Source organism: Cohnella mopanensis, assembly GCF_022352055.1.
Taxonomy (GTDB): Bacteria; Bacillota; Bacilli; order Paenibacillales; family Paenibacillaceae; genus Cohnella; species Cohnella mopanensis.
In genome coordinates this window covers 517,857-633,199 of the sequence record NZ_JAKRWM010000004.1, presented here as the reverse complement: position 1 = coordinate 633,199, position 115,343 = coordinate 517,857, and the positions used below count along the sequence as shown (strand labels likewise).

The following is a 115,343-nucleotide window of genomic DNA, read 5'->3' as shown; positions in this document are numbered from 1 at the left end:
ATATCCTTATCGTCGGTAATCTCGCCGAAGTTTTTCTCCACCTTAGAGAATTCCACCTTGGTCGTACGCAAAACCGTCTCCAGCAAATTGCCGTACCGAGATGCCCCACTCGTCTCGTAAGCAACCTCCGTATAGTAGCGATATTCTCCTTGCATAGCGAATATTTCGTACTCTTCCCACCAATTCGACGTATCTAGCGAATACGAAAGCTTTAACGCTTTTGCCGGAATCCCGTTCCATGTCACGTCTTTCATTTCCAACTGCTTCCGGTACTCAGGGGCAAAGGTTTCTTCGAAGCGCGATTGTCTGCGTTTAACCCAAGCATCGAGAGTATCTCCCGCGACAACGGAGGTCACTTCCATGAACATATAGGCTTTATCGGAGTAGTACCATGGATACGAGGATTTATCATCGGTTTTCCACTCTTTCGGCAACTCGACGCTTAAACCGTAATCTTCGTCCTTAAACGTTTTGAAACCTTCGATAATCTGAGTCAAATCCTTGATCGTCTTGTCCGCACGGTTGAAATCAGTACGGAAACTATCCAACACGCCGGTATAACGTTCAAGTTCGGAAGAGGAGGACGCAGTCTTCCCGAAAACGACGATGTACAAATAATCATTCGCCTGAAAAGCCCGATACTCATAAAAGAATCCTTTTTTATCTTTCGAGATGATCTTCTCGTATGCTTTGCCTTTGTCTCCGATTACCGTCTTTTTGTCCACTACCTTCTCGGTTTCGCTAAAATAAGGGTAGATGGATCCGCGTTTTTCGTCCGCGGTAAGTTCGTTTTTCGCCTCTTCCACGAATACTCCCAAATAATACTCTTTTTTCACATCGCGGAAAACAAGGGAGTCGCCATCTTGAGATTGAGAGGTTTGGACCAGTCCGGTCGGGTAGTTCATGGACCAACCATAGTGGCTGTCTCCGATTTTCGATTTCCCCGCATCCGAGTCGATTGAGGCTTCGCCGTTAGTCGTTCCGCTGGTATTCGAACCCGCCTTAAGGGCAATGACAATCTCCTTCGTCGAGGCATCCTTGGACTGGTTCGCTTCGAAGGATTTCGCGATAACCGTAAGCGGAACCATCGTAACGCCCTGTTTGCTTGCGGGAGCTACGGCCAAAGCAGCTTGCTTCCCGTCGATCGTTGCAGATTTGCTCCCGATCGTTAAGACGATAACGTGTTTGAGATAGGTTAAGGTGATCACCTTATTGTCCTTTAACTTCACTTTTGCGCCGAATCCTTTCGGATTCGTGAATACGCTCAAAGGCACCATGACATTACCTTCCGACTGATACGGCGCTTGGATCTTGATTGCCTCGCCGTCGATTTTCATCTGGCCGCTTCCGACTTTCAATCGTATCTCCGCTTTAGCGCCGCTTTCTTCGGCGGAAACCGGAATTGCGCTCATCGCGAATAATAATGCCGCAATTAGAATCGCAAGCCAACGCTTGCTTTGGATCGATAACAACGATGACATGAATAAATACTCTCCTTAGATTCAACAGTTAATGAGCTAAAATGAATTAATGCGCTGAACTTTCCAATAAAACAAGCTTTCTAGTAACCAAATCCCCGTCCGACAAAAGAGTAATGCTTACCGTTTGACCGGGCAAATAGGACTTCAACAGCTCATTGAGTTCAACTTGAGTCGATACTTGCTTTCCGTTTAAAGAATAGAGTTGATCCCCGGTTTTAACTCCCGCGCGCGCAGCCTCACCGGACGGAGTTCCGATCACCGTCATCGGTTCCTCGGTAGGCAGCCCTACGACCGCCGACCAACTTTCCTCCAAATCCAAGCCCAAAGATGGACGTTTGACTTTACCATACTTATAGAAGTGACCGAGCACGTATTGAACGGTGTCGGCCGGTATCGCAAACCCCATGCTGTCGATATCGACGTCCACGAATTTCATCGAATTGATGCCAACGACTTCACCCTTCAAATTCACGAGCGGACCGCCGCTATTTCCCGGATTAATCGCCGCATCCGTCTGCAGCAAATTATAATCGGAAGATACCGATCGGTTCATTCCGCTTATGACTCCGACCGTTGCTGTATTGCGCAGGGAAAAGGACACCGGCGTGCCGATGGCGATGACCGACTCTCCAACCTGAACCTTCAGCGGAGAGGAAGCGAATACCGCCGGCTTTAGCCCTTTCGCATTGATTTTGACTAACGCCAGATCGCTCGTTACATCGATTTGCTTACGGGTACCCACGAACTCCTTGCCGTCCGACGTAACGACAACGATCTTGTCCATATCCTTGACGACGTGCGCATTCGTGACGATCCATCCGTCGCTCTTCACGATCACGCCCGTTCCGTGGGCGAGCGAGAACCGATTACTTGAATTTTCGTCGTTCGGCTTCCCAATTATAGCGACCACGGAAGGCGATACTCTCTTGATGACATCAGGGATAATCGAGGCTTTGACGTACACCTCTCCGTTGATCACTTTCGTATCGGTGTCCGTGTTCTTCCCTGCGGCATTTCCGTTTTCTATCGATACGGTTAATGCGAGTAATATTGCCAATGCGGCACATAGAACCAGATTTCTCCTTCTTAACCTTTTCAATTGTTTCTCTCCCAACATTTTCTAGTAACCAGATTAACTCTATCACAAACGAGGAATCCTGAGAATATGAATTATTGGGTTTATTTCCCTATATTCAACAACAAAAAAACGAGCCTCAGAACCGAAGTTCTAAAGCTCGTTTTATGTGGTGAATCGTTCAGCGTCCGACTACCAACCGCTAACCATTTTAAAATCCGCTGCCACAAAAATCAGAAGCGCTACTGTCGAAAATCCGATCGCCAGCATGTTTTTCCGAGGCCGTTGCAATAAGAGACGCACTAGCCCAATTCCAATAAGGACCGTGAATACGATCATAAAGATATCGAAGTGTGAGTATGTACTCTCAACAGCCTTCGTTGCTGTTTCGGCTAGAAACATAAAAGGGACCTCCTTTATCTGACCTGATAAACCCATCTTTTCCTATGTTAGCTTCTGAACGCCTTGGTTGCAAGTCCGAAGTTAATGCCGTAACAAGTTTGTCACACTTTCCCTCATCTTATTATAAGGAGAGGTTACAAGTAGTATCAGTAACTTTTATGATTCGTATTCCCATACTCTCATTGTCGCTTACCATAAACTATGGTACGATTTAAACACTATTCAAACAAAGGGTATCGGAATGGATTGATATTCCGATGAAGGGAGTCGCAACGATAAGATGGCTTATGAAGCGGTATGGATGGAACGCGATCCGTCCAAATTGAATAAATTCGAGTTCTATAAGATGGAGAAAGACGGTTTGGACATCATTCGCGACATCGTCGAGAAGTACTCCAAAGAGGGCTTCGCCTCGATCCCGCAAGAGGATTTCAACCTATTCAAATGGGCCGGCGTATACCAACAAAAACCGAACAACGGCCACTTCATGATGCGGATTCGCATTCCCGGCGGCGTATTAACAAGCGCGCAAGCTCGCGAGCTCGCTGCGATCGGACGCGACTACGGACGGAACCTGATCGACGTAACGACCCGCCAAGCGATTCAATACCATTGGCTTGAAATCGAGCAAATGCCCGACATCTTCAAACGCTTGGAATCCGTCGGCATGTCCGCTTTTGAAGCATGCGGAGACTGCCCTCGCACGATTGTAGGCAACCCGCTCGCCGGCATCGATCCTAATGAGCTATTCGACACGACTCCCGTAGTTGACGAATTCGAGAAGTTCTTCTTAGGCAATCGCGACTTCTCCAACTTGCCTCGGAAATATAAAATGTCCATTTCAACGAATATCTATAACAGCACGAACGCCGAAATTCAATGTTTAGCCTTTACCCCGGCTACCAAAGTCATCGACGGAGAAGAAGTATTAGGCTTCCACGTCATGGTCGGAGGAGGACTATCCGCTAAGCCTCACTTGGCGCGTCAAATGAATATGTTCGTAAGACCCGAAGAAGCGCTTAAAGTCGCTATCGGCGTCACGACATTGTTCCGCGACAATGGCTACCGGGAAAAACGCCATTATGCCCGCCTGAAATATCTCATCGCCGAATGGGGTGTCGAGAAATTCCAGGAAGAGCTTATTAAGCTGATCGGCGAAATGCCTTCCCTTGGCGATGATCGTACCATTGGATGGAACGCCGCCTACTTCGATGGCGTACACCCGCAGAATACGTCAGGCTTTAACTATGTCGGCCTTAACATTCCGGTCGGTAGAACGAATAGCGACGAGTTCGATACTTTAGCCGACCTAGCGGACAAATACGGCGACGGTACGATTCGTACGACTATCGCGCAGAACATTATGTTAACCGGCGTTGCGGACGACAAAGTAGAATCGTTACTGAAGGAGCCATTGCTTCAACGCCTGAATCCGAACCCGAACCTCTTCATGAGCCGTACGGTTTCGTGCACAGGTAACGAATTCTGTAACCTTGCGATCGTAGAAACGAAAGAATTCGCGCGTCGGGTCGCCCTTTACCTTGACGAGCATGTTCAATTGGACGAACCCGTACGCATTCACTTCATCGGTTGCCCGAACGGATGCGGACAGAAGCACGTTGCCGATATCGGCCTACAAGGCTCACTGGTAAAAACACCTGAAGGAATGGTGGATGCCTACGATATCGCGGTCGGAGGAACGCTCGGGCCTGGAGCCAAGTACAACACCGCTCTGAAAGGTCGCGTTAAAGCGGACAACGTCAACAACGTTCTGGAGCAGCTCATTAATTTCTACAAGGAATCCCGTCAATCCGGAGAATCCTTCCACCAATTCGTACAACGCGTCGGCATTGAGACGATGCAAGGCAAATTAACGGAAATTTTGTCCGTCGCATCTTAAGCGCCGTTCGCCATACTCGAAGATCTCCCGTTCGCGGGAGATCTTTTTTCGTTCCCATATGGAGTTAAACAGAAATCGTTGTTCCATACTAAAAGCGGATACTCGCAAAGCTTGTTGCTTGTTGCTTGTTGCTTGTTGCTTGTTGCAATACTCTACTCAGAAGGAGGAATCCCTCATGTACGAAGATCTGTACTCGCTAGCTATGCTTAAACCGGAGGAGGTCGAGGAGATCAAGGATTTAGAGCTACGGATGTCCGAAAGGACGGGCCAACGCATCAGCCTCGTAGCTTACCAAGCGGATATCGCGAGCGGCAAGCCCGATTAAAGTTCGTAACCAAAGAATGGAAGATGAATTTTCGTCCATACTAAGGGGGAATCCATTCATTGGGAGGAACCCACTGTGAAAAACAAACTGGTAACGATGATTTCGCTGATTGTGTTAACTCTCTCTATGCCTGCCTTTGTCGCCGCCGCGCCTCATGAGCACGAGCACCACCATTCCGGGCAGCCGCCTGTGCTGGACTGGAGCTCCTATCCCGCCGACATTCAAGCGCTTAAGTCTCAGCTTGATCAGATCCGAACGGAACAGAAGGGCTTATTCGAGCAAATGAGATCCCAAAGCGCTCAGATCAAAGATGCCCGTAAAACCCTGTCATCCGATCAACGCAACACGCTTAAGAAACCCGCCAAAATGCTTATCGAACAGATGAAGGTTACCCGCGATGCCATTCATGAATTGCGCAAACAAAAACATGAAGCTTGGGATAGCTTTCACGAACATGCTTCCGGCAAGCAATGGAGCTCCGCTAAAGAGGATCTTCAGAAAATCATCAAGCAAAAACAGCAAATTCTCGATAAGCAGCAATCTATCGTGAAGCTACAGAAGCAGTTGATCGTGCTGATCAACCCTTCTCACGAATCGCATATTCATATCGAAGATTAAAGAAAAAGACGAATCGTCCCGATATGGGCGATTCGTCTTTTTCGGTGCGGTCGATCCCCTTCCTCGCCTCTGTCTATTACCTACCTATTCAACATCCCAACCAAAACCTTCCGGTTTCGTATCATATGCAGGCAGTTTCGAGGGAGATACTTTCATAACCTTATCTAAATCCGTCTCGTATACAGCCCAACCATAATCGTACTGATCCAAGCCACTGCTGAACGCATAGGACACTAGAAGCCTCGTGCTATCTGGACTCCACTCGATGATTTGCAAATAGGGATCGAAGCGGTCGACCTTCTGCGGGTCCACATCGTAGCCATTAGCGGGATCGGCAATAATCGCTCCGATAATATCGGGTAAGATACGGTTGCCGGAATTCACATCGACTATTGCCAAGGCTCCCCAAATCCGTCCACCGTATTCGGCGCTAATCTTGTTTCCATCGGGAGAATAAGCAAGCTTCGTGATGCTTCCATCGAGCTTCGTTAGTCTTTCCGGTTTCCCGTCTTGCGCCACCCAGAGTTCTCCGTCGTTGAATTGGGATTCATGATAAAGGTGAAAAGCTATTTGATTATTTACGGGTGAATGGATGATACGATCATCTTCGAACGTTTCTTGAAGAATGGACTTCACGAACGTTGCGGCTTTCCGAACGTTATTTGATTCATCCTTAGTCAACTGTTCTAGGACATCCCTATCTTGCTGGTCTAGCTGAGAAGCGTATTTCAGGATTTTGTAAGCACAGAACCATCTGATGTCCGGATTGTCATGCTTTAAGCCGAGGCGAATATATTCCATTGGCGGCTCGGGATCTACGAAGGGCGACATCAGTAGGCCTTGCTTGCCGACTCCATCCCAATAATCGTTTACGCTCCCCACTCCAGCCGTGGATGTTTCTGTACCGACTTCCATTGAGGTTTCCGTTTCCGCTTGAGAGTGAGCTTGTTTGGTGCTTTCGGCTTTTGAACAGGAAGTCAGTAGAACGGCCCCGATAAGACAGGCAGCAACAAAGAAACGACGAGTCATTCATTAACCTCCTAAAATTTTACGAACCAGTTGCGTCCTATTCTTAAAGCCGTACTTGGATAACATCGTGTTAAGATGTTTTTTGACTGAGGCTTCGCTAATGTATAACGCCGCTGCGATTTCCGCGTTCGTCATCCCTTTGATTAGCTGATCGGCAACCTCCCTCTCTCTTGGCGTCAGCTCCGGAAGCTCATCCCCTGCCCTGAAAGAGGGTTGCCCTTCCTCCTCGCCGGTAGACAACTCGGGAATCATTTTACGCAAATACGAGGTGAGCTTGTGACTTCTAGTGTCGAGGACGAACGTAGATGCTAAGCGGTTATCGCCATACGCGTTGTGATCGCAGCCATTCGCTTTCTCGAAGCCTAGCCCTTCGCACGCATGATGGTAGTACTCCAGCGAAGGCGGGGATTGAATGACCAAACCTCCCGTTACGATTTTCTCGAACAAGGTATGAACAATGTCCGCGCGAAGCTGTTCATCCTCCAGATTCAGGACGTCGATTCCGTACACGAACCAGCCTGACGGGATCCCTTCCCCGACTCGAAGCTCTTGAAGCCGTGCATGACCCAAGCTTTGAAAATATACGCGCGATAGCGGATCCTCTGTAAGGAATTTCAATGTTTTCTCTTGAATAGGAACGATAGCGAATAACCCGACAACTTCACCGGTATGCGATCGGAGCAACTTCAACGCCTCAGCGTCGAGCCCCATCAGATCCTCTACATTCATGATCCTTAGTCGTTGCAAGCTTTGCTCGGAGGTCATCCCGAACCGGAAAATCGCGCTCGTCTCGGAATCCGAGCACCGGATCTTTAATGCCTTAGCATTTCTCTGCCTTAGTTGAATATAGGCATCGACTTCATGCCTGTTGCTAGCTTCGACGGGCTCCAGGTAATGGCTGGACTCCCTCGAATGACGTAGATGCGCCCTCAAGATGGGACTGGAAGAGAATCTCATCAACTGCGCGAACTCCCAGTCTCGTATGCGATGCACCGACAAGCCTTCTTCCACCAAACGCGCATAATGCCTAATAGCCCTGTCCCTGTAAGACGCGAACGTATCCGGCATTCTAACCTTAAAGGAGTTGCGCAAGGCTTCCCACACGATCTCCGTCAGCTGCCAACCGCTAGCTTGCCTCATCACGAAAGACAATCCAATCAACTTTTCGAACGTAATGGCAGACACTTCCCGGCCTGTAATTTCTCTTAATAAATCTTGATGAAAAGTTCTGGCAACTGAGCTTGCGTATAGAAGCTGACGAAGGTCCTCGTCTGGCGCCTCCGCCAGCCAATGATGGATCCTCTCGTCTAAGGGCTTCCAGCTTATTTCACAAGGGATGTCTACGGCTTCTACGGCTTCTACGGCTTCTGCGGCTCCAACGGCTCCCATAGGCAATAACAAAGAAAGCGATAACGGGTGCCCTAACGTCTTCAGCCAAATCGTATCGATCGCTTGTTCATCTTGAACACCCGATTCCAGTAAATAGGCGCGAACGTCCTCGTACGCCAGCTCCGACAGCGTTAATCTCACGATTAAGCTTTTCCAAGCGGGAGAATACCTCCAGGGGCCTTCCAACGGAAATCTACCGGCAATGACGATAAGGACTCTAGCATCTAGAAGCGGCAAGAACCGTTGCCTAAGCCAAAAGTCCAAGCTGCCGATTTCTTCATAACCGTCAATTAACAGTACGATTTTTTGTTTAGATGCTGAATCGTTAATCGCATTAACGCATGAATGTAACAGATCATCTTCACGATCGACTTCCCCCGCGCACCCCATATCGGACAGGATCATCCGGCAGAAGGAATCGCCGCTCCCCAGTAACTGGCGAACGTCGATGTACACCGTAACGACGCCAAGTTGACGGCCGATTCGTCCGTATTGATCCAGTAAATAGGTTTTGCCTATACCGGCCGTGCCGTGAATATTAAGGATTCGCTCGGGCCTCTCCGACATCCGCTCCACGAACTGCCGGAAATAATGTAACTCGAACTCGCGACCTACGAAATGATCATTCATGAGTTTAGCCATTCGTTGACCGATCGTTTCGCTCATGAGTTCACCCCGCTTATTCCCAATTTTATCAAAAAGTATACTATCAATGTAACCGAAAGGATAGCCTCAGATTAACGGACATTATGCTACCTTATGATCAGTTAGATCAGACGGGAGCTGAATTCAGGATGATAACAGAACTACCGATTAGCGGATCGGAAATTTTACTGCGAATGCTGCTACTGGAAGGAGTCGAATGCGTCTTCGGATATCCGGGAGGCTCCGTGCTCTATATCTATGACGCCATGCATGGCAATCCGGACTTCCGCCATATTCTGACCCGGCACGAACAAGGCGCGATACATGCTGCCGACGGTTATGCCAGATCGACCGGCAAGGTCGGAGTGTGCCTCGCGACTTCAGGTCCCGGAGCGACCAATCTCGTAACGGGAATAGCTACGGCGCATATGGATTCCGTACCACTGGTCGTCATTACAGGGAACGTCCCGACTGACTTGATCGGTACGGACAGTTTTCAAGAAGCCGATATCGTAGGGATAACACAGCCGATTACGAAGCACAACTTCTTCGTTCGTAACGTTGAGGATCTGGCTAGAACGATTCGCGAAGCATTCTATATCGCGCAATCGGGCCGCAAAGGCCCCGTGCTGGTGGATATTCCTAAAGACGTATCCGCCGCCGTAACGAAATTCTCCTATCCCGAGCAACTGCTTGTGCGGGATCTCACTCCTCGGGAACAAGTCGACACTCCTACGCAAATAGAATCCCTCTTAGCCGCTCTCCGCGCTTCGGAGAAACCTTTGATTCTTGCCGGCGGCGGAATCGTATACTCCGGCGCCTCTGATGCCCTAATTGAATTCGTTAAACGAACGGAGATTCCAATTGTTACTTCTCTCCTTGGCTTGGGGGGATACCCTAGCGAGGGGCCGCTGTGGTTAGGCATGCCCGGCATGCATGGCACTTACGCCGCCAATCAAGCGCTCATCCAGTGCGATTTGCTCCTCTCGATAGGCGCGAGGTTCGACGATCGCGTAACGATGAAGCTAGACCAGTTTGCTCCGCATGCCCGCATCGCCCACATTGATATTGATGCTGCGGAGATCGGAAAGCTCGTACCGACATCGATTGCCATCTGCGGGGATGCGAAAGATATTCTGTTGCGTATGAACCGTTTCTTAACCGATCCCTTACAGGTCAAGAGAAGTTGGGTCGACCATGTCATGGCGATGAAGAGAGAGTTCCCCCTTAGCTATGAAGACTCCGAAGAGGTTCTGAAGCCTCAATATGTCATTGAGATGATCTCTCGCACGACGAACGGAGAAGCGATCATCACGACGGACGTCGGCCAACACCAGATGTGGACTGCCCAGTATTACCGATTTAAGCATCCGCGATCCCTCATCACTTCCGGTGGGTTAGGGACGATGGGCTTCGGCTTTCCTTCCGCGATCGGGGCGCAAATCGGCAACCCCGGTAAAATCATCGTCTCGATTAACGGGGACGGCGGCATGCAGATGTGCGCCCAAGAATTAGCGATATGCGCCATTGATCGAATTCCGGTTAAGATCGTCATCCTCAATAATGAAACGCTAGGCATGATCAAACAATGGCAAGAGCTCATCTACGACAAACGTTATAGCCATATCGACTTGTCGGGAAGTCCGGATTTCGTCAAGCTCGCCAATGCCTACGGTGTACCTGCGGGGAGAGCAACAACTAAGGAGGAAGCGGAAAAACTGTGGCAGGAAGCGTTAAGTTCGCCCGGTCCGTTCTTGATCGATTTCGTCATCGCTAAGGATGAGCTCGTCTATCCGATGGTTCCTCAGGGTGCCGGATTACAAGAAATGATTGTAGGAGGAAAACCGCGATGATTTCCGCTAAACAGCATATTTCCGTGCTCGTCCGCAACGACCCGGGTGTTCTCCAGCGCGTGTCCGGTCTATTCTCTAGGCGTAGTTATAACATCGACAGTATCACCGTCGGCGTATCGGAGAAGGAAAACCTATCCCGAATGACGGTCGTAGCGAATGGAGACGACGATCAGATACGTCAATTGTGCAATCAATTACGCAAGCTGATCGACGTTATTCATGTGGAGCATCTCTCGAATAGGCCAGCCGTAGCGAGAGAGCTCCTGTTGGTCAAGCTGATCTCCGATCCGGCAACTAAGGCGGAAATGAACAGCATCGTTCAAACTTTCCGTTGCTCTATTATCGATGTAGGAATGCATTCGATTATCGTACAAGTGATCGGCGACAGGGAGAAAAACGATGCCTTCCTACAGCTTATTCGGCCATACGGCATCTTGGAGATTACGAGAACCGGGGAGACGGCGATGGCACGGGGATAAAGCAAAGGAGGATCGGGTGATTGATCTCACCCGATCCTCCTTTTATTTAAGCTTTCGCTAGCGCGGCTTCCGTCCGTGCCCGGTCTCTCTCCAATACAGGACCTAAATACTTGCCCGTATACGAGTTCTTGACCTTGGATACTTCCTCCGGCGTACCGGTAGCGACGATCGTCCCGCCGCCGCTTCCTCCCTCGGGGCCCAAGTCCACCAAGTAATCCGCCGTCTTAATGACATCCAGATTGTGCTCGATGACAAGTACGCTTTCCCCCGAGTCAACAAGACGATGCAGCACTTGCAGTAGACGATCGATGTCATCGACATGAAGACCTGTCGTCGGCTCGTCAAGAATGTAGAGCATCTTACCCGTGCTGCGACGATACAGTTCCGCTGCTAACTTCACCCGCTGGGCTTCCCCGCCGGAGAGCGTTGTCGCCGGTTGCCCCAGGTTCATATAGCCGAGACCGACATCCATGAGCGTCTGCATCTTCCGGTGAATTCGCGGGATGTTGACGAAGAATTCGGTTGCATCCTCGATCGTCATCTCTAACACTTCGGCGATACTTTTCCCTTTATATTTCACTTCCAAAGTTTCTCGGTTGTAGCGTTTCCCTTTGCAAATCTCGCAAGGTACGTATACGTCCGGCAAGAAATGCATCTCGATCTTAATAATTCCGTCGCCCTTGCAAGCTTCGCAACGTCCGCCTTTGACGTTAAAGCTGAAGCGACCCTTCTTATAACCGCGAACCTTGGATTCGTTCGTGATCGCATACACATCGCGGATATCGTCGAACACTCCCGTGTACGTAGCCGGGTTAGAACGCGGCGTTCGTCCGATCGGCGATTGATCGATATCGATAACTTTCTCCAGGTGCTCCAGCCCGTTTATTTCCTTATAAGCGCCAGGACGAGTCTTCGCTCTATTAAGATCCCGAGCAAGCGTCTTATACAGAATTTCGTTAACGAGCGTAGATTTGCCCGACCCCGAAACGCCGGTAACGGCGGTAAACACGCCTAACGGAAACTTTGCGTTCAAGTTTTTGAGGTTGTTTTCCTTGGCGCCTTTGATCTCGATCCAGTTGCCGTTCGGCTTGCGTCGCTCCTGAGGAACCGGGATAAACTTGCGCCCGCTTAAATAGGCGCCGGTTAACGACTTCTCGTCCGCCATCACTTGCTGCGGGGTTCCTTCCGAGATGACCTGGCCTCCATGAATACCGGCACCTGGTCCGATATCGATGATCCAGTCCGCCGCCATCATCGTATCTTCGTCATGCTCGACGACGATAAGCGTGTTTCCTAAATCGCGCATGTGGTTCAACGTCTGAATTAACCGATCGTTGTCCCGTTGATGGAGGCCTATGCTAGGTTCATCCAAGATATACAGAACGCCCATCAGACTAGAGCCAATCTGCGTGGCGAGCCTGATCCGTTGCGCCTCTCCGCCCGAGAGCGTACCCGCGGCGCGGGATAAGGTCAAATACTCCAAACCCACGTTAACGAGGAATCCGAGTCGATTGTTGATTTCCTTCAAGATCAGGCTCGCAATTGTGCGTTCCTTCTCGTTAAGCTCCAACGAGGAGAAAAATCTCTGGGCATCGCCGATCGACAACGAAGTCACATAGGCGATGTTCTCCTTGCCAATCGTAACCGCCAAAGACTCCTTCTTCAGGCGTTGTCCACGGCATTTGGCGCAAGGCTTAGCCCCCATATAGACTTCGATGAACTCGCGAATGCCTTCGGAGCCGGTTTCCCGGTAACGGCGCTCCAGATTATGAACGACACCTTCGAACGGTACCTGAGCGTCGCGCGTGTGGCCGAATTCGTTCTCGTAGCGGAAGCGAATCTTCTCGCCACCGGTACCATATAAGATGACTTGCATATGCTTGTCGGATAATTGGTCGACCGGAACGTCGGTCGGAATGCCGAAGTGGGCACACACGGCCGCAAGAAATTGTGGATAGTAGTTGGACGTACTGCCTGCCCAAGCTTCGAACGCGCCATCTTCTATGCTCTTAGAACGATCGGGAATGAGCAAATCGGGATCGATCACCATCTTCACGCCGAGTCCGTCGCATTCCGGACAAGCGCCGTAAGGCGAGTTAAACGAGAACATGCGCGGGGCAAGCTCATCTATGGAGAAACCGCACTCCGGACAAGCGAGATTCGAGTTGAACATAATCTCTTCTTTGTCGATGATATCGACAAGAATCTGGCCTCCCGAAAGCTTCAGGCCCGTCTCCAAGGAGTCGGCAAGCCGGGAAGCCACGTCTTCCTTCACGACGATACGGTCCACGACGACTTCGATCGAATGCTTCTTGTTCTTCTCCAGCTCGATACTTTCGGAGAGGTCTCGGATTTCGCCGTTCACGCGAACGCGCACGAATCCTTGCTTCTGAATATCCGCAAGTAGCTTAGAGTGTTCGCCTTTGCGGCCGGAGACGACCGGAGCGAGAATTTGCAGACGGGTTCGTTCCGGATACTCCATGATCCGATCGACCATCTGCTCTACTGTCTGGGAAGTAATCTCGAGCCCATGATCGGGACAATGAGGACGTCCGACGCGGGCAAACATCAAGCGCAAATAATCATAGATTTCCGTAACGGTACCTACTGTCGAACGCGGATTACGACTCGTCGTCTTCTGATCGATCGAAATCGCCGGCGAAAGCCCATCGATCGAATCCACGTCGGGTTTGTCCATCTGGCCAAGAAATTGGCGCGCGTAAGCGGACAAAGATTCCACGTAGCGACGTTGGCCTTCTGCATAGATGGTATCAAAAGCAAGCGAAGATTTGCCCGATCCCGATAGCCCGGTTAGAACAACGAATTTGTCACGCGGAATCGTGACGTCGATATTTTTCAAATTATGGGCGCGAGCGCCCTTGATTACGATTTTCTCGTTAGCCAAAACGAAAAAGCCCCTTTCGCGACAACGCGGGGGCCCTAACATTCATGCCAGCCGCAGTCGCACACAAAATAAGAATGTGTGTTCCCGTTCATTATACAGAAGTGCGGCTGGTCATGCAAATGATTTGTAAATTAAAGGAGATCGCCTAAATTACGATTACAGCAATTCTTTGCGGAGCTGCTCCGCCGATTTAGGGGACAACAAACCGTACGGTACGTCGAATACGGTTTTCGCGCCCTTCTGGCCCGATTGAGCCAAACGGTACGCCGCACGGGCATAAGCAACAAGCACGCTCGCCGTAAATTCCGGATTGCTATCCAGCTTCAGGCTGAATTCGATCAACTGCGTGTTGCCGTTATCTTGTCCGGTTTGTCCGCTGCGAATAACGTTTCCGCCATGCGGCATCTTGGAATGCTCCGCCCGAAGAACTTCCTCGGATACGAAGTGTACGACGGTCTCGTAATCCGCGAAATAGTTCGGCATGTTCTTGATTTCGTTCGCGACCGCATCGGCATCCGCGCCGTCTTTCAATACGACGTAGCATTCCCGTAGATGTTTCTCGCGAGTCGTTAATACAGGGTTGCTGCCGCTACGAACGCGTTCAACGGCTGCTTCATGCGGAATCGTGTACTGAATCCCGTTGCTTACGCCCTCTACGCGACGAATAGCATCGGAGTGGCCTTGGCTGACGCCTTTGCCCCAGAACGTGTATTCTTTGCCTTCCGGAAGTACGGCTTCCGCCAGCAAACGGTTCAAGGAGAACAATCCTGGATCCCAACCCGTCGAAATCACGCTAACATGGCCAGCCGATTGCGCCGCGTCATCCACTTTGTTGAAATATTCCGGTATAAGCGCATGCGTATCGAAGCTATCAACGGTATTAAAGTGTTTCGCTAATGCAGGACCTTGCTCCGGCAAGTCTTTAGCCGAACCGCCGCACAAAATCAGCACATCGATTTTACCTTTGTATTGCTCGATATTCGAAATGGATACCATCGGCGTTCCCGCTTCGATCGCTCCCGGATCGCGGCGCGTGAAGATCGCTTCAAGCTTCATGTCCGGATTTTGGCGAATGGCATGCTCAACGCCCCGTCCTAAATTACCATAACCAACTATACCTACTGTAATCGTTTTGCTCACTTGTATATTCCTCCTAGATAATATGCGGAATGATCGCCCTCATAATAAGTGCCACCGATAGCCGTCCATACTTTATAATTCCCGACATTTCGACACCCTAATTATTCTACATCAATCGAGAAGCCCGCAAAAGCACATTTTGTGAAAAAATTACAAATTTATTGATCATCTTTTTGTACTTTTTCGCCAGTTGCGCGCAAAAAAAACGGAGCGAATGAAACACCCCGTTTTTCTTGCCGAACCTTGCGTCACAGGCTTGCCTTCAACTCCAGCAGCGCATCGCGGAGCTCCGCGGCCCGCTCGAACTGCAAGCTCTTCGCCGCTTCCTTCATCTCGAACTCCAGTCGCTCGACCATCGACGCGCGTTCCTTCTTCGAAAGCTTGCTGAGATCTTCGGCCCCTGCCAAATAATTGTTCTTCGTCTCCACCGCTCTCGTCGCCTCTATAAGGTCCCGAACCTTCTTCACGATCGTCTGCGGCGTAATGCCGTGTTGCTCATTGTAAGCCGTCTGAATGGCCCGACGACGTTCGGTCTCGCCAATGGCTTTCGTCATCGAATCCGTCATTTTGTCGCCGTACATGATAACTCGGCCTCCCGCATTCCGCGCAGCCCGGCCGATCGTCTGAATGAGCGAACGTTCCGAACGAAGGAAGCCTTCCTTATCCGCATCCAAAATAGCGACCAACGATACCTCCGGTAAATCAAGGCCTTCCCTAAGCAGATTGATCCCTATGAGCACGTCGAACACCCCTAGGCGCAGATCCCGCAATATGGCCATCCGTTCCAATGTCTTGATGTCCGAATGAAGGTATCGTACTTTAATGCCGACTTCCTTCATGTAGTCGGTTAAGTCTTCGGACATTTTTTTCGTTAAAGTGGTCACGAGCACCCTTTCGTCCTTGGCGATTCGGTCGCGGATCTCGCCGAGCAGGTCGTCTATCTGCCCCTTAGTCGGGCGAAGCTCGATAATCGGATCCACCAATCCGGTCGGTCGAATAATTTGCTCGACTACCGTTGGGCAGTGCTCCAATTCATAAGGTCCCGGCGTCGCGGATACGAAGACGAGCTGTTTTGCTTTCTCCTCGAACTCCTCGAACTTAAGCGGTCGGTTATCCTTCGCGGAAGGCAACCGGAAGCCGTGGTCGACGAGCACGGATTTGCGTGCTTGGTCACCATTGTACATCGCCCGCACTTGAGGGAGCGTAACATGAGATTCATCTATTACGATCATATAATCATCGGGAAAGAAATCCATTAACGTATACGGAGTCGCTCCGCGTTCGCGGAACGTCATCGGACCCGAATAATTCTCGATGCCGGAACAGAAGCCCATCTCGGACATCATTTCCAGATCGTATCGGGTACGTTGTTCTAACCGTTGCGCCTCAAGAAGCTTCCCCGCTTCGCGAAGCTCTTCCAGCCTCTCTTCCAGTTCCCGTTCGATGTTGACGAGAGCCCGCTTCATTTTCTCTTCGCCCGTCACGAAGTGAGAGCCTGGGAAAATGACGACATGATCCCGTTGCCCGGTGATCTCGCCCGTTAGAACGTCGATTTCCGTAATCCGTTCGATCTCGTCCCCGAACATCTCCACGCGAATCGCCGAATCTCCCCGGGAAACCGGGAAAATCTCGATCACGTCCCCGCGTACGCGGAACGTTCCGCGCACGAAGTTCAAGTCGTTGCGCTCGTATTGTATATCGATTAATTTGTGAAGAATGGCGTTTCTCGATTTCTCCATCCCGACCCGTAAGCTCAGCCGCAAATCACGATACTCCTCCGGCGAACCGAGACCATAGATGCAGGATACGCTGGCTACGATAATGACGTCTCTTCTCTCGAATAACGAAGCCGTGGAGGAGTGCCGCATCTTATCGATCTCGTCGTTGATGCTGGAATCCTTCTCGATATAAGTATCCGTGGACGGGATATAAGCTTCCGGTTGGTAATAGTCATAGTAACTGACGAAGTACTCTACAGCGTTCTCGGGAAAAAACTCCTTGAATTCGCTGCATAGCTGCATCGCCAGCGTCTTGTTGTGCGCAATAATGAGTGTCGGTTTGTTGACTCTCGCGATCGTCTGGGCAATCGTATACGTCTTTCCCGTTCCCGTCGCCCCTAGCAAGGTCTGATGCCTCTTCCCTGCCGCAATTCCTTCCGCAAGCTGCCGAATGGCCTCCGGTTGGTCGCCGGAAGGCGAGAAATCAGACACCAGCTTAAAAGGCCTATGTTCCACTTCCGATACTTCCATCTCCGGTATCCCCTCGATAACAGAATGTGTGTTCCCATACAGTATAGCTTTTTCCGGTTTGCCCGTCAAAAATTCATCGCTCGGAAATCCATTATGCGAGAGGAATAACTTATTTTCTGATATGATATGGAAAAGGGCTTCCCCTTACTTAGGCGGCAGCAGAAGGAGAGCAGCACATGGGATTGTTTGATTTTATTAAGGGGCAATTTATCGAGGTTATCGAATGGCTGGATGATAAAGGCGATCTCGTGCATCGATTCCCCGCTTACGATAATGCGATCAAGATGGGTGCCAAGCTTATCGTGCGCGAATCGCAAACCGCGATCTTCGTGAACGAAGGCCAGATCGCCGACGTATTCGGTCCGGGAACCCACACGCTTAGCACGCAAAATCTACCGGTGCTGACCGCATTGAATTCTTGGAAATACGGCTTTAATTCGCCCTTCAAGTCCGACGTGTACTTCCTTAATATGACGAACTTCACGGATTTGAAATGGGGAACGACGAACCCGGTCATTATGCGGGATCCGGAATTCGGAATTATCCGTATGCGGGGCTTCGGCAATTACTCTTTCCGAATTAGCGATCCCGTCGTTTTCCTTAAAGATATATTCGGAACGAAACAAGAACTGACTACCGCAAGCATTACCGGATATCTTAAATCTTCCATCGTATCCGGCATCAGCGACATGATCGGAGAATCTAAAATTCCGGTAGCCGATTTATCCAGCTCTTACGTTGAGTTAAGCTCTCTCGCCGTCACTCGATTACAGCCGCAATTCTCTGCCATCGGGTTAACTTTAACGAGCGTAACGATCGAGAATATTTCGCTTCCGGAGGAAGTCGAGAAGATGATCGATCGCAAATCCTCGATGAACATCGCGGGCAACCTCGATCAATATATGAAATACCAAACGGCGGAGGCCATTCGGGAAGCTGCCAATCAACCGGAAGGCGGAGTAGCCGGCACGGGTGCCGGACTAGGCGCCGGTATGGCCATGGGACAGATGATGGGACAGATGATGAACCAGATGACAGGTCGTAACGCTGAACCCCAGTCCAATCCAACTCCTCAGCCACAATCGGCACCGCAACCCCCTTCAGCCCAGCCGCCATCGGGAAGCAAGAAATTTTGTTCCGAATGCGGCAGCAAACTGAATGAGAACGCCAAATTCTGCTCCGAATGCGGAAGCAAAACCTAGACGGAGGCTTACATGAACAGCCCAACAGCGGCCATTCGTTTTCCTTGCGCAAGCTGCGCGGGACCCATGGTGTTCGATACGGAAAGCCAGAACTTGAAATGCCAATATTGCGGTGCGGAGCAAACGATCGATACCGTCATAGAGCCACCCAAAGAGCATCCCTTCGACAGCGATGACGAAGATCTGGATAGCTTACTGGATTGGGGAACGGAGCAGCAAGCCGTCCATTGCGAAACTTGCGGCGGGGAAACGTTGATCCCTGCGGGCCAGACCACATCCGAATGCGTTTTCTGCGGTTCCCAGAAGGTGCTTCTCCAAGACGACTCGCGAAGTATCCGACCGGAATCCATCATTCCGTTCCAAATATCGCGAGACGAAGCGCTGCTTTCCTTCTCGGCTTGGAAGAAAAAGCGCTGGTTTCTGCCTAACGCCTTCAAGAAGCAGAATGTGAGCTCGCAGTTGAACAGCATCTATATCCCTTACTGGACCTATGATACGGAAACCTATTCCGTCTATTCCGCCGAGGTGGGCATTTATCATTATCGTACGGTGACCCGCACTAGAGTGGTCAATGGCAAAACGGAAACCTACACCGCCACCGAACGCTATACGGTATGGCATTCTACTCATGGCGATTACGATCGCAGCTTCGATGATATACTGATCCCGGCTTCCGGACATTACGATTCGAACTTGCTGGAGAAGCTGGGGGATTTCCATCTCAACGATCTCCACGTTTACCGTCCCGAATATTTAAGCGGATATATTTCCGAAAGGTACTCCGTTTCCCGCGAACAAGGCTGGAAAGAAGCACGGCACGTGGCCGACGGCCACATCGAGACGGAGATCAAACGGATTATCGGCGGTGATGAAATCCGCAACTTGAACATCCGTTCCACTTATGACGACATTACTTATAAGCACTTATTGCTTCCGGTATGGAACGCTAATTATTCTTATAAATCCAAGCCCTACTACTACATGGTTAACGGGCAGACCGGTACCGTTTCCGGCCACGTTCCTCGCAGCGCGATCAAGATTACTCTGTTCACGCTAGCTTGTCTCGGAATCGCGGGCGCAATTGCTTACTTTATTATGATCCAGCAGCAGGTTCAGCAATGAATTTGCTGTAAGGGCGGTGAGGCCAACAGGCCTTACCGCCCTTTTTCTACTCTCAAGTTGACAGTGCTTAACATTTAGCCTATCATCTAAATATAAGATTTAGATGATTATCTAAATATCAAATAGATAACCCGCGGACGGGGGGCGCACTACCTATGAATGATACTTTCAAAGCGCTATCCGATCCGACACGAAGGAAAATTCTCCAACTGCTGAAGGAAAAGGATATGAGCGCAGGAGACATTGCGGATCAATTCAACATTTCCAAACCGAGCATCTCGCATCACTTGAATATTCTAAAGCAAGCTCGGCTTGTCCAAGACGAACGTCAGGGACAGAACATCATTTACTCCATTAATCTAACCGTTATGCAGGAAGCCATGGGTTGGTTTCTCGGCATGATTGGAACAAAAGGAGAGTCTACGCATGACGAATGAAAAAGATACCGGCAAATTCCCCTGGTCGAGAAAAGACTGGATTTTGCTTGGAACTAACGTACTTCTGTTCCTGATTCTGTACTTTGCTTTTAACGACCGGCTACCGGATCAGGTTGCTTCGCATTATAACGTGTATGGCGAGCAAGACAGAACGATGGTCAAATGGAGCTTCTGGCTTATGTATGCCGGCCTTAGCGTAGCTTTGCCTGGCGTATTGTCGGCCTTGCGCTATATCGATCCTCGCAAAAAAAATTACTCCCGCTTCGAAGGCTATTACGGTCTGATACGTTGGGCGATCAGCCTCTTCCTTCATGGCGTCTTCTTTATGATGATCGTGGATCAAGTCGGTTATCACATCTCGACCGACAACTTTATCATTGGCGGATTAGGCATCCTATGGGTCGTCATAGGCAATCGAATGGGTCAGGTCAGAAGCAACTTCTTCATCGGGATTCGTACGCCGTGGGCGTTGCTCGATGAAAACAACTGGCGTCTCACTCATCGCATGGGAGCCCGGCTATGGGTCGCCGCTGGCCTAGTGATGTTCGCATGCGCGTGGTTCGTTCCTTCTGCTTGGGTCGCAGCGGTCGTGCTCATCTGCGCGGTAACAAGTTCGCTCATTCCCGCGGCTTATTCTTATTTACTGTTCAAACGCACGGCCAAATCTTAGTCGTCCCATTCAACGAATCGGAGGAATGTTTCTAATGAAAAAGCTATCATTATTCACTCTTGCAATCGTCCTGCTCCTTTCTTCGTTTCCCTATCAAGCTTCAGCCGCGGCATTCAAGTTAACGATCGATAACAAGCCCGTCGTTCTTCCCGACGCCCAGCCGTTCAAGCAGGGCAACGATATCATGATTCCCATTCGCCCTGCCGCGCAAGCGCTCGGGTTAAAACTCTCATTGGACGCGAAAACCCATGATGTCCTTCTAGCCAAATCTACCCTAAAGATTGCTTTCAAGCTGGACGATAATAAGGCGTCCATCGGAGAAAAAAATACCGTGTCTTTCGGAGCCGCAGCCACTGTTAAAAACAATCGGATATTCGTTCCATTATCTTTCTTCGAGAAGGTGCTCGGACTACAAACCCATTATTCGAAAGAAAGTTCGGAAGCCGTTATTAACTCTTCCAACGACGTAGACGCTACCATTCTAGCTATCGTTAAGCAGCTTTCAACCGGAGCTTACCAGCAGCTATCGGACGATCACTTCGACGATACGATCAAACAAGCAGTGACCGCTGAAGCGTTGAAAGCCGGGTGGGAGCAAACGGCTTCGATTGCGGGCCAATTCGTCGGCATCCAATCGGTTCAGTCGAATCCTAACGTAACGGAGCACAAAGAAATCGTCGTTCTACTGACATTCAGCCAAATCAATGTGGCTCTAACCCTCAATCTTAACGACAGCAACAAAATTATCGGCTTGTGGTTGAAGCCCGTTCAAACAGCCGTGGCTCTCCCTTCGAACTTAACGGAAAACGAAGTCATCGTAGGAGAAGGAACCGACTACCCGCTACCGGGGACGTTAACACTGCCTAAAGATGCCAAAGGCCCTCTTCCCGCCGTTATCCTTGTCCATGGTTCAGGACCGAATGATCGGGACGAGACGATCGGAATCAATAAGCCTTTCCGTGATCTTGCTTGGGGTCTCGCCCAACAGGGGATCGCCGTTCTTCGTTACGACAAAAGGACCTTCACATATGGCAAAAGTTTTACTCCCGATATGCTCGCCAAGTTTACGGTAAAGGATGAAACGGTCGAAGATGCCATTGCCGCCTCCAACTTGCTTAAAAAAGACAAGCGAATCGACGGTACGCAAGTGTACATCGTAGGCCACAGCTTGGGCGGCCTTTTGGCGCCTAGAATCGACGCCGACGGAGGAGACTTTGCCGGATTGGTCCTCCTAGCGGGCTCGACGCGTCCGCTATGGGAAATCATCGCGGATCAGAACGCAGCCGTTATCCAAGCCTTGGACGATAAAGACCCGGCCAAGAAGCAGAATGAAGCTTTGCTTGCCGTGGAGCTGGCGAAGGCGCAGAACATCCACAACCTGAAAGACTCGGAGGCGATGGCTCAAACCGTATTCGGAATCCCCGCCTACTACTTTAAGGAAATGGACAGCCACGGCGCCGCCGACCTCGTCAGCAAGCTTGTTAAGCCGATACTCGTCCTGCAAGGGCAGGACGATATCCAAGTGTATGCGGATAAAGATTATAGCCTCATTAAGACTCAGCTCAAAGGAAAAACGAACGCTTCCTTCAAGCTCTACCCAGGACTGAATCACTTGTTCATGAATAGTTCGGACACTTCCAGCAAGGTTAATGAGCAAGTCATACTGGATGTCGCCGAATGGATCAACAAAACTAGTGGCCGATAACCTTCAGTCCGATAACTGCCCCAACGACTAAGCAAAGAAAGAAGATCCTGCGGATTTGGCGGGACTCTCCGTAGATCAGCATCCCAACGAGAGTTCCGCCTACCGTTCCGATCGCCGTCCATATCGCATAAGCGGTTCCCATGGAGATGGATTTCATTGCGACCGATAATAGAACGAAGCTAGCCACGAATCCTCCGACAAGCAAGAGCCAACTTAGCTTGTCTTTTTTTTCTTTCAGCCTGTTCATGCCAAGCACGCCTACAACCTCGAACATTCCCGCGAGTACGAGCACGATCCAAGCCATTATTCCTCGACCTCCCGCGTGGCAGAGTCAGTAGTCATTTTCAATCCTGCAATGCCTATTATTAACACGATAATGAGAGCCAGCTTGGCTGCATCCAACTCAACATTGAAGAAAATGGATTCCGCTAATACCGTTCCTGCAGCTCCTATCCCCGTGAACACCGCGTAAGACGTACCTACCGGAAGCGTCCGGGTACAATAAATCAAACCGACAAAGCTGAGTAAAATTCCAATCGCCGTCAAAGACCATTCCCCTGCGGACGAGGCATGTTTCAAGCCCGATACCCAACCTACCTCGCATATGCCCGCCGCCACTAACAACATCCAATTCCGATTCATATTGCACCTCCATGTTGTATGTTGCCCTTACAAACTTACGGACAATATAAAAAACCCGAGAGCATCGCCGGCACTCCAAAGCAACAAATACGTCGCTTAGGTGCCGTCATCGATACTCCCGGGTTTTTATCCCGCCGTGTTCATCTTCGCTTGGAAGATGCGCTCTCTCTCGGACCGAGCCGATGCGAACCCGCATCGTGGAACCCTAGAAAGCCTATTTACTGATGATGTCATTCCAAAATACTTCAGGTCGCGCTTAGTGTCAACTGTTTTTTCGAGATGATGAACCACGCGGAGGCAGCCCCGGGTCTTCTTCAGGTTCATCCGGTTCCGCTGCGGCCAAAGCCGCTTCTTCTGCCGCTACGGCTTGTTCCGCCGCCGCTTGCATGGCTTCCCTGCGGGCTTTCATCGTTGGAGAATTTCCGAGCCTGCGAGCCCCCGCTTCTCTAAGACCCTGCCAAATAGAGGAGGAACGGGGAGCCGCTACGAATTCGACATCGTCATCCGGCGCGAGAATTAGCCCTAGCTGATAATGCTCGCCTTCATATCGAGCACGCTGAACAAACTTAAGATGTCCGTCCCGATTGGCGACCTCTAGCTTACAAAATGCCGATTGCCGCTGAAGAGCCGCGTGCAGCTCTTCTTTATTGCGAACGGCCGCCCCGTTTACTTTCCTGATCGTTTCCCCGGACAATAATCCGAGCTCGCTCGCAGGCGCATTCGGCAACACCGCAAGTATTTTAACGCCCGTCCAGTCTTGCGAATACTGCGGATCACGCCCCGCTTCTCGCATCCGGCTGAGGACGAGCAGTCCTTCATGCAGAACGAAAGCAGCAACAGCCGCAATCACGCTTAAGGGAGACCAGAATTTCGCCCCCGCTGCCAATGCGGCAATAACGACACCATATACCATGAGCATGTTGCCCGATGTCCGTGCCTTATGTTCCGGCCAATAAGAGGTCGTACGGTCGCTGAAGCCGATGAGCACCGGGAAGGCCAGCATACTCCAAGTGGACGCTTCATCTCCGAATAGAGGCATCCAAGGCAGCGTGAATCCGCCATCCGCTGAAGGAATGAGCCACAGAAGCGGAATCGGCCATACGCCGGACAACGCATACGCTCCCATCGGCTTGCCCCGCTTTCCTTGCAAGAACAAGGGAATCGCCAGCTTCGGACCTTGAAGCCTCACGAGGAAACCTTCCGCGATATGCAGCAAGCCAGCCATGAAGAGCAATCCGGGAACATCAATTGCCGCAAGGGTATGAACCACGTCGGACCAAGCCCCTTGCGATTGATCCATGCCCGTCCATTCAGACAATGCCTGAAGCAAACCAAGAGCTCCCGCCGCATAAGCTAAACATACGAAACGCAATTGGAACAGAGCTAAGATTCCCATGGCGATCCACAGAAACATCAATGTCTCGGACGTAAGATCTGCTCCGGCGCCCAGCCCAGCTACAGACAATACGACACCGACGGCCATACCTGCGATAATTCTCGTTAACGTCAAGTACAAGGTGCCGTACAACCTGACATGGAATAGCTTACGCTGCAGCGAGACCCCAAGCCGTGCATGCCACCAGACTAGAGCGATTGCAATATAAAAATACGGCTGCGTAAACAACCCTATAATGGCTTGTCCCGCTTCCCGCAACACATTCAACAGAGGATCCACTTGCCTCTTCCCTCCTTAGAGGTATTTCAAAAAGTCATATTTTGATCACGAAGCAACGCAAAGAACGTATTCGACATCGAATTAGCTCCCTAGTCAAAAAAGGAAGTTGACCTAAGTCAACCTCCTAGAAGTATTCGACAATAGCAAGAAAATTCCTTCATCGCTCGATTGTCTTATTATTTACGAAGCGACATCGATCAATTCCCTTGCTTTGCTTACAGCGGCTTTCCACTGTTTATCGTATTCCGGATTTTGCAAATTCACGTATAATACTTCCTCGAGCCTCTGCGCCGTCTCTTCGTCAACTTCACCCGTCACCGCCAACGATTCGCTCGCTTGGAAGCTCTCCAATGCTTGCTTCGTTGCTTCGCTGAAGTAACCGTCCGTTCGATCGGCGGGAAAACCGACTCCAGCTAGTATCGTTTGCAGATTCGCGACGGCTCCGCCGGTCATATCGTATTTAAGGACGTAGTCCCGTGGCAATCGCGAAGCAAGGAAATAATTCGGCTGGGGAACAACGACGTCCGGAACGATCCCCTTCTCGTTAATCCATGTTCCGTCGGGTAGTAGCCACTTGTAGACGGTCAACTTTAATAAGCTCCGATCTCCCAGTTCATCGTCGAATGAAACTTGCATCGTTCCTTTGCCATACGTAGTTTGGCCTATGAGTACCGCATTGGCAGATTGCTTCAGCGCTCCTGCCAATATTTCAGCCGAGCTAGCGCTGCCTTCGTTCACTAGAACGACAATAGGATACAATTTGTTGTTTTTCGCGCCTTTCAAAGCCGATTCGACTTGAAGTTGGCCGTTCCGATATTCATATTGCACGATCGGCTTACCTTTTGCCATGAGTTGATCCGCTACATTAACGACGGATTTAAGCAGCCCGCCCGGATTGTCGCGGACATCGATCACAAGGGCTTTCATCCCAGCGGATTCCATCGTTTGTAATTGTTCGGCAACTTGGACGGCGGTATCTTCATTGAATTGAGTGATAATCAGATGTCCGATTCCATCCTCTTCTACTGACGAGTGGACAGTTTCCAGATCGATGCGGTCTCTGACGAGTTCAAGATCAAGAGGCTCTGGAGCCCCGTTCCGCTGTACCTTCAGTTTCGCCTTCGTCCCCTTTGGACCCCGGATCTTGCTTACCGCCTCGCTTATCGTTAACCCATGAAGACTTTCTCCATTGATGGAGAGCAAGATGTCTCGCGGCTGCAACCCCGCTCTCTCGGCAGGAGATCCGCGTATAGGAGCCTCCACCACGATCGATCCATTTTCTACTCTTAGTTCGGCACCTATTCCGGTGAATGCGCCCTGCAGATCGTTTTTGAACTTCTCCGCTTCTTCTGCCGACTTGTATACCGAGTAAGGATCTCGTAACGATTCCAACATTCCTTGGATCGCGCCATCCATCAGTTTACTCCGATCCGTCTGCGAGATGAAGCCTTCTTCTATTAGACTAATCGCTTTATTGAATTTATCCAAATCTTTCTGCTGCAACCCTTCCGCAACCTCGGTCGAGGCCACGCCAGGTTTCCCGTTAGACGGCCTAAAGCCCCAGTCAGGAAACTCGAAAATAGCGTAAGTCGCCATACTGGCAGCAATTGCCGTCAGCACCATCATGGCTATGACGGTGCGACCTCGAAACCACACGAAATCCCCACTCCTCGAACTACGGCATATTGTTACGTCATGACAAGTCTATCCCAATTATCCTATTTGTGGTAGCGCAAAAATATAGCCAAATTGTTCGATAAGAAAACAGCCGTCACCCGACTAACCTGTCGGGGGATCGGCTGTCCCACATCCTGCTACTTCAAATATGGCACGGGATCAACGGGGTCTCCATTTTTGCGCACTTCGAAGTGCAAGTGGTTGCCTGTCGATTGTCCGGTTGAACCTACTAATCCGATCTTCTCGCCACGTTTAACGGTTTCGCCCGTTTTAACCTGAATCGCGCTCAGATGACCATATAACGTCAATAGCCCGCCTCCGTGGTCAATGATAATACAGTTACCATAACCGCTCACCGTTTGCGCAACCGTTACGACACCCGTCTCGGCGGCGTAGACTTGCGTTCCTTTGGGAGCGGCCATATCCATGCCGGCATGCAATTTCTTCTTGCCGGTAATGGGATGAATGCGATAGCCGAAAGGCGATGACATCCGGTATTCGGCTTTTAACGGCATTCCCAGCTTGCCGCCCTTATAGTAATTCTTAATCCGGTTTTTCTTGGCTTGAAGAGCTGAAGCTTGTTTGGCGAGTTCGGTAAGCTGCCGCTCGGCTTCTTCGCTGATTTCTTCCAAGTCTTCGATTTCCTTGGATAGCTTGGAGATCAGAACCTCTTTATCTTTCTCATCCTGCTCTAGCGTCGCCTTGTGCTCTTCCATTTCCTTATAGAGCTTCTTGACTTCGTCAAGCTCCTGCTCCCGTTGCACCTTCATCTGGGCAACTTCATCCGTATATTTCTTTTTCTCGTCCACGATATTGCGATCCTGAGAGGCGATCGACTCAACGGCATCGTAACGATCCAGAAAGTCTGAGAAACTCGTCGAGCTGAGCAACACATCAAGATAAGATACGGGACCTGCGGTATAAGCCATGCGTACCCGAGAGTCCATCAGTTCCGTGCGATTGTCGCGTTGCTTAATGGCTTCCTGCAACTCTTCCCCGGTTTGGTATAGCTTCTCTTCCGCATCGGTGATTTTTTGCTGGGTCGCTTCCAATCTCTTATGCACCGTATCGATCCGAGCCAACAGCTTCTCGATATCTCCCTTAGTCGCTTCCTGTTTGCCGGTTAGATCTTTAACCGAATTCTCCGCAAAGCGTTGATTATGTCCTGCTCGTTCCATTTCCTGCTTCAGCTTCTTTAAGTCTTGGTCGATTTTCTCAATCTCGGATAGAGCTTGTCCATTATAGGGTTGCATGATCAATCCGGCCATCATAAGCATGGCTACCAGAATCAATAATTTCTTCTTCACAAGAGTCCTCCTTGGAACCAGGTTTGACGCTCCCAAATAGGGGTTAAGAGATTAAGAGGCGATTACACCTTTAAATATTTGCGAACCGATATCGTACTGCCCCATACGCCTAATAGCGTCCCCAAGGCAATGATCGTTCCGCCGACTAGCATTCTAACCTCGTCTATCGAAGCGAATTCAATCATATATAGGCCGACGGTTGCGCTTGTCGTCTTAACGAGCTGAGAGTAACCGAATAAGAGGATTAGCGTGCTAAATAACGATCCGAAAAATCCGATAATCGCTCCTTCGATAAAAAACGGCCAACGGATAAAACTATTCTTAGCGCCTACCAGCTTCATAATCGATATCTCGCGACGACGGGCGATAATCGTCATCTTGATCGTCGTCGAGATGAGGAACATCGCCATGACGGCAAGTCCTAGCACGATAAATATTCCGATATTTCGAACGGCATTCGTGATGCTGAACAGCTTCTCGATCGTATCTTTGCCGTACTTCACCTTGGCAATCGACTTTGCCGGGTCGGTTAAGTTAATCGCTTCGATCTGCTTGGCGATAAACGAAATTTGCTGCGGGTTGAAGGCTTCTACTTCGAAGGCATCGGGTAACGGATTGTTTTCGTTCTCGTAGCCCTCCAGTGCCGCCTTGCCCTCTTCGCCCATGCTTTCTCGGAACCGCTTCAAGCCTTCTGCCTTCGGAACGAAAGTAACCGACTTCACTTCCGGAATCCGCTTGATCGTTCGTTCGATCTCTTCGGCCTTCGGTTGTTCCACATCTACTTGAAGGTAGACGTTAATTTGAACCTGATTGTCCAATTGATCGGCAAGCTTGCTCACGTTAAGCGCAAGCAGCATAAAGACGCCAAGAATAAACAAGGATACCGCGATAGAGCTCATCGAAGCGAATGTCATCCAGCCGTTGCGGCTCACATTCTTAAAGCCTTCGCGCAGATGTCGGAGTACGGTGCTAAATCTCATAGCCGTAGTCCCCTCTCTGCTGATCGCGAACGATGGTTCCCCGTTCAATGGCGATGACGCGCTTACGCAACGTGTTTACGATCTCTTTGTTGTGGGTGGCCATTACGATCGTCGTGCCGCGAAAATTAATTTCCTCCAGCAGATTCATAATGCCCCATGAGGTTTCGGGATCTAGATTTCCGGTAGGCTCATCGGCTACGATGACCGCCGGGCTATTGACGATAGCGCGGGCGATCGCAACGCGTTGCTGTTCTCCCCCGGAGAGCTGGGCCGGCAGGCTGCTCGCCTTATGCTTCAAACCAACAAGCTCCAATACCTCCATCGTACGGCGACGAATCAACCGACGAGGTGTCTCGATGACTTCCATGGCGAACGCCACGTTCTCGAAAGCCGAAAGCTTTGGCAGCAGCTTGTAGTCTTGGAAAATAACGCCGATATTGCGGCGAACATAAGGGATTTTGCGATGTTTCAACTTGCCTATATTAAACCCGTTAACGGAAATTTGCCCTTTGGTCGGCACTTCTTCCCGGTAAATCAACTTCATGAAGGTGGATTTCCCCGCACCTGAAGGACCAACTATGTACACGAACTCGTTGCGATCAATGACGACGTTCACGCCTTGCAATGCGGTAGTACCGTCGGCGTACGTCTTCCATATGTCCTGCATTTCAATCACGGTATCACTTCCTGTTAAGATTCAGACCTTAGTTACTTCGACATCATGCCTGATATTCCTCTCTTTGTCGATGTTCATCTGGGGAAAAATGTCGAGATTACATCCGTTATCCTTTGTCAGTCATGGCATTAAGGAAGTTTTTGAGAATTTTTTAATTTTAGCGAAAACGAATTGCAAATTGAATCGTCTAACTGTTTAGGAACATTTGTAAAAGAAGTTAACGAACTGGAGATGAAGGTTGCCGATATGAAAAAAGGTTGGCTAATCACAAGCTTATTGACCCTCGTGCTCGCCGGTGCTGGCATAGGCGGAACGATGAGTTACGGTAGCGACGACACGCTGCCTAAAGGGCTAAGCGTGGGCGGATTGCAGATCGGAGAAATAGCGCCCGATACGGCTTTGAAGCAGATTCAGGAAAGAATCGCCCAACTGGAATCGACCTTGGTCAACATCGAACCGGATAGCCTTGGCGATGTATCGTCGGAAACGATGAAACAGATTCCGTCCTTATCCTTAAAGCAGCTAGGATTAAAAGTAGAAGCGGTTGAGGCGATAAGCGCAATCGAGCAGTATCGAGACTACACTTGGTTAGAACGGGCAGAGATCCGATATCGGAACAGCTTCGATTCTGCTTATGGGGTCAACGTCAGTTGGGATGAAACCGCGCTTAAACAGAGAGTCTCGGAAGCCTGGGGCAATCTCGTCTCTGGCCGGTCAGAGAATGCCGCCCGCACGATCGATGATCAGGACCGCGTCATCTATACAGAGGATAAGCGGGGAAGGCAGTTAGATGTTCAAAATTTAATCGAACAAGTGAGAGAGCTTAAGCCCGCTTCGTTAGCTGGCGCTTCCGGCCAACCTCTTCTCCTGCAAGCATCGGTGAAGGAAACGTCGCCCGAAATTACGCTGGCCGGTCTGAAAGAGGAGGGAATCGTTCGCAAAATCGCCGAGTTCACGACTTCTTTCGAGACTAGCGGCGAGGGCCGTTCCCACAATGTCACCGTCGCTGCCAAGGCGCTCAACGATACGCTCCTCATGCCGGGCGAAATATTCGAATACGGTAAAATCGTCGCGAAAGCGGAAAAAGAATACGGCTATCAGGAAGCGCCCGTCATCCTCAAGGGCAAATTAACGCCAGGCGTCGGAGGCGGCATTTGCCAAGTCTCAAGCACGCTTTACAATGCGGCTTTGCTGACTGGATTGGATATCGTCGAACGGCGGAACCATTCGCTAGTCGTCCACTATTTACCCAAAGGACTCGACGCTACGTTCGCCAGCGGTTACGTGAACTTCAAGTTCCGCAATTCGACCGGCAAGCAGCTGCTGATCCGTACGGTCGTTAAGGACAAAACCGTCACGGTAAAGTTATTCGGCACGATGCCCGACAATGTCAGCTACAAGACGGAAACCAAACAATTAAAGGTCAACCCTCCGAAAACCGTCTATGTCGCCGATAGCAACGTCGCTTTAGGAAAACAAAACATTCTCCAGAAGGGCGACTCCGGTTACGTCGTAGAAGCCTACTTGGTGAAACTAGTAGACGGAGTATTCGCCGAGCGGAAGAAGCTGTCCACGGATACCTACCGCACTCAGGATACGTTGATCGCCGTCCATCCGGGCGATCCGCGTTTGCTCCCTGAAGGCCGCATCAATTCGTCTGATCCCGGAGCTAAGCCGCAAGAAAGCGAACCTCCGGTTCTCGTTGAGGATGAAAGTATCGTTGAACCGATATAAGCCGATTAAGAAGTTCAGTCCTATTGGGCTGATCTTCTTTTTTTCTGATCGTATGCGCGAACTAGTTACTCCCAGTTCTATATATACGGATGGATAAGAAAGTGCCTCTACCGAGCCGCATCAGCCTCGCATGAAGCTCGAAGTCCATAAAAGTGCCTTCATTCCCCTTGCATTCGGGAAGTAGTAACCGTATTACAACTATTTACTGAGATTTACTCTAGATCCACTAATTAATTGCAAAGATACATTTAAATCATCCGTTCATTGCATTAAGAGAGACATTTTACAGAATTAATTGTAATGGCGTGTTATTATCACTAATTAAATCTTAATGAGATGAATTAAGTGTATATGAACGTTATTCTCGATCCCCTCTACCGCGACGAACTAATCCCTCCTCCAAAAGGACTGCGTACGAGCTCGTAAAGCACGACCCTCCTTCCCGTCGAACCGAACTTCGGAACAAACCATCCTTGATTGCTTAATTTCTTAAGCAAACTAACCGCTCTGCGATAGTTCATCCGCAATTCCTTTGTTACGTCAATCGGCCTCAGCTTATAAGACAAAATTATCGCTAACCGAATAACCTCTCTCTCGGCGAAAGAGAGTTGATCGCCAATCATAGGGGTCGCATCGTAACGGCTCAACAACATTCGCATCATGGCAATAATTAATTCCGGCTGTTGATGAACGTCATCATAAGCAATGGATACAACGTGATAACCAAGCCCGCTTAGAAACAATTCTCTCTTGCATTCATTTCCGAAGCCTTGACGATCCATTTCTTTGACGTGTGAATTAAAGCCTTTTACTTCCAACAACAACTTGGGAGCGAAGGGCGGCATGTAAGTAAAATCCCCGAAATAAGACTTTCCCCGCCAATCCAGGATTTCGTATTCAGGATGCAGATATTCAAAGTTTCCTTTTAATGGCCACCAGATTTTTTGCAAAAACAATTTCTCTGCATGCTGATGCCCTCTCTCCAGTCGCCCTCTCCGTTCCCCCGTTCTGTTGTCCAAGTGGCTTTGGATAAATCGTTCATGCGCTTGTTCGAAATCCATTCGATTCCCTCCCCATCGGTTTCTAAATAAAAAAAACGCCCCAACCCATCCATCGCGGATGTATCGGGACGTTCTTCGTCTCTAGCTATGAGTATAACACCGAGACTTAGGAGAGAAAAGAAAGTTTACGCTTGAGCTAATCCCGACTTCGCCTCGTACACCGAAACCCACTCGGCCGTGCGGATAAGTTCGCCTTCTGCGCGGGTAATTGCCGCTTCAACTTGCGGAGTTGCCGTACCTCCATAAACGTTACGGGCGTTCACGACCGCTTCCGGTTGAAGAACTGCGTAAATCCGGTCGTCGAACAAATCGGAGAACTGCTTGAACTCATCTAAGGTCAGGTCGAGCAGGAATTTGTTTTGCTGAATGCAGTAAAGCACGGTCTTACCGATGACTTCATGCGCCTGGCGGAAAGGCAGCCCTTTGTTCACGAGGAAGTCGGCGATGTCCGTCGCATTGGAGAAGTCCTGATCGACGGCGCGACGCATTTTGTCTTTGCGTACCTTCATCGTCTCGATCATCGAGGCGAATAGCTGTAGCGCTCCCTGAAGCGTTTTAACCGTATCGAACATGCCCTCTTTGTCCTCTTGCATATCCTTATTGTAAGCGAGCGGAAGCGACTTGAGGACGGTCAAGAGGCCAACCAGGTTGCCATATACGCGTCCGGTCTTGCCGCGAACGAGCTCGGGCACATCGGGGTTCTTCTTCTGCGGCATAATGCTGGAGCCCGTGCAGAAGGCATCGTCGAGCTCGACGAACTGGAATTCGGTGCTGGACCAGAGGATCAATTCCTCGCTCAAACGAGACAAGTGAGTCATGATCAGCGAAGCGCCGCTTAGGAATTCTACGATAAAGTCGCGGTCGCTGACAGCATCCAAGCTGTTCTCGTAAACGCGGCCGAAGTTCAACTGTTGAGCTGTAAAATGGCGATCGATCGCGAAGGTCGTACCTGCGAGAGCACCCGCTCCAAGCGGAAGAGCGTCAATCCGTTTGTAGCTGTCTTGCAGGCGTTCAATGTCTCTGCCGAACATGGACACGTAAGCCATCAGATGATGCGCGAAAAGAATCGGTTGGGCACGTTGCAGATGCGTGTAGCCAGGCACGATCGTGTCTAGATTTTGCTTGGCTTGTCCGATGAGCGCCGCTTGCAGCTTCTGAAGCTGATCCACGAACTCGACGACCCGTTTGCGCAAATACAGATGCATGTCCGTCGCGACTTGGTCGTTGCGGCTGCGTCCCGTGTGCAGTTTACCGCCGACGGGTCCGATCTCCTCGATCAAAGCCTTCTCGATGTTCATGTGGATGTCTTCATCGGCGATCAGGAATTGCTGCTCCCCATTCACGATGCGCTCGCGTACTTTAAGCAATCCCGCTTTGATTTTCTCCACGTCTTCGGCCGGAAGAATGCCGCAATGTCCAAGCATCGTAACGTGAGCCAAGCTACCTTGGATATCCTCCATGGCCAATTCCTTGTCGAACGTAATCGATGCTGTATATTCTTCAACTAGCTGGTCCGTTTTCTTAGTGAAACGGCCGCCCCATAACTTACTCATGCTCGGTTTACCCCTCTCTTCTGTCACGCTAATAACGGCAAAAGGGGAGCCCCGGCTAACGAAGGTGCCTCCCGCATAGCCCCGCCTGGCGGGGGATGGTTCGGCAGGCTTCGCGCCCGGATCTCCCTTTTGTCTTTTATCAGTTAATGCCGGAAGCGCCGGTTACGCCCGAAGATACCTTCAGGCGAAGCGCGTTCAGGCGGATAAAACCAGTAGCATCGCCTTGATCGTACGCTTGCGTAGGGTCCGCTTCCATCGTTGCGATGTGCGGGTTGTAGAGGCTGACCGGACTTTTAAGCCCAGCTGCCATGATGTTGCCTTTGTACAGCTTCAGACGGACAGTTCCCGTCACGTTCTTCTGGCTTTCGTTAACGAGCGCTTGAATGGCAATGCGCTCAGGCGCGAACCAGAAGCCGTTATAAACCAAAGAGCTATATTTGGAGATCAAGGAGTCGCGAAGGTGCATCACGTCGCGATCCATGGTCAACGATTCCATTTTACGATGAGCGGTGAATAGGATGCTTCCGCCCGGAGTTTCGTACACGCCGCGGCTCTTCATGCCGACGAAACGGTTCTCCACCATGTCTACACGACCTACGCCATGTTTGCCGCCGATTTCGTTCAGCTTCTCCATGACAGCGAGCGGGCTAAGGCTTTCGCCGTTAATCGCTACGCAGTTGCCGCCTTCGAAATCAAGCTCGATATACTCAGCTTCGTCCGGAGCCTTCTCCGGGGAAACGCTGAGCACATACATGTCTTCGACATCGGCCGCGCTGGAATCGAACCAAGGATCCTCAAGCATGCCGCTTTCGAAGCTGATGTGAAGCAGGTTGCGGTCCGTGGAGTAAGGCTTGGAAGCGGACGCCGTAACCGGAATGCCGTGCTTCTCCGCATAAGCGATCATCTCCGCGCGTCCCGGGAACGCTTCACGGAAAGCCTCCAAGCGCCAAGGAGCGATGACGTCGATGTTCGGCGTCAGTGCCGCAGCGGTCAGCTCGAAACGAACTTGGTCGTTTCCTTTGCCCGTAGCACCATGCGCGATAGCCGTAGCGCCTTCGGCGATGGCGATTTCGACCATGCGCTTAGCGATCAGCGGGCGAGCGATACTCGTGCCGAGCAGGTACTGCCCTTCGTATAGCGCGCCTGCTTGGAACATCGGGTAAATAAAGTCTTTCGCGAACTCGTCTCGGAGATCGTCGATGTAAACTTTAGACGCACCTGTTTTGAGCGCTTTTTCTTCCAGGCCGTCGAGTTCGTCCTTCTGGCCGATATCGGCGGTGAAGGTGATGATCTCGGCGTCGTAAGTTTCTTTAAGCCAAGTCAGGATAACCGAAGTGTCGAGGCCTCCGGAGTAGGCCAGCACGATTTTGTTTTTTGCCATGGGAATGAAAGCTCCTTTAGATAAAATAATTCGGGACAGCATCTAAGTGTAAAATGTGCAACTATTTGTTCCATTGCGAGCGATACACCGCACTGAAGTGCAAAAAGTGCAACTAATAGCATTACTTAGTCTGGTCTAGCATCTCTTTTCAGTAACTAAGTGCACAAAATACATCTATACAACCAGAAACACACGTAGGGCAATAGTTAAGTGTAAGTAATGCAACTAAATCTTCTACACAGTGGTTCCGTCTCTTAATTGCCTAGAACGAGTAGTTAACATGGTCGCAGCCGTTTTCTACATAATCGCAGCCATGATCGCTTTCTGAGCGTGCAGACGATTCTCGGCTTCATCGAAAATAACGGAGTTTTTGCCGTCGATGACGCCTTCGCTTACTTCTTCCCCGCGGTGCGCGGGCAAGCAGTGCAAGAACAGGTAGTCTGATTTCGCATGCTTCACGAGCGCTTCGTTCACTTGATAGTTCTTGAAGGCTTTCTCGCGGATCTTCTGTTCTTCCTCGAAGCCCATGCTCGCCCATACGTCCGTATAGACGACATCCGCTCCTTCGATCGCTTCCCGAGGGTCTCTCAGGATGTCGACGCGTCCGCCGGTTTCGGCAGCCGCTTCCTTGGACGACTTAACGGATTTTTCGTCTGGATCGTAGCCTTCCGGAGAAGCGCTGGCGAAATGCATGCCGAGCTTAGCCGCGCCCATCATGAGCGAGTGAAGCACGTTGTTACCGTCGCCTATGTAGGCAACCTTGAGCCCTTCCAGCTTCCCTTTGTGCTCTAGAACCGTCTGGTAATCGGCGAGCGCTTGGCAAGGATGCGATTGGTCGGATAAGGCGTTGATGACCGGGACCGTCGCCCCGCGCGCCAGCTCAACGACATTACGATGACCGAATGTACGAAGAATCATGCCGTCCAGGTAACGGGACATGACTTGTGCCGTATCGAGTATCGTTTCTCCACGTCCCATCTGGATATCGTTGCGGCTCAAGAACAACGCTTGACCGCCAAGTTGATACATCCCAACTTCGAACGAGACGCGCGTACGCGTGGACGATTTCTCGAAAATCATGCCGAGAGACTTGCCTTTAAGCGGATGATACACCTCTCCGGCTTTCTGCTTACGCTTGATCTCTATCGCCAAATCCAAGAGGTAACGGATTTCTTCCGGAGTATAATCGACAAGACCGAGAAAATCTCTGCCTTTCAGTCTTGCTGCTATTTCTTCAACGTTTGCTGCAATAGTCATGGAAACCCTCCTCTGTTATAAAATAATTGTTCAAAAAGTCAGGTTTTAGCTTCCTTTTAAGGGCTAACGGACTTCGCCGCCGCCTGTTCCGTAAGTACGGATGCGATCAAGCCGACCGCGATATCGATCTCTTCGTGAGTGACGAGTAGGTTCGGTAGCAACCGGATAACGTTCGGACCCGCTGGTACGACGAGCAATCCGCGATTATGCAACTCCGCTATCGCTTCTCCGGCAGGACCGTTGCAAAGAATTCCGATCAGCAAGCCTTTGCCGCGCACCTGATCGACGTTCGGCAATCCGGCTAACTTCTCTTGCAACTGTCCAATCAAATAATCGGAAGCCTCGGCCGCGCGTTCGACTGCTTTTTCCTTGAGCATCGTCTCGATCGTCGCCGCAACGACCGCCATCGCGATCGGCGTGCCGCCGAAAGTCGTCGCATGGGCGCCCGCCACGAATGCCGGCTTTAAGTGCTCCTTCGCGAGCATCGCGCCAACAGGGAACCCGCTGCCGATACCCTTAGCCAAAGTGAATACGTCCGGCTCCACATCATAGTGCTCATACGCGAATAACTTACCCGTACGTCCCATGCCCGTCTGGACTTCATCCAAGATCAACAAAATGCCATGACGATCGCAGAGAGCGCGCACTCCCCGAAGGAAATCCGGATCGACGGGGATAACGCCTCCTTCGGCTTGAACGAGCTCCAGCATGATCGCAGCCGTCTTGTCGTTCACTGCCGCTTCCAATGCTTCAAGATCGTGAAGAGGCACATGGCGGAAGCCTTCCGGCAACGGCAAGAAGCCTTCTTTCACTTTCTCTTGACCTGTTGCGGTTAACGTCGCCAATGTCCGTCCGTGGAACGATTGGTTAAAGGTGATGATCTCGTAGCGATCGTTGCCCTTCACCTTCTGGTGATAACGGCGCGCGATCTTGATTGCCGCCTCGTTCGCTTCCGCGCCGCTGTTGCAGAAAAACACGGCATCGGCGCAGCTATTATCGACGAGTAATCTAGCCGCTTTTTCCTGATTCGGATTGCTGAACAAGTTAGACATATGCCACAGTTGATCCAACTGCTGCACAAGGGCATCCTTGACGGCATCCGGCACATGGCCAAGATTCGTTACGGCAAGACCGCTCATGAAATCTAAATATTCTTTTCCTTGATCATCCCATAGGCGGCTTCCTTTACCCTTCACCAAAGTTATGGGAAACCTCGCATAAGTAGGGAACAACGCGCTGTCGCTCATCTCAATCTCTCCTTTTTATACCCGATTCGCTTTACGATCTTACGATCCGCGTTCCGATATTGCCGTCTCTTACCGCTCGACTGAGCACGCGCTCCGCGGAGCCGTCTACGATCAGCACTTCCTTCACGTTGCCGTGCAGGCAGCTCATCGCTGCCCTTACTTTAGGAATCATGCCGCCGTATATTTCTTCGGTTCGAATCATTTCTTCGATATCCGCAAAAGTAACTTGAGGAAGCACGACTTTCTCGCCGTTCACCGTACGCATGATTCCCGGAACGTCCGTCACGACGATCATCGTATCCACGCCTAGCTCCGAAGCTACCGCGCCCGCCGCCGTATCCGCGTTGATGTTGTACCGTTGACCCGCTCCATCGATTCCGATAGGCGCGATTACGGGTAAATAACCTAGCTCGATAATGCCTTCCACCAAAGCAGCGTTCACTCCGGTTACATCCCCGACAAGACCGACTTCATTAGCATTCGCGACCGGTTTGGCTTCGATCAGCTTGCCGTCCGTACCGGAAAGACCGATAGACTTGGCTCCGTTCTGTTGCAGCTTGCGTACGATTTCCTTGTTGATACGACCGGCAAGCACCATCTCGACGACGTCTAACGTCGCTTCATCCGTTACGCGAAGACCGCTGACGAATCGGCTTTCGATGCCAAGCTTGCCGAGCGTCTCATTAATAGCCGGACCGCCGCCATGTACGATGACGGGTTGGGTTCCGCTAGCTTGCAAATCCCGTAAATCCTCGAAAAAGGCATCCGGAAGCGCTGCTAACGTACTGCCGCCGCATTTCATTACAAAACGTTGTGTACTCATGAATATCCGCTCCTTACGTCCGATATGCGGCATTGATTCGCACGTAATCGTACGTAAGATCACAGCCCCACGCCATCGCTTGCCCGCTGCCCATCTTCAGGTTCACGTTGATGCCGACGGTATCGCCTTTTAAGTACTCTAATGCTATCTCTTCGTCGAAAGGAACCGGCCGAGATTGCTCCAGCACAACAATGTCCCCAAGACGGATGTCTACTGTCCCCACGTTAACCGGTTGACCTGCCCGACCAACCGCGGCGATAATACGTCCCCAGTTGGCGTCCGCGCCGAATACGGCCGACTTCACCAAGCTGGAACCGATGATCGTCTTCGCGATCGCTTGCGCCGCTTCGTCGCTGGAAGCGCCGACGACGGTCGTCTCGATCAGCTTCGTCGCGCCTTCGCCATCGCGCGCAATCGCTTTTGCCAGCTCTGCGCACACGAAGCGCAAGCCGTCCACGAAAGCGCCGAAATCGGGATGGTTGCGCGTTAGCTCCGAATTTTCCGCCAAGCCGCTCGCCATCGCCACCAGCATATCATTCGTGCTCGTATCGCCATCGACGGTAATCATGTTAAAGCTAAGGTTCGTGACTTCGCGCAATACCTCTTGCAGTAACGGCGCCCCAATGCGAGCATCCGTAGTCACGAAGCCAAGCATCGTTGCCATGTTCGGATGAATCATCCCAGAGCCTTTGGCCGCACCCGCGATCGTGACCTGCCGTCCGTCCGCGGTCAAGGTTACGCAGCTTACTTTCTTAACGAGATCCGTCGTCAGTATCGCTTGGCAGAAATCGTCTGACCCTTGTACGTCGCCGCGCAGCTTAGCAGGCAATTTCTCGATGCCTGAATTGACGCGGTCCATCTTAAGGAGTTCTCCGATGACACCCGTAGAAGCCACTGCCACCTGATCCTTGCTTACTCCGAGAGCTTCTGCCGCGTTTGCCTGCATCGCCCGTGCGTCCGCTTCTCCTTGCGCACCCGTACACGCATTAGCGTTGCCGCTATTCACGATTACCGCGCGCAGCACGCCTCCCTCGCCCAAAGCTTCCCGCGTCACCTGAAGCGGTGCCGCTTGAAATAAATTCGTCGTATATACGGCAGCCGCAGCAGCAGGGACCTCGCACACAATAACTCCTAGATCGTGCCTATCCGTTTTTTTCAAACCGCAATGCAGGCCTCCGGCCTTAAAGCCTTTAGGCGTCGTAACGCCACCGCCCTCTACGATCGAATAACTCTGTTCTCCCATGATTGTTCGTCCGTTCCTCTCGTCCGCGAATTATGGATATACCGGCGTGAACTGAAGGCCGAGCGTCTCGTCCCAGTTCATCAACAGGTTTAAGTTTTGAATGGCTTGGCCGGCAGCGCCTTTAACCAAGTTATCGATTACCGAAATGATAGTGATGCGTCCGGTTCTCTCATCTACGGAGAAGCCGATATCGCAATAATTAGTGCCGAATACTTCCTTCGTCGCAGGCCAGCTGCCATTCGGACGCACGCGGACGAATTTGCGGCCCTCGTAGAATTGACGGTACAACTCTACGAACTCCGAGCTTACGCGTTGTTCCGTAAGAGTGGCATACATCGTACACATAATGCCCCTTGTCATTGGAACGAGATGCGTCGTGAACGTCGTAATAACGGGACGTCCCGCCGCTTCGGACAGTACTTGCTCGATTTCAGGCGTATGTTGATGCTTATTTAATTTATAAGCTTTGAAGTTTTCGTTAATCTCCGAATAATGAGCGCTAAGGTTCAATCCCCGCCCCGCCCCGGACACGCCGGATTTGGCATCGATGATGATGCTGTCCGGATTAATCCAGCCAGCCTTCACGGCCGGATACAAGCCGAGCAATGCGGAAGTCGTGAAACAGCCAGGATTGGAAATGAAATCGGAGCTCGACACTTGCTCGCCATATACTTCGGCAAGACCGTATACGGCTCGTGCGACAAGCGACTCATCTGCCGGCTCGTGTTTGTACCACTGTTTATACACATCGCCCGATTTCAGGCGGAAATCGCCGGACAGATCGATGACCTTCAGTCCCGCTTCCAGAAACTGCGGCGCGAGCTTCATGCTAATGCCATGCGGGGTCGCCAAGAATACGACATCCGCCTTGGAACGGATTACATCGATGTCGATTCCATCAAGAAGATCCGTACGGATTTCCGTTAAATGAGGGAAACCTTCGGCAATCGGCGTTCCCGCGCTGGAAGAGGAAATGACCGACGTAACGGTCACCTTCGGATGAGATTGCAGTAAACGAATGAGTTCGACGCCGCCATAGCCGGTAGAACCGACGATTGCCGCGCGGATTGATGTTGAATTCATAATAACTCCCCCATGCATAACGTTCATTTGCCATAACCATGCTTTTGGCAAAACCATCCTCATTGTACCTAATAACGACCCTGAATGAAAGAATGGATTATGGTCAAGTCCTTATCCGCAAAGGATAAGCCGGTAACGAAGCGTCCGAGATTAGAAATATGTATTATTATACATCCGGTGTATTATTTATTCAATGGTTAGATTGACTACTTGCCGAATTTTCATTAGGATTGCCTCTCATCATGGAACCCTTCTCCTAACACTTCAGCCGCATCTGTAATGATAACGAAAGCATCCGGGCCCACATCCCGAACAAGCAGCTTAAGCCTTACCACCTCGTTCTGCCCGACTACGGCAAGCAACACCGGACGCTCGTCCCCCGTATATCCGCCGAACCCTTGGAGCTTTGTCAGCCCCCGGTCCAATTCATGCAGAATCGCATGGGATACCAAATCCGGATGCTTAGAAATAATAAATGCCGCCTTGGAGTTCTCGAAGCCGGTCTGAATGAGATCGATTGTTTTGCTTGTAGCGAATAAGCCGATCAGCGCATAGAGAGCATTCTCTAGAGAAATGAATAGTCCCGCGCAAATGATGACAAGCCCGTCCATCACAGCGACGGCGAGTCCCAGACGGATTCCGAGCAGACGATGGAGAATCTGCGCCGCCACGGACAAACCGCCGGTCGAACCTCTCCCCCGGAATACAAGCCCAAGGCCTAGACCGACGCCCAGACCGCCGTATAAAGCACCGAGAAGAGGATCATGAGTGGGCGGCGTCCAATGTGAAGTCAGCAAGACAAACAACGGAAGCACGACGGAACCGATCGCCGTCTTAAGCGCATATTGCCTACCCATAACGACTACCCCAGCAATGAAGAAGGGAATATTAAGCGCCCATTGAGTAAGTGCCGGGTTAATGTCCGCAAGCGTGTCGAGAATAACGGAAATTCCCGATACTCCTCCGGAAGCGATTTGATTGGGCAACAGGAACAAATTAAAGCTGGCCGCTACGAAGAAAGTACCAAGGAGCATGAGTGCATAACTAAAAACCGTTCTCGTTCGTGACGAGAATCGGGGAGTCGTTCTTCGGTTGGGTATCGTAGGGATGGATCGAGTTTGATTATCGTTAGTAGACATGGATGTTCCTCTTCCTATCACGAGTAGTGTGGCGTTACGTGTTAGAATTACCGTTCCGGTTAGTTCCATTCAAAAAGATAAGCCACAGGAGTAATCCCCTGTGGCTTTGATGCTGTTATTGTACTTCTTGCTTAATTTGATTACGCAAATATCCATCAATGAAGGAATCCAAGTCTCCGTCCATAACCGCCCCTATGTTACCAGTCTCCACGGAAGTACGGTGATCCTTGACCATGCTGTATGGATGGAAGACGTAAGAGCGAATCTGGCTGCCCCATGCTATATCCATCTGTTCTCCCCGCACTTCGGCCAATTCCTTCTGTTGCTCCTGGATCTTCAGCTCGTAGAGCTTGGACTGGAGCATCTTCATCGCCTTGTCACGGTTCTGAATCTGGGAACGCTGCGTCTGGCACGCTACGACAATCCCCGTCGGCAAGTGAGTAATTCGGATGGCCGAATCCGTCTTGTTGATATGCTGTCCACCCGCTCCGCTTGCGCGGTACGTATCGACTCGCAAATCCTCGGGACGGATTTCGATCTGAATATCGTCGTTAATTTCCGGAACAACGTCACACGAAACGAATGAGGTATGTCTTCTGCCTGATGCATCGAATGGAGAAATCCGAACGAGTCTGTGAACGCCCTTCTCCGCTTTAAGGTAACCGTAAGCGTTGTGTCCTTTAACAAGGATCGTCACGCTTTTGATACCCGCTTCGTCGCCTGGAAGATAGTCAAGCAACTCGACCTTGAAGCCGCGCTTCTCGGCCCATCTCGTATACATCCGATAGAGCATTTGGGCCCAATCCTGCGATTCGGTTCCACCAGCTCCAGGATGGAGCTCTAGAATGGCATCCAGCTTGTCGTATGGTTGGTTAAGCAGCAATTGAAGCTCGAAAGAATCTACCTTGCCGGTTAAACCCTTGACGCTCTCCGCCCATTCGGTAGCCATCGATTCGTCCGACTCTTCTTCGAGAATCTCAAGCATATCCATCAAGTCTTGGCACTCGTTCGCCAAGCCCTCGAATTGGTCGACGACCGCCTTGATCGCGTTCATCTCTCCGATAACGGCTTGAGCCTTCTCATTGTCGTCCCAGAAGTTCGGATCGCTCATTTTGACTTCGTAGTTCTCGATCTGTTCTTTCTTCAGATCTAAGTCAAAGAGACCCCCTGAGTTGCTGAAGTCGCTTCGCGTTTCCACGAAGGTCTTGCTTAACGGATACGTCTAGCTCGAACATGTTGAAATCACCTCATAAAATCTTGTGCAAAGGCTTTAGGAATGGCATCCCTAGTTAGTCTATGCGCCCGTGACACAATTTGTATTTCTTACCGCTTCCGCATGGGCATGGATCATTGCGTCCTACTGCGCTTGCATCGCGGGTTTTAGGCTTTTTGGGACCTTCTTCCGCCTTCGTGTCGACGGCTTGGCCCTCGGCAACGGCTTCCCGTTTAGGCGGCGTATGGACTTGCGCCTTCATGATATACGTCGTGATCTCTTCTTCGATACGCTCGATCATAGCGAGGAACATATTGTGTCCTTCGAATTGATATTCGCGAAGCGGATCGTTACCGCCATAAGCGCGTAAGTGAATCCCCTGGCGCAGATGATCCATCGAGTCGATATGATCCATCCATTTGCTATCCACGGCACGAAGAACGACGACTTTCTCGAACTCGCGCATCGTTTCGATGGTGAGCAACTCTTCGCGCTCGTCATATAACTTCTCAACGCTCTCGTTGAGATACTCTATAAGCTCTTCCTTTTCCTTGCCCCAAAAATCTTCTTTGGTTACACGATCTTCCGGCAAGAAATGCTGATGCGCATAGGCGACTAGGCCGTCCATGTCCCAATCCTCAGGAACGTCCGTATCCGAGCAGTAAGTATCGACTGCACGCCCGATAACGGATCTAACCATTGCGGTAACAATCTCGCGGATATTGTCGGAATTTAGAATCGCCCGACGATCTCCATAGATTTTCTCCCGCTGAAGATTGATAACGTCATCGTATTGCAGAACGATCCGGCGGGTATCGAAGTTGCTGCCTTCTACGCGCTTCTGCGCAGATTCGATTGCACGGGAGATCAGGCGGCTCTCGATCGGAGAATCCTCGTCGAATCCTAGACGCTCCATCATCCCCATAATATTATCCGCTCCGAATCGGCGCATAAGCTCATCCTGCATGGACAAGTAAAATTGCGACGAGCCCGGATCCCCTTGACGACCGGCACGACCCCGCAGTTGGTTATCGATTCGACGGGACTCATGGCGCTCTGTACCCATAATATGAAGACCGCCAATATCCGCTACGCCATCTCCAAGCAAGATATCCGTTCCGCGTCCCGCCATGTTGGTTGCGATCGTAACGGCACTGTGTTGACCTGCACTAGAGATAATTTCCGCCTCTTCTGCATGGTACTTGGCGTTCAACACTTGATGCTTAACGCCTTTTTTCTTAAGCATCTCCGAAATGCGTTCGGAGTTCTCGATGGAGACGGTACCGACAAGCACAGGTTGTCCAGTTGCATGACGGCGAACGATCTCTTCTACGACCGCACGGTACTTGCCGTTCTCGGATTTATAGACGACATCCGGAATATCTTGACGAATGTTCGGACGGTTCGTCGGAACTTGAACGACTTCCAGTCCGTAAATGCGTTTGAATTCTTCTTCCTCCGTCTTAGCTGTACCGGTCATCCCGGCTAGCTTCTGATACATCCGGAAGTAGTTCTGGAACGTAATCGTCGCCAGAGTCATACTCTCGTTCTGTACCTCGAGCTCTTCCTTGGCTTCGATGGCTTGGTGAAGACCTTCGCTATAGCGACGACCGGCCATAAGACGTCCGGTAAATTCGTCGACAATGACGACTTCGTCTTCTTGAACGACGTAATCGACGTCGCGTTTCATAATAAATCGAGCTCGTAATGCTTGGTTTACGTGATGATTCATCGTCACGTGCTCATGAGCAAATAAGTTTTCGATATTCAATGCACGCTCTACCTTAGTTACACCTGCTTCGGTAAGAGCAACGCTGCGCATTTTGATATCTACGGTGAAATCTTCGGTATCAGTCAATCGGCTAACTAAGCGATCGGCTGCGTAATATAATTCCGTCGATTTCTGAGCTTGCCCGGATATAATTAACGGGGTCCGCGCTTCGTCGACAAGGATGGAGTCCACTTCATCGATGATGGAGTAGTGGAGCGGACGCTGAACCATCTGTTCCTTATACAACACCATGTTGTCGCGCAAATAATCGAACCCGAATTCGTTGTTCGTACCATAAGTGATATCGCAAGCATAAGCAGCTTGCTTCTCTTCATGGGAAAGGCCATGCAGGTTACAACCGACGGTCATGCCTAAGAAGGAATAAATTTGTCCCATGAGTGCACTATCGCGTTGCGCCAAGTAGTCATTAACCGTAATGACGTGCACGCCTTCGCCTTGCAAAGCATTCAGGTACACGGCCAAAGTTCCGACGAGCGTCTTCCCTTCACCGGTTCTCATCTCGGCAATCTTGCCTTGATGCAGCACCATACCTCCGATTAACTGTACGTCAAAGTGGCGCATGTTCAGCACGCGCTTGGACGCTTCCCTTACGACTGCGAATGCCTCTGGAAGAATGTCATCCAAGGACTCGCCTTTGGCGATGCGGCCACGGAATTCTTCCGTCTTCTCGCGAAGCTGATCATCGCTTAGTTGGGCGATAGTCGACTCCAGACCGTTAATCTGGTCAACGGTTTTGAGGAGGCGTTTCACCTCACGTTCATTGGCATCTCCGAATATTTTTTTGACAAGTCCCAACATTTAGGATGTACCCCTCTCTCTCGCGGGTCTAACAACATCTTCTCATTTTATCAGTTTGGAGAAATTGGGGCAAGGAAGGGTAGCTGGAAATCATGAAAGTGCAACAAAATACTATCAAAAGATCGAAAAACTTATGTCTTTATACCCGATAGTATCAAAAAAGCCCCGGCAGCAACGCGCCGAGGCTTAGGATTTATTATTTATTCAGCGGATTCGATCAATCCATACTTTCCGTCATTCCGACGATATACGACGCTTACATCCTTAGTCTCCGTGTTAGCGAAAACATAGAAGTTATGCCCGACTAGGTTCATCTGAAGAATCGCTTCTTCAACGTTCATAGGTTTCAGGTTAAAGCGCTTCGTACGAACGAGCTCTAAATCGTCTTCTTCATCTCTAGTAAGAGTCGTCACGCTATTTCCGTTGCCGAAGTCTTCCTTAAAGAGGGCTCTAGCCGATCCGGCTTCGCGGAAATTGCGATTGATTTTCGTTTTGTGTTTGCGAATTTGCCTTTCGAGTTTGTCCACTACGAAGTCAATGGATGCATACATGTCCTCTCTCTTCTCTTCGGCGCGAAGTAACGCACCTGGAAGAGGGATCGTAACCTCGACGGCCTGTTGGCCTTTCGTGACACTTAGGGTTACGTTTACATCGGATTGGGGAGGTGCTTCAAAATACCGCTCCAGGCGACTCAGTTTCTTCTCAACGTACTCACGCAAAGCATCTGTCACTTCCATACGTTGACCACGAATGTTGTATTTCATGGGGCACTCCTCCTTTGCATGACTCTATAATAACACATCCTAGGCGACCGTTTCAAAACATTCCGCAAATAATTTTGAATTTTTAGATAATTTAATTCATAGAGTTGTAACATATAAATTTGTAGTAAAAAAATCACCCTAAAAGGTTATTCTTTAAACATAAGCCAACGGCGTACTTATCCGTTGGCCATTGTAATCTTATGGTCATTCCGTTACTTTAATTCGCTTTAGCCATGCGTTCGGCCAATGCGTAATGTTATTTCGCAATTCGCTTTCGTTAAAAGGGATCTGCGGTACTTCCAGAACGAAATCAGAGTTTTTCTCAAGAAAATCCGCAACGGCTTCGACAGGATTATCATCTTTCCACTCTGTTCGCCCACGAGGCACATCATACAAATCCTGCATGACTCCATCCGTTGCCACAATATAAGAGCCCAACGTTACAAAGGCCTGATAAGCTTCTAATTCCTTAAGCACGTGCTCTCTTGAATGATTGGAATCTAATAGGACTAGAACAGATTCATTTGGCTTTATTTGCCGCTTAACCTGGTCTACGATATCATCGGCTACCGAATTCCCTTCAATTAGCTCGATGTAGGGGAACAATTCATGTTCTTCTATCGCTTTTCTATTATGCGGACGTATTTCCAGATCAACGCCGATGACTCTCCCTTTTCCGTTAAGTTTGCACAAACTCGCGTAGTAGACCAAAGAACCGCCATGGGCTACCCCCGTTTCTATGATCACATCCGGCTTCGTACGGTATATGACTTCTTGTATCCGCAACATATCTTCCGGAAGTTGAATAATCGGCCTTCCCATCCAACTGAAGGTATATACATACTTTTCATTCCAACCAACTTTAACCCAAAGATCGGATATCGCTTCAAATCCTTTCCTTGAATATAAAGATTCCGTCTTTGATTCTCCATTGTCCAGTGAAAAGGTAATCGTGTTCTTCTCCGTATCGATCTCATACTTCATCTTCAATCTTCCTCTCTTGTCTCCTGTTCTGCAAGCATTGTCTCCACCACTGGATCGTGCGATCTAGACCTTCTCCAATCCCAACTTTAGGAGTCCATCCCAAAGATCGTAATCGCGTGACATCGGCTTGAACTTGATCCGCTTCGTTCGGGTTTGCAATCGCGCCAAATCGAACCAGATTCGCTTTACCCAATCGATGACTAATATCATTAATGATGCTTCTCACTTCTACCGCATCTCCGGATGCAATATTAAATACGCCGTTCTGATTACTCCTTAATATCGCTACGAGAGCTGCCGCCGCGTCAGCTACAAACAAAAAATCCCTGCGGTGCTTGCCCTCCGTGCATTTTGCATCCTCTTCGTTAAGCAGTGAGCTGATGACCATAGGTACAAGCCTATTCTTCGGTTCATGCGGACCATACAAAAAGAACAATCTGCCCCATGCAAGACTCATCGATGTTTGTTGTGCATAGTGAAAAGATAAGTCTCTCATGTAGTTTTTGCATGCTGCGTAAGGGGAATCATACGTTAAATCGGAAGAGTATTCCTCCAGACTTCCACCGTTCCACTTATACTCTGCGCAACTTCCCGCGATCAAAGCTCTTTGCCCGCCGATTTGATGAAATATTCGTAATAAAGCAAGCGAGGCTTGAACCCATCTATAATTTTCTAATGAGCGCATGTATTGTCCGGGGGTCGCTTCCCAGGCCAAGTGCATTAAATATTCCGGTCGAATAAGCTGCAATAAGTCTTTGACTTGCCGTTCGCTAAACAAATCGCATTTATGCCACTTCGTTCCTTCGGTATCGGGATGATCCTGTCTGCTTATAGCATGAACCTCGTAGCCGTTCAAGATAAGTTCATCGACGACATGCTTCCCGACAAAACCGCTCGCTCCCGTAATCAATACTTTTTTCATGGTTGATAATCCTTATAACTAGTATCTTTCTCTGAAATGACTTCACACTTAAGCGGCCATTCAATATGAAATCGATCATCGTTCCAGCGGATACCTCTTGAGACGCAAGGTTCATGCATCGAGCCCATCTGATAGAAAACTTGCGTATCATTTTCCAGCGTTTGAAATCCGTGAGCGCAACCTTCGGGAATATACAACATGCGTCGATTTGCCGCACTTAATACCACGGAAATCCATTTCAGATATGTAGTAGAAGTAGGCCGCAAGTCAATGATGACATCGAACAATTTTCCTTGAGTGCAACTGACGATCTTGACCTCTTCAAATGGCGCTTCCTGATAATGCATTCCTCTGATGGTTCCTCGCTGCCGATTATACGAAATGTTGCTTTGTACGAATGTCGTATGCAATGAGCGAGAAGAGAACTCGTTCACACAGTATGTTCGCGCAAAAAATCCCCTCTCATCCTCTATCGGCTCGACGTCAATGATATAGGCGCCCTCTATTAGAGTCTCCTCGAATCTCACTCGATCACCTCGATCCGGGGTACCAGAACGACCCATTTCCCGCCCCACTCGCGGATAAAAGAAGTTTGCGAAATAATTTCCTCTCGCAGGTTCCAAGGCAATATTAACAGGTAATCCGGTCTCGTATTTTTCAATTTCTCGGGATGATCTACTGGAATTCGCGAACCCGGCAAATAATGCTTCTGTTTATGCGGATTACGATCCACCGTATAATCGAGATAATCCTTATCTATTCCGCAATAATTCAACAACGTGTTCCCTTTGGCGGGAGCACCGTAACCAACGATTGTTTTACCCTTAAGCTTTAATTCTGTTAGGAATTTCACAATATCGTATTTTAACGATCGAACGTTATTATGAAATTGATCATAGACGTTCATATTCTTAATTCCGTATGCTTGCTCCTCATCTAGAAGCTGTTTTACGCGATTTGAGATTTCGTCTTCCCGCTCGATATGGCGTGCGAATATCCGAAGAGATCCTCCGTGCGTATCCAACTTCTCGACGTCAACTATCGATAATCCATGTTTTTCAAAAAGGATACAAACAGTAGATAACGAAAAATAAGAATAATGCTCATGATAGATCGTATCGAATTGTACATCCTCAATGAGTCGAAGAAGGTGCGGGAATTCCATCGTTATGATTCCATCTCGGCTCAAGAGAAGTTTCATGCCGGCGACGAAGTCATTTAAATCGGGTACATGGGCCAGTACATTATTTCCAAGAAGAATGTCTGCCCTCCGATTCTCTTTAATCATCCTTCTCGCTAATTCAGTGCCGAAAAACTCCGTTATCGTATTGATCCCTTTATCCAATGCCGATTGCGCAACATTGGCTGCCGGCTCAATTCCGGTAACGGGTATGCCACGGCCTTTAAAAAACTGAAGCAAATAGCCGTCGTTACTGGCAATTTCAATCACTTCATGCTCTGGACTTAGACTGAACCTGTCTATCATCATGTCGACATATCGTTTGCAATGTTCCAACCAAGTATCCGAATAGCTGCTGAAATAGGCGTAATCCGTGAAAATATGTTGAGGGGACTCGAATTCTTCTACTTGTGCCAGATAGCAATTGCTGCAGACAAAGGTTTTCAACGGATAAGTCGGCTCCATCTGCCGCAAACGATCAAGACTAACAAAAGAGTTCGCAAGAGGAGAGCTGCCAAGATCGACTAACAGATGCTCTAATCCCGTTCCGCATAATCTGCAATTAACATTCATTGGTTCTTAACTCCCCGCATGCTCTATAAATTGCCGAATCTGGCCTATCGTAAACTCTCTCATATCTTGTTTGTTCATATATGCTTTATACCATTCCATCGTCCACTCTATGGCCTCTATATTTGATAAATGATTAGACCACCCTAAGAGCTCGTTGGCTTTCGTGCAATTCAGCACTAGCCGTTCCGTTTCGTAAGGCTGTTTCGCTGCTTCTAATACAACTTGAAGTCCGCTAAAATAAGTTTTCCCTTTCTCCACCAACTGCTCAACGGAAACGATCGACTCTTCCCCGGGACCGATATTCCAAGCTCCCGCGAATTGCTCTCCCGACTGCCACATTTTTTCGGCCAATTTCATATAACCGCGCAAACAATCCAGTACATGTTGCCAAGGACGGATCGCATTTGGATTTCTTATCAATAATGGCTTGCGGTCGATTACCGATCGAATTAAGTCGGGAATGATTCGATCCTCAGCCCAATCTCCGCCCCCAATGACATTACCCGCCCGCACCGATGATAGGGTTTTTCCGCTGTTCGTATAGAAGGAATGCTTATAAGCGCTCGCAACTAGCTCGGAACAGCCTTTGCTTGAACTGTATGGGTCTAGCCCTCCCATTCTATCGTTTTCCGAAAATCCATGCGGGGAACTATAATGAATGTCATAGCATTTATCGCTGGTTACGTTGACGATCGCTTTCAAGGATGGAACGCTTCTCAAGGCTTCAAGCAAATGCACGGTTCCCATTACGTTAGTTTGGAATGTTTCTACCGGATTACGATACGAGTATCTCACCAATGGCTGCGCGGCCATATGAAATACAATATCGGGGGCTACCTGATCTACATAAGCTTTGAGTCGCCCATAATCATTTAAGTTTCCGAACTCAGAAACAATTCCATCGTGAACGGAGGCTTGCGTATACAGATTAGCTTCCGATTCCGGTGGCAGAGCGAATCCAAAAACTTCGGCACCGGCTTCTTTCAACCAAAGCGTAAACCAGCTCCCCTTGAACCCGGTATGTCCCGTCAACAGCACTTTCTTATCGCTCCAAAAATTGGACATTTATTCCCATACCTTCCACGGTGCGTTTCCGCTTTCCCATAACTCTTCCAGCTTGGTCTTGTCACGCAAAGTATCCATCGGGTGCCAAAAGTGTTCATGAAAAAAAGCGGACAATTGCCCTTGTTTTGCAAGCTCTTGCAGAGGTTCTTGTTCCCACAATGTCCCTTCGCCCTCTATGTAGTCGAAAACTTCAGGTTCTAATACAAAAAAGCCCCCGTTAATCCAATTCCCATCCCCTTCGGGCTTTTCTCTAAATCCTACCACGCGTTCGTTGTCAAAATCGATGGCGCCGAAACGACCGGGCGGCCTAACCGCCGTTATCGTCGCTAACTTGTTGTTTCTTCTATGAAACTCCAACAATTCAGATAAATTCACCGTGCTTAAGCCGTCACCATACGTTAAGCAAAAGGTCTCGTCTCCCACATAAGGTCTGGCTTTCTGCAATCGTCCACCGGTCATCGTGGAATAGCCGGTTTCTATTAACGTAATTTTCCACGGTTCCGTGTTGCTGCGATGTATCTCCATTTGATTTGTTGATAGATCATACGTGACGTCGGAGGTATGTAAATAATAATTCGAGAAAAATTCCTTGATGACGTAACCTTTGTAACCCAGACAAATAATAAAATCGTTAATCCCATAATGGGAATATATTTTCATGATATGCCATAATATCGGCCTTCCGCCGATTTCTATCATGGGCTTTGGTTTGGTATGGGACTCCTCGCTAATACGGGTCCCCAATCCCCCAGCTAGAATTACCGCTTTCATTTCATTCGCCTCCCAAGGTGCAACATCATACCCCTGTTATTTTCCCGACTAATTGAGCGGCTCCATAAACATCGGTCACTCCAAAATCCATAGCATTCAAACAAAGGAGATTCCCTTCATTAAAACCTCTTCTGTACTCGAAGGCGCCTTGTTTAGCAGAACCTATTGTCTCTTTACGCTTCATAATGGTCGTGTCGAACCACTGTTGCAGCTCGGGACTATCGTTCAACGAATCATGCAATTTATTGAGGTCATCTTCGAACGTACTATGGCTTCTGATTAAACCGTCCGCGCACTTCTGAATCATTTTTTTCCTATCCATCTCCAAGAACTCGTCATCAGAAAAAAAGAGGTTCTTAGCATTTACAAAGGCATCGGCAATCGCGGATTCTACCGCTTTCACGTTCGGAATGACATTCTCTCTTTTGAACCCTGCTTGATTATTCAATCTAAGAAAATCGTTTTTGATCTCGTTAGACTTGCGGTCGCTCTTCCCGTGATGATAAGCAATACCATTACTGTTGCCCGATGCCCCGCCAATGCTCATCGGGATATTAACCGAGATATACTTTTTCTGTAAATAGGCAGCGGCAAACCCCGAGTATACATCGGGAATACTGCAATTAAATACGCTCCCTGTTATTTCGGCCATTTCGGTCAATATGTCGGCATGAATGACAGCATTGCAATACAACATCGGTAATACGGTATGGGGAAGCGCGTAGCCGATTACTCCTTGAATGACCTGCATCGAATCCATTTCTCTAAATGCTATTCTTCCTGAATGAAAGGGGACGATGCCAAGGTAGTTTTGAAATCCATCCATTGTGACATCCGGCCAACCATAGTTCAAATAGTTCCAATGCAAAACTTTGGTTTGGAGTGTCCCAAGAAGGCAATCGAGCATAGAAAGCGCATGTAGCAGCAAGCCATCATCGGACCCCAAAACAATGACGTATTCACCCGAAACTTGAGATATGGCAAAATTGAAGTTCTCGGTCATCGCTAGCTCACGACTAGGTCTTATATATTTAATCCTAGAATCCGCTAGCCGGTCGATCATCTCTTTCGTTAATTCGTTGCTACTGTTATCGCTCACTATAATCTCACAATCGTCGAACTGCTGATCCAAACAGGTTCTCAACGTATATTCGAGCGTATTATGGCTGTTCCTTGTCGGGATGACGATACTGAATCTAACTCTGCTTACTCTATCTTTTCTAGGGATGTAATTCTCAATCAATGCATTTTTATGTTTCCAATATTTTTGAGCTTCGGCGATCTCTCCCTTTTGAACAAAGAGACCCGCCAAATTTCTATTCAGCAGGGGACTTCCCCTGAAGAAGGTTTCACTGGACAGCACCTGTTTATAATAGCGTTCCGCTTGCGCCAGGTCCGCGATCTCGCAGTAATAGTTGGCATATTCGACATCCCGGACTAAACCTTCGAGTTTATCTATTTCGTTAGTTATAAGATCGTATCTTCTAGCGAGATAAAGTAATTTAATCGTGAGTAGTTGGTTGATTTGCTTCTGGTGATTTTTCTTGAGAAATACAATCTCCGACTTGAATACGTCTTCCACATTGGAATCGTTAAGTACGTTTTCTATACATTTCGCTACTTCACCGTTCAGATAGGAAGCATATGCATAATTTTGCAGAGTATATTCCGATCTTAACCCTAGATAAGCTTTCTCGCTAAGACTTAAAAACCTCTCAACATTCGTCTCCGCAAAAGTTGCAGCATATTGCGATAATAAGGGGCTTTCTTCCCTATCTGGATTTTTTTCAAAATCAGCTTGTAAACGAGTTATCATATTCTTTTTACTGTATTGTTGCGGTTCACGATAGAGAATCTCCATTAGGAGTCTAACTCGGTCACTAGAATAATCGTTCGCTAAATAAACATTCTCCTGATTTGGAGTTTTGGAAAGGTACTGAGCGATGGACGAAGTTAACACTGCGTCTGCTTTCTTTATCATTAATGACTCAAACTTTCTGTTTGGCCGGTCTTTCCATTCGCTAAACGTCGATAAAGAATCATCCGCGCATTCATAGACAATCTTAACGTTTCCTTTAATCTCGTTAACTATATTGATATCCGAAGCTGTATTACAAATAATAACAACTTCGTTCGTGGAATCATTAACTAACTTTTGTACCCATTCTTTATCATTCACTGCGATCTCATTGTCGAGATAAGTCCAAACCGTAGGAGTCATCACTTTGACGAATCCCCATTCCATGACTGCACCTTCATAAGATTCCTGTTCGATTAATTGTGGATTCGGGTTATTCACAGCCACTTTATTTCTTGAACGATTAATATAACTTACGCGATAGCCCGAATGAGCTAATGCCCGCGCCAGTTGAGTTGACCTCTCGCTAACAGACTCCCAGTTACAATTGGATAGGATAATAAAATCTTTAATGTTCTTTTGCTCTTCCTGCAAACGCAAACTAATATCTTGAATAATCGATTCTACTTCCATTTTGAAATCTTGATCTTCCGCGTACTGGAGAACATGACGATATAATCTGTAGGATAAATCCTGTTCATCTAATTGCTGATACAAATACGCTAAGTTATATAAGATATCGGGGTTTTGGTTGTTGCTAGCAAAACAATCCCACAACATTTTTTCCGCTTCTTCAAACTGCCCCGTCAATAATCGAATGATCGCTTTCATATTCGCAACATCCGAATCCGCTTTAATGATTTTCTCCAACTCTTCTATGATAAGATTAGCTTGGTCAAAGCTCCCTATATTAATTAATCCTTTAATCTCGTTCTTTATTTTTTCTTTGTACTCATGTAGTTGATCTTGTGCATCCACCTTTAATCACTCCTAAATCACTCAAGGTACTTCACTATTCATTATCGGCATATGTATCCATTCAATAAATCTCATTCACCTCACTTTTCCCTGTTAGTTATATCCAGTAAATAAAAAAACCCTGGATTTCTCCAGGGTGTTCGAAAATTATTATCACATGTAACCCATATCTTGTATGATTGTTCGACGACAATGCGTCGATATGATTACACTCTTGTAACGTTAGCTGCTTGAGGACCTCTAGCACCTTGAACGATATCGAATTCAACCGTTTGGCCTTCTTCAAGAGCTTTGTAGCCGTCCATTTGAATAGCGGAGAAGTGAACGAACACGTCGCCACCTTGCTCTGTTTCAATGAAACCGTAACCTTTTTCCGCGTTAAACCATTTTACTTTACCTTGCATGTGTTAAACATTCCCTTCATATTCAAATGACGTTAGACATAAGCATTTGTGCCTAGTCCACACTTCGAATAATACATTAGGTAAAGATTGGTGTCAACGATTTTTTGTAAGCGGATACACGAGGTTGATAATCTTTCTATTTCCGCCGAATAAATCAATATCCGTTATGAAAAATCTATTGTATCTGATATTATTTAGACAGCTCTCCATTCTATATCTTTCTTCATATTATTAAATAATGAGGGGTCGTACCGGCATGCAAAAAAACATCATTGTACTATCTTCATGTAAATGGGGAGACATTCTGCAACGGCCACATCATATGGCGAGAGCTTTAAGATCATTGGATCATAGCGTTCATTATATTGATTCTATTAGTTCCGCAGACCTCGCCTCCCCCTATCTCGAATCTAAAACCTTAGCTCGTCAAGTAGATGGTTTATGGATCTATCAAGTTCAAAAACAGGTTGATACCGACATTCAAGTCGATATCCAGCGCCTCATTCAATCGCTTATTGACTCTACGAAGCACGAATCTATTTTAGTATTATACTTACCTCGATATATTAATTACGTACAGGAACTAACAGGGAACTATAAAATCGTATATGACTGTGTGGATGATCATACGGACTTGGATTATTCATATTGGAGCACTCATGCCGATATTGAGTGGGAAAATCATATTATGAAGAGGGCTGATCTAGTTCTCACGACAAGCACTTCCCTGTATCTCAACAAATCGCTCGGAATCGATAAGGTCATATTATCTAAAAATGCCGTTGATCCTAAAGACTTCAGTTTTGAGGAGAAATGTCCCATTCCAGAAGAGCTGTTGGCTATTCCCTCACCTAGAGTCTGTTATGTAGGAGCTGTTGATAAATGGTTCGACCAAGACCTCTTCTATGCATTGGTAGAATTTAACCCAGATATTTCTTTCGTGGTGATCGGGCCAGTTAGACCCCAGCTCTTAACCCATTCATTTCCAAACCTTTATTTGCTGGGTATCAAACCGCATTCAGACATCAAACAATATTTGATCCATATGGATTTGGGCATCATCCCTTTTAAAGACGACATCGATCTAATCATCAACTGTGATCCGATTAAGAAATACGAATATGCAATCAGCGGTCTTCCCGTGATTTCTACAGCACTCCCAGAGCTCTACGATGACGAACCGTATTTGATACCCTGTGCGACGTTTGATCAGTTTCAATCAGCAATTCGCTTAAATATTGGACAACGGTGGGAACCCTCCCGGCTTGATCGGTATATCGGTTCCAACACTTGGCTTACTCGCGCTTCCGAGATGATGCATTACATTGATTACCCTTCTGAATTATCCGGGCTCAAGATTAATACGTTGCAGCAGATACAGTCTAATTGGAATAAGAACCATGCAATCTCTGCCCCCATTGTAGACGCACTACATGGTTTGTCTTACATAGAAACTGATTCTAATATGGCTTTGTCAATCCTTCAGGATGCCGTTCAGAATAGTAATTCTCTCTTTGTGGAAAAAACCCTTATTTTATGCTTGGTATTAACCGATCGATTGGAAGAAGCTATTGATCTCGCACTTAATGGACGAATGTTCAATGATCTTATGAAAGCTGAATTAATCGCTTATTTGAATCTAGAAGATGCCGAACTCATTAGAATACAATTATTAAACGGAATACGAAGATTTGATCAAGTTCGGCATGCCCTTGTGCAATTTAACCGAGACGAGACGTTCAAGAAGTTTCTTTCGGCCAACTACTTTGTTACGATTGGGCATTACGATGCCGCCATTCCGCTATACCAAGACATATCCAATAGCGGTATTCGAGAGTTTAGTCCCTTATTCAACATGAACATGAGTATCCTGCTCAAACATCAAGGACTACTGCAAGAATCGCAACAAATCCATATTGCGAGCAAGAGCATGGTAGACGAATATCTGAATCGTCCATCTCAACTCGTCAACTAATCGTATCTGTTAATTAGACTGGAGGATTTATGACCAAACTAATTTCACTGGACACAAGATCAGACGATGGCAAAGCATAAAAAACCCCGAATTTCTTCAGGGTCCATGGCAATACCGTTTTTGCGAGTAATCAACAACTTGGATGATCGTTCGACGCGGTCGCGCCTGCATTAACCGTTTTACCAACTTTCTTACTTCTATCTATCAATTCATAATCATGATCGCCATCAAGGCTACCAGATTCATTTCGGTTTTTTCCAATCTATCGACCAACCAATTCAAGAACTTCCTGTTGTGCTCGGTCGTTCTCGAGTAGGATTGAATAATAACCAACGCATTCTCCGGCGTCATGTTTCCATTGTATTTGCCCACGCCGACCATATGGAACTTTATCGTGGAGTATATCGAGATCAGCCGGATATACTGTTGAAGGGCGGTCTTCTCTTTCTCGTAAAGAAACATTCCTTCAAAAACGTAATTGACGACGAAATTCTCCATTATGTATCCGTGTGATTCCAAGAAAGGCTCATAGACGTTGCCGAGCCCATCCTTATATAATCCGACGATCTCCTCTTCCGTACCGTTATGCAGGTTCAATCCTTCGAACGTTTGTTCAAAGATTGTATTGTATCTCGCATGAAACATCTTGCTTCTTGAGCGATACTCCGTCATTTCCTTTAGTAACTTAATGGATACGTGTACCGAGTCGGATTGGATGTTCAACACGTTATGGAATAGTCTCTGTTCGATTTGAAAATTGAACTGTTGAATTAACGGCCCTATCGAAGAAAAGTTGCCGTGGCCGATTAATTCATCGAGTTTCGAACAGAACAAGCCGAGGATCATGAGTCTTTCTTTCAATAAATATGAACGGTTCTGAATTAGGGAAATGACAAATATCCGAATGTCCCAGAACGCAGATGACAATTCACCCTTGTTTGTATTTACGATATTAGAAGCGAGTGTTCCTCTGTCCAAGTCCATCTCGACGACATCGAACTCCATCGGATTCGGGTTCAACAACGCTAATCTAGCCGTTTCGGGACACGACAACTTGCTGCTGATCTCAATCCTCCCGTCGACCTGATTATACACTCTCGGATATTCGGAGCAGGTTTGGCAAAGCGCTGCTTCACCGAGTTTCGATTGCAAGCTACAAAGCTTCTCTACTGTCAAAAAATTGCAATACCCTTCTTCATTTTGCTTCATTACCGCATAATAATATTCCGTGGCATCTTTCTTTACCCGAATGATATTCTCCTTGATGCTCATCTGTAGTTCTTTGTCCTTCACTTTCTGATATCGCTTGTAAGCCTCCTTCTCGACGCTTATCGCCCATCCTCCACAGCATGTATCTTCGCATGCGCTCCCAGTACATTGGAATTGACGCATATATTGAGGAGTCATCACTTGGAACCCTTTTTTCATTGTAACTACTCCTTCGGTTGCGTTACATTCCTATTTTAAATTTCGGCTTTTTCCCTTCATTATTTAATAGAGGATCCATTTCCAGATTTATATATAAGTACTCTTCTTGATTCTGCTAATTGATTGACCGATATAAGGGATAGATCTTGTTAATTAAACTGGAGGATTTATGACCAAACTTATTTCGCTTTGTATGATCGTCAAAAATGAAGAAAAAGTGCTTGCCAGTTGCCTTGAAAGTGTTCGAGGTCTAGTCGACGAGATCATTGTTGTGGACACAGGATCAGAGGATGGAACTATATCGATCGCCCATCAATATACGGATCAGGTATATCATTTCGAATGGCAGCAGGATTTCTCCGCCGCGCGCAATGAATCGTTAAGATACGCTACTGGAAAATGGATTCTTGTATTGGATGCGGATGAATATGTTCAAAATACGGATCACGAGCAAATCCGGCAAATGCTTTATCAGCATAACGACCCAAGAACAAATGGTTTTACGATCAAAATCATGAATTTCACGGGTGACGGTGAAGATGAAACCAAAATCACGGAGTCGCCCGGAGCACGATTGTTCCGAAATGATCCATCTATCCGATACGCGAATCCGATACACGAGCAACTAAGATCCAATAAGGGAGCCTTGCATCTACCTTCGCTGGAGTTTACGATTTTCCATACCGGTTATACCCGTGAAATCATGCAACAGAAAAATAAATCCGAACGTAATATGACCATACTGAAAGCGATAGAACCTAATCGTTCTAATGATCCTTATTTCCAATTTATATTAGGGAATGAATATTTAGCCGCCGAGCAGACTGAACAAGCTATTCTTTCCTTCCAATTATCTTATCAAGGCAGTAAACCAGCGGATGAATGGTACTTTCATCTCCTGGATTGCCTCATCACGCTCGAAATCCAGGAAGGTTATTATCAATCGGCCTATACGCATATTCAGTCCGGCATTCAGTACCGTCCGAACCACGCGGATTATTATTGTTTGAAAGCCATTTTATTAGACACTTTAGGTTTCTGGGAAACTTCGATACTCGAGTTCAAAAAATGCATTCAGATTGCCGAAAAGGCTGAGAAGAATGGCATCCCTTATTGGGTTATCAAACCCACATACGGCAAGATTATTCCCTATCAGATGCTTGGAGAAATTCATAGGAAAAAAGGAGATTTAGCTAATGCATTCTCCTATTGGATCAAGACACTCCAATTGCAACCCAAAAATTATCGGCTACTACAACAATTAATCGACCATCTTCTAGTCTCGGAATCATCAGAAGATATCACGAAAGTTATGGAGCAGATTTACCCTTGCTCAGTTGCTATGAATACAATGCTTCTGTTTAAAATGGCTCTTCTTACCGGACAGCGTCCTCTCGTTCAGTTCTACCGGGATCACATAGATCGGTTTGGTATAACTGTGCCTTTCGAAGATGAAGTTGTGTACGAGTTATTGAATAATCGATTCGAGCTTCTAAAGAATGACACTTATCCCTCTCTCCCTGCACACATTGCCATTGCGGTTTCGCTTATAAGCAGCAATGCGGCTTATGCACAAATCGCTCAAGACCAACCCGATATCTGCCTTCAATTATTCGAACAGGCCATGCTAATTATGCAGAATCGAGAACAAAACGCTATATTGCTTTTAGGTAAAGAACAATTATTGGCACAATCTCTATTATTTTTATGGAAATTTCAGCACCACGATCTCTATTTCACTTTGCTGCAACGAATGGCCGATTCCCGAACACTTAACTTACTAGCCGAATCCTTCTACAGGATCGGGAGGACTAACGAGGCTCTTGATTTGTACAGCCTCTTATTGGACAACCAGGTCCTAGAAACGGAAGGTTTAAGAACCGTAGGACAATGGTATTTGAATATGGGGGAAACAAAAGAGGCTTATGCATTTATAAAAGCATCCGTCGAATCTAACCCTACAATAGATCTATTGGGCAGAATAAAAGAAAACTATTCCTCAGAAGAGGATAAGGAACTGCTCCATCTTTGGTACAGCCATTATCCAAATCTCAGAGATTTCTCAATACATTAAGATAAATATAAAAACACCGCTTGACCTCTAAGGTCAAGCGGTGTTTTTGATTGGAATTAATTATAGGTATACGTTAATGTGTTACTCTCTTGCTCATCTGGATTAACAACTTTAACCAATACTGGACCCGAAACCCCAGCAGGTACAGTCACTTTCACCCGGCTCGCACTTACATAAGTGACGTTTGCAACTGCAACTTTAACGCTACCGAAATAGACCGATGGTTTATTCGTAAAGTTTGAACCATCAATATAAATAATGTTCCCACCTGCAGCCGATCCGGAAGTCGTGGTCATGGATGTAAGCTTAGGTGCCGGTAATTGCGGCCCATTATCATAGGTCAAAGTGGTAGTGGCCGTTAGACCGCTAGAGACCGTAACCACCAGATCTACATCTCCTAACGTTGGGCTTGCAGGTACCGTTACTTTAAGACGCGTAGTACTAACGAATACGCTAGTCGCAGCTACACCGTTTATAGTTACTGTCGAGGCTGTATCAAAGTTTGTACCATCAACATAGATTATGTCTCCACCTGCTTTTTTCGCATGGTTAGGAGTTAGAGCTGTAATCGTAGGAGTAACCACGGTATATTGGAATCCGTTCCCCAAAGTTCCTTCACCACCATCCGGATTCGTCACCGTTACATCGACAAAACCAAGAGCTGGCGCTGCAGGTACTGTAACTTTAAGACGAGTAGCACTTACAAATGAGCTATTTACCGATACCGTACCGAATTTTACTGTCGCACCATTCTTGAAGTTAGTCCCATCGATGTAAGTAATTACTCCGCCGGTAGTCAATCCAGTGTTTGGTGTAAGCGATGTGATTGTAGGCGCTATGATAACAGGCGCCTTATATTCATATCCATTTGTTAATGTGGCCTCATTAGAATCATTCACAACTTTGACATCCACAGTTCCTAAGGCGTCTCCTGCAGGAATAGTTACTTTCAATCTCGTTTTGGATACGAAAGTAGTCGCTGCGTCCTTACCGCCAATAGTTACAGCAGAGATTCCAGTAACAAAGTTTGTGCCATCAACGTAAACAATGTCTCCACCTGCTAGTAATCCCGAGTTCGGAGTGATCGAAGTAATGGTTGGCGTTGGATAAACAATTGCATTGTAAGTAAAGGCATTCGGCAAAGTGTATGGCTTACCACTTAAGTCAGTAACCGATACATCTACTTGGCCAGCTATACTGCTAGCTGGGATCGTCACCTTAAGACGAGTTGCAGATACAAAGGTAGTGGTAGCTTCATTGCTGCCAATTTGAACTTTCATTCCATTCTTAAAGTTCTTCCCATCCACATATACGATTGTTCCACCCGTTACTAAATCCGAATTCGGAGTAATCGACGTAATTGATGGATCAGTCGAAATCGGCGTGTCATACGTAAATCCGCCGGCAACCACTACACTTGTTCCATCTGGATTCGTGAACGTTACGTCTACCGGTCCTGGCGCATCGCCTTGCGGTGCAGTAACTTTAATATAAGTAATATTCGAATAGGTCGAAACCACAGCAGGCTTATCCCCGAATTTAACGCTTAGTCCCTTCATCAAATAATTCCCCATAACTGCTACTATTGTTCCACCCGCAAGTGGACCGTTAGTTGGGCTCAAACTAGTGATGGTAGGATCCGCTTTATATTGATATTGGCCGATCGCTTTCTGGGCATCCGAATTTTTCACAGTCACATCTACCGTACCTTGAGCCCCTTTTGGAGCTGTGACCGTAATTTGCGTGTCACTCACAACAACTACATTCGTTGCACTCGTCGTGCCAAATGTAACCGTTGCACCCGAAGTAAAGTATTTACCATTAATCGTTACGGTCTCCCCACCGTTTGGATGACCTGAAGGTTGAACAATCGAGGTAATTTCCGGAGCCGGAAGTTTTACAATCAGATTAACAGACGGGATTGTTTTACTACGCGCTGCACCGGCATAATCTTTGTACGTAACTTGTGAAGCGGCTGTAGAAATTGGGAATGTTCCCGCTTTTGTCTTGTTCACCGGACGAATCTTATATTTGAAAGACAATGTACTGTTCTTCAATTCATTGAATTTCCAAGTCAATGTATTGCCAGCAACAGTCGGCTTAGGAATGTTATTGTCATAAGATCCTGGTACGATCTCGAAGTTAGCATCCACGATATCCGTTACCGTTACATCATATGCACTTGCCAGTCCGATTTCTTGAACAATTGCTGCATAAATCTGGCTAAGACCTGTTGAACCAAGAACAAAGTGATGATGATTTGCAGTTGTTGCCATATTTGTCATAAGAATATTCGGGCTACTGGTAACAGGATCTTCGTTAGGATTCAGAAGAGCGATTGTATAGAATATAATCCCTGCATCCTTCGCAGCTTGTGCCTTCAGCATCGCGAATTCGAAAGGAGTAGGTGACCCTACTGTTGCTGCTCCATCTGTCATCAATACAATTACTGGCTGAGCTTCTGGGCGATGGTCGGCCAACAATGCGATCGCTGCATCGATTGCTGCCCCTGTAGCTGTAGCTCCATTGGAAGTAATTCCACTAATATAGGTTTTTGCAGCATCTTTATCAACTGTGAAGGGAAATGATTTAGCATTGTCAGAGAAATCGACAACCGCTACTCTATGTTTAGTCAGATCCATAAGATCGACGAAACCTTTCGCCGCTTCTTTAGCGTTGGTCATTTTGTCTTCCCCATTGTTGGGGCCGTATGTAGGAGCCATACTACCTGACTTGTCGATAATAAGAACAACATCATTAGGTACGATTACATTCGCTGGCGGCGTACCTGTAAGATTCAAAGACACTTCCGCTTCTTGCAAAGTCGTTATGGAAGTTGGATTGACTGACTTCGTTACTGTCACATAATCATTCACTGCCGCTTGTGCTTTCGGAGCTACTAGCACCCCACTCAAAGCTAAGCAAATTGCCATCGAAACTGTGAGCAACTTTTTGAGATTTTTCACGGTTATTCCTCCATGTATGATGAATAATAATAAATAAAAACAATAGCAGGCAAGTTGCTATTGTTTGAATACCAAACGATCGGGCAACCTGGCGATCTATTCCTTATCTTGCAGGTAATTAGACCCATGGCTTTGCGTCACTACATCGCTGTAGTTTTGCCTATTATTTTTCTTATATATCTATAAAACTAGAAGATATTACTATAGTACTAAATTATTCAAACTCTTTCAATATAGTTGCATCAAATATTGTCGATAATGTGACAGTTTTGTTACACTATATTTCCACAGACACCACTTTTACCTATGTCTATCAATAAAATAACCCATTGATTGGATTTCTTCGCCCTGATAGGCATCTCGTGAGCGTTTACCGGAATTAATTCTAGCTAACTCGTTACTAGCTTCCGAGTACATCGCTTGGAATTTTTGCTTGATTTGATCTTCGAGATCAAGACACTCTCTAATAAGCTGTCGATCTTTGTCATCGTAGGAGTAAGTATTCGTATCCCGATATACATCAATCCGGTTCCGGATCTCGACTTGCTTATTCTGCAGAAAAAGAAGCAACTCGTCGTTTGCTTCTTCTTCCAAATCGATATTCGCGATCGCTTCGGTTGATTCTTTCAACTCTTCCAACCATTGATAAATTTGAGTCGTCATGATGGTTGTACCTTTTCCTCATTTTTTAGGCTTTTGAGGGCTTCGCCCCAAGTATCCCTAAGTTCGGTAAGCATTTGTACGCAATCCGTTGCAGTAGAAATATCTTGTCGCACATTAGCTTCTACGATCTTTTCATTGATATAGAAATAGAGTGCATTCAGTTGACGGGAAAGCTCGTACTCCATGTTTAGAGTAGATTGCAATTCTTCAATGATGCTCTGCGCCTTCATAAAGTTCGTATGCTTGCCGCTTTGATCCCGTCGTTCCAAGCATCCGATGGCTAGCTTAAGAAAACGGATTCCTCCATTGTAGAGCAGCAAAGTCAACTCTCCTGGAGATGATGTTTGAATTTTGGTATTCATGTAGTTTTCTTGCGCTTGAGGAATCACCCAAAACTCACCTCTTCTCGTCGATGATAGCTCCTACTGAAAGTTCCTGCAGTTTTTCAATTAAATCAATAAACTTTTCAGGCGGAACTTCACGAATGACCTCGTGAGTATCTTTATCCAAAATTTGAACGATAAGATCACCTGTAGATTTGTGAATTTTATAATTAAACTCATGTTCCTTGCCTTGTACATTTTTGTTTGCGGTATCGATCGCACTCATCAGTACTTTCTCGCTAACCGTAAGAATCTCGCTCTTACTTTTCTCCTTAAGGACCAGATACTCTCCGCTCACGCGAATAATCGGGTCTGCCTCTCTGGTTGTCGGTCGTTGTTGAATAGGCTGTGGATTCGACTGTATCTCCATTTTCTATTCTCCCTATTTATTGAAATTGTTGAGCCAACCATGAAGATTGGGCGTTGCCATTCGCAATAGCCTTTTCCATAGCAGAAAACATCTTATAGTACCGATCTTCTTTTTTGTTTAGCTTAGCGTTCCACTCCGTCACCTTCGTTTCAATCTTTCCGATCTGTGAATTGAGGCTTTCGGCAGTATTCATCCCTCCGCTTATCTTTCGTGATACCGAAATCATTGCTGTATCTACAATTTCAAATGCACGTTGAATAAAACCTTTCGCCGTATTATCAGTAGCGCTTTGTGCAGTAAAAGCTTGCACGACGGAATCCGGATTATCTTTAATTGCTTTCCGAAGCTTCGCCTCATCAAGAATGAGCTTCCCATTCTCGGGGGAATTTTTCATATATTGGGGAGTTGTGATTCCGAGCTCCGACAATGTATCGTAGTCAGAGTCAGCACCTGTCACCTTCGCTGATGCTAGACCACGTAATTCATTAAAGGCTTTTTTCATAATGTCATCGTTACGTAAGAGACCACTCTTAGCTTTACTCTCCCAGGCCGCAATGTCCGAATCTTTCATATCATTCTTCTGATCTGAGGTAAGCGGCGCATAACCTCGATAGACGTCTTCGGTAAGAGTTCCATTTAAGTTACTCACTAAATCGTTGTACTTACTCAAAATATCCTTAACCTTCGTAACCATCTCATCTTCGCTAAGGCGAACCGTATCGCCAGCGGCATCAAGCTTGTTCCAGCCCCCTGAAAACCGAGACGAAGATATGGATTCCCGGAACGAAGACAGTTTGAGGTTAATACTACTGTAACTCTCTTTCTTCCATTGCAAAGTTTGCTTTTTCTGTAGAAGCTTATCCACCGGTATATGCTCTGCCTTCATAAGCTTGCTGATCATGGAATCGATATCCATACCAGAGGTCAAACCCGTTATCCGCATTGTCATGCTCATCATCCCCAATCCCAAATTTACTATTAATATATATATCGAATAAATCTCCGGTTTTATTTAGCTTTTCTTTAAATGTTCTGTTAGTCGCTGAATGGAAGGCTGAAATTGTTGAACAGCTGCAAGTTTGTAGTACTCGCACGCTTCCTTAATTCTACCAGAAACCTCATAGAACACCCCTAAGTTATGTGCTGCCCGGTAACTTCCGCAACCACACACCGTCGTATACCGATCTGTATCCCCTATTGCTAATGCTTGTTTATAATGAGATTCGATTTGATTAAATCGTCCCGTCTCCATCGCAAGTATACCCAATTGAAAATACAAATCCGGAAATTTAGGATACTTACTCGCTAACGGTAACAGCAACTCATAGGCTTGATTGCTATTATTAAGTTCTTTCAGCGTATATCCGAACATCACGAGCAGTGGTGGATAATATAACCTATCGAATTGTTGCTGCATCACAGCAGCGGATAGCGGCTCATAGGCTTCCTTGAATTGATTAAGCGAATAGTATAATTTCCCAAGTTGATATAACATATAGCCATTATTAGGATCCTGTATTAATGCTTCTCTATATAAATGAACATAGCGTTCGAATTTCCCCTTGGATTCATACTGTTCCTTCGAATAACCATAATGGTTCAATTTAATCGCACTATGAATAGGTTGCGCGAGCTCTTCTTCATTATACAACTGCTCATGAACGTTACCCCGAAAAACATACTTCCCGTTATTAGGAAACAAGCGAACACCATGATGGACCGTCAAATCACCTTCAGTTATATTATGAATCATAACTGCACTCGCTTGATCCGGGAATCGTGCCAGGTGCTCGTTAACAGCACATTCCCAATTCTCGAATAATTGCTCATCCGCATCCATAATAAAAATGTAATCACCAGTCGCTTGCTTAACGGAGAAGTTACGCGCATCTGCAAAATGATGTCTCCACTCATATTCATAAACTCTCGCACCGGTTTCCCGCGCAATTGCTATTGTTCGATCCGTTGAGCCCGTATCGACAATGATTACTTCACAACTGATAGGAATACTGGTGAGCGCGCGACCCAATTGTAATTCTTCATTTTTTACAATCATACAGACGCTAATCTTCATAGGAAATTCTCCTTAAATAAAAAGAGGCCCACGTAAAGCCGTGGACCTCCCCAATACTTGTAATTAACGAAGCAATTGCAGTACGTTTTGCGGTGCTTGGTTTGCTTGTGCCAACATCGCCGTGGAAGCTTGTTGCAGGATGTTGAATTTAGTAAACTTCATCATCTCAGCTGCCATATCAGTGTCACGGATACGGGACTCAGCAGCTTGCAAGTTCTCAGCATTGACGCCAACGTTGTTAAACACGTGCTCAAGTTGGTTTTGGAACGAACCGAGTGTAGAACGACCTTTGTTAACTGTTTCGATTGCATCGTCAATTACCAGAGATTCTGCAAGGGCAGTAGTTTGGTCAGTCAATCCACCAAAAGTCAGAGTTTTAAGGCTTGCATCAGTGAAATCAATGACAACTGAATCTGCTTGACCACCCGATGTTTGAATCGTTACCGCAGTTGCAGTTCCATCAAGAACTTTAACTCCGTTGAATTCAAAGTTAGTTGCAATAGCATCGATTGCATTTGCCAACTTTTGGTACTCCAAATCCATAGCACCAATATCAGTCGTATTGTACGTTCCGTTAGAACCTTGAACAGAAAGTTCTTTCATGCGAGTCAGCATGTCGGAAACTTCGTTCATTGCGCCCTCAGCCGCTTGAACCATCGAAATACCGTCTTGTGTATTGCGCATACCTTGGTTCATGCCTTTGATTTGTGAGCGCATTTTCTCGGAGATCGAAAGACCAGCTGCATCATCAGCTGCACGGTTGATGCGGAAACCGGAAGACAATTTCTCGCTCGATTTACCCGATTGAATGTTGTTGAATACGAGGTTACGATGCGAGTTCATTGCGTTAAGATTGTGATTGATAATCATGATTTATTTCCTCCCTGAAATTGTTTTTCCACTTCCATGTGGAGTAGGCTTTTCGCCTTACATTTATTATTATCGGACGACATTCGAGTTTATTTTATAGCTTTTTAGAAAATTTTATATTATTTTTATTTTTTTTTAGTACTTTCTGACCATGTATGCAGAAGTTGAATATCATCTTTTGTCGAAATGGATTTCTGATTCGTTATTCGGACTTCTTCTAGCACTTCTTTGCGCAAGATGGCGAATTCTTTAGGGGCAACAATCCCGATTTTCACTTGTTCCCCCTCGATCGCTGTGATAATGATTTCGATATCGTTATGGATAATGATAGACTGGCCGCGCTTACGGCTTAAGATTAACATCCCTAATTCCCCTCCGCTGACACTGGGAAGAGCTTTGCACGTGTCGGATAGGCGCTCCCATTCAGAATGATTTGTCTTGCAACGCCTTTGGTCACATTGATTAGGAGTGGGGCAATCAAATTCAATGTTGATTCCTTGAAGGGTTTATGTATGGTCACCGTACACATCACCATGACGTCTTCATGAGATTCGATCTGAAGCTCTTGCTTAATATCGTCACTAATTGCAACTTCATATTCCTGATAAAACTCGAATGGGGAAACGATAATGAATTCCATCTCTTCATTCTCTTCGCTAGCCAATAGGAAAAAGGGATTGTCTCCTTCCACCTTCTTGAACTGAAAATAACGAAGCTGCTCAAAACCGACAATACTGCCTCCAAAATCAACTTTTTCAATCTGGATAGAGGAATTCAACCTAGTACCTCCTTTATTAAAAAACAAAGCTATAGCCTTGGCTATAGCTTTCTCAAGTCAATATATTATACGATGATACTTGAATGTCAATATTATTCTTCTGACGAAGATAGATATCCGTCTTTCCGGGCATGACTTGGATATCCGGCTTGTTAGCCGCGTACTGAATCTCCGTCGGAGATCCTTCAATTACCGTATTCGACTCTCCAGGCTGATAGGTTATTTCAACATTATCAACGTCTGGAACGACGGCTTGATAGTTCACGGGATTGGGTCTAAAGACATTATTTCGCGCAATTTCAGCGAAAGCGTTAGAAGGGTTTGTAATCATAGCCGTACGATTCCCCTCTGCTACGATCTCTGCCAACTGCTGATGGAATAAGGCATTGAGTTGACTCGTGACATAACTGCTCCATTCCAGGTTCGGACCTCTCATCAAAGCATGTTGCGCTTGTGAGGAATCAACGATTAGCTGTGCAGGTTCTGACGAGAAGTCCATCTTCGCAGCAGACTGTTGAATCTGTAAATCGCCGCTTGCTGATTGAATTTGCTGCTGAGTCGGGTACGTATCGATTCCGATTGCCGCATAATTCTGTCGTATGGATAGTCTTAAATCATTCATAATTGCCCCCTGATACACAATAAAGAATTATCTCAAATAATCGATAAGTGTGGGTTGCACGATTTTGGCGCCGGTCGATAATGAAGCTTGATACACGTTTTGCTCCAAATTAAACTTCATGATCGTTTCCGCCATATCCGCATCTTCCGTCTTTCCTTGAAGTTCGTTAAGATTTAGCGTCAAATCCTGTAGCCGTTGATCAATGAGTTCCACGCGATTCGTGCGAGCGCCGACCTCTGACCTAATATTAATAAGCTTATCATAGCGACTATTAAGATTCGAATATGCTACCCGGAGATCATCTTTGTTGGCCGGGTCCTCAAGTGCGCTCTCCAGGTCCTTCAACACTTGAAAAAGGTTGTCTGCATCCCCGGATGCACCGAATACTTCATCGCCGGTAACATTAATCGGTACCGTTACTCCGGCGGAAAAGCGCATGAGAAATTTTTCCGTATCCGTGTCTTGAGTCGCAGCATCCGCTGAAGTATACGGTTGTTTATCCGTCATCTGTCCGTTAAAGATATATTTGCCATTCAATGTATCGTTCCCTGCGGTTACGGCTTGTTCATAAAGTTGATGCATTTCAATCTTAATGGCATCCAACGCGCTCTGCGGATTGGTATCGTTCAACGCCTGAACCGTCAATTGTTGCGCGCGTTGAATTAAATCATTCACTTGTCCTAAGACAGTATCCGTATGGCTTAATTGCGAGAGGGATGTTCCAATGTTCTTGTCATACTGCTCGTTCATTGCAAGTTCGCTGCGATATCGCAGCGAGTATGTGATTCCGGCAGGATCATCAGACGGTTTGTTTAGCTTACGCCCCGTGGACAGCATATTCTGCTGATTTTCCATTCTAGAAAGATTATGATTGATATTCCTCATTAGATTGTTATGCATCATACCCGGCGTCACGCGAAGTGCCATGAGGTTTACCCCTCCTTATAGTGTCTTATTATTCAAACCGAAGCATTAACGTCCGACTATTCCCATCCCGTTAATAATCTTGTCCAATGTTTCGTCTACAGTCGTCATGAACCGAGCCGCAGCAGAATATGCATGCTGGTATTTGATCAAATCGGACATTTCTTCATCCAAAGATACTCCGCTTGTCGATTGTCTACGGCTATCTACTTGGGTCACGATATCCTGCTGATTCGTCGCTAAACGGGTAGCCGCCTGAGATTGCACCCCGAGTTGTCCCAACATGGACGCGTAGAAAGCATCGATCGTACCCTCGGCAATCCCGTTCCCGGTAGATGTAAGCGTGAATTTAATAGAAGTTCCTTTCAATCCGGCCATGAAATTGGCAAGCGTATTATTGCCCTTGACCGTTTCGTCCGAGCCGTCAATATTCTCCACGCGCATAGAAGTGGCGATTTGCATCGGATCGCTGGCTATGTCGGCGCTTAAGCGAAGAGATTCCGCCGTGATCGGACCGCCGCTGGAAGTGAAGAAGTCGCCCGCTAATATCGGGAGAGCCGGAGGAGAATTGAATAGATAACCCAGCTTGTGCAATCCGTTAATCCCTTGGACGGTTACTGGAAGATCGTTTGCAAGCTTAGTACCGAGGTACGTTGAGCCCGCCGGGATCGTGATATCGATATCTCCGTTGACCAACGTATTGGCCATGGCATCCAATTGTTCTTTATAATCCGCTACGTATTTATCCCTTGAGGTAATCAGTCCCGCGACTTCTCCGCCCATCAGGCCGCCAGTACCAAATTCCGTTACTAACGCTAAGCCATTGACCGGAGTCGCCGCATTCCCCTCTACCAGATTGATACCGCCGGTGTTAATGGCGTAGCCTTCAGGCGTGTTCGTTACGGTTACGTTCACGATATTGGACAACTGATCCACAAGATAATCTCGTTGATCGCGCAAATCATTCGGATTATCTCCATAGGCTTCCAGACGGCGAATTTCAAAGTTCAGGTTCGCTATGGAGTCCGTAATCGAGTTTATCTCATCCGCTTTAACATCGATGTTAGTCGTTAAGTCATTTTCCAGATCGGTTAAGTGTTTACTTGTCTCATTGAAGGCATCAACTAGCGCCAATGCATTCTCGCGCACAATTTTACGCCCGGTTATGCTTTCCGGATCTTTGGCCAAGTCGGTCCACGACTTCCAGAAATTATCCATTACGGTGCGAATCCCCGAGTCCGACGGTTCGTTAAAAATCGTCTCCAACTTAGACAAGGTGTCCGCTTGAATCTTCGCATCGCCTAAGCTGCGATTCGCGTTGCGGAATTGATCGTCCAGAAACTGCTCACGAATTCGAGTGATAGAAGTAAATTCCACCCCGGTTCCAAGCTGTCCCGGAATATTGCTTCGCATCATTCCGGGTGCTTCTATCGGTCTCGACGCCACTAGATTGACGCGTTGACGAGAGTAGCCCGGAGTATTCGCATTCGCGATATTATGACCGGTCGTATTAATGAGAGCTTGCTCGGTAAACAAGCTTCTCTTTGCCGTCTCAATACTATGGAAAGTCGATCTCATCACTACCGCCCCTTTAGACTCGTTTGTTGTAGATACCGGCCTGGGAACTATCCGGCGAATATCCCGTTGGATTCTTATATATGTAACTATCGTCGGCTTGAGGGACGATCAATTCTATCGAAAATTGAACGAAATCAATGGATTGACGCAATAGTTGCTGGTTGAGCTCATTTCTCTGACGAAGCTCGTTCAGATGGCCTTTCAATTGCAGCTCGAGGTTAGCGAGCCGAGAACGCTGCTCGGGATCGAACACGACTCCGTACAGTTGACGAAGGGTAATTCCGCCTTGGGGCTTCACTCCATTCTCGTTCAACAGCTGTGCAGATGCGGCGAGACGATCCCGGTCGAGCACCGATAATCTCTGAATGCACTTGGATTCCGACTTGATCGTCCTATTCAGAACGTCCAAATCGTTAGCCATGATGCCTTGCCGCTTCTCCGTTGCGATCTCGATTAACTGCTCATGCACTTCGACCAATTGTTCCAAGACCGTAATCACTTTGTCGACTGCCATGTTACTCCACCTTACTTCGAAAGCATTAATATTGAAGTTCCCGCCATACGATCACGTTAATTACTTGAAGAACGGAAGAAGCTTCTCCGCCAGCTTTCCGTTATCTACGAAATAGCTGCCCGTTGCGACTTGTTGCTTAAGCCCATCGATCTTCTTAGCCCGTTCGGCTTGGTCCGCGCGATTGTGAGACAACATCTCTAGCGCTTCCGCCGAAATGTGAACTTGATCCGATTGTCTTTTGCGTCCGTTCGCTTCCGTACGCTGTTCTGATTTCGCTTGGTAAGAATTAATGGCACCAATGCGCTGTGTTTCGTTGATTTTCACATTCTTCACCCCGATATATAAGAAAAAACCGATAATGTATAATTCTATTATCGGTCAATGATTATGAAATGTTTAGAGATACTATTATTTACCACGTTCGTGAGGACGATCGCCAATTCGATAAGCGCCTCTGTTCCTATCCTCATCCGGATTATGCTGCAACATCCCCGATGTATTGGCGTTTTTCACGTCTCGTTGCAACCGCTTCTTGCAGGAATCGCATAGGTGCGAGTCCCGAATCAGAACGCCGCAAGATTCGCACGGATAAGACATATTCGGAGCGTCAAGCAACGAAATCCGGCCTTCGCGAATCCACTTCGTGATTTGCTTGATGCTGATCTCCAGCTCTTCGGATAACTGCTGAATATCCATCCCTTTATTTTTACGTAAATGGTCGGCGCATCTCTCGTATTCTTTCTCTAAATCCGCATGGCAATTATTGCAAACGTCGCGAAAATTTTTGGAGAACAATCTCCCGCATTTTGGACAATAAGATAAATCCACTCTAATCATCTCCCCGATTTCCGACATCAATCGACCTCAATTTACTTGTATTGTACTAAATATTTCAAGTTCTCGCTATCGATTTGTTTGCGGACTTTCGTCCTAAACGGATGCCGATGGAGACGAAGTCGTAGATTCGACTGTACGTTTCGGTTCAGCGGAAGCAGCCTTCAACTGTGCAGGCACGCTGCCGAACAGTATCCAAGACCAGCTCGTCAGACGGCAAATCAAGGTTACGACAATCCAAGAGATCAGCAAGGCGCAGAGGAAACCGCCTGCGTACCACGCGTGATGTATCATTGTGCCGCCGCCATTCAATGGATACTTCCTGTATATCAGCAGTACCAACGGATGGAATAAATATACGCCGAACGAGACGATGCCCAAGTGACGAAGCTTCCCAATCCAGAAGGAGCTTTTCATTCTGCCGCCGATAAGGAAGGCGATCTGCATAAGAACGAGCGGAGTGAGCATCGTATAGATATCCCACAAGCCGTCATAGAGCGCGTTATGATAGGCCGTTTTGTACATTCTAGCGTTATAGAAAATCGTTACATACGAAATTCCGGCCGCTAACCACGCTGTCCACAAACAGATCCATACGGTTACTTTAGCCTTCGTTACGTTTGCTTTGGCAATCATGAGCCAGCTCTTGATCCGATCAAAGTAAATGCCGAGCCATGCCCCGAGAAAATATTGACCAAAATACGTCGGAGACCAACTTCCCCGGTTAGTCACTTGCCAATACTCTCTGTTGTATAGGAAAAATGCCCATTGTAATGCTAAACCTACGAGAACGGCCGATGCCGCCAACCACTTGAAACGTTTCATCAAAAACAAAAGAATCGGAAACAAAAGGTATAGCTGAATGCTGATGAACACAAAATACAAGTGCGTGTACGCTTGACCCTTCGAGACCTTCTTCAAAAAACTCGGCCACATCTCGGAAATATCCCACGCAAAGCCATTCTGATACCAACGCAATATGAAATAAATAATTGAAAATACCAAATAAGGCACGACGATATATAATAGCCGGTTGCGGTAAAATTTCGTGAAGCGCTGAACCGTAAGCGGTTGGGGGTAATAGTTATAGAACAGCACGAAGCTACTAAGAAGGATGAACGAAGTCGTCCCTATTTTCGAAAAAATATTCAAGAAATTGTATACGCCATACAGGCTCGCGCCTTTCATCGCTTCCGTAGCGAACGAGGTGGAATGCACCATCAATACTCCTAGGATCGCGATGCCGCGTACGATATCGATTTCCGTTAATTTAGCCCGCCGTTCCATAGCGCCTCCTTCTGGTGTGTTTCACCGAGTCTATTATTATTGCAAACAAAGTCTCTCTATCATAGCACAGGAAGAAATGTGTCGAAAAGAATATTCGTTTGGCATCGGTTTTTGATTATGATCGCGCCCATAATAACCCATAAACCTCTCTGGAAGCTTCAGGGAAAGCCTGAGTCAATACCCGAGCGCATTCGTCCAATGTGCTTCCCGTCGTATAGATGTCGTCTACGAGAAGAACGGTTCCGGACACCAAATCCGTCGGGACCGCCGCAAAATTGCCTCTCATGTCAACGACGCGGCTTCGCCGGGTTTTGAGGCTTTGCTTCTCGGTATGACGAAGCCGAAGCAGCATCGGCCGATACTCCAATCCGTACCATTCCGCCAATCGGATCGCTAATCTTTCGGCCTGATTATAACCCCGAGCCCGCAATCTCTCGGGCGCTAAGGGAACCGAGGTAATCACGTCGAATCCCGAAGGAGTAACTTCGCAAAGACGCTCATAAGCAAAAGCGAGCATCGCCGAGAGCACAGCCTCCAGCCCTTCGTTCCCCCGATACTTATAGAGCGCGAGCCAGTCCCTCATCTGAGGATCATATCTGACGGCGCATCGACTGAGGGCATAATACCGATTCTGTCGTCGAATGCAATCCTCGCAACTCTCCGCTCTGCCGCAAATCCGGCAAATCGCATGCGTGATCCAAGGAATAGACTTTCTGCACGTACCGCACAAAGACGTCAGTATACGCCGCGGTTCCGCGTGTTTGACCGGAACGACGATCGGGCTTGAAGCTTGCGATGCGTTCCTTCCGCATACCGGACAATCTTGCTGGGAGGGTGCAAACCAAGAAATCAGATTGAATAGCATTGTTAAATCTCTCCTATCTGACGAGGGATGATCTGCAAAAGTTACAAAACAACATTAGAGTGAGTCCTTAAAATAGCCTTGCCGTTTCGCGAGAGAGTTCATCCCTCGAATTTGTCGGATCGAGCTTCGCTGCGACAACGTCCACATCGGCGCTCCATAATACACGAAACCGCGCGGATCAACTGCCGAACGTCCGGCCCTTCCTGACATCTGAACAAGCGAAGCGGCATCGAACAATCGGTTGTGGGCATCGAGGATGTAGACGTCGCTCTTCGGAATCGTAACTCCTCGCTCCAATATCGTCGTCGTGACAAGCAATTGAATGATTTGTTTGCGGAAAGCGACAACTCTATCCGATCGTTCCGAGTCCTTAGACGAGGTGCCCGATATAGAATCCGGTTCGATGTTAAGCTGCGACGCGTACCGCCTTAACAACCGAACGGTAGGTTCCACTTGTTTAACATAAGGAACGAACAAGAAAATCTGGGCTCCTCGCTGAACGGATCGCCGTAGCGGCTTTAGCAACTTGGCTGGAATTCGCTGCTTACCGGTGAATTGGGTCACTGACGGGATGACCAGACGCCCCGGGACTGGCAGCGGATGGCCATGGTACCTCACTGGGACGCGTGCGGAGACGAGATTCCCCTTGGCAACGGCCCGTTGTAAGGGCAGAGGCGGTGTAGCGCTCAGGTATAGGGTGCAGCCTGTTTTATTGCGGCATTTGTCCGCGGCGAAATGCAGCATAGGGTCATTGTGATAGGGGAACGCATCAAGTTCGTCAATCAGCACAAGATCGAATGCTTCCTGAAACCTGAGCAACTGGTGAGTCGTGGCGAGCGTAAGCTGGCCGGTCTTCCAGCGTTCTGAACTTCCGCCATACAATACCACGCGCTCCTGATCCGGAAATGCTTTGGCTAGCCGCGGCTCCAATTCGAGCACGACATCACGGCGGGGAGTAGCGACTAACGCACGTCCACCCCGAGCAAGCACGGCTTCCAATAGCGGAAAAATCATTTCCGTTTTGCCCGCTCCGGTGACTGCCCAGAGCAGGAAGGTATGGCTAGCCCGCTCATGAAACGGAGTGTTCAAGAATAGCAAAGCTTGCGTGGCCGCGGCGCTCTGAGCTTCGCTTAGCCCCCAACGTAACGCCAGTTCATTAGCAATGCGGGGATGAGAGGATGAGACTTTATGCGAGAGAGAATCCCTCGTTGGCGCCTGCGAGGAACGGGTTCGCGACACTTTGGATTCGGCACTAGCGCGCGCTGGCGGAACGCCAATGATGAGCAGCTCGCATTCGCGGCTGCGTCCCATCGTCAGACAGGCCTCGCAATACGCGCAGGCCTGTCCGCAAGCGGCGCAAGCCGTACGCCGCAGCTTGTTCGGGCCGCTGCCGCATCGCCGGCAGGCCAAATCTTGGGCGTGGCGAGGCGCAGCCGCGAGCCCGAATGGAAGAGCGGCGCGCAGCCGCTCGACCCAAGCGCGGAAGCCGCGCAGCGGCGGAGCGGCTAGGGGTTGCGGGGCTACGGCAGCGGTTAGCTGCAGGGCCCCGTTAAGTGCCGCGTATTGTATCGCGGCGAGAGGATCGATGGAAGCATATCTCTTCTGCGCACCTTCAGCAAACAACTGATAGGCCTCTTCCTTTAACAAGGAGCGACCGGTTAATTGTATAGCTATCGATCGCGCTACCTCAGTTAGGTCGCTCGCATTGGACAAATACGCACTCCACTGAATTCTTTCGGTCGCTAAATCCAGGTAGCCAGATAATAAATAATGGTCCCCTGCCCTCTGAACGATTTGCCGAAATTCCTCAATCCACTCATTACTCGGCGCTTTCACCCCTTTCTTTCCTCCCTTTCCCAAGCCGCTAGCGTCTTGATCCCAACGTTCATTCAACTTTTTACGAGCATAATCCGCCATCCCGAGCGGTACGGGTTGTTTAAGCCGGATCATCTCTATTGCTCTGCCGTTCCAAAACTCTTTATCTACTTCCCAAGCAATAGAAAAAAACGCCATCATACTTGTCTCGCCACGAACCGCGTATAATACGACTTTCATGGAACAGCCTCCCTTTCTCTTGTATGGCCAACAACAAAAAACACACCCCCAAATCGCTATCGCAGCGATCCAAGAGTGTGCTTCACCCGGATTTCCATTCAGAACACGTTACAAGGATTGTATGACAAAAACGTCTTCTTCGCAATTCTTTTTCAGCACTCCTTATGTGCCATTTGAATCAAAGCGGTAGCCTGGAAACGTCGTCCGTACGCGCCAGTTCCACCCACACAACCCTTTGATCCGTAGTTTGCCGATGATCCGATGAACCTCCGTCTCTTCTCACCCATGCTATCCCATCACCGTTACGCGCAAATCGTTCCATGATTTTTCCGGTATCATCCGTAGATTGATCTAACACTACCGTTATCCCGATCTCTGTCCCAGTTCGTCTAGAGAACTGTTGCAACGCACGAATGTACCATTCAATTTGCATTTGGTGGTTGCCTGCGACAAGCACATAATGATGCGGATCTCCGCCGGAACCTCGACGAATCATCCAGTGTACGAGTGCCACAGCCGCAGCGTAGAAACCAACGATCCACAATAACTCGGGAAACATTGCGGCCACCTCCTTTAGTCTGAGGGGGAGTGACGAAAGGCTGATCTATAACCCATCTCAGCGATTCGTCTTCTCGTTCAACAATATATGCCGCAAGCGGTAGGGGAGTTCCGACAATCCGAGTGACCATGAAACCTCTACATTACAACAGGTAAAATGCAAAATCCACGGCCGCCCTGGTCATTGGCCAGGTCGCCGTGAATGGTGTGGATCGATTATGTATATAACGAATTAAGTTTATAGGGTTACCCAACCGTATTTGATCGAATTAATGACGGCCTGTGTTCGGTCATCCACTTCCATTTTCTGCAGGATGCTGCTAACGTGGTTTTTGACCGTTTTCTCGCTGATGAAGAGGTTTTCTCCGATCGTCTTGTTGCTCTTGCCTTCAGCCATCAAGCGAAGAACTTCGGCTTCACGGCGAGTAAGAGGGTTGTTGCCGCGAGGGATGAACTTCGTCACCGTCTCCCGACTAGCTGCAGCACCCGAAGTTGCCCCTATCTCATCCAAATAGGTCATGCGGCGAAGCTGATTAATCAATTTCCCCGTTACTTTCGGATGTATATACGCATGGCCTTCCGCAACCGTGCGAATGGCATTGATAAGAGATTCCGCTTCCATGTCTTTCAACAGGTAACCCGTCGCGCCCTTGCGAAGGGTTTCGAATACATAGCTCTCATCGTCATGTATAGACAAAATGATAACCTTAATCTCCGGAAAAATATCGCGCAATCTCTCGGTAGCTATCACGCCGTTCTCCGTCGGCATATTAATGTCGAGCAGAACAACGTCGGGCTTCTCCTTGTTACAGAACTCGAGCACCTGGATGCCGTCACCGCATTCACCTATGACTTCTAAGTCGCTTTCCATATTCAAAATTCGTTTAAGCCCTTCCCGAAAAAGCTGATGGTCATCGGCAAGAAGCACTTTGATCTTACGCGCTGCCGGTTTATTCTCCATGTGCGATTAACTCCTTTCCTGACTCCGCTTTAATTGGGACATTGATCCTAATACGCGTGCCTTGGCCTACGGCGGAATCGATATCGATTTTCCCTTGAAGAAGTTCGATTCGTTCCTTCATCCCGATTAAGCCGAAGTGTGTATGAGTGTTGACGCGGGACTCCACGACATCCAAGTGGAATCCGACGCCATTGTCTTCTATTAGCAGTTGAACGATGTCCTCATGAAAGATCATTTCAAGGGATACGAACGTGGATTGGGCATGCTTGTGAGCGTTGCTGAAGCCTTCCTGCACGAGTCTGAACAATGCGGCTTCCATGGCGCTAGGCAATCGTTTCTCTTTGCCCGTTGTCTCGAAAACAGTCCTGATTCTAGTCTTCTCCTCGAAATCCTGCACGAATTTGCGAAGCGTCGGCACTAAGCCTAAATCATCCAAAGCCATCGGTCGGAGGTTAAAAATGATTTTGCGTATTTCTTCCAACCCGATCCGAATTTGCGATTTCAAATCGATCAGTTCGCTACGAACGACTTCCAAATCTTTCGTTTCCAGTAGCCGTTCCGCGATTTCCGTTCTAAGCACCAAGTTGGCAAGAGATTGAGCAGGTCCATCGTGAATTTCACGGGCAACCCGCTTACGCTCGTCCTCCTGCGCTAGAATGATCTTTAGGCCGATCATTTGCCGGTTCTTCGCGGACTCTAGTATTCGAGTCACTTGATTCAGATCGCCGGAGAGATAATCTAGAACGACACTCATTTGCAGATTAATCGTATCGGCTCGTTCGATCGAAACTTCGACGCCCTTCACGCGCTGCTGCAGCTCGTCCCGGCGGGCCTTGAGGTAGATTTCCTTCTCCCTGTATACCATGAGATCAAGTTGAAGTTGCGTCGCTTTCTCATAAGCAGACTTTATATCATGCTCACTGAATCTAACGAAGTCCCGGCTTACTTCCGTTAGACGGATTCTTGCTAGACGATAGTCCCGCTCCAATCCGTCAACCCTGTCTATCGTATCAGTGGTCTCTCTTAAGACATTTTCCAGCTCATAAGTCAGGGTAAGCAGCTCGCGTCGGGCGACTTCGCAAATTTCAAAAACCTGGACTTTGCTATCTTCCATAACAGCGATGGCATTCTGGATTACACGATCTATTTGGCCTACATGAAAATCCATGAATACGACTCCCCTATACTCAGTGACGCCCGATTGAATACGTTACTTCCCTATCTACTTAAAGCCTCTTCGCATTTCGCTAGCAATGTTAACATCATACCATATTTCTTGTATTCAACGAGACAAGGATTAGATCTTCGGCCGAAAATTAATGAATTGTAATGGTTTGGGTTTTGCCAACCCAATCTACCTTTTGTCCTAATTGCTCGGAAATAATGCGCACCGGTACATATACGCTATTATTCAGGAGGACAGGCGCCGTGGCGACCGGTTGCCGAACCCCGTTAACCGTCATCGTATCTGTACCGACCCACAACTCTAGCATTTTATCGCCGCGAAGCACCGTCACTCTTTTCGTCTTATTGTTCCAGACGACCTGAGCCCCAAGGCTATCGGCTACGAATCTTAACGGCAAATAGTTGGTGTTGGTGCCCTTCTGCACGAAAGGCGCTCCTGGCAACGTAACCTTCTTGCCATCGACAGTAGCTTGTTTCTTTCCTACCGTCATAACAATGGTCGGCTGGACGGTTTTGATCTGATCCGGTGGATATTGCAAGGTCAGATTATCAAAAGCCAGTTGCCCCTGCACCGCGCGCTCGTCCTGGTCTTCTTCTTTGTTAACGATGTAGAGTTTCGTTAACTTCGCAGGTCCTTTTAACCCTGCTCCCGCCAAGTCCACCCGCAGGTTTTTCCATCCAGTCCAGTCGATTTGATCTGCAATCGTTGCGTAAGCAGGTTTACCGTTCACATCCGTGAACTCCGCCCTTAACCAATGCATGCTCTGATCGCCTAAGATGTCCAACGTAAGTGTGCTTGGTGTTCCATCGATCGTAATTCCTTTACCGTCATTAAGCACGGCATTGGCAAACCGCTTACCGGAACCTAGCGTGAAGTCATAGTCCAATACCAGCACTTTGGAAGTTTCGCGTCCCGGAATACCGGTTGTAATAGAGGTTGCGCCTACTGTTTCGACCGGCGGAGTGCCGCTGAAACTTACGTTGTAAGAGGCTTTCTCGAAATCTTCCAGCAAACGTTCCGTTCCCGGAGCAAGCACGGCAACCGCGCCATATCCGTCATATCTGGCAATCGCGTATCCAGCGGAAATATTGTTGTCTACTTTGTCTACGGTCATTTTGCCGTCCGCGGACATCGTTGCCTTGAAACCACGGAACTCCCATGTTACCGAAGATGCGGGAACCGGAAGCTGCCTTCCGTCCGTCAATTGGGCTTTTACAGGCACGCTTATTACCGCTCCTGGCTTAAGCACCGCTGTATTAGGCTCGACAATCAGCTTGGCAATCTGCGCTTCTCCGATAATTTCGAGCGAGAGCGCGTCCGACGCGTTACCCGATTTAACTTGCAGCTTTGCCGAACCTGTTTTCGTAGCTGTGAGAGTTCCATCTACCAAAGTACCCACTTGATTGTCGAGGCTCCAATTCGGAGTCAGTCCGCTAGGATCGATCGGATTATAATACGTATCATAAGCTTTCAGAGAGTATGTCGCTTGCTGTCCCATGAACAGGGTTTGCGCCCCGCTTGCCACAATGCCTTTCAGAGCGCCTTGAGGAGCCGTCGTATAAATACCAATACCATTCGTCACAAGACGTTGGGTCGTTCCATAAGAGGTTGGATGGGTAAGCTGGGCTTGAAACTCGCCAAGAGGACGGGATACCATCGTTGTCGAGCCTCCGCCATCCAGGTTGACCGCTTTCCACACGCCAAGTCCCGCGAGCATCTGTTGCAATTCCTTGAGCGTTACCCCTTTGCGTCCGCCATTTTCTTCAACGGTAAGCAGGTACGCCGTATTGCCGTCTTTGGAATACCCGACAGCCGTGCGGGCACGATCCGCGCCTCCGCTGACACCGCTAATATCCCTCGAGAAAGGAGTAGCCGCACCTTTGTCCATTAGCAAGGTATGCCCGCTCACCATCATTTGGAATTCGGAAGGGTCATAGATTTTACCATCCTTACTCTTAAGCGAGGCCGTCGTGTTGATCCTATCTCCAACAGCCAAGTTGGTAGTAATGAAATCGGCAGCCGTTCCGTGTCCTCTCAAAATAAACCCATTCGTGGGAATAGCTGTCTGAATCGCGCTTTTAGAGGATATCTCGGTAACTATATCATCAACGACCAACGCCTCAGTCGGAGTGGCGCCACTGTTCGCCGGACGCTCGGGAGCTGTCCAAGCACTCGTGTACATGTACAGCGAATTGACGTGGCTATAAGCTTTGTCCGGTTCCGTTCGGTATGCGGCTTTATTAAGACCCGTTATTGCGAACGTTGAACCGCCGGCAGTGGTTACTTGTCCGGTAAAAATGAAATTATCAATGATCGGTTGTCGATCCTTTGTCACTCCGAACGCATACATTCCTTGCAATAACTCCGTACTGACAAGCAGTTGCCCCTCATTAATCTGAGCTCCCATGGGCACGCCTTCGCTTGCGCTTCCCGTACGGAATACGTCTCCGTTAATGCCTGCAATCGCTCCTGTTTCCTTCACCATCGCGCCAACCGACTGTCTTGCCGTAACGCTTCCTTTCGGACCGCCCATCGCATTGAGTTGGACGTACGGATTTTTGAGATCTACCTGGAGCACGTGAAGTACTTCGGTTGGTTTAGTCTTGTCCGAGGGCACCCAAGCGTAGGTTAACTGTCGGACACCGGAAGTGACGATAGATTCGCCTTGCTGTACAAGCTTGTAAGTAACTGCAGCCTGCGTGGCTGCTTTAGCAACGGGGATGCTCCCCGCATTAACCGATCCGGTGAACACCAGTACTCCGGCGAGAAGCGGCAATATCAATCGAGTGCGTTTATGTCGTGCTTGCGAGTTGTGCTGTTGCTTTTCATTCATGAAATCAGGTTCTCCCGTAAATCTATTAGAATTTGGCTGAAGTGCATAGACTCCTAGTACGCCCTACTCTATTAGACTCTTTAAGAGGCGAAAAGTTACACCCGATAGAACGAAGTCGCTAAATTTTAATAGAATAATTTCCAATCGTCTGTTCAAACAAAAGAGGCAGCCGATTGGGGCTGCCTCTACGAATCTTTGTTATTTCAGTTGTTCTCTTTCCCGTTTGGTCAACTTGACCCATGTGAGCCGATAGGATTGCTCCATCATGTCTAGCACTTCTTGATCCGGTACAACGCCATCCAATACGACCGTGTTCCAATGTTTCTTGTTCATATGGTAGCCCGGTAGCACGGATCCGGAATACTGCTGCCTAAGCAGCCAAGCTTCCTCCGGATCCGCCTTCAAGTTGATGCTCTCATGAGCGCCTGATCTGCCTAGCAGAGCAAACATTTTGCTACCTACGAACAGAACCGGCAAATCAGGATCGAATGGATATTTCAGAGTCGTGCCCACCCACTCTAACCCTCGTTCGATCAATTGGGCGTGGTTCATAGGAAATCCACATATTCCAAGAACCGTTTGATCATAATCGCGGCTTCCGCACGGGAAGCATTACTTTGCGGATTGATCGTCTTCGTTGTCGAGCCTTTGATGAAGCCTGCGGTAACGCTGACAGACACGCCGTCTTTCGCCCAGCCGCTTACTTTGGCCTTATCCTTAAAGCCGTTAAGCGCAGTGCTGGACGATGTGGATTGTACGCCCACGTAGTTCATGGCCCGCACCAACATCGTAGCCATTTCTTCGCGGGTTACGTATGAATTAGGACGGAATTTACCATCCGTTCCGCCTTCTACGATACCTGCTTTGCTAACGGCTCCAATATAGGAGGCAGATGCGCTTGTGAGCGGTACATCGGCATATCTGGAGGCCGAAGACTTATCTCCGTTAAGCCCGATGCCTCTAGCCAGGAACTCCGCAAAGTCAGCTCTAGTAATATTTTTGGCCGGGGCAAAGGTCTTATTCGTGTCGCCCGTTACGATAAATTTGGAAGCTAATAAGGTAACATCGCTATTCGCCCAGTGCTTAGTCATATCGTTAAACGATACGTTCCTACGTACCACAACATATTCGCTGTTGCCCTTGCGCTTAAAACTAACCTTGGTTGAACCGTTGCTGTTCCCAAAGAGCGTTGGAACGTAAGACGGTTGGTTAGAATCGGAATCTAGTCGGACTACGGCTACATTATCCGTAGTACCGGTAAAGCCCGAAAGCACGAACGATCTCGTCACGTACTGCTCGTAATTGCTTACCGCCCGATAATTCGTTCCCGTTAATATGCCTGCGGAGAAATCCGCAGGTGTCGACATCGATTGGGCCCCGAGAATATTAAGCGTAGACAACACCGATGCGTTCTGAACCTTCTCGATGCTAATCTGCAAAGATGACGTGGTGGTGCTGCCGCCTGCCAAGTAAATCTCTTTGCTGTAGTTGATCGCCGACAATGGTATTTCGAATTGCATATCTCCGTATTCGAGACGGAATGAGGCGTTAGATGCTCTGGAAGACGCATCCATAATGGAGCTAATCGGTATCGCCACAAGCGCCCCTACTTCAGTAGCCGGCACCTTAAAAGTAATTCGCGGAGTCGTAACTCCACTGTTCTGCCTGATAGCATCATAAGCAGCGAGCAACTTCGGACCATCCAAGTTATATCGATTCATCGATTTCCCCGATGGAGTCGTTCCTGAATAGACCGACGAAGATTTAGAAACAACCAGTTGCACGCCGCCGTTGCCGTCCGATTCGACGTAATCCGGCAAGCCTACAATCGCGCCACCGCTACCGCCACCGCCTGTAGATGTAGACTGATTCGTTATGGTCATCTCGCTAATCCCGCTGACCGCTTGGTTCTGTAAATCCTTCAACGGATTACCCGTAGCCATATAGCTAAGCACGACACTCGTGCCGGTAGCTACAGGCGCGGATAGCTGCAGTCTCACTTGCGTACCCACAACGTTCACCGAGTTAATGTTAACGAAAGTCCCGTTAACCTTCACATAGTATTGCGATGCATAAGGTATCGAAGCGGTGCTGAGTGCCGCGTTATAAGTAAGCGCGATTTCATTATTGTAAACAGATGAAGCCACTAGCTGCGTAGTGGTCGCTGCAACTCCAGTAACAGGGTAGCTGTTAAAAGTAGCAGCTAGATTACCCGCCAAATCTTTTATTCCTTGACTTGTCTGAATATAAGATACATATACCACCGCATTGGTAGCGATAGACTGGCTCATCGTTAGTTCAACCGTGTTATTCACGATAGCGACAGATGAGATCACCGCCGTCGTCCCGTTCTTGACCACGGAGAAGTTGGATTTCAATGGTACCGAAGCCGTACTCAATCCTTCGTTATACGTTAACGTAATCTTCGTACCCGATGCAGTAGCAGTAGTAAGGACAGGCGGAACTGTATCATTCACGTTCTGAACATAGAAGTCGGTGAAAGCGGGAACCGCGTTGCCGCTTAAATCAGTTAAAGGTGTCGAACCAGGCGTATAAGTGACGGATACGGATTGGGTAGTGGTACTGCTTGACGGTAAAGTAAGAGTTACCACGGAACCGTTTACCGAAATCGCGCTAACGCCTTGCGAATATCCATTCAGTTTAACCGAGAATTGATACGTAGCACCGCTAGCTACCGTCGCCAATGACTTATTAAAGTTTAATGTCAATGTCGTGCCGTTCAACACGCCGCTTGACGGTTTGGCCAAAGTCGTGCCGGTAGTGTTAGTAACATCTTTAGAGGACAGAGCGACCGCCTTATTTCCCGATAAATCTTGAAGCTGTCGGTTGGTGTCTGGATCCTTCGTGTAAGAAACTTTCACGATTTGACCAACTGCTACTCCGGATTGAAGCGTTAACCGCACTGTTTTGCCGTTGATCGTTACCCCGTTTATTTGTCTCGGGACATCGTTTACCGTTACGTAATAATTAGCAGGATAAGGAACAACAGCGCTATCCAGCTCTTCATTATAGGTCAAAACAACCGTACTGCCATCCATTGCCGCACTAGTAAACACTGGTGCGGTCTTATCAGAACCGATCGTCTGGAAAGTCCAGCGATAGTCGTTCAGTATGCCGGGATAAGGATTCAAAGCCAAATCCGTTATTGCGCTGTCCGGAATACTCACGATATACGTGGATGCTCCAGTCAAGGGCACGGTCGGAGTCAAGATAACCTGACGTGAATTCGTACTGTCGACACTAATCGTAGCAGATACGGTGTCCTTGATCGCCCCAGACACAATACGATTCAAGTTCGCATTGACACCACGTACGGCAATTGATTTATCAAACAACATCGTTAACTTCGCATCCAGTTTTACACTGTTGGAGCCCGATGCCGGCGTTGTGCTTATAAGTTCAGGCTTAACCGTATCCGATGTCACCCTGAACCACCAGGTAGTAAAGTTTGTTGAATCTATGCCCGCATAGGCATTTCCGGACAAATCGGTAATTGCAAGGCTTCCGATTTGTACCGCGTAAGAAGTGTTCTTTACGAATGTCCCGCAAGAAGAATAGGCCGATGGGTTAATCGTAATCGTATCCGTGCCTCCACCGGAAACAGCGCCATTCGTAACGGGAATAGAGCAAACAACCGATTGATTAGCCACGTTGCGGATGACGATCATTCCGCTACCGGGTTTTACCACTTCATTAAACTTGATACTTAATGCGGGATTGACAGACGTAGTTGTGCTCCCGTTTGCGGGAGAGAAAGAACTAACTAGCGGCGGCGTTCTATCTACGCTTGACGCGGTAGTAAAATTCCAAGTAACTGCATCTACAATCCCTTCGTATATCGTACCGCCCGCATCCTTAAGCACTCCAGGATCCATCATAATGTAATACCCGGTGTTCGGAAGCAATGCTTGACTGAATGCGATGCTTATGGTCGCCGTTCCGCCTCCCGTGACGCGAAAAGCGCTTGTCGCCATATTAATCGTTTCAACTGTTTCATTCGTCAAAACCTTCTTCAAATAAATATTTCCGGAAGTCCCATTAACCATTGCCGTTCCGAATGTCATTGTTGCTGTGAAAGCGCCCGATGGCACGCTCGTAGCATCATCAACTGGATACGTATTTACTAGCGTTATTGGAGATGCAGACGTAGTGAAATTCCAAGTCAATCCGGGATAAACATTACCAACCATATCTACGAAAGTTCCACGTTCCGCTTGTACTTGATAATTTTTTCCGGAAACCAGACGAATCGACGGTTTAATTACAATTGTCGTTTTTCCGGTGCCATCCACTAATCCGCTTCCGGTTAATTCAGGAGACAGCACAGAAATGACTTGGGTATCGTTCGTATCTGTACGAATGATACGAATGTTACCGGAAGCAGCCATTACTTTTTTATTAAATACAAGTTGAATAGCGTCAGTAGCTACCATCGTTCCACCGGGTGCAGGGATCGGCGTAGCATTGGGAGAGGAAAAATCGCTTGCTACAACGCCGAAGTTCCAAGTTGTTGCGTTATTGATTCCGGCAAACCCTTCTCCCGAAATGTTCAGGAACGCGTTCGGACTGATTTCCACATAAAAGTTCTGTCCCGCCACAAGAGTCCCATTAGGGTTAATCTGAATCGTGCTTGCGCTCGTTGGGTCAACCGTAACATAGGCGCTTTGGGCTGGGATACTAAGGTCATAACTAGCTACTGCCACATTCGTATTCGAGTTCTTAATAGATACGACTCCGCCGCTAGCCTTCACGACATTCTCGTCGAATTTAATCTTTAACATGGCATTAGCAGGTACATTCACTTCATTATTGGCCGGATAAGTAGCCACTTTGATAGGACCACCGGGTGCTGCAAATGACGCTCCGGCTACCCACAGCTGAATCAATAATGTCATAATCATCGTGAGCGATAGAGTTCGTTTAAGTCGCAAAAAAATAACCTCCTGATGAACACAGTAATACACTATATTTCGGCATTTAGTACCAAAAAAATTAGGGACAAAGGACTTATTTACCCGTTTGCATTCAAAAAAAAGGCTCCCGCTCGCGCGGAAGCCTTTGCCTTCGTTGATTGAAATTATGCCAAAGCGCCTTGTTTCAAGGCTTCTACCCGATCCAAACGCTCCCATGGAAGATCGACATCCGTGCGGCCGAAGTGGCCGTAGGCAGCGGTCTGACGATAGATCGGACGACGAAGATCCAGCATTTTGATAATACCTGCCGGACGCAAGTCGAAGTTGTTCACGATCAACTCGACCAGCTTCTCTTCGGCAACCTTGCCTGTGCCGTAAGTATCCACGTTAATGGATACCGGGCTTGCAACGCCGATTGCGTATGCAAGTTGAATCTCGCACTTGTCGGCCAAGCCGGCAGCAACGATATTCTTAGCCACGTAACGGGCTGCATAAGCCGCGGAACGGTCAACCTTCGTCGGATCCTTACCGGAGAATGCTCCGCCGCCGTGACGAGCGTAACCGCCGTAAGTATCCACGATGATTTTACGCCCGGTTAATCCTGCATCCCCTTGCGGACCGCCGATAACGAAACGGCCGGTTGGGTTAATGAAGAATTTCGTGTCGGCATCCAACCATTCGGAAGGAACCTCAGGGTAAATAACATGCTCGCGGATATCATTCTGGATTTGCTCCAGAGTAATATCTTCGGAGTGCTGCGTGGATACGACGATCGCATCGACGCGAACCGGTTTACCGTCTTCATATTGAACCGTTACTTGAGTTTTACCGTCCGGGCGCAGGTAAGCGAGCTTGCCATTCTTGCGCACTTCGGATAAGCGGCGGGACAAGCGATGCGCCAACGCGATTGGAAGAGGCATCAATTCGGGAGTTTCGTTCGTTGCGAAACCGAACATCAACCCTTGGTCGCCTGCGCCGATATCTTCGTTTTCTTGTTGAATATCTTTGCCGTCACGGGATTCCAGAGCAGCGTTAACGCCTTGAGCGATATCCGCGGACTGTTCGTTCAAGGATGTCAGAACGGCGCAAGTGCTGGAATCGAAACCGTACTTTGCGCGAGTATAACCGATTTCCTTGATCGTGCGACGCGCGATGGCGGAGATATCGATAAAATCGGCTTTACTGCTAATTTCACCAATTACGAGTACAAGTCCTGTTGCAACGGAGACCTCGCACGCTACGCGCGCATAAGGATCCACCTCTAAAAACGCGTCCAATACCGCGTCTGAAATTTGATCGCATATTTTATCCGGATGGCCCTCGGTGACCGATTCGGATGTGAAGAGATGCTTGCCTTTGATCGACAAATTGTCCAACCCCCACATATAAAATCAGCCTTTTCCCATGGGAAAAGGCTGTTAAGATAAACCTTCGATTAATAATAATACCGGAATTGTCGAGGAGTGTCAATGTTCAGACACTTACTCCCAGTTAGGAATAACCGCTTTAGATAATCGTTTGTTGCGCCTGTTGAATGAGGCGTTTCGTGATTCCTCCGCCAAGCGAACCCGCTTCCCTCGAAGTCAGATCACCTAGATATTGTTGCCCGTAACTGGCCGAACTTATGCTTCCAAGCTCGCCGGCAAATTCAGTATCTAGTCCGCCAGTCTGAGCAGAGATAGGTACCCCTAGCTCCGCAGCAATCTCATACTTCATTTGATTAATCGCGTTCGCGCACTCCGGTACAACCAGTCTGTTGCTTCTTGCCATGATCATAAGCCTCCTTGAATGTTGATGAACCTAGTATGTGCCGGCTCAGCATGATCAAGGCGTATTACATTATGGGTCTAAGGGGAAAATGTAGGATATCTGGCGGAAGTTCCTCGAATATGGCCTTAGCAAACTCCAGGTATAGACTCCCCCATTTGAGGCATAATACTCTGCGAAGAATTGAGCCAAAAAAAACTGCCAAGCTGAATATCCACATTTAAGGAAAGTTTTAAGAAGATAGCTATTGTAATAGTTTATACTCGCCGCGAACCAGCACGATGATCCCTTTCGACTGCTTAGGATCCGCTTCTACTCCTCTATCCCCTCTAGGGTTAAGAATGAGGTGATTGTTCCCCACCGCTTTGCCTGGATTAATATCCAACCCATCGGTCAGATCTGACAATCCGTTCTTATCCGTACTATATGCGATCGCTTTGCCAGAACGTACGATTATCTCGCCGCCATCGGCGACGACCAACTTCGTACCCCATGGTACGGTTACGACTTCCAGCTTCGCTGATCCTCCGCCGCCTGTCGAACCGATTTTCTCCATTTCCTGCTTCACGAGCTTAGCAACCGCAGCGTCCACATATCCTTTAGTGACGATTGGATCGTCTACGGATCCCGGATTAGAGGTGCCATCCGCTTCCGCAGTCGACATAATCCCGATTGTTCCTAATGTTACAGCCAATACGGCCGTCGCTCCCCATACCGCGATTTTCTTCGGTTTCTGCAAGATTCATCTCTCCCGTTTCGACAAGTTCTATCATTTTGTACGCTATTTGGAACAGAGAAGTTGCGGTTTAGAAACATTAACTTAAACCGCAGGAAACAAAACTACTGAACCCGAAGATCGTAGCGCACCGCTCGGTTTGGGTTATTTAAGTTAGATAACTCCCATACTATATTAAACATCCGATTAATTTGGATGACCCTGTGATTATCTGAATCACTGATAAGCCAATCCCCATTTGGTAATTCTCTCGCACTGTTTGGTGACCATAACCCTTTATCGTACTTACGGACAATTTTCTTCATGGAGGGATTAATTTCGATTACACGATTGTTATGTTCATCTGCAATGAGATAGTTACTATTTTTCATTTCTTGGATCGAGTTCGGGTGATTAAATCCCCCCATCTCCCAAATGATTTTTTTAGATTTATAATCTATTTCATAAGCCTTATGATTAAAGTCTACTACAAGAATATTACCATCCGTTTTACGCCAAACTCCCCGAGGATAATAGAATGTAGGTTTTGACTCCCAAATGACTGTTCCGTTTTGTGATAACAGAATAACTTTGCTCGTCTCTGAATTTTCTACAGTTAAGATGTCGCCATCTGAAGTTACTTGTACGTCTCTAACCCCTTCGTTTAAGATCAGCGTTTCTTCACCTGTTTTTTTATTAATTTTTATTAATCGATTATAGCTTAATAGGGAAAGAAGCAATTCGTCCTTATTTAAGGGAGCAATCCCGAAATACGTTTGCTCCTCTGCTTTCCTCTCCCATACGACATTTCCTAATGGATCAATCTCCATAGCTGCCATCCCCATATCATCGGTAACATAAGTGTTCTCTAGGGGAATTTTAACGTATAAGAGATTTGGAGCAGTTGTAATCTGATGATAAATCGGAATGGTTTTTCCATCTTTATACCTTGATTTTTCATGGTTGTCCACTTCATGCCAAGCTCCGCGCTTAGCGACTTCATAAAAGTTATCGTTAGAAATGAAAGAATTGATATTATTCATATCTGTTGATAAGCCAGTCATGAGTAATATAGTCAGTGCAATAATAGGCTTTGTAATTCCCAAGAAGATTCCCCCTCCGGTGTAGTAACAGTAGGAAATATATGATAATATTAACAGTTTTACATATGAAGAGAGCCTTGGGATATCTATATCCTATAGAATCCCTATGAAGGCTTACGACTCCTATCGATTGGGTAGTAGGTATTTCAGATTATACTTACGTACTAAATAATTACCTTCATCCGCGACATAAACATAATTATCGTCTGCATATACAGCTGCCGGAAAATTTAGTATCGTCTCGTTATTTGGATCGAATCCTTTGCTCCCATCTCCAATTAAAGTACTTATTTGACCCTCTTTCACCACTCTGATTCTATTATTAAAGGTATCCGCAATGTAAACAATTCCATTATTATCAAATGCATTTAACGGTGTGTTCAATGAGCTCTTTGTTGCATCTCCGAAATCTCCACTATACAATCCGTTTCCTTGATACCCGGTGTATTTTGGCTTTCCCGCAAAAGGCTGAAGCGTGCCATCATGTTCCAAGATAGATACTGTGTTATTCCATGAATCTGAAATATAGATTACGTCCCCTGACACGGTAACGTCATGGGGTCTCATTAAGTAGGTTTTTATAGCTTTTACTCCATATTCGGGAGCGCCTTGTATTCCGTTACCTGCAACTGTCGAGACTATTCCAGAAGAAACGTCTATTTGTCTTATACGGTTATTATAAGTATCGGCCACATACAAAATATTTCTATTTCGATCGAATGAAATCCCACGAATTCCTTGAAACGTTGCATTAATGGCCTTGTCACCATCACCACTGAATCCATATGTTCCGCGACCGGCAGCGCCTGCGAATAGACTGACCTCTCCGGATTTGGCATCTATTTTCAATATATGGTGCTGTTCGGCTATATACATATTTCCTTTCTTATCTAGAGTTAATCCGGTAGGATAGTAGAATCCCGTATCCAGCCGATCCCCTCCAATAGTGGCCAGCTGCTGAACTCCATTCCCGGCGAACCTTGTAGTTACCCCGGTAGATAAATCATATTTAAAGACGCTTGCTGCGTGATTGTCTAATAAATACAAGGAGTCTTTGTATTTTTCCATTTTGATTATGCCGCCATATATGTTGTTTGATCCAACTGCCGGACTTAATTCACCCGTTATTTTATCTACGAAATTAACAGTCCCGTTATCGGAATCCGTAACTAATAAATTGCCTTTTGTCCCTTGTTGAATATAAGTTACATTGGCGAACCCGCTACTAAAATCTTCTACTTCGAACATGAAATTAAGTCTTTGTATAGACGTATGCATACTAAGGTATATATTATCTCCGTCTACAAGAATCTCCCCCGCAAGTCTAGTGGGGAGATCTAAACTTCGAATAAGTTCGCCGTTTTCAAACAAGAAAAGTTTTTGTAAAGAGATATCCGAAACTAATATTTTGTTTCCATTCTGATAAAAAGAAGTAGGACTTTGAAAATCAAACTTGTGTAGGAGCCTTTTCACGTTCCCTTTATTGTCTATATTGATTATGGATCCTATTTGATCTTCACTCGTAATTGTTAAAACGTACCCACCATTATTATCAGGATAAACATGTTTTGATGAACCGCTATAAGTGAAGATTGTAGATATTTCCCCAGATTTATCGACTTTCCGTAGAGAATGGTTACCGATATCTAGGAAAACTAAACTCCCATCCTTATCAAACACCATCCCTCCCGGAAGATTAAGCATCGTTTCCAGCCGTTCACCGTCTCCATTGTTGCCAGCAACTAATGTTCCTGCGAATATTTCACACAACTCTTGTTCGCAACGCCGAATTACATTTGAATGCGTATCCGATATATAGATAGCTTTATCTGGACCGATTACCGATGCTTCAGGATATAGCAATGAAGTTGATGCAGGCGCTGAACTTATATGTTTTTCAATACCAAAAATATTTTCCACCTTTAACTGCTTATCCGTCACTGAAAAATACGCCCAGTTACTGTATAAGCCCTTCATTTTATCTTTATTTATAGGTACGACTCTCCATTTATATGACCCGACAGGAATTTCATCAATTCGTGTATAGGTTAGTTTTCCATCCACATATTTGTTTTTGAAGACTTCACCTTTTTCATCGAACAACTGAAAAAAATATGAGTTTGTATCTTTCACGGGTGTCCAACTAAAATACGTGCTTCTTTGATCGATTTGTCCAAATGGATTCAACGCTTCGGGTTTTTGCTTTGTAAAATTAAAATAGACTACATCTTCAGAAGGAGGTTTCCCTGCAGCAGCAACATTTAATTTAATTGATTTCCCATGGTATAAGGATAAATCTAACGAGTACTCTGTCGAATAGATCCAATTAGATGATTGTAAATTATCATCCTCAAATACAGTCAACAAATAAGCTTGTGATTCAGGAATGCTATTCCATTTTATATTTAATTGTCCATCTTCAGTAGTGTAGTGTAATTTATATAAAACATGACTTTCGGAAATGGCGCTAGAATTACCTGAAAACGTCATCATTACTACCATCGCGATTGTTAATAATTGTTGAAGGATACCCTCACTTCCTTTCAAGAACTTTATTTAAATTTCTACATATCTTAACGATCTATTAGGTTTCTAACTACCTTCATTACATTTAAGGTAGATTTTCCAAGATTAGCATTCCTCCACTGGTTACTATAATTATCGGTTAATGCATCTATCGAAGCTTCTTCCAGTTGTTCAAGAGAAGTGATTCCTTTTGAAATCCCCATTTTAGAATAAGGCACATCTGGAGTATAGACAGATAAATCAACGGAAATAACCGGCTTACCCAATAATGCTGCCTCAAGTCCTACTGTCGAAGTCATGGTTACGACTAGATCAACAGCATGCAGCAATGAATGCAGATTGTCAATATTAACCTCTACTCGGTCCGGTAATTCCGAATACTTTATAGCTTCACTTGGGTGAAATCTTAATACCAATATCCAATCCTCATGATTTTTCACGCATTCCATCAATTGCTGCTCAATTTCCCGAGGTAGTTGCTCATTTCCAGGCTCTGGTTGAGAAGCCCATAGAATAACCTTTTTGCCCTCCCATTGCTTACGAGTCCTTAATGATCCACCTTCCTCCAGCAAGTGAACGTCTGCAAGACTATCAAACGCTGGATTTCCTGTGACGACAATATCATGTTCATCTCGGCCCTTCTTAACGAATACATCTTTAATCTGATTATTGAGCACACATACTTTATTAGCGAAACGCCTATCTCTAATCCATTCAATTTCTATAAATCCAAACAGATCAACTAAACAAATAGAAGGAATATTTAACATGCTGGCGCACATAATTAAGGCTTGCTCCGATCTCGGGGAGTTCGTTGCGACTACCAAGTCTGGCTTGACCTTTTTAAGAAGTCTCTCCATAACGGTCAATTGCAGAAACCCCTGCCTCCCCTTTTCTTCAAATATAGCTTTGGCTTCGACTTCACCAACTCTATTTACGAGATCCATATATGACAAGCCCATATAAGCTACCGATTCCTCGTATGATATCAACTTGGTATCTAACTGTTTGACCAGATCGCGCCCGATCCGAGAAGCAGCTTGATCGTTTGGTTCAATAATATCCTTGTAACCGATATAAGGAATCCCCTCAGCTTCGAGCTTCTTTCCTGCCGTTGTTAATCCCAAGACTTCGATTTCCCAATCGGTATGTCGTTGAACATACTTAATAACCGGTAAAATTGCGTTAATATGGCCTCCGCCATACGCTGCAAATAGTATTTTCGTCATATAAACCTCATTTTCATATCAATAGGATAAATCGGATTCATTAATAAATATATCGAACCAATACTCCAAAGATATAAGTGCTCTGATTAATCGCGTATTATTTTCTTTGCCCGATTGATGATTAGTTAGCATCGCCCTTACGAATCCTTGATTCACGATCCCTCTTCGAACTAAATTGCCTTCAAGCAATTTGGCTTCCGTGAATGCGGCAAGATCTTTTTTAAACCATTCCCCTATTGGAACGGTGAACATTTGTTTTTTTCTATAGACAAGCTCATTACCTAATAATGATTCTACTGCCTTTTTAAAAATGTATTTCGTTTCGCCATTCATTAATTTGTATTTCCCGGGAATCTTAAAGGCCATTTCAACCATTCTGACATCTAAGAAAGGAGTACGCGCCTCTAGAGAAACCGCCATTCCCATTCTATCCGGTTTCACCAAATTATTCCCAGGAAGCAATAACATCGTATCTATATATAACGCTTTATTTATTCGATCCATATGCGCGGATTGTTGGAATAAAGGAGCAAGAACATCAAACGAACTTACGCCGTTTAGATTCGTACGCTTATAATTTTCCGTTAGTAACAGATTTTTCTGTTCCTCCGTGAACAGAGAGATGTTGTCGAAGTACTTACTTTCGAATTGATGGTCATCAAGCTCGGCTTGTTGACCGAAGAAATGCTTGTACTTATCGTATCCGGCAAAAAGCTCGTCTCCCCCATCACCTGTAAGTACCATTTTGACATGCTTCGACGCCAACTGGGAAACCTTATATGTAGGCATAAATGAAACATCGCCGTGAGGTTGGTCGCAATGATAAATCATTTTAGACCATAAATTCAACATATTTAGATCGACTTTCTCCATCGTGTGATCTGTGTGAAACAAATCCGCAACTTGCTGAGCATAAGGAGATTCATCAAATCTTTCGTCATGGAAACCGATCGAGAATGTCTTGACTGGCCGGTTCATATGCTTGGACATAAGCCCAACAACCGTACTTGAATCAACACCACCGGACAGAAAAGCGCCAAATGGAACATCCGCACGCAATCTTATTCTCACGGCATCATCTAGAACGGATAAAAATTGGTCTATCCAATACGACTCGCTACGCTCTTCGCAAGTTATGGACGACAAATTCCACCACTGTTTGGTAATTACATCAGATTTACTTACTTTCATCCAATGTCCTGGCATAAGGTGAGTAATATTCTTAAACATAGTGAATGGGGGAGGTACAAAGTTATAACTTAAGTAATGGCTTAAAGCAGCGTCATTTACTTCTCTACGTATGCCCGATTTAAGAATCGTTTTGATTTCAGAACCAAACAATATCCTTCCATTATCATCAGAAACATACAATGGTTTTACGCCGACTCTATCCCTAATTACATACATTGCATCTTCTCGGGAATCGTAAATGGCAATGCTAAACATACCATTCAGTTTATCCACAAAATCGATTCCATGAACTTCATATAATCTCAAAATAACTTCAGTATCGGAGTTAGTCTTGCAAGGATATCCCTTGTCCGAGACATATTTAGCTAATTCGATATGATTGTATATTTCGCCGTTTTGAACGACAATGATATTTCCATCATCCGATATAAACGGCTGATTTCCTCCCTCGATATCAATAATCGATAATCTTTGATTTCCAAGCGCAACGCCTTTCCCTTCCCAAATTGCGCAATCATCTGGGCCGCGGTGTTTAATGCTGTCTGCCATGGATTGTAGTACGTTCCTTTGCAAGCTACTTCCGTCCCTACTATAATAACCAAAGATACCGCACATGGTTTAATAACTCCCCCTTTTTACAACTTGTTTTACCGTCAAGAACATAATCCTTAGGTCGAACAAAAAGTTGCGCTCTTTTACATAATTCAAATCAAGTTCTTTCCTTTGCTCGATCGTTGCATCCGAGCGAAGTGTTGCCTGAGCGTATCCTGTTATACCAGGTCTTACTTGATGTCTCATCACCCACTCCTCTTCGGAGTAGAATTCTTTTTGTGCTTGGAGATCCGGTCTAGGTCCTACTAAACTCATATCGCCTTTCAGCACATTGAAAAGTTGAGGCAACTCGTCGAGACTTGTTTTCCTTAGAAAAGCTCCTACTTTCGTGATCCTCTTGTCTCCTTTAGATGTGAAATAAGGCCCTCTTGCTTCTGCGCCGGATATCATACTGCGAAATTTATAAATGGGGAATTCCTTGCCGCGGATACCTACTCTATTCTGTTTAAATAGAACTCCGCCTTTTGAATTTAGAGCGATCGCAACAGATATTATTAACAAAAACGGCGATGTTAATAGAAGAAAAGTAAGACTCACGATCACGTCGAAACTTCTTTTCATGCACTCATCTCCTCGATAAAACACTTCTAGCTTTTACGAATTCTTCGACTTTGGATTTAAATAGTAATCTATCTTGTTCTATTTTATCAGGGTTACGCAATTTTAGTTCCTGTCCCAATTGACGTAACTGTTTGATTTCCTTCTCTAAATCAACATTTACAATCAACTCTTTTAAGTTTTTAGCGTTTCCATGAAACGACCTTGATAAAATCACCGATTCAGAGCCTAGCCTAGCATGTTCTGCCAATACTAACTCGCCGGATACGATCCCGCTGCCGAATCTTGAAATCCCTCCAAAACCGAACTGCAATCCTCGTAATTTAACGATTCCAGACATGTAATCGACTAAACCACTGGATAATATCTCAAACATGAAATCAAGCTTTAGCGCCAAATGTAAATCATTTAGTCCAAAGTAAATTTCGGAAATCCCTTCGATTTCCACAATACTATCCAATCGAACCATTGCCTGTGCGGTTTCAACTAGCGGAATTACATCGCATCTCCCATTAACATAAGCGCAGAATCTCTCTACTTCTTCTCTTCCATGGAACATCGGAAGCATTAAAATATCTGCCCCTACATCCAAAGCCCTTTCTACTTCGTCTCTCGTTTTATCATGAAAAGGATTAAGTCGAATTAGCATTTTTGCATCGGCAATAGATTTCTTTACCCGATATGCGTCCTCGAATGAATGATTACTAATAACGGTATCCAAATGACCTTGCCGTTCAACTTTCCCATTCCGTTCTAGGTCGACGAATATCCGATCCACGCCTGACTGGACGGCATATTCGGCGACTTCGGGATCGTTAGCTATTAACATTAATTTCATTGTTATCTATCCTCCGCTTAAACTTAATAAGTAGAATGGATCTATACTTCTCTACCGCCATAAAAGCTAATGAGAGAGAGAGAACTCCGCCAAGCAATGCAACAATGATTTGTACCCCAATAGAAGAAGGCAGAAGGAAACTTGCAATCATTACGATAGCGCTCGATAATCCCAATACGCAAATCATTCGAATGATATCCGCAGATATTAATACCTTAAAAAGATTAATCTTATGTCTTCTATATAAAAATATACTTTGCGTACCGAACAATAGCCAAAAAATAATTATATTAGACAACATTAAACCTTTTATTTCAAAATAATCAACAAACAATAGACATAACGGTATAAATAACACAACGGAAATAAGGCTAATGACGAACGGTACTTTCGTATCCCCTTTTGCGTTGAATATCATTTGGACTAAATTAGAAAGTCCCATAGCCGGTAGTGCCAATACACCCAGCAATAATAATCGCGAAATTTCTTTCACACTCTCACTTGAAAGATTGCCCCACCCGAAGGTTATTTTTACGATTTGCGGGCTAAACCACGCAAAGTAAATGCTTATCGTAGTCGCAATAACAAAGGTGAGCCCCGCCGAAACGGAGACCATAGATTGCAGTTCTTTCTGGTTCTGGTTAGCACCTGTCGATAATTCAGCTAGCTTAGGTAATAATACGATCGGGATTACCGTTATAACAGCTCCCATAGGCAACTCAATAATTTTATTGGCAAAATTTAAAATAGATACCGCTCCATCGCCTTCGAATGAAGCAAATCCTCTAGCGATCACTGGTATCAAGAACAAAAATCCGCTTGTAGAAACGACTTGAAAATAACGAAAAAGCATCTCTTTGTTAAAAATTCGTTTTTTATTATTGTTGAGGAAATCCCTATTTGGTAACCTAGGAACATTCAACATTTGAGAAACCAGTCTTACCATGGAGGCAAGTAAGATTGCCCATGATAAATAAAGTAACGCATGACTATGAGGAGATAGGACAAGAGCAAGAATAAGAATCGCGTTAAAAATGAACGTCCCCAAGGCGGGGACTAAAAATCTTTCGTCAGATTGCAAGTACGATGTGACCATAGCTGTCGCGGCCGTAATAGGAATCGACCAAAATACAATTTGTAAATAACCGCCTGATTCCGCGAGAGTTTCCTGACTAAATCCCGGTGATATTAAAGAAACAATTTCTTGGGAAAATAGCCCTAGCAAGATAGATATTAAACCAAAAGATGCTAAGGTTAATAGCATTCCTTCAAAGAACAATCGCCGGCCGTCAGCCGGATTCAATTTCTTGAACTCTGGAATAAAGACTGCGCTCACAACTCCGCCGATGAGTATAGTAAGAAATAAATCCGGTAACGTTAATATCGTAATCGCAATATCGCTGTCAGATGTGGCACCAAATTTAGAGGCAATTACCGCTTCCCGAAAAAAACCGGCGATTCTGCCCAGCATTATGCCCAGAGAAACGATAATTCCAGCTTTAATGATTTTTCTGAGCATTGGTTCCAACCACATCCAAACCTGTAAGAGTCGTTATTAACTTAGTAAAGAAAAGGCTGCTAAACAGAATAAGACTCGGGATTATCATAAGTGCTGTCGATACTCCGAATAATCCCCCAAACATACATATTGGCAATGAGAGGATAACAGGCAATAACATCGGATTACGATCTCTACAATACTTATATATTTTGATAGCCGGGCTCATTATTAGTAGTACAAAAACGATACCGATCACAATCAGTTTTGGGTGAGTATTCAGGATACTTCCCAGACCGTGTGTCATCATTTTGTATATCCCGTCAAATCCTCCCCCAAAGTATGAAATGTTTTTATTAGCCATTTTCAAAATGTAGGGTCCGATTAGCATAATAAAGAAAGCCGAAAAGAATAGTAAACCTATATATGAACGTTTATTGTGCTTAAGTATAATAAACGTACCTATCAGTATTTGAAGCAAAGTAATCATCATCGTTCCGCTACTAACCGTGCTAATGAAGAAACATACCGAATAAGCAAAATAATCGCGTATGGCGAACTTTTCTTTCGAGTTTATTTTGCCCATTTGAATATATATCACATATATTAATCCTACGAATGCAGCGATAAGCCTTCCATTCATTAAGGTCGAAAGAGCGATCGTTGACAGAACCGAAGTTATCCCAAACACAATAGGCGCTAAAGCCTTAACATCGCGATACAAATAACCTATAGATACATGAATAAGTACAAAAGCTGCAAATAGAACAGCGCCATAGAACGTAAAGGAGGTATCAATATCCCAATTCAACCAATCTGTAAGCAATACGGCAGGATAAGACACCATCAACCTCGGACCCCAAATGTGACCTGATAGCAGAACCTTAACAGGATCAGAATATATTAAATCGCGAATTTGCGGTAAAAATTCAAAATGAATGTACCCTAACCTGATCCCAGCTATGATGATATAAGTAAATAGAAACAGATTTACGAAATAAGCCCATTTACGATACATTACAAACAAGCCTAGGATGAAAGCAAGCATAACTAAAAAAAACAAGGGATAGATAGGGAATAACGTCATGTATACAGGAAATAAGATTCCTATAACAAGCACCAACAACCAACTACTTTTCCCCATTTCTCCACACCTACCCTAAATTGTGATTCACAAAGTTGTTCATGATCTTCAAGCCTACATGTCCGCTCTTCTCAGGATGAAATTGACAACCATATATATTTCCTGAGCGTATAACTCCAGTAATCTCATGATTGTAATACGAGGTAATCGCTAAAACAGTGTTCCGATTAGCTGGCTGAACTCGATAGGAATGCACGAAGTATACGGATGACCGCTGAGGTATCCCCTCTAAAACCGAATTGTCCCATGTATCCCCATCGGAACCGCTCGTTGTTAGCTCACTCCATCCAATATGCGGAATACGAATTTTATTCTCATTTTGATCGAGGTTAGGGATAGCGGATACTTTTCCACTGATAATTCCGAGCCCCTCATGTTCACCAAACTCTTCGCTAGAATCCATTAATAATTGCATACCTAAACATATTCCTAGAAAAGGTCGACCGCTCTTTACAAACTCCTTTATCGGAACTATCAAGTCTCTCGACGTTAAACCTTCCATCCCATCGGCGAAAGCACCGACTCCCGGCAACACTACACTATCTGAATCCATTATGACTTTAGGATCGCTGGATAATTTGATAGTAGCGCCGCACAGTTCAAGAGCGCGTCTAACGCTACTAATGTTTCCAATTCCATAATCAATTATCGTGACTGAGCGATCCATCTTCGTTAAAACTCCTAACATTGATGTTATTGTTAATAGCGTACTCGCGAATTTCATTCAGGGAGAAGCGATTATAATGCAAGACATCTGCCATTGCGACAGCATCAGCCCCGCTTTTACGTATAACATCGGAGAGATGCTCCAGCGTCCCCATCCCTCCGCTAGCGATGACTGGTATGTTAACTGCCGAGCTAACTCTCTCAACTAACTCTAAGTCAAAACCTTTCTTTGTACCTTCTTGGTCAACAGAGGTTAGCAGGATTTCTCCCGCCCCCAGTCTCTCGCCTTGAATCGCCCATTGTACGACATCAAGCCCAGTCGTTTCACGTCCATTATCGGTATAACATTCCCAGCCGTCCGCTTTTCTCTTCGCCTCTATTGAAAGCACCATACATTGAGATCCGAATTTTCGCGAAATTTCACTAATCAATTCAGGTCTTTTTGTAGCAGCTGTATTAACTGCCACTTTGTCCGCACCGGCACGCAACAATTTGTTAACGTCATCTACGCTGCGAACTCCGCCTCCGACGGTAAGAGGTATAAATACCTTATCGATTGTACGCGCAACAATATCCAATAGGTTGTTTCTTCCATACAAACTTGCCACAGAATCCATATAGATGAGTTCATCTATGCCTTCATTGTAGTACTTCTCGGCAAACTTTTGGGGGTCGCCAAGTACCCTCAAGCCTTCTAGATGGATACCTTTTATCAAATTCGGACCCTTGATGTCTAGCCTGGCAGTTAGCCGAACCTTTCTCAAATTAATCACACCCTCTATCTATTCTTCCCAAATCGCGGACTTCAACTTCCAATCATCGCCCGATTTAATCCATATATGATCCGATCTCCAACTATCAACGGCTTGCTCAAACTGTTCTTCGGTAATATTCGCGTATTCTAAGAAGTCCTTATAATATTTACTAGGGAATTCTCCATCGTATTTTTTAACTAGTGCTACCCCTTCTTCACGAGTAATCTTTCCATCTCTAATCTCGTGTGCAGTATCCGAAGTGCAGCGTCCAATGCCGAATTTAATAAACCCTAAGAAATAGTGGAATCCATCTATCTTGTCATCTAAGCTGGCATACTTGGAATAAGTTCCTTGCGATCTTTCCGGATTCGCGGAAAAACCGGTATTTTCCACGCAATAATAGTAGTTCTCTTGAGGGTCCCAAAATTTGTAGTAGCCATAAAAATGAATTTCCGTTTTGTTCTTTACGATTTGTTCGTACTGCGGTGCTAAGTAAGGACAAATGTCACTATCTGTCACGCCGTGTTCTTTCCAAAATTCCGGTGGCAATCCAGAAAAATAGTGTTTATCATGATCGGCAATTTCCCTAGTTGGCCGAAATGCGTTCTTCATATCTCCGCCATATTCAACCTCGCCATTCTCACCATACATAATAAGCGATACATTATTTTGAACCGCTACTTTCATTGGGAAATTGGTTTGACCATAAATAAAAGGTTGGAAGGGGTCGCCTAAGTGATTAAATGCCAGATTGGTCATCAGTCGATGCGTTTTGCCATTAGGAGTTCCCAGAATGTTATCGAATCCGGAGTGAATGAATGATTGTAAATTGGTGCGACCAATATCCGTTGGAATGTGCGGTGCCCATGTGACGGTTAATGGATTCATCCCGTACTTATATTTCAATTGATGCGCAACAAAAGAGCCATCTTTCCCTCCGCTACAAGGAACGATGACATCATAGGATCCATCGCTTTTACGATGCCGATCCAGCATCTCCATCAATTCTTTCTCGCGCAAGTCCCAATCTACCTTTGTCCGTTTGAATTCAGCATAATTACAAGCGCTACACACGCCATGTTCATCAAAAGTAATTCGCGGGCGTTGGTTAGAAATCGTGCATTTCTTGCAATACCGAATTTCCTCAGGAAGATTATACAGTTTACGCAAATCTCGTTTTATCATTATTTAGTCACCATCATTTCGAATATTTTTAGATCTAGTACCGTATCAATGTCGATAGATCTTTCTTTCGGCATCTTATAAGCAAGAGTTTCCTCGGTTACGAATACCTTTTTTTCCTTCAACCAATCCGTTCTTGCGAAATAAAGAGCTCCGTTCAACACATAGGCTTGGTTGATATCTTGCCGCCTTTGCTTTAACCCTTCATTACTTATTACTGGAGTATCTAATAAACTCGATTTGTCTAAGAAAAACATCCAGAACGGGCTTTTCTCAACGACTGTTACGGATACACAGGCAGGGGCTTCTTCGCTAATGCACATCTCGATGCACTTATCAATGTCGTCGGTCGTCCTAAGCGGTGAAGTTGGCTGCAGGAAAAGCACATAATCATAATGCTGACCGATAGAATCTACAGCATGCAACACAGCGTCAATTCCTGAAGCAAAATCATCGGAAAGTTCTTTAGGCCTTACAAACGGCACTTCGCAACCGTATTTTGATGCAATGTCCATAGTTTCTCGATCATCGGAGGACAGGATCAGTCTGTCAATGTATTTTGATTTTTTAGCTTCCTCTATCGTCCAAGAAATAAGCGGCTTTCCCAAGACCGGACTAATGTTCTTTTTTGGAATGCCTTTGGAACCGCCTCTGGCTGGAATCACAGCTAAAATCGTTTTTCCATTTATCACCCAAAGACCTCCATGAAATCGACGTTTGCTTTCTCGAAATCTTCTATTCTACCGATATCGAGCCAGTACTCACGTATAGGAAACACGGTAAGCTCTTTTTCATGATCACGAATCTGGGTAAACAAATCGGGCATGTCGTAAAATTGATCGCTCGGAATATAATCTAGTGCTACAGGATCCAGTACGTACACTCCCGCATTCACAAAGTACTGATGTATAGGCTTTTCTTCAATAGAAACTAATCTTTGTTTATCTATATTAACGACGCCGTAAGGAATTTGATACTCATAATCTCTAACGCACATAGTAGCGTAGGATTTATGCTCTTTATGAAAGGTAATCAGATTGTTAAAGTTAACGCTTGTTAACAGATCGCCGTTCATAATGATAAACGGTTTATCCGGTCTATGAGGCAATAAGCTCAATGCTCCGGCAGTTCCCATTCTTTTAGTTTCCCTTATGTAGCGAATGTTCACGCCCCATTGCGAACCATCCCCGAAATGCTGTTCGATCATTTCCGCTTTATAGTTAACAGTTAAGTAAAAGTTCCTGAATCCTTGACTTATAAACCTTTCAAGCGTCGTTTCTAACAATGGTTTGCCGCCGACTTTTAATAGCGGTTTAGGACACTCGTTCGTTAATGGCCTTAATCTACTCCCGAGACCGCCAGCCATTAATACTACCCAATTTTCAAGCTGTTGAGGCTTATGTAAATCTTCCGAGGTTTCCAATCGTACAATTCTCTGATGCCTATCTACGACTGGAATTTGCCGAATGTGTTTATTTGTCATTATCGCGCGCAAAGAAGCCTTTCCATCCTGCTCAAAGGCTATAGTAGGTTTATGATTCATTATTGTACCGACGGGTTCCGTCAAAGATTTCCCCTTCAATATCCCCCTGCGTATATCTCCGTCCGTGATGGTTCCTTCCAATACTTGATCTTCGTTAATGACCAAGACGATACCTAGTGAATTGGATTCCAAACACTCAATCGCATCTCGAATTGAACAATTATTACTCAGAAGTGTTTTTTTCCAATCGTCCATTTATCTTTTGAACCTCCCTTGCAGGTACCCCAACTACAGTCGTATGAGGTAAAACATCTTTAATGACAACGGCTCCCGCTCCGACGATACTTCCCTTACCCAGGGTAATCCCTTGGATCACTGTTGCACCTGCGCCAATATGAACATCATCTTCAACGACAACTCCGCCGCAAAGTATCGCCCCCGGAGAAACATGTACATGATTCCCTATGATGCAATCATGGTCAATTCTGGAACCTGAATTGACGATTACATTATCACCAATACGTGTACCGGGCTGGATAATTGCACCCGCCATAATTTGCACGCTTTCCCCTATATCCACATACTTGGATAGGATAGCAGTGGGATGAGTAACATTAGCAAAGGTGAAGCCTCTCTCATGGAACTCCTCGAAAAGTTTCTTCCGAATATTATTACGTCCCGTCGAGCCAATCGCGTTAATTAGACAAATATCTTCCTTATTATACTCTAAAATAACACTATCATCACCGATATAGCTTAGATTAAATAATTCCACACTGCCATCCAAGGCAGTAAATCCAATTATCGATTCCTCAAGCCCCATTAGAGACAATGATTCCGTGATAACCTTAGCATGACCGCCTCCACCCATAATGATTAGCGGTTTCATAGAATCTCATCATCTTGACTATAATCTTTAGTAGCTTCTTTACCTAGATACTCCCAATACAACATAGGCGATATCCCTCTGCCAGGTCGTTTGACTCCGAGGTTACTATGTGAAAAAACCTCACCTTGCTTAATTCCCTCTAACGCTACGATGCTTTTCCTTACAACTGTAATATTATTAAGTTCCGATTTGACTGGTGCCTTTAGCGCCCCACCCATTGCCAACTCGACATCTCTAATGGACTGGACCATTTCTTTTAACTCATGCGGTTCAAGCGATGCTTGATGATCTGGTCCAGGTAAATTTCTATCAAGCGTAAAATGTTTTTCGATGACCGAGGCACCTAACGTTGCGGCAGCAACAGGAATAGCAATTCCCTTCGTGTGATCCGAGTAGCCTACTTCTAATGAAAAGGCATGTTTCATAGTATGTAGGACCTTTAAGTTCACTTCTGCTAAAGGCGCCGGGTATTCCGTCGTACAATGAAGCAATGTCACATTCGACTTTAATAATTTCTGGCCTTCATCAGAAATATAAGCGTTTTGAAAGCCTGCTTTGCTTGGATCCTCAGTAGAGTTCATGTATCCAAATGCGAGAACGCCTAGCGCAGCCTCAATTTCAGACAACGTGCTCATGCCTGTTGATAGAAAGATGGGCTTTCCTGTCTTAGCTGCTTCAAGCAACAAAGGGCCATTAGTAATTTCGCCGGATGACAGTTTCAAACTTTTCACATTTAAGCGATGTATTAAAAAATGTAAACTTTCGATATCAAAAGGCGTTGAGATGAAGTCGATTGACCGTTGCTCGCAGTATTCCAATAGATCAAAATGATCCTGCTCGCTTAACTGCAGTTTTTTTAACATATCGAATTGCGATTCATCATTATCTGTCGTTTGCTTCTGATAGGTTGCTTTAGGGGCTTTCTTACTGACAAGATTCTCTGCTTTGAATGTTTGGAATTTCACCGCATCAGCCCCGGCATCTACTGCCGCATCCACCAAGGAGCGAGCCAATTCTATTGATCCGTTATGATTAACTCCCGCCTCAGCTATGATATAGGTTTTCTGCACTTAGATATTCCCCTTTCAATGAGGTGGGTAGTCATAGAAGCTTTTCTTTAAAATTCCGTCCAGTTTAATCGTCTTTAATACTTCTTTGATTTTCGATGAAGTTTGACCATCACCGTAGACATGGTCAACCGAGGCTAGTTCGTTTTGAAATTTTTCGGATATGGCATATCGTATTGAACTCGCAATTGATTCTTGATCTTCTGGGCAATCTATTACCGAAGCACTTCTCAAACGGCCGAGTTGTCGATCACCTATGTTCACGGTTGCCTTCTTAAATGCCGGAACTTCAATTATCCCGCTTGAAGAATTTCCGATAACAACATGTGAATATTGGATCGCACTTAAATAGCGCAACTGGCCCATTGAGATAAAAGCTATTGTTCTTGTGGGGTGTCGTTCGCAATACTCATCAATAAGGGCAGTAATAAGTCTTCCGTCCGTATCAGAGTTCGGTTTGGTAAAGATAATCCGAGCTTCCGGGAATTGATCTAATGCGAGCAGTAATTGACTCATCGCACCTTCTGGTCCATTACTATCTAGTGTTACAGGATGATAGGTTACAAGAAAATTTAATGATCCAAATTCGAATCCAATGGAGTCTTCCAGTGATCGCCGATCCATTAGTTTCAACTTATTTATATTCTCAATCCCTGGTGCTCCATAATTAAACACGAATGATGGATTTTCACCTAATTGTATCACTCTTCTACGATATGGTTCAGCGGCAGTAAAATGAATATGAGACATTTTGGTGATGGAATGCCTAATCGCTTCGTCGATGGCCCCTTCTGTCGTTTCCCCTCCATGCAAATGAGCAATAGGGATTCTACTAACAGTGGCGGCCTGCGCGGCCGCCATTATTTCATAACGATCCCCCAGGATAACTAACAGATCTGGCTTTACTCTATTAAACATCTCCCCAAATCCGATTACTCCTAGACCTATGGACTTCGTAATACTAACTGTAGTGTCGCTTGAAAGAAGTATTTCAATCTTTTCATGAATTTGAAATCCGTCTTTTTCGATTTGTTGATACGTGGATCCAAATTCCGGAGATAAATGCATTCCCGTTACGGCGACTATCAATTCCATTTCGGGATCTAGATCAATCTCCTTCATCAGCCAATACAATAAACCATACTCCGCTCGCGTTCCCGTAACTACGCAAATTTTCCTTCTTGTCATTCCAATCCTCCCAAGAATGAACTACTTGGAATATTGATCATTCTTTTGGACAATTTATCCGACGTATTAAGCTCCATTCTTGGACATTCCTGATACATTGCAAGCTTATGCAACAACGTCCATGCAGGTCTTGACATCAAACCATTATCATTCAGTTGTTCCAACACATGATCTCTCTCATTCTGGGTTTCAGCATTGAGTATTAATGTGTTAAGCCAGTAATTACTTCTGCTCTCAGGAGGTTCAGAGAAGAAAGTAACCCCGTCTATTCCCTGTAGGTTTTTTCGATATTGCTCGGCCAAGTTGCGCTTTCTTTCAAGAAAGTAAGGAAGCTGTTCCAACTGCGCGCAACCGAGGGCAGCATTAATATTCGGAAGTCTATAATTATATCCAACTTGATCATGAATGAATTCCCACCGATGGGGCACCTTCGCTGTTGTCGTAATATGTTTGGCCCACTTGCCGAGCTCCTCATCCTGCACGAGAATAGCCCCGCCGCCACCTGTTGTCATAATTTTGTTTCCATTAAAACTAATCGCGCTTACCTTACCAAAAGTCCCTGTATGTTTTCCTTGATAAAAAGAACCTAGGGATTCTGCCGCATCCTCTATAAGCTCTAGACCGTACTTTGAACAAACTTCGGCCAACTTATCCAACTGAACAGGATGACCGAACGTATGCATGGGCACAACAGCCGAGATTGGGCGTCCAGTTACTTTGTTATAACACCTTTTCCCTTCCATTCGTACAATTTCGCTTAGATAAGAGTCTAATTTTCCCCAATCAATTCCAAGCGTTATTTCGTCAACATCTACAAAATGAGGTATAGCACCGCAATAAGTGATTGCGTTTGTAGTAGCAACGAACGATAGGGACGGGCATATTACTTCATCCCCGGGTCGAACTCCACTAATCAGTAAACCAATATGCAAAGCGGCAGTCCCATTAACGACCGCTATCGCTCTAACAGAACCCGTATATTCAGCAAGCATTTGTTCGAACCGGTCAACATATTTACCTACAGAAGATACCCAACCCGTCTCCAAGCAATCTACGACATACTCTTTCTCGCGCCCTTGAAATACAGGCTCATGCAAACCCACGAACGACTTATCCGAATGAATGGCTGATCTTATTGCCCCTATTAATTTCGATGTATCTATTTTTTCACTCATATGTTATAGAAATCGGCTTTGTAGTTTTTGAGATTATCCGGATTCGTAAACCACTCTACCGTTTTCTCTAGCCCCCTTCTTAAACCATCTCTGTCAGCATAATTCGGTTCCCAATTAAGTAGACGTTTTGCTTTTTGATTATCAGCCCACAGCCGCTCTACTTCGCTTTTCTCCGGCCTCATTCGGGAAGAATCCGTTACGATCTCAATATCGCTGCCTATGATATCCGAAATTAATTTCACTGTATCTCCGATAGAGATCTCGTAGTTACTTCCAATATTAATGACTTCCCCAACTGAGTTTTGCGACTCCATCACGTCGATAAATCCACGCACCGTGTCCTCAACATAATTAAAATCTCTCGTCGGATGAAGAGAACCTAGTTTGATCTCTTTCTTCCCGTTAGCGATTTGAGTAATTACCGTTGGAATGACAGCCCTAGCGGACTGTCTAGGACCATAGGTATTAAACGGACGTATAATTGCTACCGGCGTTTGAAATGAATCATGGAATGACATAGCCATCTGATCCGCACCGATCTTACTCGCCGAATAGGGTGACTGACCTTGTAGCGGATGCTCCTCCGTAATGGGAACAAAACGCGCGGTACCATATACTTCGCTTGTAGAAGTGTGTACAAATTTGGACACCCCGGATTCCCTTGCTGCCTGCAACAAATTCAATGTCCCTTTAATATTGGTATCCACATAAGTGTCAGGAGAATGGTATGAATAAGGGATGGCAATCAAAGCCGCCAGGTGAAGTACGACATCGCAACCATTCATAGCTTGCTTAACTCCATGAGGATCTCTAATATCTCCCATAAACACATCTAGTGATGACTTAATTTCTTTAGGAGAATGATCTAGCCATCCCCATGAATTAAAGGAGTTATAAACGGCAAATGCCCTCACATCATACCCTCTGCGCACCATTTCTTCCGTAAGATGCGATCCGATAAATCCATCCGCACCCGTTATCAGTATTTTGCCTTTATGTATTTTGCTCATTTTTTACCTCCGCTACCGTGCGATCAATGGATTCTTTTATTCCTTGAACGTCATTAGTTAATTTGTTATATAAATCAGTGATTTCTTGTTCTCTATTCTGAAGCAGCATAGCCACAACATACACTCTTGCAACTTCAACATTATAAGGGATTGTAAAATCTTGCATGACGAGAACCCCGGTCGTATCCGATACCTGTTTATACTTCCCTTGCCACAAATAGATTTGACTCATCGTGAGACTCATCGAAGGATTTATACCAAATCCTCCATTTTGTACTGTTACATTTTCATTTTTTACAATAGACTCTTTAGTTTTTAATTCGGAATACAACTTCTCAGCCTCTGACCAATAGATGCCTTTATTTTCTGAACGGCTACCTACCGTGAGCAGCAATTTCAAATAGAGTTCATATTGTTCCTGATACCACGGAAAATCCGCTTCTCTTTTTCTTATCAGTTCAAGTGCCGGCTCGAGCTCATTAATCTGAATAAGAAATTGAATGTATTCGTTATACAACATTTTATTGTAAGGCTCAGTTTTTTCGAGATTCAATAACGTCTCTCTAGTTTGTGGAATTAATGATGCATCGTGATTTTGGTTGTACAATTGCCTTTCGATATTAACTTTTAACAAAGCGTATTCCGGGTTCCCGGGATGCATACGAACCGCCGAGTACAACTCTGTACCTATCTCATTTTTGCCGTACAATTTATCCATAGCAGTTTCATATTTAGAATTAGCTTGTAAGGAACGGGAAGATGTAACTAACAATGCGATAGCTACGATTGCCATTAACGAAATATAAGCACTCTTCCATATGAAAGCATTCTTATTAGCGCGGATTTCTTTAACAGTTCTTTTAGCTACTTCTGAGATATGAACTGAGGACCACATTATTCCCAAAGAAAGAAATACAATTGCAGCTAAATACGCGAAGCTTAACGTAAAATCAACCAAACTATGAATCAACAAAGCCATCGCAACGATCAGAAACGTAAACGAACTTGTCTCGGATAAGTCCGTTTGATAATGCTTCTTCAGATACTTAAACACAATCCAACCGATAAATGCCAGTAAGACAATACCACCGATTAGACCGACTTCGATGACATACTGGATGATAAAATTATGTACCTGATTGCTTGTATAAGGGAAACTTCTGTATTTTTCGTAAACCGCAGCCCAACCCCCGCCGCCAAATCCAAAAAAGGGTCTTTTAGCGATCACGCTTAGAGCATCAGAGAAAAATACAAAACGATCCGAGAATGCTGCCTGCGCAAAATCGAACGCAAATATTCTTCTTAAGTGGGAGGGGATAAACGGAGCTGCTTTATCAATTAATAGAGCGACATAACCCGCAATAAAAGCAAAGGCTATTAATGAAACCGGTAATATAAAATTACGATAAGTAGGTCGTTGGTTTTCCGTTATTTTCAAACAAGAAATCTTTTCTTTAATAAACCAGACAGCGCAAGCTACAATCATGGAAGTGAAAATCAATAACGCCCAACCAACCTGTCCACCATTAGTAGAGGGGGTACGTGCATTAAACAAGATTGTACTGATAGCTATTGAAGCTATTCCTGTTATTAATAATATCGCTAGAAGATTTATTTGTTTTTTCCAACCTACTAAACACATATAAACAAATAATACTACTAAGAAGAGAAGCACTCCTCCCCTTGATAAAGTGAAAAGCATAGAAAGCATAACCGGCACTAACATCAAACTGTACGAAATGTACTTCTTCCATTCCTTTAGCTTAATAATTTGATTAATGGTAATGAAGAATAGTCCGATCAAGAATGCTGCGTATGCATTTGGATATTGGAACACACCCGCTAAACGGTACCCAAAAATGGCATCTGTATAATTTACATTTCCAAACCAGTTCAAAAAGCCATGAATAACAATGAAGTACCCTGAAACATATAACGTTAATTCAACTATTTTTAAGTATTTTAGGTTTTGGGCAATTAACACGCCAGCTACGAATAATATCGCATAGAAGATCTGAAGATATACGCTATATAGCGAAAAGTACTTCGATACACCCCAGAATGCGGATATAACAAATGTTAAAGGGATTATCCACACCCACACTATAAGGTCTTTAAATTTAATAACACTTAAATTTTTCATGGAGTAAAACGTAACAATCAATAAAATCAAAGAAGCAACGATCAACGAGATATAAATCGGTTTATCAAAAGTGAAGCTGCCCCCTAGGAACAATCCTCTACTATATGGAGCAATGAGGATGAACAGTGAAATTATTATTGCTATACTCGACAATAATCCTTTAGACAGCGAACCATTTGTTGTACTCTGCAAAGCACTAACCACCTATTTGAGTGAATTTTTTTCTACCGTAGCCAAAACTTCAATTGATGATCGAATACTTTCCTGAACCGCCTCAATAGAACCTTGTATTCCGCTCCAATTATAAGTCGGCACTAAATTTGCGAGTTGTTGGCGTATTGCTAAGTCGCTTGTTTCTTCTGGATTCTTGACCAGCTGTTCTAACCTCTTCAACACAAATTCCATATGAGTAATGGAGATTTCTGAAGATTTACCGACATATATTCGATTATGTTTTGTCGCGCTTGCCCCTTCTTCGTTGGTCAGGATTTCTTCGAAAAGCTTTTCACCTGGCCTGATTCCTGTATATACGACTTTAATATCTTTGTCAGGCTCCATTCCAGATAAGCGAATTAAATCATGGGCTAGATCCGAGATTCTAACAGGCTGACCCATATCAAGGATAAAAATCTCTCCTCCTGTAGCCAATGCCCCTGCTTGAATGACCAATTGAACGGCTTCCGGTATTGTCATGAAGTAACGGACCATATCTGGATGAGTAACTGTAACGGGACCGCCAGCTTCGATTTGTTTTTTGAAAATAGGGATTACGCTCCCCCTGCTGCCTAGAACATTTCCAAACCGCACTGCAACAAAGTCCGTCTTACTTCTCTCGTTCATATGAAGAATAAACATTTCTGCTGCTCTTTTTGTTGCACCCATCACATTCGTCGGATTTACAGCTTTGTCTGTCGAGATCATTACGAATCGCTCCACATGAAACAGATCAGCGCATTCCGCAACATTTTTAGTTCCAAATATATTGTTTTTAATTGCTTCTATGGGGTTTCTTTCCATTAACGGAACGTGCTTATGTGCCGCAGCATGAAAAACCACTTCGGGCTTATGTTTCTCAAATATGCTCAACAGTCGCTGTCGGTCTTGAATGTCTACAATCAAGGTTTCAATATGTAGACTTGGATATTTACTTCTCATCTCTAACTCAATTTCATAAATACTATTCTCCCCATGCCCAAGAAGAAGCAATGTCTTCGGATCGAACCTTGCGCATTGACGGCATAGTTCAGACCCTATCGATCCCCCTGCTCCGGTTACTAATACCACCTTGTTTCGTATATAACCAGTTATTTGACCTAGATCCACGATTATCGGTTCTCTGCCTAATAGATCTTCTACTTCGACATTCTTAATAAGGTTAAGCGAAATCTTCCCATCTATTAGATCGTTAATTTTCGGAATTATTTTGATATGGCATCCTGTTGTTTTACATATTTGAAGGATATTTGCCTGTTCGACTCTATTGACTGACGGTATAGCTAAAATGATATCTTGGATGTTATACTTTTTAACCAACTCAGGTATATCATTACGACGGCCTGCTACCAAGAGTCCATTCATATGATATCCGGTTTTTCTCTCATCATCATCTGCAATAATTACTGGATAACTTTCCGAATTCGAGTTATACATCTCTTTAATAACCAGCATACCGGCTTCTCCGGCACCGAAGATAAGAGACCGTCTATGATGACTCTGGATTTTACCTCTGAAGCCTTTTATTTCACGCGTAAGTATCCGACTTAGCGTTACCCCTAATGCAATCAATACAAATGACAGGATTGTCGTACTTCTTGGTACTGTTATATAACGAGAAAAATAGTGATAAGAAATGCTATTGATAAGAAGATGATGAAGAATATAAAAACAAGCCGTAGCAAAAACAGTACCCTTCAAGATACTCAAGTAATCGCCCAAGCTTGCGAATCTCCATATTTTCCTATACACCTTGAAATAAGCATTGCATCCGATCGTAAGCCATAACATATTAATGATTACATAATCTATGTATGCAAAGTTGCCTTCCGAAAAGACAAAATCAAATCGCAGCAAGTACGCTAAGTATATTGCTGCGACAACGATTATGGAATCAATAAATATGAACATTAGCATCCTTTTGAGATTACCGTTCATGCCTTCACCACTTTTGTTCATTTTCGTTTTTCAAGTATTCTTTAAAAATTATGATAAGCAATGCAAACATTAAGCAAGCGATATTAACTAAAACAATAACCCCAATTCTGGAAAGCATAGATGTCTGATTACCGTCTTGAATAGAACCTAATTCAATGAATTCTTTATCTAGTTCAATTTCTACATCCTCATTATTCAACATCTTTGGCATTACCGTTGTTTTTTGGTTCTCAATACTCGTTAATAACTCCTCATATTTCTTTTTCTCTTTTTCTAACTTTAACTCTATCAATCTGGCTTCTTCTTGCAACTCGT

96 protein-coding genes and 2 riboswitches (2 of these 98 cut by a window edge) are annotated in these 115,343 nt (G+C 46.3%); of the genes, 13 read left to right on the top strand and 83 right to left on the bottom strand.

The features are described 5' to 3' along the window. A protein-coding gene (locus L3D05_RS10190; RefSeq protein ID WP_239615923.1) for a stalk domain-containing protein crosses the window boundary here: on the bottom strand, positions 1-1,481 show its 5' portion. Its footprint begins 466 nt before the window's first position; the window shows 1,481 of its 1,947 coding nt (coding positions 1-1,481); it begins with the start codon at positions 1,479-1,481; its stop codon lies beyond the left edge, outside the window. Between the two features lie 46 nt (positions 1,482-1,527). Continuing rightward, positions 1,528-2,580 carry a S1C family serine protease gene (locus L3D05_RS10185; protein WP_239615922.1) on the bottom strand — a complete coding sequence of 351 codons (1,053 nt, stop codon included), beginning with the start codon at positions 2,578-2,580 and terminating at the stop codon, positions 1,528-1,530. A 658-nt stretch (positions 2,581-3,238) separates the two neighbouring features. On the opposite strand from L3D05_RS10185, the gene L3D05_RS10175 reads away from it, so the two are divergent. From L3D05_RS10175 to L3D05_RS10165, 3 genes are all read left to right on the top strand, one after another. Then, positions 3,239-4,858, top strand: a complete 1,620-nt coding sequence (locus L3D05_RS10175) for a nitrite/sulfite reductase (protein ID WP_239615920.1) — start codon at positions 3,239-3,241, stop codon at positions 4,856-4,858. A gap of 175 nt (positions 4,859-5,033) precedes the next feature. Beyond that, positions 5,034-5,183 carry a hypothetical protein gene (locus L3D05_RS10170; protein ID WP_239615919.1) on the top strand — a complete coding sequence of 50 codons (150 nt, stop codon included), beginning with the start codon at positions 5,034-5,036 and terminating at the stop codon, positions 5,181-5,183. Positions 5,184-5,258: 75 nt separating this feature from the next. Then, entirely contained in the window at positions 5,259-5,801 is a 543-nt protein-coding gene (locus tag L3D05_RS10165) for a hypothetical protein (RefSeq protein WP_239615918.1), read from the top strand. A gap of 84 nt (positions 5,802-5,885) precedes the next feature. Here the strand turns inward: L3D05_RS10165 and L3D05_RS10160 are convergent, their stop codons facing one another. Both L3D05_RS10160 and L3D05_RS10155 read right to left on the bottom strand, forming a co-directional pair. Next, positions 5,886-6,830: a TolB family protein gene (locus tag L3D05_RS10160; protein ID WP_239615917.1), complete on the bottom strand. Its 945-nt coding sequence runs from the start codon at positions 6,828-6,830 to the stop codon at positions 5,886-5,888. A gap of 3 nt (positions 6,831-6,833) precedes the next feature. Further along, entirely contained in the window at positions 6,834-8,885 is a 2,052-nt protein-coding gene (locus L3D05_RS10155; protein WP_239615916.1) for a LuxR C-terminal-related transcriptional regulator, read from the bottom strand. Between the two features lie 128 nt (positions 8,886-9,013). Between L3D05_RS10155 and ilvB the strand changes: the two genes are divergently transcribed. Continuing rightward, a complete protein-coding gene (gene ilvB, locus L3D05_RS10150) occupies positions 9,014-10,717 on the top strand; it encodes a biosynthetic-type acetolactate synthase large subunit (protein ID WP_239615915.1) in 1,704 nt (567 codons plus the stop codon). Beyond that, positions 10,714-11,196: an acetolactate synthase small subunit gene (gene ilvN / locus L3D05_RS10145; RefSeq protein WP_239615914.1), complete on the top strand. Its 483-nt coding sequence runs from the start codon at positions 10,714-10,716 to the stop codon at positions 11,194-11,196. Before ilvB ends, ilvN begins: the two co-directional genes overlap by 4 nt. 46 nt (positions 11,197-11,242) lie before the next feature. Here ilvN and uvrA read toward each other — a convergent pair whose 3' ends face one another. From uvrA to uvrB, 3 genes are all read right to left on the bottom strand, one after another. Further along, positions 11,243-14,101, bottom strand: coding sequence for an excinuclease ABC subunit UvrA (gene uvrA, locus L3D05_RS10140; RefSeq protein ID WP_239615913.1), 2,859 nt, complete (start codon positions 14,099-14,101; stop codon positions 11,243-11,245). A gap of 156 nt (positions 14,102-14,257) precedes the next feature. Next, a complete protein-coding gene (locus L3D05_RS10135; protein ID WP_239615912.1) occupies positions 14,258-15,241 on the bottom strand; it encodes a diaminopimelate dehydrogenase in 984 nt (327 codons plus the stop codon). A 248-nt stretch (positions 15,242-15,489) separates the two neighbouring features. Further along, the gene (uvrB, locus tag L3D05_RS10130; RefSeq protein WP_239615911.1) at positions 15,490-17,490 is read right to left on the bottom strand and encodes an excinuclease ABC subunit UvrB; all 2,001 of its coding nucleotides are present in this window, start codon (positions 17,488-17,490) and stop codon (positions 15,490-15,492) included. 176 nt (positions 17,491-17,666) lie between these two features. On the opposite strand from uvrB, the gene L3D05_RS10125 reads away from it, so the two are divergent. The 5 genes from L3D05_RS10125 to L3D05_RS10105 all read left to right on the top strand — a co-directional run bounded on the left by L3D05_RS10125 (position 17,667) and on the right by L3D05_RS10105 (position 22,626). Beyond that, positions 17,667-18,692, top strand: coding sequence for an SPFH domain-containing protein (locus L3D05_RS10125; protein WP_239615910.1), 1,026 nt, complete (start codon positions 17,667-17,669; stop codon positions 18,690-18,692). A 12-nt stretch (positions 18,693-18,704) separates the two neighbouring features. Beyond that, entirely contained in the window at positions 18,705-19,814 is a 1,110-nt protein-coding gene (locus L3D05_RS10120) for a TFIIB-type zinc ribbon-containing protein (RefSeq protein ID WP_239615909.1), read from the top strand. A gap of 155 nt (positions 19,815-19,969) precedes the next feature. Then, positions 19,970-20,251, top strand: coding sequence for an autorepressor SdpR family transcription factor (locus L3D05_RS10115; RefSeq protein ID WP_239615908.1), 282 nt, complete (start codon positions 19,970-19,972; stop codon positions 20,249-20,251). After that, complete coding sequence (locus tag L3D05_RS10110; RefSeq protein ID WP_239615907.1) at positions 20,241-20,921, top strand: SdpI family protein; 681 nt, start codon at positions 20,241-20,243, stop codon at positions 20,919-20,921. The genes L3D05_RS10115 and L3D05_RS10110 overlap by 11 nt, the downstream gene beginning before the upstream one ends. Positions 20,922-20,955: 34 nt before the next feature. Then, positions 20,956-22,626, top strand: a complete 1,671-nt coding sequence (locus L3D05_RS10105) for an alpha/beta fold hydrolase (RefSeq protein ID WP_239615906.1) — start codon at positions 20,956-20,958, stop codon at positions 22,624-22,626. Here L3D05_RS10105 and L3D05_RS10100 read toward each other — a convergent pair. The 7 genes from L3D05_RS10100 to ftsE form a co-directional block, all read right to left on the bottom strand. Then, a complete protein-coding gene (locus L3D05_RS10100; RefSeq protein ID WP_239615905.1) occupies positions 22,613-22,930 on the bottom strand; it encodes a DMT family transporter in 318 nt (105 codons plus the stop codon). The two genes, L3D05_RS10105 and L3D05_RS10100, sit on opposite strands and share 14 nt — an antisense overlap. Then, complete coding sequence (locus tag L3D05_RS10095) at positions 22,930-23,268, bottom strand: DMT family transporter (RefSeq protein WP_239615904.1); 339 nt, start codon at positions 23,266-23,268, stop codon at positions 22,930-22,932. The genes L3D05_RS10100 and L3D05_RS10095 overlap by 1 nt, the downstream gene beginning before the upstream one ends. Before the next feature lie 113 nt (positions 23,269-23,381). Then, positions 23,382-23,488, bottom strand: a riboswitch (guanidine-I (ykkC/yxkD leader). 42 nt (positions 23,489-23,530) lie between these two features. Continuing rightward, positions 23,531-24,943: a PDZ domain-containing protein gene (locus tag L3D05_RS10090; protein ID WP_239615903.1), complete on the bottom strand. Its 1,413-nt coding sequence runs from the start codon at positions 24,941-24,943 to the stop codon at positions 23,531-23,533. 180 nt (positions 24,944-25,123) lie between these two features. Next, a complete protein-coding gene (locus L3D05_RS10085; protein WP_239615902.1) occupies positions 25,124-26,599 on the bottom strand; it encodes a S41 family peptidase in 1,476 nt (491 codons plus the stop codon). A gap of 158 nt (positions 26,600-26,757) precedes the next feature. Continuing rightward, the gene (locus L3D05_RS10080) at positions 26,758-27,927 is read right to left on the bottom strand and encodes a murein hydrolase activator EnvC family protein (RefSeq protein ID WP_239615901.1); all 1,170 of its coding nucleotides are present in this window, start codon (positions 27,925-27,927) and stop codon (positions 26,758-26,760) included. A gap of 62 nt (positions 27,928-27,989) precedes the next feature. Next, a complete protein-coding gene (gene ftsX, locus L3D05_RS10075) occupies positions 27,990-28,907 on the bottom strand; it encodes a permease-like cell division protein FtsX (RefSeq protein ID WP_239615900.1) in 918 nt (305 codons plus the stop codon). Further along, entirely contained in the window at positions 28,897-29,583 is a 687-nt protein-coding gene (gene ftsE / locus L3D05_RS10070) for a cell division ATP-binding protein FtsE (RefSeq protein ID WP_369417962.1), read from the bottom strand. The genes ftsX and ftsE overlap by 11 nt, the downstream gene beginning before the upstream one ends. 246 nt (positions 29,584-29,829) lie before the next feature. Between ftsE and L3D05_RS10065 the strand changes: the two genes are divergently transcribed. Next, complete coding sequence (locus tag L3D05_RS10065; RefSeq protein WP_239615899.1) at positions 29,830-31,317, top strand: VanW family protein; 1,488 nt, start codon at positions 29,830-29,832, stop codon at positions 31,315-31,317. Positions 31,318-31,691: 374 nt separating this feature from the next. Here L3D05_RS10065 and L3D05_RS10060 read toward each other — a convergent pair whose 3' ends face one another. The 20 genes from L3D05_RS10060 to L3D05_RS09965 all read right to left on the bottom strand — a co-directional run bounded on the left by L3D05_RS10060 (position 31,692) and on the right by L3D05_RS09965 (position 55,406). Continuing rightward, positions 31,692-32,378 (bottom strand): hypothetical protein, encoded by a 687-nt coding sequence (locus tag L3D05_RS10060; protein ID WP_239615898.1) that lies wholly within the window; start codon positions 32,376-32,378, stop codon positions 31,692-31,694. A gap of 125 nt (positions 32,379-32,503) precedes the next feature. Further along, on the bottom strand, positions 32,504-33,931 hold the full coding sequence (gene argH, locus L3D05_RS10055) for an argininosuccinate lyase (protein ID WP_239615897.1): 1,428 nt from the start codon (positions 33,929-33,931) through the stop codon (positions 32,504-32,506). A 139-nt stretch (positions 33,932-34,070) separates the two neighbouring features. Then, complete coding sequence (locus L3D05_RS10050; protein ID WP_239615896.1) at positions 34,071-35,312, bottom strand: argininosuccinate synthase; 1,242 nt, start codon at positions 35,310-35,312, stop codon at positions 34,071-34,073. A 297-nt stretch (positions 35,313-35,609) separates the two neighbouring features. Then, positions 35,610-36,569 carry an ornithine carbamoyltransferase gene (argF, locus tag L3D05_RS10045; protein WP_239615895.1) on the bottom strand — a complete coding sequence of 320 codons (960 nt, stop codon included), beginning with the start codon at positions 36,567-36,569 and terminating at the stop codon, positions 35,610-35,612. 56 nt (positions 36,570-36,625) lie between these two features. Beyond that, a complete protein-coding gene (gene argD / locus L3D05_RS10040; protein ID WP_239615894.1) occupies positions 36,626-37,816 on the bottom strand; it encodes an acetylornithine transaminase in 1,191 nt (396 codons plus the stop codon). Between the two features lie 31 nt (positions 37,817-37,847). Continuing rightward, positions 37,848-38,639: an acetylglutamate kinase gene (argB, locus tag L3D05_RS10035; RefSeq protein WP_239615893.1), complete on the bottom strand. Its 792-nt coding sequence runs from the start codon at positions 38,637-38,639 to the stop codon at positions 37,848-37,850. Between the two features lie 13 nt (positions 38,640-38,652). Beyond that, the gene (argJ, locus tag L3D05_RS10030; RefSeq protein ID WP_255807423.1) at positions 38,653-39,882 is read right to left on the bottom strand and encodes a bifunctional glutamate N-acetyltransferase/amino-acid acetyltransferase ArgJ; all 1,230 of its coding nucleotides are present in this window, start codon (positions 39,880-39,882) and stop codon (positions 38,653-38,655) included. A 30-nt stretch (positions 39,883-39,912) separates the two neighbouring features. Next, positions 39,913-40,965 carry an N-acetyl-gamma-glutamyl-phosphate reductase gene (gene argC, locus L3D05_RS10025; RefSeq protein WP_239615892.1) on the bottom strand — a complete coding sequence of 351 codons (1,053 nt, stop codon included), beginning with the start codon at positions 40,963-40,965 and terminating at the stop codon, positions 39,913-39,915. Between the two features lie 224 nt (positions 40,966-41,189). Next, on the bottom strand, positions 41,190-42,104 hold the full coding sequence (locus L3D05_RS10020; protein ID WP_239615891.1) for a YitT family protein: 915 nt from the start codon (positions 42,102-42,104) through the stop codon (positions 41,190-41,192). A 115-nt stretch (positions 42,105-42,219) separates the two neighbouring features. Then, positions 42,220-43,339 (bottom strand): peptide chain release factor 2 gene (gene prfB, locus L3D05_RS10015; protein ID WP_239615890.1). Its coding sequence is split into 2 segments (ribosomal slippage): positions 42,220-43,260 and positions 43,262-43,339, totalling 1,119 coding nucleotides; the frame shifts between segments, so codons are not numbered across the junction. Between the two features lie 54 nt (positions 43,340-43,393). After that, positions 43,394-45,907: a preprotein translocase subunit SecA gene (gene secA, locus L3D05_RS10010; RefSeq protein ID WP_239615889.1), complete on the bottom strand. Its 2,514-nt coding sequence runs from the start codon at positions 45,905-45,907 to the stop codon at positions 43,394-43,396. Positions 45,908-46,107: 200 nt separating this feature from the next. Beyond that, positions 46,108-46,671 carry a ribosome hibernation-promoting factor, HPF/YfiA family gene (gene hpf, locus L3D05_RS10005; protein ID WP_239615888.1) on the bottom strand — a complete coding sequence of 188 codons (564 nt, stop codon included), beginning with the start codon at positions 46,669-46,671 and terminating at the stop codon, positions 46,108-46,110. Between the two features lie 204 nt (positions 46,672-46,875). Continuing rightward, complete coding sequence (locus L3D05_RS10000; RefSeq protein WP_239615887.1) at positions 46,876-47,655, bottom strand: cephalosporin hydroxylase family protein; 780 nt, start codon at positions 47,653-47,655, stop codon at positions 46,876-46,878. After that, positions 47,645-48,577, bottom strand: a complete 933-nt coding sequence (locus tag L3D05_RS09995; protein ID WP_239615886.1) for an NAD-dependent epimerase/dehydratase family protein — start codon at positions 48,575-48,577, stop codon at positions 47,645-47,647. Before L3D05_RS09995 ends, L3D05_RS10000 begins: the two co-directional genes overlap by 11 nt. Continuing rightward, complete coding sequence (gene rfbC, locus L3D05_RS09990) at positions 48,574-49,140, bottom strand: dTDP-4-dehydrorhamnose 3,5-epimerase (protein WP_239615885.1); 567 nt, start codon at positions 49,138-49,140, stop codon at positions 48,574-48,576. The genes L3D05_RS09995 and rfbC overlap by 4 nt, the downstream gene beginning before the upstream one ends. Then, positions 49,101-50,330, bottom strand: coding sequence for a class I SAM-dependent methyltransferase (locus L3D05_RS09985; protein ID WP_239615884.1), 1,230 nt, complete (start codon positions 50,328-50,330; stop codon positions 49,101-49,103). The genes rfbC and L3D05_RS09985 overlap by 40 nt, the downstream gene beginning before the upstream one ends. A gap of 6 nt (positions 50,331-50,336) precedes the next feature. Continuing rightward, entirely contained in the window at positions 50,337-51,395 is a 1,059-nt protein-coding gene (rfbG, locus tag L3D05_RS09980) for a CDP-glucose 4,6-dehydratase (protein WP_239615883.1), read from the bottom strand. Beyond that, a complete protein-coding gene (gene rfbF, locus L3D05_RS09975) occupies positions 51,396-52,166 on the bottom strand; it encodes a glucose-1-phosphate cytidylyltransferase (protein ID WP_239615882.1) in 771 nt (256 codons plus the stop codon). Positions 52,167-52,191: 25 nt separating this feature from the next. Next, a complete protein-coding gene (locus L3D05_RS26710; protein ID WP_239615881.1) occupies positions 52,192-55,002 on the bottom strand; it encodes a glycosyltransferase in 2,811 nt (936 codons plus the stop codon). A 206-nt stretch (positions 55,003-55,208) separates the two neighbouring features. Next, entirely contained in the window at positions 55,209-55,406 is a 198-nt protein-coding gene (locus tag L3D05_RS09965) for a cold shock domain-containing protein (protein ID WP_115993872.1), read from the bottom strand. Positions 55,407-55,662: 256 nt separating this feature from the next. Here L3D05_RS09965 and L3D05_RS09960 point away from each other — a divergent pair, with 256 nt between their 5' ends. Further along, the gene (locus L3D05_RS09960) at positions 55,663-57,381 is read left to right on the top strand and encodes a glycosyltransferase family protein (RefSeq protein ID WP_239615880.1); all 1,719 of its coding nucleotides are present in this window, start codon (positions 55,663-55,665) and stop codon (positions 57,379-57,381) included. A 204-nt stretch (positions 57,382-57,585) separates the two neighbouring features. Here the strand turns inward: L3D05_RS09960 and fliB are convergent, their stop codons facing one another. Beyond that, entirely contained in the window at positions 57,586-58,809 is a 1,224-nt protein-coding gene (gene fliB, locus L3D05_RS09955; RefSeq protein ID WP_239615879.1) for a flagellin lysine-N-methylase, read from the bottom strand. Positions 58,810-58,978: 169 nt separating this feature from the next. Here fliB and L3D05_RS09950 point away from each other — a divergent pair, with 169 nt between their 5' ends. Further along, a complete protein-coding gene (locus tag L3D05_RS09950; RefSeq protein ID WP_239615878.1) occupies positions 58,979-60,883 on the top strand; it encodes a glycosyltransferase family 2 protein in 1,905 nt (634 codons plus the stop codon). 56 nt (positions 60,884-60,939) lie between these two features. Here the strand turns inward: L3D05_RS09950 and L3D05_RS09945 are convergent, their stop codons facing one another. From L3D05_RS09945 to L3D05_RS09710, 48 genes are all read right to left on the bottom strand, one after another. Continuing rightward, entirely contained in the window at positions 60,940-63,849 is a 2,910-nt protein-coding gene (locus L3D05_RS09945) for an IPT/TIG domain-containing protein (protein WP_239615877.1), read from the bottom strand. Between the two features lie 79 nt (positions 63,850-63,928). Next, positions 63,929-64,020: riboswitch (cyclic di-GMP riboswitch) on the bottom strand. Positions 64,021-64,149: 129 nt separating this feature from the next. Continuing rightward, on the bottom strand, positions 64,150-64,512 hold the full coding sequence (locus L3D05_RS09940) for a hypothetical protein (protein ID WP_239615876.1): 363 nt from the start codon (positions 64,510-64,512) through the stop codon (positions 64,150-64,152). Then, the gene (gene fliS, locus L3D05_RS09935; RefSeq protein WP_239615875.1) at positions 64,509-64,901 is read right to left on the bottom strand and encodes a flagellar export chaperone FliS; all 393 of its coding nucleotides are present in this window, start codon (positions 64,899-64,901) and stop codon (positions 64,509-64,511) included. Before fliS ends, L3D05_RS09940 begins: the two co-directional genes overlap by 4 nt. A 7-nt stretch (positions 64,902-64,908) precedes the next feature. Then, positions 64,909-65,265 (bottom strand): flagellar protein FlaG, encoded by a 357-nt coding sequence (locus L3D05_RS09930; protein WP_239615874.1) that lies wholly within the window; start codon positions 65,263-65,265, stop codon positions 64,909-64,911. A gap of 16 nt (positions 65,266-65,281) precedes the next feature. After that, positions 65,282-66,214 carry a flagellar filament capping protein FliD gene (fliD, locus tag L3D05_RS09925; protein ID WP_239615873.1) on the bottom strand — a complete coding sequence of 311 codons (933 nt, stop codon included), beginning with the start codon at positions 66,212-66,214 and terminating at the stop codon, positions 65,282-65,284. A gap of 63 nt (positions 66,215-66,277) precedes the next feature. Then, complete coding sequence (locus L3D05_RS09920; RefSeq protein ID WP_239615872.1) at positions 66,278-67,339, bottom strand: tetratricopeptide repeat-containing glycosyltransferase family 2 protein; 1,062 nt, start codon at positions 67,337-67,339, stop codon at positions 66,278-66,280. A 63-nt stretch (positions 67,340-67,402) separates the two neighbouring features. After that, on the bottom strand, positions 67,403-68,209 hold the full coding sequence (locus tag L3D05_RS09915; RefSeq protein ID WP_239615871.1) for a flagellin N-terminal helical domain-containing protein: 807 nt from the start codon (positions 68,207-68,209) through the stop codon (positions 67,403-67,405). Positions 68,210-68,334: 125 nt separating this feature from the next. Next, positions 68,335-68,571, bottom strand: a complete 237-nt coding sequence (locus L3D05_RS09910; RefSeq protein ID WP_239615870.1) for a carbon storage regulator — start codon at positions 68,569-68,571, stop codon at positions 68,335-68,337. A 2-nt stretch (positions 68,572-68,573) separates the two neighbouring features. Then, positions 68,574-68,987, bottom strand: coding sequence for a flagellar assembly protein FliW (fliW, locus tag L3D05_RS09905; protein ID WP_239615869.1), 414 nt, complete (start codon positions 68,985-68,987; stop codon positions 68,574-68,576). A 52-nt stretch (positions 68,988-69,039) separates the two neighbouring features. Beyond that, positions 69,040-69,609, bottom strand: coding sequence for a DUF6470 family protein (locus L3D05_RS09900; protein WP_239615868.1), 570 nt, complete (start codon positions 69,607-69,609; stop codon positions 69,040-69,042). Positions 69,610-69,636: 27 nt separating this feature from the next. Then, positions 69,637-70,536 (bottom strand): flagellar hook-associated protein FlgL, encoded by a 900-nt coding sequence (gene flgL / locus L3D05_RS09895; protein ID WP_239615867.1) that lies wholly within the window; start codon positions 70,534-70,536, stop codon positions 69,637-69,639. A gap of 45 nt (positions 70,537-70,581) precedes the next feature. Beyond that, positions 70,582-72,111 carry a flagellar hook-associated protein FlgK gene (gene flgK, locus L3D05_RS09890; protein WP_239615866.1) on the bottom strand — a complete coding sequence of 510 codons (1,530 nt, stop codon included), beginning with the start codon at positions 72,109-72,111 and terminating at the stop codon, positions 70,582-70,584. A 13-nt stretch (positions 72,112-72,124) separates the two neighbouring features. Further along, a complete protein-coding gene (locus L3D05_RS09885; protein ID WP_239615865.1) occupies positions 72,125-72,625 on the bottom strand; it encodes a flagellar protein FlgN in 501 nt (166 codons plus the stop codon). Positions 72,626-72,685: 60 nt separating this feature from the next. Beyond that, entirely contained in the window at positions 72,686-72,949 is a 264-nt protein-coding gene (gene flgM / locus L3D05_RS09880) for a flagellar biosynthesis anti-sigma factor FlgM (protein WP_239615864.1), read from the bottom strand. 84 nt (positions 72,950-73,033) lie between these two features. After that, positions 73,034-73,480, bottom strand: coding sequence for a flagellar protein (locus L3D05_RS09875; RefSeq protein ID WP_239615863.1), 447 nt, complete (start codon positions 73,478-73,480; stop codon positions 73,034-73,036). 75 nt (positions 73,481-73,555) lie between these two features. Continuing rightward, a complete protein-coding gene (locus L3D05_RS09870; RefSeq protein WP_239615862.1) occupies positions 73,556-74,746 on the bottom strand; it encodes an acyltransferase in 1,191 nt (396 codons plus the stop codon). A 115-nt stretch (positions 74,747-74,861) separates the two neighbouring features. Then, positions 74,862-75,611: a ComFC family protein gene (locus L3D05_RS09865; protein WP_239615861.1), complete on the bottom strand. Its 750-nt coding sequence runs from the start codon at positions 75,609-75,611 to the stop codon at positions 74,862-74,864. 54 nt (positions 75,612-75,665) lie between these two features. After that, entirely contained in the window at positions 75,666-77,666 is a 2,001-nt protein-coding gene (locus L3D05_RS09860) for a helicase-related protein (RefSeq protein WP_239615860.1), read from the bottom strand. Positions 77,667-77,844: 178 nt separating this feature from the next. Further along, a complete protein-coding gene (locus L3D05_RS09855) occupies positions 77,845-78,225 on the bottom strand; it encodes a hypothetical protein (RefSeq protein WP_239615859.1) in 381 nt (126 codons plus the stop codon). 237 nt (positions 78,226-78,462) lie between these two features. Beyond that, positions 78,463-79,185, bottom strand: coding sequence for a response regulator (locus L3D05_RS09850; RefSeq protein ID WP_239615858.1), 723 nt, complete (start codon positions 79,183-79,185; stop codon positions 78,463-78,465). Further along, positions 79,175-80,353: a sensor histidine kinase gene (locus L3D05_RS09845; RefSeq protein WP_239615857.1), complete on the bottom strand. Its 1,179-nt coding sequence runs from the start codon at positions 80,351-80,353 to the stop codon at positions 79,175-79,177. Before L3D05_RS09845 ends, L3D05_RS09850 begins: the two co-directional genes overlap by 11 nt. 148 nt (positions 80,354-80,501) lie before the next feature. Beyond that, a complete protein-coding gene (locus L3D05_RS09840) occupies positions 80,502-83,204 on the bottom strand; it encodes a stalk domain-containing protein (protein WP_239615856.1) in 2,703 nt (900 codons plus the stop codon). 198 nt (positions 83,205-83,402) lie between these two features. Further along, positions 83,403-83,756 carry an MmcQ/YjbR family DNA-binding protein gene (locus L3D05_RS09835; RefSeq protein WP_239615855.1) on the bottom strand — a complete coding sequence of 118 codons (354 nt, stop codon included), beginning with the start codon at positions 83,754-83,756 and terminating at the stop codon, positions 83,403-83,405. Then, positions 83,753-88,156 (bottom strand): Ig-like domain-containing protein, encoded by a 4,404-nt coding sequence (locus tag L3D05_RS09830; protein ID WP_239615854.1) that lies wholly within the window; start codon positions 88,154-88,156, stop codon positions 83,753-83,755. Before L3D05_RS09830 ends, L3D05_RS09835 begins: the two co-directional genes overlap by 4 nt. A 146-nt stretch (positions 88,157-88,302) precedes the next feature. Next, the gene (metK, locus tag L3D05_RS09825) at positions 88,303-89,505 is read right to left on the bottom strand and encodes a methionine adenosyltransferase (protein WP_239615853.1); all 1,203 of its coding nucleotides are present in this window, start codon (positions 89,503-89,505) and stop codon (positions 88,303-88,305) included. 139 nt (positions 89,506-89,644) lie between these two features. Then, entirely contained in the window at positions 89,645-89,908 is a 264-nt protein-coding gene (locus L3D05_RS09820; protein WP_239615852.1) for an alpha/beta-type small acid-soluble spore protein, read from the bottom strand. Between the two features lie 241 nt (positions 89,909-90,149). Then, positions 90,150-90,644, bottom strand: a complete 495-nt coding sequence (locus L3D05_RS09815; RefSeq protein ID WP_239615851.1) for a hypothetical protein — start codon at positions 90,642-90,644, stop codon at positions 90,150-90,152. Between the two features lie 101 nt (positions 90,645-90,745). After that, a complete protein-coding gene (locus L3D05_RS09810; RefSeq protein WP_239615850.1) occupies positions 90,746-91,726 on the bottom strand; it encodes an NHL repeat-containing protein in 981 nt (326 codons plus the stop codon). 120 nt (positions 91,727-91,846) lie between these two features. Further along, on the bottom strand, positions 91,847-94,270 hold the full coding sequence (locus L3D05_RS09805; protein ID WP_239615849.1) for an NHL repeat-containing protein: 2,424 nt from the start codon (positions 94,268-94,270) through the stop codon (positions 91,847-91,849). A 26-nt stretch (positions 94,271-94,296) separates the two neighbouring features. Next, positions 94,297-95,478: a UDP-N-acetylglucosamine 2-epimerase gene (locus L3D05_RS09800; RefSeq protein ID WP_239615848.1), complete on the bottom strand. Its 1,182-nt coding sequence runs from the start codon at positions 95,476-95,478 to the stop codon at positions 94,297-94,299. 18 nt (positions 95,479-95,496) lie between these two features. Beyond that, on the bottom strand, positions 95,497-97,284 hold the full coding sequence (asnB, locus tag L3D05_RS09795) for an asparagine synthase (glutamine-hydrolyzing) (protein WP_239615847.1): 1,788 nt from the start codon (positions 97,282-97,284) through the stop codon (positions 95,497-95,499). A gap of 3 nt (positions 97,285-97,287) precedes the next feature. Continuing rightward, positions 97,288-97,842 carry a sugar transferase gene (locus L3D05_RS09790; RefSeq protein WP_239615846.1) on the bottom strand — a complete coding sequence of 185 codons (555 nt, stop codon included), beginning with the start codon at positions 97,840-97,842 and terminating at the stop codon, positions 97,288-97,290. A 4-nt stretch (positions 97,843-97,846) separates the two neighbouring features. Further along, on the bottom strand, positions 97,847-98,677 hold the full coding sequence (locus L3D05_RS09785) for an aldolase/citrate lyase family protein (protein WP_239615845.1): 831 nt from the start codon (positions 98,675-98,677) through the stop codon (positions 97,847-97,849). Next, positions 98,655-100,196: a murein biosynthesis integral membrane protein MurJ gene (murJ, locus tag L3D05_RS09780; RefSeq protein ID WP_239615844.1), complete on the bottom strand. Its 1,542-nt coding sequence runs from the start codon at positions 100,194-100,196 to the stop codon at positions 98,655-98,657. The genes L3D05_RS09785 and murJ overlap by 23 nt, the downstream gene beginning before the upstream one ends. Continuing rightward, a complete protein-coding gene (locus L3D05_RS09775; RefSeq protein WP_239615843.1) occupies positions 100,177-101,319 on the bottom strand; it encodes a hypothetical protein in 1,143 nt (380 codons plus the stop codon). Before L3D05_RS09775 ends, murJ begins: the two co-directional genes overlap by 20 nt. A 10-nt stretch (positions 101,320-101,329) precedes the next feature. After that, positions 101,330-101,986 (bottom strand): imidazole glycerol phosphate synthase subunit HisH, encoded by a 657-nt coding sequence (gene hisH, locus L3D05_RS09770; protein WP_239615842.1) that lies wholly within the window; start codon positions 101,984-101,986, stop codon positions 101,330-101,332. Next, positions 101,961-102,749 carry an imidazole glycerol phosphate synthase subunit HisF gene (gene hisF, locus L3D05_RS09765; RefSeq protein ID WP_239615841.1) on the bottom strand — a complete coding sequence of 263 codons (789 nt, stop codon included), beginning with the start codon at positions 102,747-102,749 and terminating at the stop codon, positions 101,961-101,963. Before hisF ends, hisH begins: the two co-directional genes overlap by 26 nt. A gap of 18 nt (positions 102,750-102,767) precedes the next feature. Further along, positions 102,768-103,925, bottom strand: coding sequence for an N-acetyl sugar amidotransferase (locus L3D05_RS09760; RefSeq protein ID WP_239615840.1), 1,158 nt, complete (start codon positions 103,923-103,925; stop codon positions 102,768-102,770). Next, entirely contained in the window at positions 103,925-104,614 is a 690-nt protein-coding gene (locus L3D05_RS09755; protein ID WP_239615839.1) for an acylneuraminate cytidylyltransferase family protein, read from the bottom strand. The genes L3D05_RS09760 and L3D05_RS09755 overlap by 1 nt, the downstream gene beginning before the upstream one ends. Then, positions 104,611-105,660 carry a nucleotidyltransferase family protein gene (locus L3D05_RS09750; protein ID WP_239615838.1) on the bottom strand — a complete coding sequence of 350 codons (1,050 nt, stop codon included), beginning with the start codon at positions 105,658-105,660 and terminating at the stop codon, positions 104,611-104,613. The genes L3D05_RS09755 and L3D05_RS09750 overlap by 4 nt, the downstream gene beginning before the upstream one ends. Beyond that, the gene (locus L3D05_RS09745) at positions 105,629-106,294 is read right to left on the bottom strand and encodes an acetyltransferase (RefSeq protein ID WP_239615837.1); all 666 of its coding nucleotides are present in this window, start codon (positions 106,292-106,294) and stop codon (positions 105,629-105,631) included. Before L3D05_RS09745 ends, L3D05_RS09750 begins: the two co-directional genes overlap by 32 nt. Then, positions 106,291-107,364 (bottom strand): N-acetylneuraminate synthase, encoded by a 1,074-nt coding sequence (gene neuB, locus L3D05_RS09740; protein WP_239615836.1) that lies wholly within the window; start codon positions 107,362-107,364, stop codon positions 106,291-106,293. Before neuB ends, L3D05_RS09745 begins: the two co-directional genes overlap by 4 nt. A gap of 15 nt (positions 107,365-107,379) precedes the next feature. After that, positions 107,380-108,549, bottom strand: coding sequence for a UDP-N-acetylglucosamine 2-epimerase (gene neuC / locus L3D05_RS09735; RefSeq protein WP_239615835.1), 1,170 nt, complete (start codon positions 108,547-108,549; stop codon positions 107,380-107,382). Continuing rightward, entirely contained in the window at positions 108,546-109,724 is a 1,179-nt protein-coding gene (locus L3D05_RS09730) for a LegC family aminotransferase (protein WP_239615834.1), read from the bottom strand. The genes neuC and L3D05_RS09730 overlap by 4 nt, the downstream gene beginning before the upstream one ends. After that, positions 109,721-110,734, bottom strand: coding sequence for an NAD-dependent 4,6-dehydratase LegB (locus tag L3D05_RS09725; RefSeq protein WP_239615833.1), 1,014 nt, complete (start codon positions 110,732-110,734; stop codon positions 109,721-109,723). Before L3D05_RS09725 ends, L3D05_RS09730 begins: the two co-directional genes overlap by 4 nt. Continuing rightward, on the bottom strand, positions 110,718-113,069 hold the full coding sequence (locus L3D05_RS09720; RefSeq protein WP_239615832.1) for an O-antigen ligase family protein: 2,352 nt from the start codon (positions 113,067-113,069) through the stop codon (positions 110,718-110,720). Before L3D05_RS09720 ends, L3D05_RS09725 begins: the two co-directional genes overlap by 17 nt. A gap of 12 nt (positions 113,070-113,081) precedes the next feature. Beyond that, positions 113,082-115,001, bottom strand: coding sequence for a polysaccharide biosynthesis protein (locus tag L3D05_RS09715; RefSeq protein ID WP_369417964.1), 1,920 nt, complete (start codon positions 114,999-115,001; stop codon positions 113,082-113,084). Between the two features lie 31 nt (positions 115,002-115,032). After that, positions 115,033-115,343: the 3' portion of a YveK family protein gene (locus L3D05_RS09710; protein ID WP_239615830.1), read on the bottom strand. It continues 640 nt past the right edge of the window; only the last 311 of its 951 coding nucleotides appear in the window; the start codon falls outside the window, past its right edge; its stop codon occupies positions 115,033-115,035.

What these genes read in the sequence shown, in the direction of transcription:
- L3D05_RS10175 (WP_239615920.1), top strand. Translation starts at nt 3,239, where the DNA reads ATGGCTTATGAAGCGGTATGGATGGAACGCGATCCGTCCAAATTGAAT.
- L3D05_RS10170 (WP_239615919.1), top strand. Translation starts at nt 5,034, where the DNA reads ATGTACGAAGATCTGTACTCGCTAGCTATGCTTAAACCGGAGGAGGTC.
- L3D05_RS10160 (WP_239615917.1), bottom strand. Translation starts at nt 6,830, where the DNA reads ATGACTCGTCGTTTCTTTGTTGCTGCCTGTCTTATCGGGGCCGTTCTA.
- L3D05_RS10155 (WP_239615916.1), bottom strand. Translation starts at nt 8,885, where the DNA reads ATGAGCGAAACGATCGGTCAACGAATGGCTAAACTCATGAATGATCAT.
- ilvB (WP_239615915.1), top strand. Translation starts at nt 9,014, where the DNA reads ATGATAACAGAACTACCGATTAGCGGATCGGAAATTTTACTGCGAATG.
- ilvN (WP_239615914.1), top strand. Translation starts at nt 10,714, where the DNA reads ATGATTTCCGCTAAACAGCATATTTCCGTGCTCGTCCGCAACGACCCG.
- uvrB (WP_239615911.1), bottom strand. Translation starts at nt 17,490, where the DNA reads ATGGAAGTATCGGAAGTGGAACATAGGCCTTTTAAGCTGGTGTCTGAT.
- L3D05_RS10125 (WP_239615910.1), top strand. Translation starts at nt 17,667, where the DNA reads ATGGGATTGTTTGATTTTATTAAGGGGCAATTTATCGAGGTTATCGAA.
- L3D05_RS10120 (WP_239615909.1), top strand. Translation starts at nt 18,705, where the DNA reads ATGAACAGCCCAACAGCGGCCATTCGTTTTCCTTGCGCAAGCTGCGCG.
- L3D05_RS10115 (WP_239615908.1), top strand. Translation starts at nt 19,970, where the DNA reads ATGAATGATACTTTCAAAGCGCTATCCGATCCGACACGAAGGAAAATT.
- L3D05_RS10110 (WP_239615907.1), top strand. Translation starts at nt 20,241, where the DNA reads ATGACGAATGAAAAAGATACCGGCAAATTCCCCTGGTCGAGAAAAGAC.
- L3D05_RS10105 (WP_239615906.1), top strand. Translation starts at nt 20,956, where the DNA reads ATGAAAAAGCTATCATTATTCACTCTTGCAATCGTCCTGCTCCTTTCT.
- L3D05_RS10100 (WP_239615905.1), bottom strand. Translation starts at nt 22,930, where the DNA reads ATGGCTTGGATCGTGCTCGTACTCGCGGGAATGTTCGAGGTTGTAGGC.
- L3D05_RS10095 (WP_239615904.1), bottom strand. Translation starts at nt 23,268, where the DNA reads ATGAATCGGAATTGGATGTTGTTAGTGGCGGCGGGCATATGCGAGGTA.
- ftsX (WP_239615900.1), bottom strand. Translation starts at nt 28,907, where the DNA reads ATGAGATTTAGCACCGTACTCCGACATCTGCGCGAAGGCTTTAAGAAT.
- L3D05_RS10065 (WP_239615899.1), top strand. Translation starts at nt 29,830, where the DNA reads ATGAAAAAAGGTTGGCTAATCACAAGCTTATTGACCCTCGTGCTCGCC.
- L3D05_RS10060 (WP_239615898.1), bottom strand. Translation starts at nt 32,378, where the DNA reads ATGGATTTCGAACAAGCGCATGAACGATTTATCCAAAGCCACTTGGAC.
- argH (WP_239615897.1), bottom strand. Translation starts at nt 33,931, where the DNA reads ATGAGTAAGTTATGGGGCGGCCGTTTCACTAAGAAAACGGACCAGCTA.
- L3D05_RS10050 (WP_239615896.1), bottom strand. Translation starts at nt 35,312, where the DNA reads ATGGCAAAAAACAAAATCGTGCTGGCCTACTCCGGAGGCCTCGACACT.
- argF (WP_239615895.1), bottom strand. Translation starts at nt 36,569, where the DNA reads ATGACTATTGCAGCAAACGTTGAAGAAATAGCAGCAAGACTGAAAGGC.
- argD (WP_239615894.1), bottom strand. Translation starts at nt 37,816, where the DNA reads ATGAGCGACAGCGCGTTGTTCCCTACTTATGCGAGGTTTCCCATAACT.
- argB (WP_239615893.1), bottom strand. Translation starts at nt 38,639, where the DNA reads ATGAGTACACAACGTTTTGTAATGAAATGCGGCGGCAGTACGTTAGCA.
- argJ (WP_255807423.1), bottom strand. Translation starts at nt 39,882, where the DNA reads ATGGGAGAACAGAGTTATTCGATCGTAGAGGGCGGTGGCGTTACGACG.
- argC (WP_239615892.1), bottom strand. Translation starts at nt 40,965, where the DNA reads ATGAATTCAACATCAATCCGCGCGGCAATCGTCGGTTCTACCGGCTAT.
- L3D05_RS10020 (WP_239615891.1), bottom strand. Translation starts at nt 42,104, where the DNA reads ATGTCTACTAACGATAATCAAACTCGATCCATCCCTACGATACCCAAC.
- secA (WP_239615889.1), bottom strand. Translation starts at nt 45,907, where the DNA reads ATGTTGGGACTTGTCAAAAAAATATTCGGAGATGCCAATGAACGTGAG.
- hpf (WP_239615888.1), bottom strand. Translation starts at nt 46,671, where the DNA reads ATGAAATACAACATTCGTGGTCAACGTATGGAAGTGACAGATGCTTTG.
- L3D05_RS10000 (WP_239615887.1), bottom strand. Translation starts at nt 47,655, where the DNA reads ATGAAGTATGAGATCGATACGGAGAAGAACACGATTACCTTTTCACTG.
- L3D05_RS09995 (WP_239615886.1), bottom strand. Translation starts at nt 48,577, where the DNA reads ATGAAAAAAGTATTGATTACGGGAGCGAGCGGTTTTGTCGGGAAGCAT.
- rfbC (WP_239615885.1), bottom strand. Translation starts at nt 49,140, where the DNA reads ATGGGTCGTTCTGGTACCCCGGATCGAGGTGATCGAGTGAGATTCGAG.
- L3D05_RS09985 (WP_239615884.1), bottom strand. Translation starts at nt 50,330, where the DNA reads ATGAATGTTAATTGCAGATTATGCGGAACGGGATTAGAGCATCTGTTA.
- rfbG (WP_239615883.1), bottom strand. Translation starts at nt 51,395, where the DNA reads ATGTCCAATTTTTGGAGCGATAAGAAAGTGCTGTTGACGGGACATACC.
- rfbF (WP_239615882.1), bottom strand. Translation starts at nt 52,166, where the DNA reads ATGAAAGCGGTAATTCTAGCTGGGGGATTGGGGACCCGTATTAGCGAG.
- L3D05_RS09965 (WP_115993872.1), bottom strand. Translation starts at nt 55,406, where the DNA reads ATGCAAGGTAAAGTAAAATGGTTTAACGCGGAAAAAGGTTACGGTTTC.
- L3D05_RS09960 (WP_239615880.1), top strand. Translation starts at nt 55,663, where the DNA reads ATGCAAAAAAACATCATTGTACTATCTTCATGTAAATGGGGAGACATT.
- fliB (WP_239615879.1), bottom strand. Translation starts at nt 58,809, where the DNA reads ATGAAAAAAGGGTTCCAAGTGATGACTCCTCAATATATGCGTCAATTC.
- L3D05_RS09950 (WP_239615878.1), top strand. Translation starts at nt 58,979, where the DNA reads ATGACCAAACTTATTTCGCTTTGTATGATCGTCAAAAATGAAGAAAAA.
- L3D05_RS09940 (WP_239615876.1), bottom strand. Translation starts at nt 64,512, where the DNA reads ATGACGACTCAAATTTATCAATGGTTGGAAGAGTTGAAAGAATCAACC.
- L3D05_RS09930 (WP_239615874.1), bottom strand. Translation starts at nt 65,265, where the DNA reads ATGGAGATACAGTCGAATCCACAGCCTATTCAACAACGACCGACAACC.
- fliD (WP_239615873.1), bottom strand. Translation starts at nt 66,214, where the DNA reads ATGACAATGCGGATAACGGGTTTGACCTCTGGTATGGATATCGATTCC.
- L3D05_RS09920 (WP_239615872.1), bottom strand. Translation starts at nt 67,339, where the DNA reads ATGAAGATTAGCGTCTGTATGATTGTAAAAAATGAAGAATTACAATTG.
- L3D05_RS09915 (WP_239615871.1), bottom strand. Translation starts at nt 68,209, where the DNA reads ATGATTATCAATCACAATCTTAACGCAATGAACTCGCATCGTAACCTC.
- L3D05_RS09910 (WP_239615870.1), bottom strand. Translation starts at nt 68,571, where the DNA reads ATGTTAATCTTAAGCCGTAAGCGCGGCCAGTCTATCATTATCCATAAC.
- L3D05_RS09900 (WP_239615868.1), bottom strand. Translation starts at nt 69,609, where the DNA reads ATGAATGATTTAAGACTATCCATACGACAGAATTATGCGGCAATCGGA.
- flgL (WP_239615867.1), bottom strand. Translation starts at nt 70,536, where the DNA reads ATGGCACTTCGCGTGACGCCGGGTATGATGCATAACAATCTAATGAGG.
- flgK (WP_239615866.1), bottom strand. Translation starts at nt 72,111, where the DNA reads ATGAGATCGACTTTCCATAGTATTGAGACGGCAAAGAGAAGCTTGTTT.
- L3D05_RS09885 (WP_239615865.1), bottom strand. Translation starts at nt 72,625, where the DNA reads ATGGCAGTCGACAAAGTGATTACGGTCTTGGAACAATTGGTCGAAGTG.
- L3D05_RS09875 (WP_239615863.1), bottom strand. Translation starts at nt 73,480, where the DNA reads ATGTCGGAAATCGGGGAGATGATTAGAGTGGATTTATCTTATTGTCCA.
- L3D05_RS09870 (WP_239615862.1), bottom strand. Translation starts at nt 74,746, where the DNA reads ATGGAACGGCGGGCTAAATTAACGGAAATCGATATCGTACGCGGCATC.
- L3D05_RS09865 (WP_239615861.1), bottom strand. Translation starts at nt 75,611, where the DNA reads ATGCTATTCAATCTGATTTCTTGGTTTGCACCCTCCCAGCAAGATTGT.
- L3D05_RS09860 (WP_239615860.1), bottom strand. Translation starts at nt 77,666, where the DNA reads ATGAAAGTCGTATTATACGCGGTTCGTGGCGAGACAAGTATGATGGCG.
- L3D05_RS09855 (WP_239615859.1), bottom strand. Translation starts at nt 78,225, where the DNA reads ATGTTTCCCGAGTTATTGTGGATCGTTGGTTTCTACGCTGCGGCTGTG.
- L3D05_RS09850 (WP_239615858.1), bottom strand. Translation starts at nt 79,185, where the DNA reads ATGGAGAATAAACCGGCAGCGCGTAAGATCAAAGTGCTTCTTGCCGAT.
- L3D05_RS09845 (WP_239615857.1), bottom strand. Translation starts at nt 80,353, where the DNA reads ATGGATTTTCATGTAGGCCAAATAGATCGTGTAATCCAGAATGCCATC.
- L3D05_RS09840 (WP_239615856.1), bottom strand. Translation starts at nt 83,204, where the DNA reads ATGAATGAAAAGCAACAGCACAACTCGCAAGCACGACATAAACGCACT.
- L3D05_RS09835 (WP_239615855.1), bottom strand. Translation starts at nt 83,756, where the DNA reads ATGAACCACGCCCAATTGATCGAACGAGGGTTAGAGTGGGTGGGCACG.
- L3D05_RS09820 (WP_239615852.1), bottom strand. Translation starts at nt 89,908, where the DNA reads ATGGCAAGAAGCAACAGACTGGTTGTACCGGAGTGCGCGAACGCGATT.
- L3D05_RS09800 (WP_239615848.1), bottom strand. Translation starts at nt 95,478, where the DNA reads ATGACGAAAATACTATTTGCAGCGTATGGCGGAGGCCATATTAACGCA.
- asnB (WP_239615847.1), bottom strand. Translation starts at nt 97,284, where the DNA reads ATGTGCGGTATCTTTGGTTATTATAGTAGGGACGGAAGTAGCTTGCAA.
- L3D05_RS09790 (WP_239615846.1), bottom strand. Translation starts at nt 97,842, where the DNA reads ATGAAAAGAAGTTTCGACGTGATCGTGAGTCTTACTTTTCTTCTATTA.
- L3D05_RS09785 (WP_239615845.1), bottom strand. Translation starts at nt 98,677, where the DNA reads ATGAAATTAATGTTAATAGCTAACGATCCCGAAGTCGCCGAATATGCC.
- murJ (WP_239615844.1), bottom strand. Translation starts at nt 100,196, where the DNA reads ATGCTCAGAAAAATCATTAAAGCTGGAATTATCGTTTCTCTGGGCATA.
- L3D05_RS09775 (WP_239615843.1), bottom strand. Translation starts at nt 101,319, where the DNA reads ATGGGGAAAAGTAGTTGGTTGTTGGTGCTTGTTATAGGAATCTTATTT.
- hisH (WP_239615842.1), bottom strand. Translation starts at nt 101,986, where the DNA reads ATGGATCGCTCAGTCACGATAATTGATTATGGAATTGGAAACATTAGT.
- L3D05_RS09760 (WP_239615840.1), bottom strand. Translation starts at nt 103,925, where the DNA reads ATGATAAAACGAGATTTGCGTAAACTGTATAATCTTCCTGAGGAAATT.
- L3D05_RS09750 (WP_239615838.1), bottom strand. Translation starts at nt 105,660, where the DNA reads ATGGACGATTGGAAAAAAACACTTCTGAGTAATAATTGTTCAATTCGA.
- L3D05_RS09745 (WP_239615837.1), bottom strand. Translation starts at nt 106,294, where the DNA reads ATGAAACCGCTAATCATTATGGGTGGAGGCGGTCATGCTAAGGTTATC.
- neuC (WP_239615835.1), bottom strand. Translation starts at nt 108,549, where the DNA reads ATGACAAGAAGGAAAATTTGCGTAGTTACGGGAACGCGAGCGGAGTAT.
- L3D05_RS09730 (WP_239615834.1), bottom strand. Translation starts at nt 109,724, where the DNA reads ATGAGTGAAAAAATAGATACATCGAAATTAATAGGGGCAATAAGATCA.
- L3D05_RS09725 (WP_239615833.1), bottom strand. Translation starts at nt 110,734, where the DNA reads ATGAGCAAAATACATAAAGGCAAAATACTGATAACGGGTGCGGATGGA.
- L3D05_RS09715 (WP_369417964.1), bottom strand. Translation starts at nt 115,001, where the DNA reads ATGTTCATATTTATTGATTCCATAATCGTTGTCGCAGCAATATACTTA.